Here is a 115343-nt window from a genome sequence, read left to right on the forward strand (position 1 = left end):
CCAACATCTAAATCACAAGTCTTCTCAACTGCAGCAGACAACCAACCAGCCGTTGATATCCACGTTCTTCAAGGTGAACGCCCAATGGCAGCAGATAACAAGACTCTTGGACGCTTCCAATTGACAGATATCCCAGCTGCACCACGTGGAATTCCTCAAATCGAAGTAACATTTGACATCGACAAGAACGGTATCGTGTCTGTTAAGGCCAAAGACCTTGGAACTCAAAAAGAACAAACAATTGTCATCCAATCGAACTCTGGTTTGACTGACGAAGAAATCGATCGCATGATGAAAGATGCAGAAGCTAACGCTGAAGCAGATAAGAAACGTAAAGAAGAAGTTGACCTTCGTAACGAAGTAGACCAAGCGATCTTTGCGACTGAAAAGACAATCAAGGAAACTGAAGGCAAAGGCTTCGATGCAGAACGTGATGCTGCACAAGCTGCCCTTGATGACCTTAAGAAAGCTCAAGAAGACAACAACTTGGACGAAATGAAATCAAAACTTGAAGCATTGAATGAAAAAGCTCAAGGCCTTGCTGTGAAACTCTATGAACAAGCCGCAGCAGCCCAACAAGCTCAAGCAGGAGCAGAAGGCGCACAAGCAACAGGAAACGCAGGCGATGACGTCGTAGACGGAGAGTTTACGGAAAAATAAAATAGTCCAGTGGACTATTTTATCCCGAGCTTGAAAATCAGGAGAGCGAGGTAGGTAAGAATGACTAATCACTAAAGTGATTGTCCTTCTACGGCAATCGCTATGGCGACTTGCCTAAACGTCTTACTAGTTCTAAAACAAAGTATAATCGACTTTGTTTTAGAACGTCGTAATGATAGGAAGAAATCCAGAGGTTGCAACCCAGCCTCTGTTTTTCGGTAAAAAGGAACTAAACCTGATTTATTTGGGTTTTGTCTCATCAATATGAAAGAAAGGAATTGAACCCGACCTAAATTCTCGGAAAAAAGATAAATCTGCCTAGGAGCATCGCTCCAGCGTCAGATTTCCTATTTTTCAGTCGAATTTTACGGTCTTGGTATCTTGTATGAACAATACTGAATTTTATGATCGTCTGGGGGTGTCAAAAAACGCTTCGGCAGACGAAATCAAAAAGGCTTATCGTAAGCTTTCGAAAAAATATCACCCAGATATCAACAAGGAGCCTGGTGCTGAGGAAAAGTACAAGGAAGTTCAGGAAGCCTATGAGACTTTGAGTGACGATCAAAAACGGGCTGCCTATGACCAATATGGTGCGGCTGGAGCCAACGGTGGCTTTGGTGGTGCTGGTGGTTTCGGCGGTTTCAATGGGGCGGGTGGCTTCGGTGGTTTTGAGGACATCTTCTCAAGTTTCTTCGGCGGAGGCGGTGCTTCGCGCAATCCAAACGCTCCTCGTCAGGGGGATGACCTCCAGTATCGTGTGAACTTGACCTTTGAAGAAGCTATTTTTGGAGCTGAAAAAGAAGTTAAGTACAACCGTGAAGCTAGCTGTCGTACATGTAATGGTTCTGGTGCTAAGCCAGGAACAAGTCCAGTTACTTGTGGACGCTGTCATGGTTCAGGTGTGATCAATGTTGATACCCAAACACCTCTCGGTATGATGCGTCGCCAAGTAACCTGTGATGTCTGTCACGGTCGCGGAAAAGAAATCAAAGACCCATGTACAACTTGTCACGGAACAGGGCATGAAAAACAAGCGCATAGCGTACATGTCAAAATTCCTGCTGGTGTGGAAACAGGTCAACAAATTCGCCTAGCTGGTCAAGGTGAAGCTGGCTTTAATGGTGGACCTTATGGTGACTTGTATGTAGTGGTTTCTGTGGAAGCCAGCGATAAGTTTGAACGTGAAGGGACTACTATCTTCTACAATCTCAACCTTAACTTTGTTCAAGCAGCTCTTGGTGATACAGTAGATATTCCAACTGTTCACGGTGATGTTGAATTGGTTATTCCAGAGGGAACTCAGACTGGTAAGAAATTCCGTCTACGTGGCAAGGGAGCTCCGAGTCTTCGTGGTGGTGCAGTGGGTGACCAATACGTTACTGTTAATGTCGTAACACCGACAGGTTTGAACGACCGTCAAAAAGCAGCCTTGAAAGAATTCGCAGCTGCTGGTGATTTAAAAGTCAATCCAAAGAAAAAAGGCTTCTTTGACCATATTAAAGATGCCTTTGAAGGAGAATAAACAAAAAGAGCCGAGTGGCTCTTTTTTGTTTATAGATTTTTTAAAACTTTCCTTAAGTGATGACGGACGGTAGGGACCTTCTTCGAAGTTCCATACCTAAACTTTGAGCCTAGGTATCAAAGTTTCCGAACACCTGAAACCAAGCTGTTTCAGGTGTTTTCATTACGGCGGAAAGCCTAGGAAAGTCTTCGATTTAGTTGTGAAATGGTGAATGAGTTGCCTAAATTATGATGTATAGTTGATGGGATATAACTTGTTTACCTTTTAAAAAAGAGCCGTCGGGCTCTTTTTACTTATCTTCAATTTCCTGTGTTTCTTTGATCACAGCTAGTCTAGTCTGTATATCCTTTTCCAAGACCTTAAACTTATAAGTCAGGTCTTCTTGGTATTCCTTGATGAGTTCTTTTTGCTGGTCGATGATTTGCAGGCTGTTTTGGATAATATCCACGTCGTCCTTGATAGCTTGAACGCGGTCAGTAGTGTTCAAGACTTCATCTGTGATGGCTTGGCGATTTTTTGTGACCAAATAACTTCCAGCTGCAGCTCCTGCAAATAGCAGTAGATTGGATAATTTCATGGCAACTCCTTAGGCGTTTTTGATGGTTTCAGCGACTTGAGCAAGTTTGTCAAAGTCTGGTTCGTGGGCGATAAAATCAATCTTGAGGTCATCATCGGCACTGTAGCGAGGCACGAGGTGAACGTGGGTATGAAAGACTGTTTGTCCTGCGATTTCTTCACAGTTGGCAATGATATTCATGCCAGCAGCTTTGGTAGCTTTCATGACTTTTTGAGCAATTGTTGGCACTTGGGTAAAGAGTTGGCTGGCGCTAGTAGCGTCCATTTCCAAAAGATTGCGATAGTGCTCTTTTGGTACAACCAAGGTGTGTCCTGGTGTCACTTGAGAGATATCAAGAAAGGCAAGAACCTGCTCATCTTCATATACTTTTGAAGCAGGAATTTCCCCTGCGATGATTTTACAAAAAATGCAATCTGACATAAAATCTACCTCTACTGTATTGAATTTTGATATAATATAGCTACATTATACCAGATTTGGAGAAAATATGTTAGAAATAAAAAACCTGACAGGTGGCTATGTTCATGTCCCTGTCTTGAAAGATGTGTCCTTTACAGTTGAAAGTGGGCAGTTAGTCGGTTTGATTGGTCTCAATGGTGCTGGGAAATCAACGACCATCAATGAGATTATTGGTCTATTGACACCTTATAGTGGCTCCATCAATATCAATGGCCTGACCTTGCAAGAAGATGCGACTAACTACCGCAAGCAAATTGGCTACATTCCTGAGACGCCTAGTTTGTATGAGGAATTAACTCTCAGAGAGCATATTGAAACGGTTGCCATGGCTTATGGTATTGAGCAGAAAGTGGCTTTTGAGCGAGTAGAACCCTTGTTAAAAATGTTCCGTCTGGACCAGAAATTAGACTGGTTCCCTGTTCATTTCTCCAAAGGGATGAAGCAAAAGGTCATGATTATCTGTGCTTTTGTGGTGGATCCGAGTCTTTTCATCGTGGATGAGCCTTTCCTTGGTCTCGATCCGCTGGCGATTTCTGACTTGATTCAGCTTTTGGAAGTGGAAAAGCAAAAAGGCAAGTCTATTCTCATGAGTACCCACGTGCTGGATTCGGCGGAGAAGATGTGTGATGCCTTCGTTATTCTCCACAAGGGGGAGGTGCGTGCTAAGGGGAATCTGGCACAACTGCGCGAGGCTTTTGACATGCCTGAGGCTAGTTTGAATGACATTTACTTGGCGCTGACCAAAGAGGAGGACCTATGAAAGACTTGTTTTTAAAGAGAAAGCAGGCTTTTCGTAAGGAGTGTCTTGGTTATCTGCGCTATGTTCTCAATGACCACTTTGTCTTATTCCTGCTTGTTCTGCTGGGCTTTCTAGCCTACCAGTACAGTCAACTCTTGCAACATTTTCCTGAAAATCATTGGCCGATCCTTTTGTTTATAGGAATTACCTCTGTTTTACTTTTGCTTTGGGGTGGAATTGCCACCTATATGGAGGCTCCAGACAAGCTCTTTCTCTTAGTTGGAGAAGAGGAAATCAAGCTCCATCTCAAGCGTCAAACTGGCATTTCCCTATTCTTTTGGCTCTTTGTCCAGACCCTTTTCTTGCTTTTATTTGCGCCTTTATTTTTGGCCATGGGTTATGGCTTGCCAGTTTTTCTGATCTATGTGCTTTTATTTGGGGTAGGGAAATATCTGCTCTTTCGTCAAAAGGCCAGCAAATTTTTCACTGAAACTGGTCTTGATTGGGACTTTGTCATTTCCCAAGAAAGTAAGCGTAAGCAAGTCTTGCTTCGTTTCTTTGCCCTCTTTACGCAGGTAAAGGGAATTTCAAACAGCGTCAAGCGTCGTGCCTATCTGGACTTTATCCTAAAAGCTGTTCAGAAGGTGCCTGGGAAGATTTGGCAAAATCTCTATCTGCGTTCTTATTTGCGAAATGGAGACCTCTTTGCGCTCAGTCTCCGTCTGCTCCTACTTTCCTTGCTGGCGCAGGTCTTTATCGAGCAAGCTTGGATTGCGACAGCAGTGGTAGTTCTCTTTAACTACCTCTTGCTCTTCCAGTTACTGGCCCTCTATCATGCCTTTGACTACCAGTATTTGACCCAACTCTTTCCACTGGACAAGGGGCAAAAGGAAAAAGGCTTACAGGCTGTAGTCCGAGGATTGACCAGTTTTGTTTTACTTGTGGAATTAGTTGTTGGGTTGATTACCTTCCAAGAAAAACTAGCCCTTCTAGCCTTACTGGGAGCTGGTTTGGTTTTACTAGTCTTGTACTTACCTTATCAGGTAAAACGTCAGATGCAGGACTAATATTGCTTATATGATATTAAAAAAGAAGTTGAGTTCAGTTTGTCTCAGCTTCTTTTATTTTCTACAAGATAATGGTTGGTCCGTAGAGACTCAACTTGGTCTTGACTTGGTCAAAGTGGAAGCGGTCATAGGCCCGCCAAGCGGCGCGGGTAGGAGCGTCTGGATTGAGAGCGCTGAGTCCCATGAGAAGACTGGAAGTCTGGTAAAATTTTTCCAGTTCAATCAAGACTCGATTATCCACAGTCTCAGCCTTGGCTAGAAAGCCAAGAATAGAGTTTAATTGCTCCTGAAAGCGGACGTCGTCAGCGGTTGCCTGTTTGCATGCTTGATAGGCTTTGTTTAAGTCAGTAATCAAAGTCTGAGCTCTTTTGATAGGGTCTGTATCTGTCATGAGAATTCCTCCTTTAATCTGGGTGCCAGTCTTGTTTCTAGCAACTGTGTTTTGATACTGTTAGTTTATCACTTTTGTCTCCTTTTTCACCATAAAATCTTTAATTGTACTTGAAATTTCCTGAATGGTACTGTTAAGATTTTATGATAAAATAGTTGTAAGATTATCATGCTTATTTGAGGAACAAGCTACCTTTCAGGAGCTTTGAAGGCCTATTTAAGATTTGGTGGGCTTGTGTCAGAGTATTTTTGCTATTCTCTTTTTAGGAAGAAATTGAAACAAGGAGAGTAAGAAGATGAGAATATTTGTTTTAGAAGATGATTTTTCCCAACAAGCTAGAATTGAAACGACCATTAAGAAACTCTTGAAGGAACATCATATCATTCCTAGCTCTTTTGAGGTCTTTGGCAAGCCAGACCAGCTACTGGCAGAGGTGCATGAGAAGGGCGCCCATCAGCTATTCTTTTTGGATATTGAGATTCGAAATGAGGAGATGAAGGGGCTGGAAGTGGCTAGAAAGATTCGGGATCGGGATCCCTATGCTCTCATCGTCTTTGTGACGACTCACTCGGAGTTTATGCCCCTGTCCTTTCGCTACCAAGTGTCTGCTTTGGACTACATTGATAAGGCACTTTCGGCAGAGGAGTTTGAATCTCGTATCGAGACAGCCCTCCTCTATGGCAATGGTCAAGACAGTAAAAGTCTAGCTGAAGATTGCTTTTACTTTAAATCAAAATTTGCCCAATTCCAGTATCCTTTTAAAGAGGTTTACTATCTAGAAACGTCGCCCAGAGCCCATCGTGTTATTCTTTATACCAAGACAGACAGGCTGGAGTTTACAGCGAGTTTAGAGGATGTTTTCAAGCAGGAGCCTCGTCTTTTGCAGTGCCATCGCTCTTTTCTCATCAATCCTGCCAATGTAGTTCGTTTGGATAAGAAAGAAAAACTCCTTTTCTTTCCAAATGGAGGAAGCTGTATGATCGCGCGTTATAAGGTCAGGGAAGTGTCTGAAGCGATCAATAACTTACACTGAGCTAGGAGAGTTTATGAACATTGTTTGGATATTGTTGTATACACTTGTTACTCATGGGCTAGAAATTGTCATTTTCTTTAAGGTGGATGGAATTGGTCTCACTTTTGAGAGGATTTTTAAGGCCTTTCTTTTTAAGATACTGTTGGCCTTTGTTTTTTTAATGATTGGCTATATGGTAGGAGATAATTACCTATTTTATTTTATGGCACCCTTGTATGGCATAGGCTTGTCTTTCTTACTGTTAAGAGGGCTTCCTAAAAAACTCCTCTTCTTTTATGGTCTCTTTCCAATGATATTGGTGAATCTCTTTTATAGAGGGGTCTACTATTTTGTGCTTCCATTTTGGAGACAAGAAATTGTAGATAAAGATAGCAATCCTATCTTTTTATTGATGACGATATTCGTTTGCTTCATAGTTTTAGTCTTTTTGAAATGGTTGGACTATGATTTCACTAACTTGAGAAAGGAGATTCTAGATAAAGGTTTTCAAAAGTCCCTGACTAAGATTAACTGGATAATGGGGGCTTACTATCTAGTGATGCAAAGTCTGTCTTTCTTTGAATATGAACAAGGTATTCAATCAACGACTGTTCGCCATCTGATCCTAGTGTTTTACTTGCTCTTTTTTATGGGGATAATCAAGAAGCTGGATACCTATTTGAAGGACAAACTCCATGAGAGACTGGACCAAGAACAGGCCTTGCGTTACAGAGATATGGAACGCTATAGTCGGCATATAGAGGAACTTTACAAGGAAGTACGGAGTTTTCGCCATGACTATACCAACCTCTTAACCAGCTTACGTTTGGGCATTGAAGAGGAGGATATGGAGCAGATAAAAGAGGTCTACGACTCCGTCTTAAAGGATTCTAGTGAAAAATTGCAGGACAATAAATATGACCTTGGACGATTGGTGAATATTCGTGATAAAGCCCTCAAAAGTCTCCTCGCGGGAAAATTTCTAAAAGCCAGAGATAAGGACATTGTCTTTAATGTCGAAGTTCCTGAGGAGATTCAGGTAGAGGGGATGAGCCTACTTGATTTTCTAACCATTGTGTCTATCCTTTGTGACAATGCTATTGAAGCCAGTGCAGAGGCTAGTCAACCTCACGTTTCAATCGCCTTTTTCAAAAATGGAGCACAGGAGACCTTTATCATCGAAAATTCTATCAAAGAAGAGGAGATAGATATTTCTGAAATCTTCTCCTTTGGAGCCAGTTCTAAAGGGGAGGAGAGAGGAGTTGGTCTCTATACCGTTATGAAAATTGTGGAAAGTCATCCCAATACCAGTCTCAATACCACCTGTCAAAATCAAGTCTTTCGTCAGGTTTTAACAGTTCACTTGTTGCCGGTTGGTCATTAGAAAATTTGTGAAAAAATTGGCAGAAGTTGACAGATAAGTTTTGTCTTTATCTGGTTTGATTTTTACCAGAGTATGTGAGGTATATTAAATGAATAAGAAATCCTTTTTTATCATCTGCTCTACGTTGATCATAGCATCAAATCTTCTCATGCTTTCCGTGGTGAACAAGGGAGAAGAAACAGGGAGCAACCTGTTTGTGATTGCTATAGCCTGTGTTATGCTACCAGCCTTTTTATATGCAGTTGAAAACAGACTTACTTCAATGGTAAGAGTAGAATCAATACTCCTGATTCAGTTGACAGTTATATCCCTACTCCGTCTTATCAATAGAATAGGGAGTACGCCTGAAATCCTCAACATTATCATTACCCTTATCGCTTTGGCAAGTGGGACAGCTGCTATCCTTGTTGCGATCATGAGAATATATGAGAACATACGGAAGTGAGGGTGAGTAGTTTTCTATTTTGTATTTTCACATTGTCAAGTTTCCCCCAGGGCAAGTATGTTTTTCATGCTTGCTTTTTAAATTTTTTAACAATTCAAGAGGTTTTGATGACCATTTATGATTTGAGTGATCCAAGAATAAAACGAGTGCTATACTAGCAGTGTAAAGATTGAAGCAGGAAGTGTGATAAAACACAAGTTAAGGAAGCGGGGGCTTCGTTCGTGGAAGTAGTAAATTAGAAAAAATATCTTATTAATGAGTTGAAAAAAGGACAAACTATGAAAAAACGATTTCTATCTTTAAAAAAATAATTACTTGTTTTTTACTTACTTTTGCTATTCAAGTTGTACCATTAACTGTTGTGAGACGATTTTATGACGGAGTGATGGGAGATGTGTTCAGTGTTGGTGCCTTCTTTCTATCTTTCTTTATATGCTTAACCATTCTTGTATATCTTATTAAGAGATGGGGTGATGAGACTACTTTAGATTGCTTGCTAATCAAATGGGTAGAATTGAAATGGATTGTTCTTGCTTATCTGGCTAATCTGGTTTTAGTAGTTGGTTTTATATTTTTCATGACCGTTCTTGGAAAAGTCCATGATAATACAAGTTCTTTAAGCTTTTTTCAACATTTGGAAACAAGTGGTTTCTTGTACATAGTTCTATTCTGGTTGTCAACTACTTTCACTCAACCTCTTTTGGAGGAGATACTCTTTAGAGGAATCATTTTAGGAAGTTTAGAAAAATATTCTCCCATAGTTGCTATTATCCTTTCGGCTGTTCTTTTTGGATTTGCTCATGACGGAGAAATGCTCTCTCAGCATCTAGTGTCAGGAATTGTATTAGGAATTCTCTATATAAAGCGGAGAAATCTATAGTCCTGTGTAGTTGTACATGGTTTGATGAATGCTACTGTCACCTGTCTCTTTTTTCTGGCTACTTAGGTTTTGAACCGGTGAGTTTGTGTAGTTCTTTGTCTAATAATATATGAAGGGAGCAAAGAAATGAAAACTTTTCTTGCTAAAAAACGGAACATCTTCCTTGCGAGATTGTTCTTAGGTCAGTTGCCTTTACTTGTCTCTACTTATCTATTTCTATCTCGTCAGTTTTTAAATTTTTCCTTAGTTTTCCAATTTCTCTTAGTGGTTATTAACTTAGCTTCCATTTTGCTCACTGTTTACCTCACTAGGGAAATGAGAATAAGAGAGTTTGAAGATGATGATTTGGTTAGTCCTAGAACCAATCAATTCATGTATATCGGCTTGACAGGTTTTATGTCCATTATCTGTTTGTATAGAGGTATCACAGCAGGAGAATTCTACCAACAACTTATTGCTTATATAGGCGCTATTCTCTGCTTGCTTATTATGCTTCTGCTCATTTGGGGCTTGAAGTATTATAAAAAGTAGAGGCTAATGCAGTTTTTGCAATTTAAGATTAGGATGAAAAAAATTAATAAACAGTAATACTAAACTTGTCAAAGTTGCAACAAAACAAAAACAAAAAAGTAGTATTCGTTATGAATACAAAAACGATGTCACAATTTGAAATTATGGATACTGATATGCTTGCTTGCGTTGAAGGTGGTTTTGGAGGTTGGGGAGATCTGCTTTCTGCTTTATTGGGTGGGCTAGCACCTTCTCCAACTTTGGATCAATTAAATGGTAAGTGGGCTATTATACATTTTTCAAAACCATGTGGTCCATATGGTATAGGGGGAACTCCAAACTCATGTAATGGTATTTAAAAAGGATTGAAGCTATGAAGGCAAAATATGGGAATCAAATTGTTGATGTTTGGGAAAATTGGTCAAGCAACTCCTAAACCAAGTTGGGTAGAGGAAGCTTTTCAAAAAAATTATATGGTTTGGTTGGATAATCATGTGCGCATTCTAATGGCAGGTCTCAACACTTCTCTCGCAACGAATATCAAGTTTGGTCTAGTTGGAACAGTTGGAGGAGGATTCGCTGGTTATGGAATGTATGTTCTTGGTTATCCAGGTGATTATATAGATATCACAAATCATAGAGTTGTTTCTGCTAAAACATTTCACAAAAGTTATCAAATTTTAGAAAATGATTAGATATCATTTAATTGTAATGGAGAAAGCAATGAAAAAAATATTTAAAAAAAAACGGAACATCTTCCTTGCGAGATTGTTCCTAGGTCAGTTGCCCTTACTTGTCTCTACTTATCTATTTCTATCTCGTCAGTTTTTAAATTTTTCCTTGATTTTCCAATTTCTTTTAGTGGTTATTAACTTGGCTTCTATTTTGGTCACTGTTTACCTCACTAGGGAAATGAGGATAAGAGAGTTTGAAGATGATGATTTGGTTAGTCCTAGAACCAATCAACTCATGTATATCGGCTTGACAGGCTTTATGTCTATTATTTGTTTGTATAGAGGTATCACAGCAGGAGAATTCTATCAACAATTAATTGCCTATATTGGTGCGGTTCTCTGCTTGTTTATCATGCTTTTGCTCATTTGGGGTTTGAAGTATTATAAAAAGTAGGGGAGAGTTTTCTTATTAATCTGGAACTAGTCTATAGTCTGACAAGGGGAGGTCATCATGTATAAACACTTATTTTTCCTAGATTCAAAAACCTTAGACTGGTTGACACCCTATATTCTAGTCTTGGCTTCTGACACCATTGCCTTTAATGTTTTTGTGCTCACCTTTGTATCTGTGGTGGTCTTTTATTTCCTAAATTCCATGCTAGCTTTTATGGCTATATTCTTAGGATCTGGCTATGTTGTCGGATTTTGGCTACTAAAATGGTTTGTTTTGGAAAGACTAGAGCTAAAGGATGGCTTGTAGGGAAGTCTGTTTGGTGAGGAGGATAAATTTATGGAGTTCTTTGATAAATTTCATGCCTTTTGTTTTGGATTTTTAGTATTACTAATCGTCATTACAGTTCCTTATACGATTAACCACGGGGATTTTTTTCAAAATGAGCCTGCATTGATTATTGTAAGTTTTCTAGTAACCTCGCTGAGTGTTGTTTATGCTAGAAAGTTTGAAATGATTTCTTTTGGGATGTTAAGAAAGACAGAACTTTTGCTGTTCATTGTAATCTTTATTCTAAGTGTACTTGAGACGCTGGTTTATATTCATTTTTTTGCTATTTCTTCTGGCGCAGGAGTTCAACACTTGGCGGAAGTCAGTAGAGGAATTTCTCTGTCTTTGATTTTGACTTCCTCAGTTTTTGGACCCATCCAGGAGGAACTCATTTTCAGAGGACTTCTTCAAGGTGCCGTTTTTGACAATTCTTGGTTAGGGCTTGTGCTAACTTCCTCTCTCTTTTCTTTCATGCATGGACCTTCTAATGTATCTTCGTTTATTTTTTATCTACTTGGGGGCTTGTTACTGGGCTTTGCTTATAAAAAGAGCCAAAACCTATGGGTTTCTACTCTAGTTCACATGTTTTACAATGCTTGGCCACTCTTATATTATTTATAAAAATCATGAAAGGTAAGCAGAAGACGGTGCTTGCCTTTTTCTTTCTATAATGATACCCAAGCCAATCCAGAGGCTTTTCTTTGAGAATCAGGTGTGGAGCGGTTGACGAATAGGCCAAAAACTAGTAGAATAGTAAGGAAACTTTATACGGAGGAAAGAAATGGATTTGGGTGATAATGAGCTAACACTGACTCCCATACCTGGGAAAAGTGGCAAGGCTTATATGGGTAGCTATCCTGATGGGAAGCGCATCTTTGTAAAAATGAACACCTCTCCAATCCTACCTGGTCTAGCTAGAGAACAAATTGCTCCACAATTATTATGGAGTCGCCGTTTGGCAGATGGGCGTGATATGTGTGCTCAAGAATGGTTGACAGGCAAGATATTGACCCCCTATGATATGAATCGTAAGCAAATCGTCAATATTTTAACCCGCCTACATCGCTCACGTCCTTTGATGACACAGTTGAGTCGTTTGGGCTATGCCATGGAAACACCTGTAGATTTACTACAGTCTTGGCAGGAAACGGCTCCAGATGCTTTGCGTAAAAATCATTTTATCAGTGAAGTGATGGCTGATTTACGTCAGACTATTCCAGGATTTAGAGAGGACTATGCGACCATTGTCCATGGAGATGTACGACATAGTAATTGGATTGAGACAGATAGTGGCTTGATTTATTTGGTAGATTGGGATTCGGTTCGCTTGACCGACCGCATGTTTGATGTGGCCCACATGCTCTGCCATTATATTCCAGAACATCAGTGGAAGGAATGGTTGACCTATTACGGTTACAAGTATAATCAAACGGTATTAAATAAATTGTATTGGTATGGTCAATTGTCTTATTTGAGCCAGATTTCCAAGTATTATATGAACCAAGATTTAGAAAATGTCAATCGGGAGATTCATGGCTTGCGTCACTTCCGAGACAAGTATGGAAAGAGAAGATGAGAGTTAGAAATCGTAAAGGGGCGACAGAATTACTAGAGGCAAATCCCCAGTATGTGGTCCTAAATCCCTTGGAAGCCAAGGGGAAATGGCGGGACTTGTTTGGAAATGATAATCCCATTCATGTGGAAGTAGGAAGTGGAAAGGGTGCCTTTGTTTCAGGTATGGCCAAACAAAACCCTGACATCAACTATATCGGGATTGATATTCAAAAGTCTGTTTTGAGCTACGCTTTGGACAAGGTCCTTGAAGTTGGAGTGCCTAACATCAAGCTCTTGTGGGTGGATGGTTCTGATTTGACAGACTATTTTGAAGACGGTGAGATCGACCGCTTGTATCTGAATTTTTCAGATCCATGGCCTAAAAAACGTCATGAAAAGCGTCGTTTGACCTACAAGAGTTTCCTAAATACCTTCAAACGTATCTTGCCTGAAAATGGAGAAATTCATTTCAAGACGGATAACCGTGGCTTGTTTGAGTACAGCCTAGTGAGCTTTTCTCAGTATGGCATGAAACTCAATGGTGTCTGGCTAGATTTGCATGCCAGTGATTTTGAAGGCAATGTCATGACAGAATACGAGCAAAAATTCTCAAACAAGGGTCAAGTTATCTACCGAGTTGAGGCAGAATTTTAAGAAATAGCCTGAAATCAGGCTGTATAAGTGCTTTTGCTTTACATAAGTTGGCAAACGTGCTATACTAAAGGTAAGAATATGAGAAAGTGAGGCGGGGAAATATCTTCGCCTCTTGCTTATGAGGAGGTGGACGCAATCGCAACAATCGTAGAATTAGTCAGAGAAGTTGTAGAACCTGTCATCCAAGCACCTTTCGAGCTCGTGGATATCGAGTATGGAAAGATTGGCAGTGACATGATTCTCAGTATTTTTGTAGATAAACCTGAAGGAATTACCTTGAACGACACGGCAGACTTGACAGAAATTATCAGTCCTGTCCTAGACACCATCAAGCCAGATCCCTTCCCAGAACAATATTTCCTAGAAATTACCAGTCCAGGCTTGGAACGTCCTTTGAAAACCAAGGATGCCGTCGCTGGAGCGGTTGGGAAATACATCCATGTCGGGCTCTACCAAGCCATCGATAAGCAAAAGGTCTTTGAAGGAACCTTGTTGGCCTTCGAAGAGGACGAGTTGACTATGGAATATATGGACAAGACGCGTAAGAAAACCGTCCAAATTCCATACAGTTTAGTATCAAAAGCACGTTTAGCAGTTAAATTATAGAAAAAGAAAGGATAGCTTTTGAGGATTCAAAAGTGAAGAAAACATGAGTAAAGAAATGCTAGAGGCCTTCCGCATTTTGGAAGAAGACAAGGGAATCAAAAAAGAAGATATCATCGACGCAGTAGTAGAGTCGCTTCGTTCAGCTTATCGCAGACGCTATGGTCAATCAGACAGCGTAGCTATTGACTTCAACGAGAAAACAGGTGACTTTACAGTCTATACTGTCCGTGAAGTTGTTGATGAAGTATTTGATAGCCGTTTGGAAATCAGCTTGAAAGATGCTCTTGCCATTAATTCAGCCTATGAACTTGGAGACAAAATCAAGTTTGAAGAAGCACCTGCTGAGTTTGGTCGTGTAGCAGCCCAATCTGCTAAACAAACCATCATGGAAAAAATGCGCAAGCAAACACGTGCCATCACATACAACACTTACAAAGAACATGAGCAAGAAATCATGTCTGGTACGGTAGAACGCTTTGACAACCGCTTTATCTATGTCAACCTTGGCAGCATCGAAGCCCAATTGTCAAAACAAGACCAAATCCCTGGAGAAGTTTTTGCTTCCCACGACCGTATCGAAGTATATGTCTACAAAGTTGAAGATAACCCTCGTGGTGTGAATGTCTTTGTTAGCCGTAGCCACCCAGAAATGATTAAACGCTTGATGGAGCAAGAGATTCCAGAAGTTTATGACGGAACGGTTGAAATCATGAGCGTGGCTCGTGAAGCTGGTGACCGTACCAAGGTTGCCGTTCGTAGCCACAATCCAAACGTGGATGCTATCGGTACAATCGTTGGACGTGGTGGTGCTAATATCAAGAAGATTACTAGCAAATTCCACCCAGCACGCTACGATGCTAAGAATGACCGCATGGTACCAATCGAAGAAAATATCGATGTTATCGAGTGGGTAGCAGATCCAGCTGAATTTATCTACAATGCCATCGCTCCTGCTGAGGTTGACCAAGTTATCTTTGATGAAAACGACAGCAAACGTGCCTTGGTGGTTGTTCCAGATAACAAGCTTTCTCTTGCCATCGGTCGTCGTGGGCAAAACGTTCGTTTGGCAGCTCACTTGACTGGTTACCGTATCGATATCAAGTCTGCTAGTGAATTTGAAGCCATGGAAGAAGCTGCTTCAGTAGAGTTGGAAGCAGAAAACGATACTGTAGAAGAATAAAAGCTGCTAGAGGAGGGAAAGATGAAAACGAGAAAAATCCCTTTGCGCAAGTCTGTTGTGTCCAATGAAGTGATTGATAAGCGTGATTTGCTCCGCATTGTCAAGAACAAGGAAGGACAAGTCTTTATCGATCCGACAGGCAAGGCCAATGGCCGCGGCGCTTATATCAAGCTAGACAATAAAGAAGCCCTAGAGGCGAAAAAGAAGAAGGTCTTTAACCGTAGCTTTAGCATGGAAGTGGACGAAAGCTTTTATGACGAGTTGATCGCTTATGTGGATCACAAAGTGAAAAGAAGAGAGTTAGGACTTGAATAAGCAAAAGATAAGCAATCTCTTGGGACTCGCTCAGCGAGCAGGGCGGATCATATCGGGTGAAGAATTGGTGGTCAAGGCCATTCAAGACGGCAAGGCCAAGTTGGTCTTTCTAGCCCATGATGCTGGACCCAATCTGACCAAGAAGATTCAAGATAAAAGTCATTATTATCAAGTAGAAATTGTAACCGTGTTTTCAACACTGGAATTAAGCATAGCAGTCGGGAAATCAAGAAAGGTTTTGGCTGTGACAGATGCTGGATTTACAAAGAAAATGAGGTCTCTTATGGAATAGAAGAGGAGGACATGATTTGTCTAAGAAAAGATTGTACGAAATCGCAAAAGAACTTGGAAAAGAAAGTAAAGAAGTTGTAGCGCGTGCAAAAGAGTTGGGCTTGGATGTGAAAAGCCACTCATCAAGTGTGGAAGAAGCTGTCGCTGCAAAAATCGCTGCCAGCTTTAAGCCTGCAGCTGCTCCGAAAGTAGAATCAAAACCGGAAGTACCAAAAGCAGGTGCAGAAAAGAAAGCCGAAAAATCTGAGGCAGCTAAACCAGCTGTAGCCAAGGAAGATGCAAAAGCGGCTGAGCCAGTTACTCCTAAAACAGAAAAAGCAGCAGCGAAACCGCAAAGCCGTAATTTTAAGGCTGAGCGTGAAGCCCGTGCCAAAGAGCAGGCAGAGCGACGCAAGCAAAACAAGGGCAATAACCGTGACCAACAACAAAACGGCAACCGTCAGAAAAATGACGGCCGTAATGGTGGAAAACAAGGTCAAGGCAACCGCGACAATCGTCGCTTTAATGACCAAGCTAAGAAACAGCAAGGTCAGCAAAATCGTGGAAACGAGCGTCGTCAACAAGAGGACAAACGTCCAAATCAAGCGGCTCCACGCATTGACTTTAAAGCCCGTGCAGCAGCCCTAAAAGCAGAGCAAAATGCAGAGTACGCTCGTTCAAGCGAGGAACGTTTCAAGCAGTATCAAGCGGCTAAAGAAGCCTTGGCTCAAGCTAACAAACGCAAGGAACCAGAGGAAATCTTTGAAGAAGCGGCTAAGTTAGCTGAACAAGCGCAACAAGCACAGCAAGTTCAAGCAGTGGTTGAAGTCGTCCCTGAGAAAAAAGAACCTGCAGTGGATACACGTCGTAAAAAACAAGCTCGACCAGACAAAAATCGTGACGATTATGATCACGAAGAAGATGGTCCTAGAAAACAACAAAAGAATCGAAGTAGTCAAAATCAAGTGAGAAATCAAAAGAATAGTAACTGGAATAACAACAAGAAAAACAAAAAAGGCAATAACAAGAACAATCGTAATCAGGCTCCAAAACCTGTTACAGAGCGTAAATTCCATGAATTGCCAACAGAATTTGAATATACAGATGGTATGACTGTTGCGGAAATCGCAAAACGTATCAAACGTGAACCAGCTGAAATCGTTAAGAAACTCTTTATGATGGGTGTTATGGCCACACAAAACCAATCCTTGGATGGGGAAACAATCGAACTCCTCATGGTGGATTACGGTATTGAAGCTAAGCAAAAGGTTGAAGTGGATAATGCCGACATCGAACGTTTCTTTGTCGAAGATGGTTATCTTAATGAAGATGAGTTGGTTGAGCGTCCACCAGTTGTAACCATCATGGGACACGTTGACCACGGTAAAACAACCCTCTTGGATACCCTTCGTAACTCTCGCGTTGCGACAGGTGAAGCAGGTGGTATCACTCAGCATATTGGTGCCTACCAAATCGTTGAAAATGGCAAGAAGATTACCTTCCTTGATACACCAGGACACGCGGCCTTTACATCGATGCGTGCGCGTGGTGCGTCTGTTACCGATATTACCATCTTGGTTGTAGCGGCAGATGACGGGGTTATGCCACAGACTATCGAAGCCATCAACCACTCAAAAGCGGCCAACGTTCCAATTATCGTAGCGATCAACAAGATTGATAAACCAGGTGCTAACCCAGAACGCGTTATCGGTGAATTGGCAGAGCATGGTGTTATGTCAACTGCTTGGGGTGGAGATTCTGAATTTGTTGAAATCTCGGCTAAATTCAACCAAAATATCGAAGAATTGTTGGAAACAGTCCTTCTTGTGGCTGAAATCCAAGAACTCAAGGCAGACCCAACAGTTCGTGCGATCGGTACGGTTATCGAAGCGCGCTTGGATAAAGGAAAAGGTGCGGTCGCAACCCTTCTTGTTCAACAAGGTACCTTGAATGTCCAAGACCCTATCGTTGTCGGAAATACCTTCGGTCGTGTTCGTGCTATGACCAATGACCTTGGTCGTCGTGTTAAAGTTGCTGGACCATCAACACCAGTTTCTATCACAGGTTTGAACGAAGCACCAATGGCGGGTGACCACTTTGCCGTTTATGAAGATGAAAAATCTGCGCGTGCAGCAGGTGAAGAACGTGCTAAACGTGCCCTCATGAAACAACGTCAAGCTACTCAACGTGTCAGCCTTGAAAACCTCTTTGATACACTTAAAGCTGGTGAACTTAAGTCAGTTAACGTTATCATCAAGGCCGACGTACAAGGTTCTGTTGAAGCCCTTTCTGCCTCACTTCAAAAAATCGATGTGGAAGGTGTCAAAGTTACCATCGTCCACTCAGCAGTCGGTGCTATCAACGAATCTGACGTGACCCTCGCCGAAGCTTCAAATGCTTTCATCGTTGGTTTCAACGTACGCCCTACACCACAAGCTCGTCAACAAGCAGAAGCTGACGATGTGGAAATCCGTCTCCACAGCATTATCTACAAGGTTATCGAAGAGATGGAAGAAGCCATGAAAGGGATGCTTGATCCAGAATTTGAAGAAAAAGTTATCGGTGAAGCAGTTATTCGTGAAACCTTCAAGGTATCTAAAGTGGGAACTATCGGTGGATTCATGGTTATCAACGGTAAGGTTACCCGTGACTCTAAAGTCCGTGTTATCCGTGATGGTGTCGTTATCTATGATGGCGAACTCGCAAGCTTGAAACACTACAAAGACGACGTTAAAGAAGTTACAAACGGTCGTGAAGGTGGATTGATGATTGATGGCTACAATGATATTAAGACTGATGATGTGATTGAGGCGTATGTCATGGAAGAAATCAAACGATAATAGAGAAACGATAGCCGATTTGACTCGTCGTCAACAGCGCCTTGATGAACCCTCAGTTCTATCTAAGGCTTGTTTCCTAGATTCAAATGGCTCTAGTTCCTCTATCTAATAAAAATAGCTAGGTCTGCTGGCCTAGCTTTTGGTTCAAAGTAGAGAAAGGAATATCATGGCAAATCATTTCCGTACGGATCGTGTGGGCATGGAAATCAAGCGTGAAGTCAATGAGATTTTGCAAAAGAAAGTCCGTGATCCGCGTGTCCAAGGTGTGACCATCACAGATGTTCAGATGCTAGGTGACTTGTCTGTTGCCAAGGTTTACTACACCATTTTGAGTAACCTTGCTTCGGATAATCAGAAAGCTCAAATTGGGCTTGAAAAAGCAACTGGTACCATCAAACGTGAACTTGGTCGCAATTTGAAATTGTACAAAATCCCAGATTTGACCTTCGTCAAAGACGAGTCCATAGAGTATGGAAACAAGATTGACGAAATGCTACGCAATCTGGATAAAAACTAAAGAAGAGGGGTAACCCTCTTTTTTGGTGGAGGAAAATAGGTGGAATTTGAAATGGGAAAATATTCTGGCTCTTTGTCAACTGTAGTGGGTTGAAGAAAAGCTAAGCTCGAGAAAGGACAAATTTCGTCCTTTCTTTTTTGATATTCAGAGCGATAAAAATCCGTTTTTTGAAGTTTTCAAAGTTCCGAAAACCAAAGGCATTGCGTTTGATAAGTTTGATGAGATTATTGGTTGCTTCTAATTTGGCATTAGAATAGGGTAACTGAAGGGCATTGACGATTTTCTCTTTGTCCTTTAGAAAGGTTTTAAAGACAGTCTTAAAAAGAGGATGAACTTTCTTTAGATTTTCCTCAATGAGTCCGAAAAATTTCTCCGGTTCCTTATTCTGAAAGTGAAAAAGCAAGAGTTGATAGAGATGATAGTGGTGTTTCAAGTCTTCTGAATAGCTCAAAAGCTTGTCAATAATCTCTTTATTGGTTAAGTGCATGCGAAAAGTAGGGCGATAAAATCGCTTATCACTCAGTTTACGGCTATCCTGTTGAATGAGTTTCCAGTAGCGCTTGATAGCCTTATATTCATGAGATTTTCGCTCAAATTGCTTCATGATTTGGACACGAACACGACTCATAGCACGGCTAAGATGTTGTACAATGTGGAAGCGATCTAGAACGATTTTGGCATACGGAAAAAGATGTTTAGCCAAGTCATAGTAAGGACTAAACATATCCATAGTAATGATTTTCACCTGACAACGAACAGAGCGATTGTAGCGCAGAAAATGATTTCTTATGATAGTTTGTGTTCTACCCTCAAGAACAGTGATAATATTGAGCTTATCAAAATCTTGAGCAATGAAACTCATCTTTCCCTTAGTGAAGGCATATTCGTCCCAGGACATAATCTCAGGGAGGTAAGAAAAATCAGACTTAAAACAGAAGTCATTGAGCTTGCGAATAACAGTTGAAGTTGAAATAGACAGCTGACGGGCAATATCGGTCATAGAAGTCTTCTCAATTAGCTTCTGGGCAATCTTTTGGTTGATGATACGAGGGATTTGGTGATTCTTCTTGACGAGAGAAGTCTCAGCTACCATCATTTTCGAGCAATGATAGCACTTGAATCGACGTTTTCTAAGGAGAATTCTAGTAGGCATACCAGTCGTTTCAAGGTAAGGAACCTTAGACGGTTTTTGGAAGTCATATTTCTTCATTTGACTTCCACACTCAGGACAAGATGGAGCGTCGTAGTCCAGTTTAGCGATGATTTCCTTGTGGGTATTCCTATTAATGACATCCATAATTTGGATATTTGGGTCTTTAATGTCTAGTAATTTTGTGATAAAATGTAATTGTTCCATAGGATTCTTTCTAATGATGGTTTGGTTGCTTTTCATTATAGATCTTATGGGACTTTTTTTCTACAACAAAATAGGCTCCATAATATCCATAGGGGATTTACCCACTACAAATATTATAGAGCCAATATTCTTTTAAAAAAGGAATTCTGTATTTTTAAATGTTAGCTAATCAGAAAATGCTTTTTTTTTTAGCAAATATGATATGATGATTTCATAAATAAAAGGAGATTATATCAATGAATAATATAAAAAAAGTTTGTCGTTTAGCTTTGCTATGTCTTTCCGTCTCTACTCTAGTTGCTTGTAGTTCTCTTTCTGAAAAAACAAGTGGCTCTTCTAGTGAGAATCAAACAGAAGCTTCATCTAGTAGTTCTGAAAAGAAAGGATTGTTTGCTAAAGCAAAAGAAAAACTCAGTTCAAGCGATTTTAACCCACAAGATGTTAGCGATACGACAATTGAGTCTATAAAAACCTATGAAGATTACTTGATTATGAATGAGAAAATAATCGATAATTACTATACAGAAGCAGATGAAGCCTTTAAAGGGACTGTTTTAGAAGATAGCGCTGCTATCCAAGAACTAAAAGATAGCACTAAAAAAGAGATGGAAGATCTGAAAAAACAATATGGTCCACTCAAGAAAGCACCGATTCAAGGGAAAGAAGAAGTTATTAAGACTCTAAAAGATTATCGTGATAATCTACATGAACAAGTGGAGCAGTGGAAAGCTAGTCTTTAATAGGAAGAGTGGAGTTCAATATGGATTATCAATTATTGCCACATGAATACATGGTTATGAATAGTGACCATGTGAGTTTTGGGAAAAATGGTTTGGCTACAGATGAATTAATTTTAACGAATCTACACTTAATACATATCAAAAAAGGTTTTTGGGGAGGGAAAAAAGACCAAGTTACCATTCCCATTAACCAGATTAAAATTTTTGAAGGGAAACCTCAAGTTTCAGTAACCAAAACCAATGGTGTGAAACGGTTGGAAATTTATTATAATGGCGGACAAGCTATCTTTGCATTTAATAATACTAAGGATACTGACAAGTGGGCTAGAAACATTATTAAATTGATTTCAGGTGATACAAGTAATTTTGAAACCTTGGGAGATAGTAGCTTGTTTGGAGCAGATGTTTTGGCAGAAACATTTAAGGATACATTTGACACTTTTAAAGCAGGGCTCGGGATTAAGGATGCAGAGCCAGAAAAGATTTCAACCAAGTGTAGCTTTTGTGGAGCACCTTTATCAGGTCAAGTGAAGCAAACAGTGAGATGTGCCTATTGTGATATGGAGCAGAGTTTATAAGGGGGCAATTAAATGGGGTTGATAAAAGCAATCACAGATTCTATTGGTGGGACATTTGCAGATCAGTGGAAAGAAATTATCACAGTTCAAGCTTTTGATGAACATACAGCTGTAAGTCCAGGTATTGTTCAAGAAAGTAATAATGGTAGGGGTGTCAATACGAAGGGAACTGTAGGTGTTATTTCGAACGGATCCAAGATTTTTATTCCAGAAAATACTGCTGCCTTTATCTTTAGTCAGTCTGGTATCGAGGAAATTATTACAGAACCAGGTGGATATGAATACCAAAATGGTGAGAGCAGTGTTTTTAACGGTGATGGATTGAAAAAGTCACTGTTTGATAATGTTGTTAATCGTGTTGGATTCGGTGGTCAAAGTGATCATCAAAAACAGATTTGTTTTGTTAATTTGAGAGAAATTCGTGATATTAAATTTGGGACTCGTGGTCCAGTCATGTATAATGATTTGTTTTATGGTACAGATTTAGAAGTACGTGCTTTTGGAACATTTTCTATCCAAATTACAGATGCTAAGCAATTTATCAGAAATTTTCTTCCTGCCAATGTGACTTATTATACTTTCGACAGTGCTCAAGCTAGATCACAAATAGTGACAGAGTTTCTCCAATCTTTTATTGTTGCACTTAATTCTTTGTCCACAACTTATCGTATTTCACAATTGCCGTCACAAGCTTCAGTTCTTGCAACCCAAGTATCGAATGATGGACAGTATGCAGGGACTTGGAAAGAACGTTTTGGATTTGAGATTGTAAAAGTTGCCATTGCTAATATTGAGTTCTCACCAGAGTCTAAGGAATTGGTTAAACAATTTTCATCAAATAAGATGAATTTAAAAGCTTATGATGATGTATCGCAGAAAGCTTCTAATATTGCAGCACAACAAAAAATTGCATCAGGAGTGGAGCAACATGGTCTAGGTGATGGTGCAGGGATGATTTTTGGTATGAATATGGCACAAGGTTTAGATGAAAAAGCAATGAAACCAAGTTTATCATTAGATGAACAAATCGAAGCTCTTACAAAACTAAAATCTCTTTTAGATGCAGGGATACTATCTCAGGAAGAGTTTGATCGAAAGAAAAAAGAAATTATGGATTTATAAAATGAGACTCGAAAGTTCATAGTTAGTACTCAAGGGACATTCTAGGTAAAACAACAATAGGCCATCGTTCATAGATAGAATATCAAGTTGTAAAGGTAGGAGTTTAATATTCGAGTTGTCTCTATAAAGACTATAAAAGTTCTTTAACAAATAAGTTGCCAAGGACTTTGATTTTGTGTTTTGGACTATTTGTCTAAAAGAATAAGGAGTTTTTGAAAATTTTTGAGGGGAATTTGAAACATACTTTAAAAGAGTATGCTATTATAGAATATAACTTACAGAAGTAAAAGGAGTTTGTATATGGCTGAACAAGAGTTAGCTATGCAAGTATTGCAACAAGTGGTAAAACTACCAGTTGTTAAGGTTGATCGTTCGAAATTTTTAGTGGATAAGTTTTCTAAAGAATTGGATCCACAGGACATTCCTACCTTATTAGAACAAGGCCCAACGTCTCTCTTATCTCAAGAAACCTTAGATCGAGTGGCTAATGCCTGCATTAGGGATAATGTTTTATTGGCGAGTGGAACCTCTGTTTTGGCAGGATTACCTGGAGGGATTGCTATGGCAATTACCATTCCAGCTGATGTGGCTCAATTTTATGGTTTCTCTCTGAAATTGGCTCAAGAATTAGGTTATATTTATGGTTATGAGGATCTTTGGGCTTCGCGCGAGGAGTTGAGTGAAGATGCTCAAAATACCCTCTTGCTTTATCTAGGTGTCATGTTGGGTGTAAATGGAACCGCTGCTTTGCTACGTGCAGGTGGTATAACAATTGCCAAACAGGTAATGAAAACAATACCTAATAAAGCTTTAACAAAGACACTTTGGTACCCTATTTTGAAAAAAGTCTTAAGAATATTTGGTGTGAATCTTACCAAGGGAGGGTTGGCCAAAGGAATGGGGAAATTCATACCTATCTTGGGAGGTATCATTTCAGGTGGTTTAACCTTTGCAACTATGAAACCAATGGGTGAAAGCTTGCAGAAAGAATTGTCCAAACTAGTTAACTATAGTGAAGTTCAATATCAAGAAGATGTTGAAACAATCCGAAAAGAGGCTGAAATAATCGAGGGTGAGTGAGATGAATCCTATCAAAGCTTTTGCTAAAATTTATGGGAATTACTTTTTGACCGTGCAAGGTGTAAAAGTAATGAAAACGATAAAGAAAGATGATAATGTTGTTGTCAGTCTGGGGAAACTCTTTATTGCAGACAAGCTGATGGATACGGCTCGGTGGCTCATCAAGCCAGAGGAGAGAGAATGAAATTTTTTTTGGGTCTTCTTGCCATTATTTTTATCAAACCGATTATTGGAATTGTGAAATTCCTATGGATGATCATCTCTTTTGCAGTCCAATTGCTGTTTTACAAGCTATTATTTAAGCTATTGGATTGGCTCTTTAAACTTATTTAGTCCGTAATTCAAGTCATAGAGAACTAGCAAGTCTTGTACTGCTAGTTTTTTAATCTCTTTCCTTATGGTATAATAAAATAAATAATATCATTTATAAACGATAATGGAGGTCGTCATGGACAATATCATCGATGTGTCAATTCCTGTTGCAGAAGTGGTGGATAAGCATCCAGAAGTCTTGGAAATCCTAGTGGAGCTCGGTTTTAAACCTCTAGCCAATCCCTTGATGCGCAACACAGTCGGTCGCAAAGTATCGCTTAAGCAGGGTTCTAAGCTCGAAGGAACTCCTATGGATAAGATTGTCCGCACACTGGAAGCAAATGGCTACGAAGTGATTGGATTAGACTAATGGCAGATGAACGGATTCATATCCTACGGGATATTTTGTTAGAATTGCACAATGGCGCCTCTCCTGAGTCGGTTCAAGAGCGCTTTGATGCGACCTTTACAGGTGTTTCAGCCATCGAGATTTCCCTTATGGAGCACGAGCTGATGAACTCAGACTCAGGTGTTACCTTTGAAGATGTCATGGAACTCTGTGATGTCCATGCCAATCTTTTTAAAAATGCTGTTAAGGATGTCGAAGTTGCAGATACCGAGCACCCAGGCCACCCAGTTCGGGTCTTCAAGGATGAAAATCTGGCACTCCGCGCTGCCTTGATTCGCATTCGGAGATTGTTAGATACCTATGAGTCTATGGAAGACGAGGAAATGCTTGCGGAGATGCGCAAGGGTTTGGTCCGTCAAATGGGCCTTGTCGGTCAATTTGATATCCATTACCAGCGCAAGGAAGAACTCTTTTTCCCTATAATGGAGCGCTATGGACACGATTCACCTCCTAAGGTCATGTGGGGAGTGGATGACCAGATCAGAGAACTCTTTCAAACAGCTCTAACGACAGCCAAGTCATTACCAGAAGTGCCGATTAGCAGTGTAAAGGAAGCTTTTGAAGCCTTTGCGACAGAGTTTGAAAGTATGATTTTCAAGGAAGAGTCCATCCTCCTCATGATTCTCCTTGAATCCTTTACTCAGGATGACTGGCTTCAGATTGCGGAGGAGAGTGATGCTTATGGCTATGCCATCATCCGTCCGTCAGAGAAATGGGTTCCAGAAAGACAGAGCTTTGTTGAGGAAAAGAGTGTAGAGGAGACAGTACAACTAGACACGGCAGAAGGTCAAGTTCAGCAAGTTATCGATACGCCAGAAGGACAGTTCACCATTACCTTTACCCCTAAGGAAAAGGAAGTGGTGCTGGACCGTCATAGTCCACAGGCTTTTGGCAATGGCTATCTCTCAGTCGAGCAGGCCAATCTCATCCTCAATCACCTCCCTATGGAGATTACCTTTGTCAATAAAGACGACATTTTTCAGTATTACAATGACAATGCGCCAGCTGATGAGATGATTTTCAAACGGACACCTTCCCAAGTCGGACGGAATGTCGAACTCTGCCATCCGCCCAAGTATTTGGACAAGGTCAAGACTATCATGAAGGGGCTTCGTGAGGGAAACAAAGACAAGTATGAAATGTGGTTCAAGTCTGATTCGCGAGGAAAGTTTGTCCACATCACCTATGCCGCAGTCCATGATGAAGATGGAGAATTCCAAGGTGTGCTGGAGTACGTTCAGGATATCCAGCCCTACCGTGAGATTGATACGGACTATTTCCGTGGATTAGAATAAGGAGAAAAAATGAGTTACGAACAAGAATTTATGAAGGAATTTGAAGCCTGGGTCAATACCCAAATCATGATCAACGACATGGCGCACAAGGAAAGTCAGAAAGTCTACGAAGAAGACCAAGATGAGCGTGCCAAAGATGCCATGATTCGCTACGAAAGCCGCTTGGATGCTTATCAGTTCTTGCTTGGTAAGTTTGAAAACTTCAAGGCAGGTAAGGGATTCCATGATTTACCAGAGGGATTGTTTGGTGAGCGGAATTATTAAATGAGATAGATTCTTGATTTTTTACTAAAATCTTGATAGAATATTTATATTAAATCCTTGTCAGAGCAGGGGTTTTTTATTGAAAGGATTTTATCATGTCAAAGAAACTCAATCGTAAAAAACAATTACGAAATAGCCTCCGTCGTGCAGGTGCCTTTTCAAGTACTGTGACTAAGGTTGTAGAAGAGACAAAAAAAGTCGTGAAACGTGCAGAGCAAGCTGGTAAGGCTGTTTCTAAAAAAGTTGAGCAAGCAGTAGAAGCTACCAAAGAGCAAGCTCAAAAAGTAGCCAATTCTGTAGAAGATTTTGCAGCAAACTTGGGTGGACTTCCACTTGACCGTGCCAAAACTTTCTACGATGAAGGAATCAAGTCTGCGTCAGATTTCAAAAACTGGACTGAAAAAGAACTCCTTGCCTTGAAAGGAATCGGCCCAGCTACCATCAAGAAATTGAAAGAAAATGGCATCAAGTTCAAGTAATCTTTCTTGTGCCTTGCATTTCCGAAAAAATCTTGCTACAATAGAGCCATTAGAGGTGTTTTGAATCCCGCATTTTACAGAAAGTGGCGGTGCTGAGAAGTCCACAAATGTGTCAAAACTAGTTGCTAATGGCTGAAAATGAAATAAAAGTGTCTTTTTGTTTTAAAGACGAGAGTTGCGGGCAACTGCCCGAAATTGGGTGGTACCGCGGATAAACACATTCGTCCCTGTCATGTAGATGGCAGGGATTTTCTTTTGCGTCATAGTCAAAGGAGGTTGTTATGAAGCAATCTTTTAAAACAAGTAAACTCTACTATGGCTTCCCTATCTTCATTTTGGGGTATCAGGATCAGAATTTTGGGCACAATATTACGACCTGTAGCTCCTCTTATAGCTTGGGGGACTGGCTAGTCATCGGTGTTGGTGCTGAGGAAAATGCGGCTGAGCAAATCAAGCATTACCAGAAGTTTACTGTGAATATACCTGATGAAAATCTCATGCTCGAGATGGAGCAGGCTGGTTTTATCAGCCATCGAGAGAAATTGAAACATCTGGGGCTAGACTACGAAATTTCTGAACAGACTCAGACACCGATTTTAGAGGCTTGTCCAGTTGTGTTGGACTGTCAGGTAGATCGAATTATCGAGGAAGATGGAATCTGTCATATCTTTGCTAAGATTATCGAACGACTAGCTGATCCAGAACTCTTGGATGACAAGGGGCATTTTAAAAATGACCATTTTGCGCCGATTTACTTTATGGGGGATGGCCACCAGCGCGTTTATCGTTATCTAGATGACCGAGTTGATTCTATGGGGAGCTTCATTAAGAAAGCGAGGAAAAAGGATGGCAAGAACTGAACTGCCAGAACGCTTGGAAGCAGAACGGCTCGTTTTACGAGTCCGTACTGTGGCTGATGCTGAGGATATCCATGCCTACGCTAGTTTGCCAGAGGTTGCCTACCCAGCAAGCTTTCCGCCTGTCAAGACCTTGGAAGATGAGATTTATTATCTAGAGCATATCCTTCCCGAGTGCAATCAAAAGGGCAATCTTCCAGCAGGTTATGGGATTGTCGTCAAAGGAACGGATAAAATCATTGGCTCTGTTGACTTTAACCATCGCCATGAAGATGATGTGCTGGAAATTGGCTATACCTTGCATCCAGACTATTGGGGACGAGGTTATGTGCCAGAAGCGGCGCGTGCCTTGATTGATCTAGCTTTTAAAGAACTTGGTCTTCACAAGATTGAACTAACTTGTTTTGGATACAATGTCCAAAGTCAACGAGTTGCAGAGAAACTTGGATTTACTCTTGAAGCTAGCATCCGAGACCGCAAAGATGCCCAAGGCAACCGCTGTGACAGTCTGATATATGGCTTGTTGAGGAGTGAGTGGGAGGTAATTTGATGCATCTTTTCATCATTGGTGCTCCAGCCTCAGGCAAAATGACGATTGGTCAAGAACTGTCTCGACTGACGGATTCTACCCTCTTTTATAACCATCAAGCCATCGATTTTGCACTAGAAATCTATCAGGATTATACCGAGGAGATGTGGGAATTTGTTCGTGGAATGACCTTTTCTTTCCTTGGAGCTAGCGCTAGAAATCAGCGATATGTGATTTTAACAGACGTGATTGATTTTTCAAATCAGTACCAGCTGATGTATTTGAAGCAAATTCAAGGTTTGTTGAATGACTATCATCAAGAGATTCTTTTTGTTGAATTGGAAACAAGCCTTGAAGAGCGCTTACGTCGAAATCAAACGGAGAATCGATTAAATCACAAACCCTTAAAACGATATATTGAGGTATCTGAAAGAGAAATTTTAGAGACAGCTGAAACACTTCAATTAAATTCCCAACATCAACCCAATGAGTTGCACCACTACTTTAAAATAAATAATACGAATCTGTCGGCAGAAGAGGTTGCTAAGCAGATTCAAGATAAAATGAATACAATAGAGAAAGGACAAACACATGTCTAAAGAACTTTCACCTAAATACAATCCAGCTGAGGTTGAGGCTGGTCGTTACCAAAAATGGCTTGATGCCGATGTTTTCAAGCCTTCAGGAGATCAAAAGGCTAAGCCTTATTCAATCGTCATTCCACCACCAAACGTAACTGGGAAACTGCACCTTGGTCACGCTTGGGATACGACTCTTCAGGATATTATCATCCGTCAAAAACGCATGCAAGGTTTTGACACACTTTGGCTTCCAGGGATGGACCACGCGGGGATTGCTACTCAAGCTAAGGTTGAGGAACGCTTGCGTGGCGAGGGCATTAGTCGTTATGACCTAGGCCGTGAAAAATTCCTAGAGAAAGTCTGGGAATGGAAAGACGAATATGCGACAACCATCAAGGAACAATGGGGCAAGATGGGTCTCTCTGTAGACTACTCTCGTGAGCGTTTCACTCTTGATGAAGGTTTGTCAAAAGCTGTTCGCAAGGTCTTTGTGGACCTTTACAAGAAAGGCTGGATCTACCGTGGTGAGTTTATCATCAACTGGGACCCAGCTGCACGCACAGCCCTTTCTGATATCGAAGTTATCCACAAGGATGTCGAAGGTGCCTTCTACCACATGAACTATATGCTGGAAGACGGCTCACGCGCCCTTGAAGTTGCGACAACTCGTCCAGAGACTATGTTTGGGGACGTTGCCGTTGCGGTCAATCCAGAGGACCCACGCTACAAGGACTTGATTGGAAAAAATGTCGTCCTTCCAATTGCTAATAAATTAATTCCAATCGTTGGAGATGAGCACGCAGACCCTGAGTTTGGTACTGGTGTCGTGAAAATCACACCTGCCCACGATCCAAACGACTTCTTGGTTGGTCAACGACACAACTTGCCACAAGTCAACGTCATGAACGATGACGGAACAATGAATGATTTGGCCTTCGAATTTGCAGGCATGGATCGTTTTGAAGCTCGTAAGGCAGTCGTTGCTAAGTTGGAAGAAATCGGTGCCCTCGTTAAAATCGAAAAACGTGTCCACAGTGTTGGTCACTCAGAGCGTACAGGTGTTGTGGTGGAACCACGCTTGTCTACTCAGTGGTTCGTCAAGATGGATCAATTGGCCAAAAATGCTATTGCTAACCAAGATACAGAGGACAAGGTAGAATTCTACCCACCTCGTTTCAACGATACCTTCCTCCAATGGATGGAAAATGTCCACGACTGGGTAATCTCTCGTCAGCTCTGGTGGGGTCACCAAATCCCTGCTTGGTACAATGCTGAGGGTGAAATGTATGTTGGGGAAGAAGCTCCAGAAGGCGACGGATGGACTCAGGATGAAGACGTCTTGGATACTTGGTTTAGTTCTGCCCTTTGGCCATTCTCAACCATGGGCTGGCCTGATGTGGACTCAGAAGACTTCAAACGCTACTTCCCAACGTCAACATTGGTAACAGGTTACGATATCATCTTCTTCTGGGTGTCTCGTATGATCTTCCAATCTTTGGAATTCACTGGCCGTCAGCCATTCCAAAACGTCCTTATCCACGGTCTTATCCGTGACGAGCAAGGACGCAAGATGTCTAAATCTCTTGGTAACGGGATTGACCCGATGGATGTTATCGAGAAATATGGTGCCGATGCCCTTCGTTGGTTCCTTTCAAATGGTTCTGCACCAGGGCAAGACGTGCGCTTCTCTTACGAGAAAATGGATGCTTCATGGAACTTCATTAACAAGATCTGGAACATCTCTCGCTACATCCTCATGAACAATGAAGGCTTAACTCTTGAGCAAGCAACTGTCAATGTGGAAAAAGTTGTTAACAAGGAAGCTGGAAATGTCACTGACCGCTGGATTCTCCATAACCTCAATGAAACGATCGGCAAAGCAACTGCTAACTTTGACAAGTTTGAGTTTGGTGTAGCTGGACACATCCTCTACAACTTCATCTGGGATGAATTTGCGGACTGGTATGTTGAATTGACTAAGGAAGTCCTTTATAGCGATAATGAAGAAGAGAAAGTCATCACACGTTCTGTTCTCCTTTATACTTTGGACAAGATCCTTCGTCTCCTTCACCCAATCATGCCATTCGTGACAGAGGAAATCTTTGGCCAAATCTCAGAAGGATCTATCGTCACAGCAGAATACCCAACTGTTAACCCAGCCTTTGAAGACCTTGCTGCCCACACTGGTGTAGAAAGCCTCAAAGACTTGATCCGTGCTGTTCGTAATGCGCGTGCGGAAGTAAACGTAGCACCAAGCAAGCCGATTACCATCCTTGTTAAGACAAGCGATAGCGACTTGGAAGTCTTCTTTAACAGCAATGTTAACTACATCAAACGCTTCACAAATCCAGAACACTTGGAAATCGCATCAACTATTCCTGCACCTGAACTCGCTATGTCAAGCGTCATCACAGGAGCAGAAATCTACCTGCCACTGGCAGACCTACTCAATGTCGAAGAAGAACTGGCCCGTCTCGATAAGGAACTGGCTAAATGGCAAAAAGAACTGGACATGGTCGACAAGAAGCTCTCTAACGAACGCTTCGTAGCTAATGCCAAACCAGAAGTCGTCCAAAAAGAACGCGACAAACAAACCGACTACCAAGCTAAATACGACGCGACCGTCGCACGTATTGATGAGATGAAGAAGTTGGTGAAATAAGATCTGAATCATAAACCTAAATTTTAATATTTAGGTTTATTTCTCAATATTTGTTGGTAACGCTTTCTTTATGAAAAGGAGAATTCTTATGAGAATTGATAAAATTACTATTGAGGGATATAGACGCTTTAATAAGAGTACAATAAATTTAAATCATGGAAATTTTGCTATTTTAGCAGGAGCTAACAATAGTGGAAAAACTTCGCTTATTCAGCTGTTAGACATTGTTTTCAATAATAAATCAAGAAAGTCAGTGGGTTTTAATGATTTTTCTATCTCATTAAAGTCTTTGTTGGATAAAAAAGTTAAGGAATTAGATCTTTCCTCAGATTTTAATGATGAGAAGTTCATTGAATTTATAAATTATATTAATGAACATATAAAAATAAAACTTCAAATTGTATTGTCCTATGATGTGGAGGAATCCATAGGTCTATTTGCAAACTACCTAATGGATCTAGAAGATGATATGCGGAACTTTTATTTTGAATACAATTATAAACTCAATACAGAGGTAATAAAAGAAGAATTTATTAAACAAGATATCAAATCAGCTACAATACTTCAAGAAATCATAGAACAAAATACAGAAAGTATTTATTTTTATGCTGATAAAGATTTCAATAATAAGAAAATTATTGAATATAAAGATTTTAAAAAATTATTCCATTTTGAATATATATCTGCTGATAGAGAACTAGATGATGAAAATCTTAAAAATAAAAAGATAACTACATCAATTATTTCATCATCCGATTCCACTAATCGTGATTCTGTATGGGATAGTAAATTTGATGAATTAAAAAATAAAATAGCTAATGATTTGGCTGAATCAGAAATTGATTGTAGTTTTCAAAAAGAAACACAAAAAATTTTATCTGACTTAAAAGGTAGTCTAGATAATGTATCAAAAAATGAAATTGAAGCTTTAGAAGCGAAATTTCATTTTAACGAAAAGAATTTATTGAACTTGATTAAGGATAGTTTATTAATAAATTATTCACATAGTACTGATGAATTTTTGTTTAGTTTAACTGAAGAATCCCAAGGTCTGGGTATTAGTAATTTAATTTATATGAGTCTTCAAATTGATAGATTTAGTAGAACTATTCAACCAACTACTGTTAATTTATTTGTTATAGAAGAACCTGAAGCACATATGCATATACAGATGCAGAAAGTGCTAGTTAGTTATATTGAAACGATTTTTAGTAGCAAAAAAAATCTACAGGGGATTATTACAACTCATTCCACTGAAATTGTGAAAAATGTAGATGTTAATGATATAAAGGTAATTCGTTCAGAAAATAACTTTATGAATCGTATTGTTGATTTACATCAATTTATTAACGATAATGGAGAAAAAGAATTTTATGAAACATTCTTTAAGTTGAATTTCGCAGATTTAATTTTTTCAGATGCTGTTATTTTTTATGAAGGAGATGCAGAGCGAATGTATTTTGAAAGTTTGATTAATAGGAAGGATTCAAAGTACAGTAATTTAGCCCGACAATATTTAAGTTATTGTCAATGTGGTGGTGCTTATGCACATAAATATTTTCCACTATTAAATGAATTGGAAATTATGGCCTGTGTTTTTACTGATATTGATTATGATAAAGAAAGAGAGGAGTTAGATGGAATATGCAGAGATAAATCTTCTAATACGACTTTAAATTCAATATTATCTGCTGACAATAAAGATGTTGCTGATATTTATCAACAGCAGAGTCAAGATAGAGAAAAGAATATAGAAATTTTTACCCAAACATATAGAGATGGATATGCTAGAACATTAGAAGATGCTTTATTATATAAAATTATTTCTCCAACAGGGGAAATGAAAAGTGTGTTTGAAAAATTTAACAAATCGGAGTGGGACAAATTTAATGAATCTTTTGAATTGACACTACCTAATATTACTTCTGGCAAAGAGTGTAGTATGAAAAGAGAGGAAATATATAATAGATTAGATATATCAAAAGAAAATAGGAAAATTGATTATCTGAGAGATAACCATCCTGAAGAGTATGCTGAGTATGAGAAATTCAAAGAAACATGTGAACCAAAACGTTCAATAAGAGATATAGTTTCAATTATTGATAAAACAAATTTTATGTACTCAATTATTTTTAAAGATAAAGTAAATGAAGTGTTACCTAATTATATTGAGGAGGGATTATCGTGGCTCAACAACAAAATAACTTCTACAAAATAAATGCTCCTGCTGGAAGTGGCAAGACTTACTTTATTAGTAAGACTATTAACGATATTCTTAATAATGAACCATTTGTTAAAATTTTGTGTATTACCTATACTAATAGAGCCTCCCAAGTAATGCAGGAAAGAATTGTTTCTCCAAACGTTGAAATATCAACTATTCATAGTTTCTTAAATAAGTTTTTAAAGCCATTCTTTAGAAATGAGAAAGTTATAGACTATTATCTTGAAATTTATAAAGAAGAAATTGAGACTACACTCAAAGAAGAAACAAAATTAAATAGATATAAAGAAAGATTTCAAGTAGAGGGTGAAGTTTCTGAGGAGACAATAAAATCAAATTTATATGAAATTTATTATAATGAACGACAATACTCATCCGTGTTAAATGGTGGTTTATCTCATGATGATTTATTGAACTTTTCATTTAAATTAATAGATAGATTTCCTAAAATTGGGTTTAAGTTACGTGAGATGTATGATTATATTTTCATTGATGAGGTTCAAGATACAAATGCAGATATTTTGAGATTTTTTTATAATTCGGCTAAAGATAGTTCAACAAATGTTTATTTTCTTGGAGACAAGATGCAAGAAATTTATAATAAATATGATGGTTCGTTTGAAACTGAATTTAGAGAATTTGATGGTAATCTCTCAAAAACCTTTACCACCAATTACCGATCCTCTGAAGAAATAGTTGATTTATTAAATAATTTATACCAATCTTCTTCTAGAGTAAAACAAGTCGCTTACAAAGGCAAAAAAGGTCAATTCCCTCAATTAGTCTTCACAGATAACATTGAAAAATATTTATTTGATAATAGAGAGGCTTACGAAGAGTTTTATAAATTAAGAACAATTAATAAAAAAAGGTTTCAAAACATCAATAATAGTGGGAAGTCTGCTGAAGAAATCTATAAAATATATCAGAAAATATACCCTAATAATGGTCGTGTTAGTGTAATGGATGTTCTGGTTAACAGTAACTATGATGAAAATCCTGATGTGCTAATGTCTTTTTTAAGTTTGCTATTTCAGGTATTGAGTGAATATCATAATAAAAATTATGGTGAAATGATACGACTCTTAAAAAATAGCAAAAATAACTTATCTTTTGGTAAATCTGTTCCAGTTTTTGACAGCAACATTTTGAAAATTGAATTTCATCAGGATAAGGTAAAGATGAAAGAAAAAATGGATCTCTTTGTTAAGCTATTGGAATCTAAGGATCTTTTAGGAATTGTAATCCAAGAATTGGTAGCTAATAAAGTTATTAGTGATGACTTTTATAAATTTATATTTTTATATGACAAAAACGGAGATTTTCTTTATACTGATTTATTTTGCTCTTCAATTGAATTATTTAAATTGATAGATGAATATAATAGAACCCCCATGGTGTCAACACAACATGGGGTTAAAGGAGAAGGGCATAAAAAGATACTATTTGTAGCAGAAAATTCAAGTACCCCAGGTATTAAGATATATGAATTTCTAAATCTATTTTCAAGTTTTTATACTCAAAATATTGTATTTAATTTCGATATTTTTCAACAGTTTTATTATGATTTTAATAATGATATTTTATCACTAGAAGAAAAATTAGGAAAAAAAATAAGAAAAATTGATGTAGGTGATAGAGAACGATACTTTAGTGATTTTCAAGAGATTTTTAATAAGTATCTAGATAATGATTATTTTAAATTTATTTGTTTAAAAGAAAATAAACTTAACTTTCAAAAGAAAACAGCAATAAAGAAGATACAAGAAAATATTTTTAATAATAATTTAGTTAGATCAGTCTTAACAGCTTACAAACTTTTTTATGTTGGATGTTCTCGAGCAGAGGAAGAATTAGTTGTATTGATTGATGCAAATCAAATTGACAATATGGAGGAATTTAAAAATTGTTTCAACCAAATTGGTTTTCAGATATAGATATATAAAGTCTGAAGTATCTAATCCGTGCTGTTCGTAATGCGCGTGCGGAAGTAAACGTAGGAGCAAGTATGATACGACCGTAGCACGAATTGATGAGATGAAGAAGTTGGTGAAATAAGCGCAGAAGAGTCTGGGACAAAAGTCTAGCCTTAAATATAAAAAGCGAACAACACGAGTTATCTGACACTCAGAATTCTGTCTTGTTCGCTTTTTTGTCTAATCTATCGATTTTTAAAATTTATAATAAAGAATTCCTAAAATCAAAATCTTTTTGTCCCAGACTCTTTTTGGTATAATGAAAAATGAAAGAATATATAGTGGATTGAATTTGGAGTAGTACATTGAGATTTCTAAAACATTGTTAGAAATTGGTTCGGATTTCCTAATTAATTTGTTCATTTTTTATGTCATTTCACTGTAAATTAACTTTTAACAATGATTTAGAATTCGTGTTGTACTATTCTACCTGCAATTAACTATAATTGGAGAAAAATATTGAAACAAACTTTAAAAGAAATCGTATATTCAATGTATATTGAAAGATGCAAGATGGAGAGACTACGGAATACGAAAGTTTTTAAAAATATAAATATCCCAGGAAAACTTATTGAACATTCACTTGATCTTTATGTTGAATTTACTCAGATGAATAATATAGAAATAATTGTCATTAAGATAATCGAGGGTAGCATAGTAACAGAAAAGGATATTTGGGACTTTACAAATGTTATAAACGATTTAAAGTTTTTTCCAAGGGCAGTTATTTATTTTGATCAAGATATTTCTACAAAAGCTATTGAAATGGCTCAGAAATGCAATATACAGACTAGGAAATTTAATTTTTCAAAAGAAGTGGAAAGGAAAGTATTTTCAACTCTACAAGTATTGCTTCCCAATAACGAAGTTATTGGCGATCCTTTTTGGACTTTGATGGAAATTGATTTAAATGGGAATGTTAATGGGAATTATTTTACATTCGAAAACACCATTCTTTTATTTTTATCTAAAAAGCAGGCAAAGATATGGGCAGAAAAACAAAATTCTGTAAATAGTAGCAATTACTCAGTTTTTGGTTTATCTCAAGAACATCTCAGAATTTTAATGGATCTAGTAGAAAAAACTAATTCAGATAACAAATTTGGAATAGTTTTAAGTCAATACGAACAGTGCAGTTTAAATGAGTTTAAAGTTTATAGTATTGATTCTAAATATTTACGAGAATATTATTTGAGGAAATAATCTGTGGCAAATTCAAAAAGCAAAATAAAGAGCACTACTAAGGGAACGGAATTCGAAAAAGTCATACAAAAAATCTATCTACTAATAGGAATGAAAGATAGAATAAGTGCAAAGGTTGACAGAGATGTTACGTTGATAGGTAGTGATGGTAGTACAAACCAATTTGATGTTATATATGAATACGAACATTTAGGTTCAATTTTTAGAGTTGCTATCGAGTGTAAGGACTGGAATAAGCCTGTCAATGTTGCAAGTTTAAGAGATTTTTATTATAAACTGCGCAATGTTGGTGGTCTAAACGGTATATTTATTTCCAAAGATAGTTATTTTCAGGACGGAGCTAAAAAAGTCGCTATTTTTAACGGAATTAAGATTATGCAGTTTAAAGAATTCAATAAATTCATTTCTTTTGATAATGAGTATTGTTTAACACCATCACAAGATACTGTAGGAGATCCTTTTTGGACATTAATGATGATAAATGGTAAGAATCTGTTTGAACAATTACAAGTTAATGGTACTATATTACTGTTTGATAGTAAATTTTTTGCTGATTATTTCTTTAAAAAACAACTATTAAGTAGTTCGGAATACAAAGTAGTTGGTTTAAGCCAAAGTCATTTAAAGTCAATAAAAAAAATATATAATAACCACAAAGGAATTAATATCAAAATATTTAATCCCGTAAAAAGTAGCTTAAGTATCCTTGATTTTCACTTTAACGAAAATATTAACAGCAATGATTTGGATTGGTTTATAAGAGAATAGATTATTTATTATTCGTAACAATTTATTTATGTTATACTAGAAAAGCCAATATTTTAGAAAGCAGGTAAGACATGACAAATTCTGTAAGTTCGAACCGACCTGAGAAGTACAACATTGCAGCTTTCTTCTCAGGTGTTGGGGGAATTGAGTTGGGATTTGAACAGACCAACGAGTTCAGAGTGGTGTATGCCAATGAATTTGATAAGTATGCGCGTCAGACTTATCAGTTAAACCATCCAGATACCTATTTGGATGGTCGTGATATTCACGATGTTCAGCCAGAGGATATCCCAGCTGAGCGTGTGGATGTGATTATGGGAGGTTTCCCTTGTCAGGCCTTTAGTATTGCGGGTTATCGCAAGGGCTTTGATGATGATCGTGGTGATCTTTTCTTCGAATTGCTTCGCATGATTGAAGGATGCAAACCTCGTGCCATTTTCATCGAAAATGTCAAGAACATGGTAGGTCATGACCACGGCAATACCTTCAAGGTTATTCGTGAAGCCTTGACCGAGAACAACTACTTTATCAAGTGGAAGGTTCTCAACGGGAAAGACTATGGAAATATCCCTCAAAACCGTGAACGTATCTACATTGTTGGTTTTGATATCAAGGAAGCTTATGACTTGTTTGAGTTTCCAGAGGAAATTAAGCTGACTACGAGTCTTCAGGATGTGATTAACTTTGGTGATAAGCTAGACGAGGTCTACTACTACCGTGAAGGCAAGCAAAACTTCTATGACCAGTTGAAGTTTGAAGTGACCAGTCAAGACACGGTATACCAGTGGCGCCGCCAATATGTCCGTGAAAATAAAAATGGTGTTGTTCCTACCCTAACAGCAAATATGGGAACAGGTGGACATAACGTTCCATTGATTTTGACAGACAGTGGTGAGATTCGTAAGTTGACACCGAAAGAAACCTTTAACGTTCAAGGATACCCTAAATCCTTTAAAATCCCAGAAGGAGTTTCTAACGGTCAGCTCTACAAACAAGCCGGAAACAGTGTGGTTGTGCCCGTGATTAAACGCATCGCAGAGAATGTTGCTAAGGCTTTAAATGAAAGTCAGGGGCAATCTCAACTTGAACGCTCAGGAAAAATTGCAATTATCTACACCAAGATGAATGGACAATTTGAAGGACAATCCTATGTTAAGGACTTTGTAGATAGCTATGACCAGGCTCTTGAAAAAATCAAGTCTTATGATGATGGTCTAGCCCTTCTATCAGATGAAGATTATTTAAAATTGGTTAAAAAACGAGGAAATCTCGAATTTTACAGTATTAATTAACGAATATATAAGAGGGTTAGTGAAAAACTAATCTTCTTTTGATATACTGAAGATAGAAAAGAGGGCGCTTATGTGGGAACATCTAAAGTCTGAACAAAAAGACAAATACAAAACCTTAATTATCAACTTCGCTAGCTTGAGCCAAGCTTTCTCTCAAAAGGCAGAATCTGAAGATGAGGGACAAACAGAGAATTATGTTGCTCCGATTGTTAACTCCAAATTTCAGGAGACTGTTTTCCAGAAGGCTTTTAATGCTGTTGGAGAAGATATTGCCAATACTTCTTATGATGCTTCTGTCGTTGTGGATGAAAATCATAAATACCTAGTGGGTATCAAATCTTTTGGGATTAATTCGGGAGATCAAAAAATCGCTCAGTTTAAAAAAGATTCTCAATCTTGGACTGAATTGTTGGGTGATATCAAGTTTCATGCAGATATTTCAGCAGATAAAGAAACAGCAGACAAGAAAAACTATCAACGCTATGAAGAGTTGGCCCGAAAGATTGCGACTTTGAGAAATCAGAGAATCGAATCTTCTAAGGCACAAATAAAGGGTTTTAACTCAGATTCGGTCAATGTTGAAGCTGTTTATCATGTTTTGATGCCGACACCAAAGGGAGAAAATCCTAAGATTTTTGTCGGGGAGACGACTTATTTACCAGTCGATATTGACAACCTGGTCATTGAAGGTTCTACCACCAAAAACAATCCAACTAATTTTCGATTTACGGATGGACAACATCATTACAAGTATACAGCAGCTGACAGCCAGCTCCACATGACTTTTAATAATAAAGACATTGTAGTAGATACTTGGGACGTTCACTACATCGAAGATCCTTTTTCTCTCTTTGAAAACCTTCATTTACTGACAGCTGAAAAGGAACAATCCGATGTCCTAGAAACGGTATCTTGGGTTATCACAGACAAACATGGAAATGTAGAAGAAAACTCTGGTTTTAATGCCTTTAACGGTGGTTCTAAATTAGCCAAAAAAGATCGCTTGCCACGGATTTTAAAGATTCAGGATAAATTTAAGGACTGTCTGGCTCCAGAAGGACTAGCTTTTGTGACTTTATCCTTAGAAGAAATTCTATTGAAAAAATGGACCAGTAAGGAAGAAAAAGCTCAGATGAAAGCTATTCGTGAGGATTTGATTCACTTTGTTCACGATACTGGCAATAAAAAACTCATTAAAGAAATTGAACAACTCGTATATCGGCCAGTTAGTGAAGTTTACATTCCTCTGCCTGACTCGAAAAACTTTCACGATGAAAGACCTGATTTCTTTGGTCCTGGGTTTGGGACCTTTGAACCTGGTACTAAAAAACTAGCTCTATCCAAAGAAGAAAGAACCTTTAAGCTATGCTTCTTATCTTCTGGAGATGTCATCAATGCCTATATCAACCAAGAAGCTGGTAAGGCGGTTCAATCGACTGATAAGCAAGAAATTCTTGGAAATTGGATTTTACGTGGTGTTTTCCAGTTGAAGGAACGAGAAGTCTTGACAGGCCAACGACTCAATGAACTGGAAATCAACAGTATTCGTTTAACCAAGTTTAAAAATGGGGAAATCGGGATTGAATTCATCTGGATTGATACCGAAAATCCACCTAGCGATGCCATTGGTTGGGTAGCAAAGAAATAAAAAGTCTTGTCACTTTCTCCCCCTTAACCTTTGACTATTCTGCAAAATTATCGTAAAATAAAGAGTAAATGATAAAATGAGGTCAGAGTCTGTTTGCTCTGGCGATAGTAGTATAAATGAGGAGAAACGCTTTGGAATTAGAAGTATTTGCTGGGCAAGAAAAAAGTGAACTATCTATGATTGAGGTGGCGCGTGCTATCTTGGAACTTCGTGGTCGCGACCATGAGATGCATTTTAGCGATCTTGTAAACGAAATTCAAAACTACCTTGGAACATCAAACAGCGATATCCGCGAAGCATTGCCTTTGTTCTACACAGAGTTGAACTTTGACGGTAGCTTCATCTCACTTGGAGACAACAAATGGGGTCTTCGTTCATGGTATGGTGTGGACGAAATCGATGAAGAAATCATCGCTCTTGAAGAAAATGACGACGATGAAGTAGCACCAAAAGCTAAGAAAAAACGTGTCAATGCCTTCATGGATGGTGATTCAGATGCCATTGACTACAATGCAGATGATCCAGAAGACGAAGATGCATACGAAGCCGATCCAGCTCTTTCATATGATGATGAAAATCCAGATGATGAGAAAAACGAAGTGGAAGCTTACGATGCAGAAATCAACGAAATCGCTCCTGATGACTTGGGTGAAGACGTGGATCTCAACGAAGAAGACGACGAGTTTTCAGATGATGATACTGAAAACATCGAGGAATAAAAGTTAGCTATTGACAATTATCCTATTTTTAGGTATCATATTGTTCGGGCACCTCTTTTAGAGGTCGGGGCTCCCTAGTTCTTAGGGAGCTATTTTTGTTTTTTCAAGAAGTTATCTTCTTGTGTTTTATACTCAATGAAAATCAAAGAGCAAACTAGGAAACTAGCCGCAGGTTGCTCAAAACACTGTTTTGAGGTTGTAGATAAGACTGACAAAGTCAGGAACACATATCTACGGCAAGGCGACGTTGACGCGGTTTGAAGAGATTTTCGAAGAGTATTGGTTGTGAATCTGGTGCAGTCGTTCCAGATTATTCTTATTAGTAGGGTCTTGTTTTCTATGTCCCCTCGTAGTTAACAAGGCCTGGAGCATTTTAGAAAGAGGAATCTATGTCTACGAAATATATTTTTGTAACTGGTGGTGTGGTATCGTCTATTGGGAAAGGGATTGTGGCAGCAAGTCTAGGCCGTCTCTTGAAAAATCGTGGTCTCAAAGTAACCATTCAAAAATTTGACCCTTATATCAATATCGATCCGGGAACTATGAGTCCTTACCAGCACGGGGAAGTTTTTGTGACAGATGACGGAGCTGAGACAGATTTGGACTTGGGTCACTATGAACGTTTCATCGATATCAATCTCAACAAATATTCCAACGTGACAACTGGTAAAATTTACAGTGAAGTGCTTCGTAAGGAACGCCGTGGAGAATATCTTGGGGCAACTGTTCAGGTTATTCCTCATATCACAGATGCTTTAAAAGAAAAAATCAAGCGTGCCGCTCTAACGACCGACTCTGATGTCATTATCACAGAGGTTGGTGGAACAGTAGGAGATATCGAGTCCTTGCCATTCCTAGAGGCCCTTCGTCAGATGAAGGCAGATGTGGGTGCAGATAACGTTATGTACATCCACACAACCTTGCTTCCTTACCTCAAGGCTGCTGGTGAAATGAAGACTAAACCAACTCAACACTCTGTAAAAGAATTACGTGGATTGGGAATCCAGCCAAATATGTTGGTTATTCGTACAGAAGAGCCAGCTGGTCAAGTAATTAAAAACAAACTGGCCCAGTTCTGTGATGTGGCACCAGAAGCCGTTATCGAATCGTTGGATGTTGAACACCTTTACCAAATTCCATTGAACTTGCAGGCTCAAGGTATGGACCAAATTGTCTGTGACCATTTGAAATTAGACGCACCAGTAGCGGATATGACAGAATGGTCAGCCATGGTGGACAAGGTCATGAACCTCAAGAAACAAGTTAAAATTTCCCTTGTCGGTAAGTATGTGGAGTTGCAAGATGCCTACATTTCTGTGGTTGAAGCCTTGAAACACTCTGGTTATGCCAACGACGCAGAAGTTAAAATCAATTGGATCAATGCCAATGATGTGACAGCAGAGAATGTGGCAGAGCTCTTGTCTGATGCGGACGGAATCATCGTACCAGGTGGTTTTGGTCAACGTGGTACGGAAGGGAAAATTCAAGCCATTCGCTATGCGCGTGAGAATGATGTTCCAATGTTGGGTGTCTGCTTGGGTATGCAGTTGACTTGTATCGAGTTTGCTCGTCACGTTTTAGGTCTTGAAGGTGCCAATTCTGCAGAGCTTGCACCAGAAACAAAATACCCTATCATTGATATCATGCGTGATCAGATTGACGTTGAGGATATGGGTGGAACCCTTCGTTTGGGACTTTATCCATCTAAGTTGAAACGTGGCTCTAAGGCTGCGGCTGCTTATCACAATCAAGAAGTGGTGCAACGCCGTCACCGTCACCGCTATGAGTTTAACAACGCCTTCCGTGAGCAGTTTGAGGCAGCAGGCTTTGTCTTCTCAGGAGTTTCTCCAGACAATCGTTTGGTCGAAATTGTGGAAATTCCTGAAAATAAATTCTTTGTAGCGTGTCAGTATCACCCTGAACTTTCAAGTCGTCCAAACCGCCCAGAAGAACTCTACACTGCCTTTGTTACTGCAGCAGTTGAGAACAGTAATTAGCAAAATCAGAACCTTTGAGAAGAATCTCAGAGGTTTTTTGCTTGCATATTTAGGATATGAGTTGCAAAATAAAAACATAGTGATATAATTAACATAAAAAATCCTAAGGAGGATCTACGATGAAAAAAATCACATTATTTGGTTTGTCTCTAGCAGGTTTAGCTTTGCTAGTTTCACCTCATTCAGGGCAGGCATTTGAGCTTAAAGAAGAATGGGTTGTTAAGTGTGGAGTGCAGTATCAAGATGGCAAGATTCTTCGGTTTAACAATGGTCATGAAGTGGATATCAAAGTCTTGGATTTACCAAAAACCGAGAAAATCGAGTGGACGGTTAGTCTCAATGGTCAAGATCAGACTGTCAATTTCCTAGGTCAAGAAAAGGATAAGTCTATGATTGGTATAGAAGGGCGTTACCTGAATTTCTATGTTCCATATGGCTATAGAGGAGATATCAAGGTCGAAGCTAAGAGCGGAAACGAAGTGAAGACCTGGTCAACGAAAGTTGTGGATGATATTCATAATGATAGTGGAAAGAGTAGCTACTACCGTATTGACGAATCAAATGATCAATACACCTACCTTGATACAAAATGGGACTATCAAACCAAGACTTACACTGCTACCTTACCAGAGACTGTCAATGGTCAAAAAGTATTTGCTTGGGCAGACGACTATGTAGAATTGAAACTTGAAAAACCAGGAGTTATCAGTCATTCCTACAGGGGAGGAGGACACTTCAAAACACTTTATCCGATTGTAAAAGCAGAAAGCTGGCTAAAATCAAACCAAAACTGGTACTATCAAAAACAAGGTCAATTAGTCCAAAATGCTTGGGTTAAAGACAAGGAAACTTGGTACTTTATGAATGATAAAGGAGTCATGTTCAATCAAACTTGGCTCTATCAAGGTGGCAACTGGTATGCCTTTAAATCATCAGGAGCTATGATTGCTAGTGATTGGCTTTATGATCAAGGCAAGTGGTATTATTTATCAACTTCAGGAGCCATGAAAGCAAGCACTTGGGTTTATGACAAGGGAGAATGGTATTATGTAAGTTCTTCTGGTGCCATGATTGCGAATGATTGGGTCAAAGACAATGGCAAGTGGTATTATCTAGCTTCGTCAGGTAAGATGCTTCGCAATACCTACACACCTGATGGTTACTATGTAGATGCCAGTGGTGCCTGGCAATAAGAATAAGAAGTCCTTTTCCTTAAAGGAAAAGGCTTTTTACTTGCTTTTCTGCTGCTTCCTCATTTGTCCTAAAGCCTTTTTTGTGTTAAAATGAATGGTATGAAAGCTAAAAAAATGTGGATGGCAGGTCTGGCTCTGCTTGGTATTGGGAGCCTTGCCCTTGCTACGAAAAAAGTTGCAGATGACCGTAAACTCATGAAGACTCAAGAAGAGTTGACAGCGCTTGTGCGAGATCATTTTTCAGATATGGGGGAAATTGCGACCCTCTATGTTCAAGTTTATGAAAGTAGTCTAGAACGACTGGTTGGTGGCGTCATTTTTGAGGATGGTCGTCATTATACCTTTGTCTATGAAAATGAAGATCTAGTCTATGAGGAGGAAGTCTTATGATACAACCAGCAAGTTTAGAAGAATTAGCATCTTTAGTAGAAAAAGATGGCAAGAAGGTCTTTCTTTTTGTGGCGGACTGGTGTGGCGATTGTCGTTATATCTATCCTGCCTTGCCAGAAATTGAGGAGACCAATCCAGAGTTCACCTTTATTCGAGTGGATCGAGACCAGTACATGGATCTAGCAAAACTCTGGGATGTTTACGGGATTCCTAGTCTTGTTGTTCTGGAAAAAGACAAGGAAATCGGTCGTTTCGTCAATCGAGACCGTAAAAGCAAGCAACAAATTAACGATTTTTTAGCAGGACTGAAATAGGAGAAAAGAGAAACAATGATTTTTACATATAATAAAGAACATGTCGGCGATGTCCTTATGATCATCGTGAAAAACAGCGGAGATGCCAAACTGGACGTGGAGCGCAAAGGCAAGGTAGCCCGTGTTTTCCTCAAAGAAAATGGGGAAACAGTGGCTTGGAATATTTTTGAAGTTTCAAGTTTATTTGAAATTGCAGAGCGCGGTCAAGTCTTTTTATCAGATGAGCAAGCCGCTCGTTTGAACCAAGAATTACAGGCGGAAGGTTTTACAGAAGAAATTGTTAATGACAAGGAACCTAAGTTTGTTGTTGGTGAGATTGTCGAGATGGTAGCTCATCCAGATAGTGACCACCTCAACATCTGCCAAGTTGCAGTCGCAAGTGACAAGACAGTGCAAATCGTTGCAGGGGCTCCTAATGCGCGTGTTGGGTTGAAAACCATTGTAGCTCTTCCAGGAGCAATGATGCCAAAAGGCAATCTCATTTTTCCAGGCGAGCTTCGTGGCGAAAAGAGTTTTGGCATGATGTGTAGTCCTCGTGAATTGCATCTGTCAAATGCTCCGCAAAAACGTGGTGTTATTGAATTATCAGAAGATCAAGTTGTCGGAACACCATTTGATCCAGCTAAACACTGGACTGCCTAAGAAGTTGTTAGTATCTGACAGACCAGCTAGAAGGAAATAAGATGGCAAAAAATGTTGTGATTACAGGAGCGACATCAGGAATTGGTGAAGCGATTGCGCGTGCTTATCTGGAGCAGGGGGAGAATGTTGTTTTAACAGGACGACGGATAGACAGACTTGAAGCCTTAAAAATTGAGTTTGCAGCAACCTATACAAATCAAACAGTTTGGACCTTTCCATTGGATGTGACGGATATGACTATGGTGAAGGCTGTCTGCTCTGATATTCTAGAAACGATAGGGAAGATTGACATCTTGGTTAATAACGCTGGACTGGCTCTAGGTTTAGCACCTTATCAGGACTATGAAGAACTGGATATGCTGATCATGCTGGATACCAATGTCAAGGGTTTGATGGCAGTCACTCGCTGTTTCTTGCCAGCAATGGTAAAAGCTAATCAGGGGCATATTATCAATATGGGGTCGACCGCAGGAATTTATGCCTATGCAGGTGCAGCAGTTTATTCAGCTACCAAGGCAGCGGTTAAGACCTTTTCAGATGGACTGCGAATTGATACCATTGCAACAGACATCAAGGTGACCACCATTCAGCCTGGAATTGTCGAAACAGATTTTTCTACAGTGCGTTTTCATGGTGACAAAGAGCGGGCTGCGACGGTCTATCAGGGAATTGAGGCCTTGCAAGCTCAGGATGTTGCAGACACAGTAGTCTATGTGACCAGTCAACCTCGTCGTGTGCAGATTACAGATATGACCATTATGGCCAATCAACAGGCAACAGGTTTCATGGTTCATAAAAACTAAAAAATTTCTTCGAAAAGTTACAAATTTCTGTAACTTTTTTGATTTCCTACGAATAGATAAGTAGGAGGAAGAAAATATGTATAATAAAGTTATTATGATTGGACGTTTAACGTCTACACCAGAATTGCACAAAACCAACAATGACAAGTCAGTTGCGCGAGCAACCATTGCTGTGAATCGTCGTTACAAAGACCAAAATGGTGAACGCGAAGCGGATTTTGTTAATATGGTTTTATGGGGAAGACTAGCAGAAACATTGGCAAGCTACGCAACCAAAGGCAGTCTTATTTCCGTGGATGGAGAATTGCGTACCCGTCGCTTCGAAAAAAATGGCCAGATGAACTATGTGACCGAGGTACTTGTGACAGGATTCCAACTCTTGGAAAGCCGAGCCCAACGTGCCATGCGAGAAAATAACGCAGGACAGGATTTGGCAGATCTAGTCTTGCAAGAGGAAGAATTGCCATTTTAAGCATTGAAAAGTCGGCTCTTTGTCAACTGTAGTGGGTTGAAGAAAAGCTAAGCTCGAGAAAGGACAAATTTCGTCCTTTCTTTTTTGATATTCAGAGCGATAAAAATCCGTTTTTTGAAGTTTTCAAAGTTCCGAAAACCAAAGGCATTGCGTTTGATAAGTTTGATGAGATTATTGGTTGCTTCTAATTTGGCATTAGAATAGGGTAACTGAAGGGCATTGACGATTTTCTCTTTGTCCTTTAGAAAGGTTTTAAAGACAGTCTTAAAAAGAGGATGAACTTTCTTTAGATTTTCCTCAATGAGTCCGAAAAATTTCTCCGGTTCCTTATTCTGAAAGTGAAAAAGCAAGAGTTGATAGAGATGATAGTGGTGTTTCAAGTCTTCTGAATAGCTCAAAAGCTTGTCAATAATCTCTTTATTGGTTAAGTGCATGCGAAAAGTAGGGCGATAAAATCGCTTATCACTCAGTTTACGGCTATCCTGTTGAATGAGTTTCCAGTAGCGCTTGATAGCCTTATATTCATGAGATTTTCGCTCAAATTGCTTCATGATTTGGACACGAACACGACTCATAGCACGGCTAAGATGTTGTACAATGTGGAAGCGATCTAGAACGATTTTGGCATACGGAAAAAGATGTTTAGCCAAGTCATAGTAAGGACTAAACATATCCATAGTAATGATTTTCACCTGACAACGAACAGAGCGATTGTAGCGCAGAAAATGATTTCTTATGATAGTTTGTGTTCTACCCTCAAGAACAGTGATAATATTGAGCTTATCAAAATCTTGAGCAATGAAACTCATCTTTCCCTTAGTGAAGGCATATTCGTCCCAGGACATAATCTCAGGGAGGTAAGAAAAATCAGACTTAAAACAGAAGTCATTGAGCTTGCGAATAACAGTTGAAGTTGAAATAGACAGCTGACGGGCAATATCGGTCATAGAAGTCTTCTCAATTAGCTTCTGGGCAATCTTTTGGTTGATGATACGAGGGATTTGGTGATTCTTCTTGACGAGAGAAGTCTCAGCTACCATCATTTTCGAGCAATGATAGCACTTGAATCGACGTTTTCTAAGGAGAATTCTAGTAGGCATACCAGTCGTTTCAAGGTAAGGAACCTTAGACGGTTTTTGGAAGTCATATTTCTTCATTTGACTTCCACACTCAGGACAAGATGGAGCGTCGTAGTCCAGTTTAGCGATGATTTCCTTGTGGGTATTCCTATTAATGACATCCATAATTTGGATATTTGGGTCTTTAATGTCTAGTAATTTTGTGATAAAATGTAATTGTTCCATAGGATTCTTTCTAATGATGGTTTGGTTGCTTTTCATTATAGATCTTATGGGACTTTTTTTCTACAACAAAATAGGCTCCATAATATCCATAGGGGATTTACCCACTACAAATATTATAGAGCCGAAAAGTCTGAGTTGGTCTCAGGCTTTTTATCTTGAGAAAGTCAGACTTTTTTCTTGACTATTTCTGACCAAGTGATACAATAGAATTATGAATTAGCACTCAGGTATAAAGAGTGCTAATGATATCTATCTCATTATGGAGGAAATCAGATGTTGAAACCATTAGGAGACCGTGTGGTCTTGAAAATCGAAGAAAAAGAACAAACTGTTGGAGGATTTGTCCTTGCAGGCTCAGCCCAAGAAAAAACAAAAACAGCCCAAGTTGTAGCTACTGGACAAGGTGTTCGTACCTTGAATGGTGACTTGGTTGCCCCAAGTGTTAAGACTGGCGACCGTGTCTTGGTTGAAGCCCATGCAGGTATTGATGTCAAAGATGGCGATGAAAAGTACATCATCGTAGGCGAAGCGAACATTTTGGCTATCATTGAAGAATAGAAGGAGAAAGTAAGTATGTCAAAAGAAATTAAATTTTCATCTGATGCTCGTTCAGCTATGGTCCGTGGTGTCGATATCCTTGCAGACACTGTTAAAGTAACATTAGGACCAAAAGGTCGTAATGTCGTTCTTGAAAAATCATTCGGTTCACCCCTCATCACCAATGACGGTGTGACCATTGCCAAAGAAATCGAGTTGGAAGATCATTTTGAAAATATGGGTGCCAAATTGGTATCAGAAGTGGCTTCAAAAACCAATGATATCGCAGGTGACGGGACTACAACTGCAACTGTTTTGACTCAAGCTATCGTCCGTGAAGGAATCAAAAACGTCACAGCAGGTGCAAATCCAATCGGCATTCGTCGTGGGATTGAAGCAGCAGTTGCCGCAGCAGTAGAAACCTTGAAAAATAATGCTATCCCAGTTGCTAATAAAGAAGCCATCGCTCAAGTTGCAGCCGTATCTTCTCGTTCTGAAAAAGTTGGTGAGTACATCTCTGAAGCCATGGAAAAAGTTGGCAAAGATGGAGTCATCACTATCGAAGAGTCACGTGGTATGGAAACAGAACTTGAAGTTGTGGAAGGAATGCAGTTTGACCGTGGTTACCTTTCACAGTACATGGTGACAGATAGCGAGAAAATGGTGGCTGACCTTGAAAATCCGTACATTTTGATTACAGACAAGAAAATTTCCAATATCCAAGAAGTTTTGCCACTATTGGAAAGCATTCTCCAAAGCAACCGTCCACTCTTGATTATTGCGGATGATGTAGATGGTGAAGCTCTTCCAACCCTTGTATTGAACAAGATTCGTGGAACCTTCAATGTGGTAGCAGTTAAGGCGCCCGGATTTGGTGACCGTCGCAAAGCGATGCTTGAAGATATCGCCATCTTGACAGGCGGAACAGTTATCACAGAAGATCTTGGTCTTGAGTTGAAAGATGCGACAATTGAAGCACTTGGTCAAGCAGCGAGAGTAACTGTGGACAAAGACAGCACTGTTATCGTAGAAGGTGCTGGAAATCCTGAAGCGATTTCTCACCGTGTTGCGGTTATCAAGTCTCAAATCGAAACTACAACATCTGAATTTGACCGCGAAAAATTGCAAGAACGCTTGGCAAAATTGTCAGGTGGTGTTGCAGTCATCAAGGTCGGAGCTGCAACTGAAACTGAGTTGAAAGAACTGAAACTCCGCATTGAAGATGCCCTCAACGCTACTCGTGCAGCCGTGGAAGAAGGAATCGTTGCTGGTGGTGGAACAGCTCTTGTAAATGTTATTCCAGCCGTGGCTAATTTGGAATTGACAGGAGATGAAGCGACAGGACGCAATATTGTTCTCCGTGCTTTGGAAGAACCTGTTCGTCAAATTGCCCACAATGCGGGATTCGAAGGCTCTATCGTTATCGATCGTTTGAAAAATGCTGAGCTTGGTACAGGCTTCAACGCAGCAACTGGTGAGTGGGTTAACATGATTGATCAAGGGATTATCGACCCAGTTAAAGTTAGCCGTTCAGCCCTACAAAACGCAGCATCTGTAGCCAGCTTGATTTTGACAACAGAAGCAGTCGTAGCCAATAAGCCAGAACCAGCAGCCCCAGCTCCAGCAATGGATCCAAGCATGATGGGCGGCATGATGTAAAAGCAACTTATAAAAAATACAAAAGGAGGGATGCGTATTTCCTCCTTTTATGGTTTTCTATTTTAAATAGATTTGAGCTCTCCTCACTTATATGATAAAATAAGACTAGAAAAAGGAGAAGAACATGATCGATGTAGAAGAAATTCTGAGCAAGATGAACCCCAATCAGAAGATTAATTATGACCGTGTCATGCAGAAAATGGTACAAGTATGGGAGAAAAATGAGCAGCGGCCAACCATTCTCATGCATGTTTGCTGTGCCCCTTGCAGTACCTATACCCTCGAATATTTGACCAAGTATGCAGATGTGACCATCTATTTTGCCAATTCTAATATCCATCCCAAGGCAGAATACCATAAGCGTGCCTATGTGACTAAAAAGTTTGTCAGTGATTTCAATGAGCGAACTGGCAATAACGTTCAATACCTAGAAGCTCCTTATGAACCTAACGAATATCGTAAACTGGTTCGAGGTTTGGAAGAAGAGCCTGAAGGTGGCGACCGTTGTAAGGTTTGCTTTGACTACCGTCTGGATAAAACAGCACAAGTGGCTATGGACTTGGGATTTGACTACTTTGGCTCAGCCTTGACCATCAGTCCTCATAAGAATTCTCAGACCATCAACAGCATCGGAATCGATGTGCAAAAGATTTATACCACCCACTATCTTCCCAGTGATTTCAAGAAAAATCAGGGTTACAAACGTTCAGTAGAGATGTGTGAAGAGTATGATATCTACCGTCAATGTTATTGTGGATGTGTCTATGCAGCCCAAGCTCAGAATATTGACCTGGTTCAGGTCAAGAAGGACGCCACAGCTTTCTTGCTGGATAAGGATGTTGAAAAAGACTATTCCCATATCAAATTTACAGTTACTAAATTAGATATATAAGGATAAGCCCAGCTGCAAAGCTGGGTTTTTATACTCTTCGAAAATCTCTTCAAACCGCGTCAACGTTGCCTTGCCGTATATATATGTGACTGACTTCGTCAGTCTTATCTATAACCTCAAAACAGTGTCTTGAGCAACCTGCGGCTAGTTTCCTAGTTTGCTCTTTGATTTTCATTGAGTATTAAAATAAAAAACCAGGGCTTTCACCCTAGTTTGACAACTTTACCGATTCTTTAGTTCTACATAGCGCTTGTACCAAATGTTTACATAGGCTTCTGAGAAAGGACCGCGTCCATTGTTAATCCAATCAACAAGAATTTTGACATGTTCTTTTAAAATATAGTCCAAGTCATCAGAATAATTCATTTTGCGTTTGTGACGCTCATACTCCTCAACGTCCAAGAGACGTTTTTCCCCATCTGTAAAAATTTTAACATCCAAATCGTAATCAATATACTTCAGTGCTTCTTCATCCAGATAGTAGGGGCTAGCCATATTGCAATAGTAGGAAATTCCATTATCGCGAATCATGGCAATGATATTAAACCAATATTTCTTGTGAAAGTAAACAATAGCCGGTTCTCGAGTGACCCAACGACGACCATCACTTTCGGTAACCAGTGTATGATCGTTGACACCAATAATGGCGTTTTCTGTTGTTTTTAGTACCATGGTGTCCCGCCAAGTTCGGTGGAGACTCCCATCATGCTTATAACTTTGAATTGTAATAAAGTCGCCTTCTTTTGGAAGCTTCATAACTAACCAACTTTCTACAATTTATAAGTTTATCGTTTACTATTGTACCATAAAATTACCTAAAATCTGTGAATTTTACATGAAAATATTACAGATATTCTCTGAGAGCGCTTGCTATATCCGAAAAATCGTAGCCCTTTCGTGCTAAAACTTGAGTTAAACGTTGTTTAAGTTCGTATCCTTCATATTTTCGGGTATACTTAGCATATTGCTTATCAAGTTCCTTGAAGATGAGTTCCTGAGTCGTTTCTTGGTCGACTTGACTATTCAACTGCTCAAAGGCGCTTTTAGCATCAGAATAAGAGAAGCCCTTGTTGGTCAAGTTTTGGATAATCTTATCTTGCAAGGCACGAGCTGGAAGTTTTCCCTCATATTTTTTCAATAGTTTATTAGCTACACGTTGAGCAACTTCCGAAAAATCAAATTCTTTCAAGTTCTCTTCTATAGTAGATTTTGAAATCTCCTTTTGTACTAATTTCTGAGTCAGTACATAAGGACCCTTGTCTCCTGAAAGTTGATTGGCATTGATGAAAGCGTAAGCGTACTGGCCATCATTAATCCACTTATCTTCTTTAAGATTAGCAATGACTTGAGAAACTATTTTTTCATTAATATCATATTTCTTCAGATATTCTCTGACCTCTTTTTCAGTACGTGCTTTAATGGATAGCTGGTAGAGGGCTAGATTCTTACCATAAGAAAATTGGGTAAAGTCCTGAATCTCCTTCAATTCCTCTTCGCTTATCACCTTATCTCTCGATAACATAAAACGAACAATTGTATCTTCAGTAATGTAGCATTTCTCGCCATTATCAAGCTCCATCAGATAGAGTCTTTTTTTCTTTTCAAGTTTTGTGATTTTCATAGTTCTATTATAACTCAAAATGTGATAAGATAGGGGTATGAATCTGAAAGTGAAACAAAAAATACCATTAAAAATCAAGCGCATGGGAATTAATGGTGAGGGAATTGGCTTTTATCAAAAAACATTAGTCTTTGTGCCTGGTGCTCTCAAAGGAGAAGATATCTATTGTCAGATTACTTCTATTAAACGTAACTTTGTTGAGGCAAAATTACTGAAGGTCAACAAGAAGTCTAAATTTCGAGTTGTACCAGCTTGTACTATTTACAATGAATGCGGAGGCTGTCAAATCATGCACCTGCATTATGATAAGCAGCTGGAGTTCAAGACAGACCTACTTCACCAAGCACTGAAAAAATTCGCCCCTGCAGGATATGAAAACTATGAAATACGTCCAACTATTGGAATGCAGGAACCCAAGTACTACCGTGCTAAGTTACAATTTCAGACTCGAAAATTTAAAAATCAGGTCAAAGCGGGCTTATATGCACAAAACTCTCATTATTTGGTAGAGTTGAAAGACTGTTTGGTACAAGATAAGGAAACCCAAGTGATTGCTAATCGTCTAGCAGAATTACTTACTTATCACCAGATTCCAATCACGGATGAGAGAAAAGTTCTAGGTGTTAGAACTATAATGGTCCGACGAGCAAGGAAGACCGGACAGGTTCAGATTATTATTGTTACAAACCGTCAGCTTAACTTAACCCAACTTGTAAAAGAATTAGTTAAAGATTTTCCAGAAATTGTGACAGTCGCTGTGAATACAAATACAGCTAAAACCAGTGAGATTTATGGTGAAAAGACAGAGATTATTTGGGGAGAAGAGAGTATTCAAGAAGGTGTACTCGATTATGAATTTTCACTATCTCCTCGCGCTTTCTATCAATTAAATCCAGAGCAGACAGAAGTTCTCTATAGCGAAGCGGTAAAAGCCCTGGATGTTACTAAAGAAGATCATTTAATTGATGCTTATTGTGGAGTTGGTACGATTGGATTTGCCTTTGCAAAGAAAGTAAATACACTTAGAGGTATGGATATTATTCCAGAAGCTATTGAAGATGCTAAGCGAAATGCTAAAAGAATGGGATTTGATAATACACATTACGAAGCAGGGACAGCAGAAGAGATTATTCCTCGATGGTATAAGGAAGGCTACAGAGCAGATGCACTGATTGTGGACCCACCACGTACAGGTCTGGATGATAAGTTGTTAGACACTATTCTTACCTATGTGCCAGAAAAAATGGTTTATATCTCTTGTAACGTTTCGACTTTGGCTCGTGATTTAGTACGCTTAGTAGAAGTTTATGATCTACATTATATCCAGTCGGTCGATATGTTCCCACATACCGCACGAACTGAGGCTGTTGTAAAGCTGATAAAAAAGAGAAAAGCAAAGTGTTTAAAGAGTTTGATATCCGAACCCGGTAGGAAGCTATGAAAAAAATTAAAAAAGTTTAAAAAAGTAGTTGACAAAAAATAAAAAGGCTGTATAATAGTAAGAGTTGAAAATAACAACTCAGGTCCGTTGGTCAAGGGGTTAAGACACCGCCTTTTCACGGCGGTAACACGGGTTCGAATCCCGTACGGACTATGGTATGTTGCAGATGGAACACTTGATGAAAAAAGTTTTAAAAAAACTTAAAAAAGTTTCAAAAAAGTGTTGACAAGCGAAAGCGACTGTGATATACTAATATAGTTGTCACTTGAGAGAAGTGAGTGACAAAGACCTTTGAAAACTGAACAAGACGAACCAATGTGCAGGGCACTACAACTAAGGTTGTAGTACTGAACAATGAAAAACAATAAATCTGTCAGTGACAGAAATGAGTGAGAGCTCAAACTTTTAATGAGAGTTTGATCCTGGCTCAGGACGAACGCTGGCGGCGTGCCTAATACATGCAAGTAGAACGCTGAAGGGAGAGCTTGCTCTTCTGGATGAGTTGCGAACGGGTGAGTAACGCGTAGGTAACCTGCCTGGTAGCGGGGGATAACTATTGGAAACGATAGCTAATACCGCATAATAGTAGATGTTGCATGACATTTGCTTGAAAGGTGCAATTGCATCACTACCAGATGGACCTGCGTTGTATTAGCTAGTTGGTGGGGTAACGGCTCACCAAGGCGACGATACATAGCCGACCTGAGAGGGTGATCGGCCACACTGGGACTGAGACACGGCCCAGACTCCTACGGGAGGCAGCAGTAGGGAATCTTCGGCAATGGACGGAAGTCTGACCGAGCAACGCCGCGTGAGTGAAGAAGGTTTTCGGATCGTAAAGCTCTGTTGTAAGAGAAGAACGAGTGTGAGAGTGGAAAGTTCACACTGTGACGGTATCTTACCAGAAAGGGACGGCTAACTACGTGCCAGCAGCCGCGGTAATACGTAGGTCCCGAGCGTTGTCCGGATTTATTGGGCGTAAAGCGAGCGCAGGCGGTTAGATAAGTCTGAAGTTAAAGGCTGTGGCTTAACCATAGTACGCTTTGGAAACTGTTTAACTTGAGTGCAAGAGGGGAGAGTGGAATTCCATGTGTAGCGGTGAAATGCGTAGATATATGGAGGAACACCGGTGGCGAAAGCGGCTCTCTGGCTTGTAACTGACGCTGAGGCTCGAAAGCGTGGGGAGCAAACAGGATTAGATACCCTGGTAGTCCACGCCGTAAACGATGAGTGCTAGGTGTTAGACCCTTTCCGGGGTTTAGTGCCGCAGCTAACGCATTAAGCACTCCGCCTGGGGAGTACGACCGCAAGGTTGAAACTCAAAGGAATTGACGGGGGCCCGCACAAGCGGTGGAGCATGTGGTTTAATTCGAAGCAACGCGAAGAACCTTACCAGGTCTTGACATCCCTCTGACCGCTCTAGAGATAGAGTTTTCCTTCGGGACAGAGGTGACAGGTGGTGCATGGTTGTCGTCAGCTCGTGTCGTGAGATGTTGGGTTAAGTCCCGCAACGAGCGCAACCCCTATTGTTAGTTGCCATCATTTAGTTGGGCACTCTAGCGAGACTGCCGGTAATAAACCGGAGGAAGGTGGGGATGACGTCAAATCATCATGCCCCTTATGACCTGGGCTACACACGTGCTACAATGGCTGGTACAACGAGTCGCAAGCCGGTGACGGCAAGCTAATCTCTTAAAGCCAGTCTCAGTTCGGATTGTAGGCTGCAACTCGCCTACATGAAGTCGGAATCGCTAGTAATCGCGGATCAGCACGCCGCGGTGAATACGTTCCCGGGCCTTGTACACACCGCCCGTCACACCACGAGAGTTTGTAACACCCGAAGTCGGTGAGGTAACCGTAAGGAGCCAGCCGCCTAAGGTGGGATAGATGATTGGGGTGAAGTCGTAACAAGGTAGCCGTATCGGAAGGTGCGGCTGGATCACCTCCTTTCTAAGGATAAGGAACTGCGCATTGGTCTTGTTTAGTCTTGAGAGGTCTTGTGGGGCCTTAGCTCAGCTGGGAGAGCGCCTGCTTTGCACGCAGGAGGTCAGCGGTTCGATCCCGCTAGGCTCCATTGGTGAGAGATCACCAAGTAATGCACATTGAAAATTGAATATCTATATCAAATAGTAACAAGAAAATAAACCGAAAACGCTGTAGTATTAATAAGAGTTTATGACTGAAAGGTCAGAAAATAAGGTTAAGTTAATAAGGGCGCACGGTGGATGCCTTGGCACTAGGAGCCGAAGAAGGACGTGACAAACGACGATATGCCTTGGGTAGCTGTAAGTAAGCGATGATCCAGGGATTTCCGAATGGGGGAACCCAACAGGTACTACCTGTTACCCATATCTGTTAAGGATATGAGGAGGAAGACGCAGTGAACTGAAACATCTAAGTAGCTGCAGGAAGAGAAAGCAAAAGCGATTGCCTTAGTAGCGGCGAGCGAAACGGCAGAAGGGCAAACCGAAGAGTTTACTCTTCGGGGTTGTAGGACTGCAATGTGGACTCAAAGATTATAGAAGAATGATTTGGGAAGATCAGCCAAAGAGAGTAATAGCCTCGTATTTAAAATAGTCTTTGTACCTAGCAGTATCCTGAGTACGGCGGGACACGTGAAATCCCGTCGGAATCTGGGAGGACCATCTCCCAACCCTAAATACTCCCTAGTGACCGATAGTGAACCAGTACCGTGAGGGAAAGGTGAAAAGCACCCCGGGAGGGGAGTGAAATAGAACCTGAAACCGTGTGCCTACAACAAGTTCGAGCCCGTTAATGGGTGAGAGCGTGCCTTTTGTAGAATGAACCGGCGAGTTACGTTATGATGCGAGGTTAAGTTGAAGAGACGGAGCCGTAGGGAAACCGAGTCTGAATAGGGCGAATTAGTATCATGACGTAGACCCGAAACCATGTGACCTACCCATGAGCAGGTTGAAGGTGCGGTAAGACGCACTGGAGGACCGAACCAGGGCACGTTGAAAAGTGCTTGGATGACTTGTGGGTAGCGGAGAAATTCCAAACGAACTTGGAGATAGCTGGTTCTCTCCGAAATAGCTTTAGGGCTAGCGTCGACATTAAGATTCTTGGAGGTAGAGCACTGTTTGGGTGAGGGGTCCATCCCGGATTACCAATCTCAGATAAACTCCGAATGCCAATGAATTATGGTCGGCAGTCAGACTGCGAGTGCTAAGATCCGTAGTCGAAAGGGAAACAGCCCAGACCACCAGCTAAGGTCCCAAAATAATTGTTAAGTGGAAAAGGATGTGGGGTTGCACAGACAACTAGGATGTTAGCTTAGAAGCAGCTATTCATTCAAAGAGTGCGTAATAGCTCACTAGTCGAGTGACCCTGCGCCGAAAATGTACCGGGGCTAAAACAATTTACCGAAGCTGTGGATACCTTTATAGGTATGGTAGGAGAGCGTTCTATGTGTGAAGAAGGTGTACCGTGAGGAGTGCTGGAACGCATAGAAGTGAGAATGCCGGTATGAGTAGCGAAAGACAGGTGAGAATCCTGTCCACCGTAAGACTAAGGTTTCCAGGGGAAGGCTCGTCCGCCCTGGGTTAGTCGGGACCTAAGGAGAGACCGAAAGGTGTATCCGATGGACAACAGGTTGATATTCCTGTACTAGAGTATGTAGTGATGGAGGGACGCAGTAGGCTAACTAAAGCAGACGATTGGAAGTGTCTGTCTAAGCAGTGAGGTGTGATATGAGTCAAATGCTTATATCTGTAACATTGAGCTGTGATGGGGAGCGAAGTTTAGTAGCGAAGTTAGTGACGTCACACTGCCAAGAAAAGCTTCTAGCGTTTAAACATACTCTACCCGTACCGCAAACCGACACAGGTAGTCGAGGCGAGTAGCCTCAGGTGAGCGAGAGAACTCTCGTTAAGGAACTCGGCAAAATGACCCCGTAACTTCGGGAGAAGGGGTGCTGACTTTACGTCAGCCGCAGTGAATAGGCCCAAGCAACTGTTTATCAAAAACACAGCTCTCTGCTAAATCGTAAGATGATGTATAGGGGGTGACGCCTGCCCGGTGCTGGAAGGTTAAGAGGAGTGCTTAGCGTAAGCGAAGGTATGAATTGAAGCCCCAGTAAACGGCGGCCGTAACTATAACGGTCCTAAGGTAGCGAAATTCCTTGTCGGGTAAGTTCCGACCCGCACGAAAGGCGTAATGATTTGGGCACTGTCTCAACGAGAGACTCGGTGAAATTTTAGTACCTGTGAAGATGCAGGTTACCCGCGACAGGACGGAAAGACCCCATGGAGCTTTACTGCAGTTTGATATTGAGTGTCTGTACCACATGTACAGGATAGGTAGGAGTCTATGAGATCGGGACGCCAGTTTCGAAGGAGACGTTGTTGGGATACTACCCTTGTGTTATGGCCACTCTAACCCGGATAGGTGATCCCTATCGGAGACAGTGTCTGACGGGCAGTTTGACTGGGGCGGTCGCCTCCTAAAAGGTAACGGAGGCGCCCAAAGGTTCCCTCAGAATGGTTGGAAATCATTCGCAGAGTGTAAAGGTATAAGGGAGCTTGACTGCGAGAGCTACAACTCGAGCAGGGACGAAAGTCGGGCTTAGTGATCCGGTGGTTCCGTATGGAAGGGCCATCGCTCAACGGATAAAAGCTACCCTGGGGATAACAGGCTTATCTCCCCCAAGAGTTCACATCGACGGGGAGGTTTGGCACCTCGATGTCGGCTCGTCGCATCCTGGGGCTGTAGTCGGTCCCAAGGGTTGGGCTGTTCGCCCATTAAAGCGGCACGCGAGCTGGGTTCAGAACGTCGTGAGACAGTTCGGTCCCTATCCGTCGCGGGCGTAGGAAATTTGAGAGGATCTGCTCCTAGTACGAGAGGACCAGAGTGGACTTACCGCTGGTGTACCAGTTGTCTTGCCAAAGGCATCGCTGGGTAGCTATGTAGGGAAGGGATAAACGCTGAAAGCATCTAAGTGTGAAACCCACCTCAAGATGAGATTTCCCATGATTTTATATCAGTAAGAGCCCTGAGAGATGATCAGGTAGATAGGTTAGAAGTGGAAGTGTGGCGACACATGTAGCGGACTAATACTAATAGCTCGAGGACTTATCCAAAGTAACTGAGAATATGAAAGCGCAAGGTTTTCTTGATTTGAATAGATATTCAATTTTGAGTAGGTATTACTCAGAGTTAAGTGACGATAGCCTAGGAGATACACCTGTACCCATGCCGAACACAGAAGTTAAGCCCTAGAACGCCGGAAGTAGTTGGGGGTTGCCCCCTGTGAGATATGGAAGTCGCTTAGCTCTAGGGAGTTTAGCTCAGCTGGGAGAGCATCTGCCTTACAAGCAGAGGGTCAGCGGTTCGATCCCGTTAACTCCCATAGGTCCCGTAGTGTAGCGGTTATCACGTCGCCCTGTCACGGCGAAGATCGCGGGTTCGATTCCCGTCGGGACCGTTTAAGATAACGAAAGTTATTTTAGACTCGTTAGCTCAGTTGGTAGAGCAATTGACTTTTAATCAATGGGTCACTGGTTCGAGCCCAGTACGGGTCATATATGCGGGTTTGGCGGAATTGGCAGACGCACCAGATTTAGGATCTGGCGCTTAACGGCGTGGGGGTTCAAGTCCCTTAACCCGCATTAAGATATAATAAATGAGCCGGCTTAGCTCAGTTGGTAGAGCATCTGATTTGTAATCAGAGGGTCGCGTGTTCAAGTCATGTAGCCGGCATTTTTAGATAGAAGAAAATAGTGCGAACGTAGTTCAGTGGTAGAACACCACCTTGCCAAGGTGGGGGTCGCGGGTTCGAATCCCGTCGTTCGCTTAGAGAGGCCGGGGTGGCGGAACTGGCAGACGCACAGGACTTAAAATCCTGCGATTGGTAACGATCGTACCGGTTCGATTCCGGTCCTCGGCATAACATAATGAGCACCCTTAGCTCAACTGGATAGAGTACCTGACTACGAATCAGGCGGTTAGAGGTTCGACTCCTCTAGGGTGCATTTTCTATTTAACTCGGGAAGTAGCTCAGCTTGGTAGAGTACTTGGTTTGGGACCAAGGTGTCGCAGGTTCGAATCCTGTCTTCCCGATATATGGCGGTGTAGCTCAGCTGGCTAGAGCGTCCGGTTCATACCCGGGAGGTCGGGGGTTCGATCCCCTTCGCCGCTATAAAGATCTTGTTGGACCTTTAGCTCAGCTGGTTAGAGCTCTCGGCTCATAACCGAGTGGTCGTAGGTTCAAGTCCTACAAGGTCCATTTGAATAGTATGGAGGATTACCCAAGTCCGGCTGAAGGGAACGGTCTTGAAAACCGTCAGGCGTGTAAAAGCGTGCGTGGGTTCGAATCCCACATCCTCCTTTTTTATTAACGCGGGATGGAGCAGCTCGGTAGCTCGTCGGGCTCATAACCCGAAGGTCGTAGGTTCAAATCCTGCTCCCGCAATAAGGCTCGGTAGCTCAGTTGGTAGAGCAATGGATTGAAGCTCCATGTGTCGGCGGTTCGATTCCGTCTCGCGCCATTTTTATTAATAGTATGTATGCGGGTGTAGTTTAGTGGTAAAACTACAGCCTTCCAAGCTGTTGTCGCGAGTTCGATTCTCGTCACCCGCTTTGAACTTTGTTCAAATTACCAAGTTTTTAACTTGGGCGCGTAGCTCAGGTGGTTAGAGCGCACGCCTGATAAGCGTGAGGTCGGTGGTTCGAGTCCACTCGTGCCCATTAATTGGAGAATTACTCAAGAGGCTGAAGAGGACGGTTTGCTAAATCGTTAGGTCGGGTAACTGGCGCAAGGGTTCGAATCCCTTATTCTCCGTTTGAATGAGAGTTTATAACTCTTTTTTATTCCGGCTCATTATCAACTGTAGTGGGTTGAAGAAAAGCTAAGCTCGAGAAAGGACAAATTTCGTTCTTTCTTTTTTGATATTCAGAGCGATAAAAATCCGTTTTTTGAAGTTTTCAAAGTTCCGAAAACCAAAGGCATTGCGTTTGATAAGTTTGATGAGATTATTGGTTGCTTCTAATTTGGCATTAGAATAGGGTAACTGAAGGGCATTGACGATTTTCTCTTTGTCCTTTAGAAAGGTTTTAAAGACAGTCTTAAAAAGAGGATGAACTTTCTTTAGATTTTCCTCAATGAGTCCGAAAAATTTCTCCGGTTCCTTATTCTGAAAGTGAAAAAGCAAGAGTTGATAGAGATGATAGTGGTGTTTCAAGTCTTCTGAATAGCTCAAAAGCTTGTCAATAATCTCTTTATTGGTTAAGTGCATGCGAAAAGTAGGGCGATAAAATCGCTTATCACTCAGTTTACGGCTATCCTGTTGAATGAGTTTCCAGTAGCGCTTGATAGCCTTATATTCATGAGATTTTCGCTCAAATTGCTTCATGATTTGGACACGAACACGACTCATAGCACGGCTAAGATGTTGTACAATGTGGAAGCGATCTAGAACGATTTTGGCATACGGAAAAAGATGTTTAGCCAAGTCATAGTAAGGACTAAACATATCCATAGTAATGATTTTCACCTGACAACGAACAGAGCGATTGTAGCGCAGAAAATGATTTCTTATGATAGTTTGTGTTCTACCCTCAAGAACAGTGATAATATTGAGCTTATCAAAATCTTGAGCAATGAAACTCATCTTTCCCTTAGTGAAGGCATATTCGTCCCAGGACATAATCTCAGGGAGGTAAGAAAAATCAGACTTAAAACAGAAGTCATTGAGCTTGCGAATAACAGTTGAAGTTGAAATAGACAGCTGACGGGCAATATCGGTCATAGAAGTCTTCTCAATTAGCTTCTGGGCAATCTTTTGGTTGATGATACGAGGGATTTGGTGATTCTTCTTGACGAGAGAAGTCTCAGCTACCATCATTTTCGAGCAATGATAGCACTTGAATCGACGTTTTCTAAGGAGAATTCTAGTAGGCATACCAGTCGTTTCAAGGTAAGGAACCTTAGACGGTTTTTGGAAGTCATATTTCTTCATTTGACTTCCACACTCAGGACAAGATGGAGCGTCGTAGTCCAGTTTAGCGATGATTTCCTTGTGGGTATTCCTATTAATGACATCCATAATTTGGATATTTGGGTCTTTAATGTCTAGTAATTTTGTGATAAAATGTAATTGTTCCATAGGATTCTTTCTAATGATGGTTTGGTTGCTTTTCATTATAGATCTTATGGGACTTTTTTTCTACAACAAAATAGGCTCCATAATATCCATAGGGGATTTACCCACTACAAATATTATAGAGCCATTATTGGTTGCTTCCAATTTGCGTTGGAGTAGAGTAGTTGAAGGGCGTGGACGATTTTCTTCTTGTCCTTGAGGAAGGTTTGAAAGACAGTCTGAAAAAAGGATTAACCTGCTTAATATTGTCCTCAATAAGTCCGAAAAATGTCCCTGGTTCCTTATTCTGGAAGTGAAAAAGCAAGAGCTGATAGAGATTATAGTGGAGTTTCAAGTCTTCTGAATAGCTCAAAAGCTTATCTAGAATCTCTTTATTAGTTAAGTGCATATGAAAAGTAGGGCGATAAAATCGCTTAGCACTGAGTTTACGACTATCCTGTTGAATGAGTTTCCAGTAACGCTTGATAGCCTTGTATTCATGAGATTTTCGCTCAAATTGATTCATGATTTGGACACGCAAATGATTCATAGCACGGTTAAGATGTTGTACAATATGAAAACGATTAAGTACAATTTTTGCATTAGGGAGTGAAACAGTCTGGGAGACTGTTTCAGGCTGATCCTAGAAATTCGAAAGCGAAGCTGTTTAGCCAAGTCGTAGTAAGGGCTAAACATATCCATAGTAATGATTTTCACCTGACAGCGAATGACTCTATCGTAGAGCAGAAAGTGATTTCGATGATAGTCTGGGTTCTACCTTCAAGCACGGTGATAATGTTGAGATTGTCAAAATCTTGCGCAATAAAGCTCATCTTTCCCTTGGTGAAGGCGTACTCATCCCAGGACATAATCTTAGGAAGGCTAGAAAAATCATGCTTAAAACGGAAGTCATTGAGCTTACGGATGACAGTTGAAGTTGAAATGGCCAGCTGATGGGCAATGTCGGTCATAGAAGTCTTTTCAATCAACTTTTGCGCAATTTTTTGGTTGATGATACGAGAAATTTGATGATTATTCTTGACGAGATAGGTTTCGGCAACAATCATTTTAAAGCAATGATAGAACTTGAATCGACGTTTTTTAAGGAGAATTTTAGTAGGCATACCAGTTGTTTCAAGGTAAGGAATCTTGGACGGTTTTTGAAAGTCATATTTCTTCATTTGGTTTCTGCAATCAGGACAAGGTGGAGCCTCATAATCCAGTTTAGCGATGATTTTTTTGTGAGTATCCCTATTAATAACATTCACAAATTGGATATTATGGCCTTTAATGTCTAATAATTTTGTAATTGTTCCATATGATTCTTTCTAATGATGGTTTGGCCGCTTTTCATTATAGATCTTATGGGACTTTTTTCTACAATAAAATAGGCTCCATAATATTCATAGGAAATTTACCCATTACAAATGTTATAGAGACTTTTTATATAGTTTATTTTTTGTTGTATAACTTTGCTATTACTTCCAACTCTTGAGTGAAATTTCTCCGCTATTTAGCCAGATTTCTTTTCCGTTATCACATTGTACTAAAAGTTTTCCACTTTCAGAGATGTCTTTAGCAAGTCCTTTGTAGTCTTTTTGATCTAGTGTAAAAGTAACTTCTTTTCCTAGGACGAATGACTGTTTTTTATATAGGTATAATAGCTCTTCTGCTGGTGTTTCGAAGAAAGCACGCCAGATTTCTATGATTAATTCATTCCTTGTTATAGGAGATGGTGCTTTAAATAAGCTAGCAGCTTTTTCTTTTAATTCTTGTGGGAAATCATTAATAGTGAAGTTGATTCCTACTCCAATAATGATATCTGTGACTAAGCCTGTTTCTACAGAGGTCATTGCCTCAGTGAGGATTCCTCCAATTTTATGATTTTTGAGGTAGATATCGTTGACCCATTTTATGTCGACATCTATTAAAGTTAGGTTCTTAATGGCTTTGTAGATAGCTCCAGCTACAAGTAGTGTGTAGGATGGTAATTTGTCGTAAGGAAGATTTGGTTTAAGATGGAGTGTCATATAAATGCCACCTTGTGGGGAGTAGAAAGAACGTTGAAAACGGCCTCGGCCAGCTGTTTGATAGGCAGCTAGATAGAGGGTATTTGCTTCATTCCCTAAATCAATTGCTTCTTTTGCATCTAGTTGTGTTGATTTAGTCTCAGTTTTAAAGCTAACTTTAATTGGAAGATTTTCTTCTAGAATCTCTGGAAGAATAAGGTCTCCATTCATCAATTTATAGCCTTTGTTTTTGATGCTATCAATTTCAATGCCTTCTTGTTCTAATCGCTTGATGGCTTTCCAAATCGATGTTCGACTGAGGGATAGTTCTTCTGCAATCTTTTCTCCGCTGATATAATCGGTTTCTTTTGCTATAATTTGGTAGACGGCTTGGTAGGATTTCATAGTGTTTCCTTTCTTTAGGAATTGTAAATGATTTAAATATAGTTTGTATAGTTGCTTCTAATCTTTATTTTATTACTACTATTTTAACATATGCCTAGTATTTTCGGCACGATTTTTTAGAGTGAATCTAGTCATTAAGATTGAGTTATGAAATCTCAGTATTTTTGCTCGCTTTTTTACCCAGGGAAGCGTTTCCTTTGTTTTCAAATTGCTAAAAAAGTGGTACAATATAGGATAGCTTACTATTATCTGAATCAATTGATTTGGAGAGAAAGGATTCATTTTGAAATCAATAGGCTTTATTGAAAAGCTGAAAGGGTTGTCTAGTAAAGAGCTGATTTTATTGGGAATTATCCTGAGTATCTTTTTACCCTTTTATCTTTTTGTAGTTGTATTCTGTTTATATATTATCAGTTTGATTTTTACAGGAGACATGAAAAGTATTCTTCAGAAAATGGGGGAGCATCCGATGCTGCTTCTTTTTCTTGGCTATAGTACTGTTATATCCGTTTTTGCACAAAATTGGATGGGAGTTGTAGCTTCAGTAGGAATGTTTCTATTTACTGTTTTCTTTTTGCACTATCAGTCGATTTTATCACATAAATTCTTTCGCTTGATTTTGCAGCTCGTCTTGTTTGGTAGCGTATTGTCAGCTGCTTTTGCGAGTTTAGAACATTTCCAAATTGTGAAGAAATTTAACTATGCTTTTCTTTCACCCAATATGCAGGTGTGGCATCAGAATCGTGCAGAAGTGACCTTCTTTAATCCTAATTATTATGGAATTATTTGTTGTTTCTGTATCATGATTGCTTTCTATCTGTTTACAACGACCAAGTTGAATTGGTTGAAAGTATTCTGTGTGTTTGCAGGCTTTGTTAATCTCTTTGGATTGAACTTTACTCAAAATCGAACTGCCTTTCCTGCTATTATCGCTGGAGCAATCATCTATCTCTTTACGACCATTAAAAACTGGAAGGCCTTTTGGCTTAGTATTGGGGTCTTCGCGATCGGCTTGAGTTTCCTCTTTTCTAGTGATTTGGGAGTTCGGATGGGGACTTTAGATTCTTCTATGGAAGAACGTATTTCTATCTGGGATGCAGGGATGGCCTTGTTTAAGCAAAATCCTTTTTGGGGTGAGGGGCCATTAACCTATATGCACTCTTATCCTCGGATAAATGCTCCTTATCATGAACATGCTCACAGTCTGTATATTGACACGATTCTGAGTTACGGAATTGTGGGGACTATTTTATTAGTTTTGTCTTCTGTTGCTCCTGTTCGATTGATGATGGATATGAGTCAGGAGTCGGGAAAACGTCCGATTATCGGTCTTTATCTATCTTTCCTTACAGTGGTTGCTGTACACGGAATCTTTGACCTGGCCCTCTTCTGGATTCAGTCAGGCTTTATTTTCTTGCTAGTTATGTGCAGTATTCTGTTGGAACATCGAACTTTGGTATCGGACATGACGGATTAAGTATATAAGATTACAATCTTCTACCTTGGGTGGGAGATTTTTTTACTGGGAAAAATTATTTCCAAATCGAAATAGTTGACAGATGGAATGGCGAGTGTTACAATTGCTTTATTCGTTTCGATATGGAAATAAATTGGAGGTGTCATGAAAGATAGTCATTTGCTAGCTCATCATATTCGTTTGTTGAATGGGCGGATTTTTCAAAAGTTACTAAGTCGGGATTCTGAAGCTCTTTATCGTAGTGAGCAGGGAAAGATTTTAGCGGTTTTATGGAATAGTGAAACTGGCTGCGCAACTGCGACAGATATTGCTCTGGCGACTGGGCTTGCTAACAATACACTGACGACGATGATTAAAAAGCTAGAGGAACAAAATCTTGTAACTATTAGTCCATGTGGAGAAGATAAGCGTAAGAAGTATCTGGTTTTAACAGAGTTGGGGCAGTCTCAGAAAGAAGTGGGGCATCGTGTCAGTCAGAAATTGGATACGATCTTTTACAAAGGATTTTCAGAGGAAGAAATTCGTAAGTTTGAAGCCTTTCAAGAAAGAATTTTGGCGAATCTGAAAGAGGAGGAAAATGAGGATTAAAATAGTGCAAATTAGCTGTTTATAAGTAAAGGCCACTTTTGACTTTGTTTTCCAACTCTTAGGACAAGGAAACTATGTGGTTAGCTATGGTCAGAATCGGATTGGTTGAGTTGCCTATGCCCAGTACGATATCTTCCGTCTAGAAAACGGGAAAATTGTGGAGCATTGGGACAATAAGGAAGTCATGCCTAAGGTAGAAGACTTGACCAATCGAGGGAAGTTTTAAATTGAGGATACAGAATGATTGAATACAAAAATGTGGCGCTACGCTACACAGAAAAAGATGTCTTGAGAGATGTTAATTTACGGATTGAGAATGGAGAGTTTATGGTTTTAGTTGGTCCATCTGGCTCAGGTAAGACGACCATGATCAAGATGATTAATCGTCTTTTGGAACCAACTGATGGAAATATTTATATGGATGGCAAGCGCATTAAAGATTATGATGAGCGTGAACTTCGTCTTTCTACTGGTTATGTTTTACAGGCCATTGCTCTCTTTCCAAATCTAACGGTCGCGGAAAATATTGCACTGATTCCTGAGATGAAAGGATGGACTAAGGAAGAAATTGCTCAGAAAACAGAAGAGCTTTTGGCTAAGGTTGGCTTGCCAGTAGCTGAGTATGGGCATCGTTTGCCTAGTGAATTATCTGGTGGAGAACAGCAACGGATCGGTATTGTTCGTGCTATGATTGGTCAGCCTAAGATTCTCCTCATGGATGAACCTTTTTCAGCCTTGGATGCTATTTCGAGAAAACAGTTGCAGGTTCTGACTAAAGAATTGCATAAAGAGTTTGGGATGACAACTATTTTTGTAACCCATGATACGGATGAAGCCTTGAAGTTGGCGGACCGTATTGCAGTTTTGCAGGATGGAGAAATTCGCCAGGTGGCGAATCCCGAGACTATTTTAAAAGCTCCTGCCACAGAATTTGTAGCAGACTTGTTTGGAGGTAGTGTTCATGACTAATTTAATTGCAACTTTTCAGGATCGTTTTAGTGATTGGTTGACAGCTCTATCTCAACATTTGCAGTTGTCACTTTTGACCTTGTTACTAGCTATTTTTATCGCGATTCCCTTGGCTGTTTATCTTCGCTATCATGAGAAATTGGCTGACTGGGTCTTGCAGATTGCAGGGATTTTCCAGACCATCCCGTCTCTGGCCTTGTTGGGACTCTTTATCCCCTTGATGGGAATTGGAACCTTACCAGCTTTGACAGCTCTAGTGATTTATGCGATTTTTCCGATTTTGCAAAATACCATCACTGGGCTAAAGGGAATTGATCCGAGTCTGCAAGAGGCTGGGATTGCCTTTGGGATGACTAGGTGGGAGCGTCTCAAGAAGTTTGAAATTCCACTTGCTATGCCTGTTATGATGTCTGGGATTCGGACGGCAGCGGTCTTAATTATCGGTACGGCAACCTTGGCTGCCTTGATTGGGGCAGGGGGACTGGGTTCCTTTATCCTTTTGGGAATTGACCGTAATAATGCCAGTCTGATTTTGATTGGGGCCCTTTCTTCTGCAGTGCTTGCTATTGCCTTTAACTTCCTACTAAAAGTGATGGAAAAAGCAAAATTGCGGACGATTTTTTCTGGTTTTGCCTTGGTTACCATATTACTTGGTCTATCTTATAGTCCAGCTCTTTTGGCTCAAAAAGAGAAAGAGAACTTGATCATTGCTGGTAAATTGGGACCGGAACCAGAAATTTTGGCCAATATGTATAAGTTGCTGATTGAAGAAAACACCAGTATGACTGCGACTGTTAAACCGAATTTTGGGAAAACAAGCTTTCTTTATGAAGCTTTGAAAAAAGGCGATATTGACATCTATCCTGAATTTACTGGTACGGTGACTGAAAGTTTGCTTCAGCCATCACCTAAAGTGAGTCATGAGCCAGAGCAGGTTTATCAGGTGGCGCGTGATGGTATTGCCAAACAGGATCATCTAGCCTATCTCAAACCTATGTCTTATCAAAATACCTACGCTGTAGCTGTTCCGAAAAAGATTGCTCAAGAATATGGCTTGAAGACCATTTCGGACTTGAAAAAAGTGGAAGGGCAGCTGAAGGCAGGTTTTACACTCGAATTTAATGACCGTGAAGATGGCAATAAGGGCTTGCAATCAATGTACGGTCTCAAGCTTAATGTGGCGACCATGGAGCCAGCCCTTCGCTATCAGGCTATTCAGTCAGGCGATATTCAAATCACGGACGCCTATTCAACCGATGCAGAGTTGGCGCGTTATGATTTGCAGGTCTTGGAAGATGACAAGCAACTCTTCCCACCTTATCAAGGGGCTCCACTGATGAAAGAAGCTCTTCTCAAAAAACATCCAGAGTTGGAAACTGTTCTTAATAAATTAGCTGGTAAGATTACAGAAAGCCAGATGAGCCAGCTCAACTACCAAGTCGGTGTTGAAGGCAAGTCAGCAGAACAAGTAGCCAAGGAGTTTCTACAAGAACAAGGTTTGTTGAAGAAATAGTTTGAAAATGTCAAACTCAACTTTGTTAAACGACCATATAGAAGAATGCTCAGACAATGTTGTCTGGGCTTTTTTGATATTAGAGTTTCAAAATGTCTTTCAAAATGGAAAATAAGAGAAAATTTTCAGGAATTTGCAAATTTTACTGTAAAGACACTTGACTATTCACAAAATAGGTGTATAATGTGTTGTGAACTACTTAACAAATAAGGATTTTCAGCTCATGTCGACTAAGGTTGGGAATCTTGTGTATAGACAGTTCATTATCTAATAGAGCGTTGCGTCCGAAAGTCTATCCAGACACGGCTCTTTAAAAACAAAAGGAGAAATGATGCATACTTATTTGCAAAAGAAAATTGAGAATATCAAAACAACCCTAGGTGAAATGTCAGGTGGTTACCGTCGTATGGTTACGGCGATGGCTGATTTAGGATTTTCAGGAACTATGAAGGCTATCTGGGATGACCTTTTTGCCCATCGCAGTTTTGCCCAGTGGTTGTATTTGCTGGTTTTAGGAAGTTTTCCTCTCTGGCTGGAATTGATTTATGAACACCGTATTGTTGACTGGATTGGGATGATTTGTAGTCTGACAGGGATTATCTGTGTTATCTTTGTGTCGGAAGGTCGAGCAAGCAATTATCTTTTTGGCTTGATTAACTCTGTTATCTACCTTATTTTGGCTCTGCAGAAAGGCTTTTATGGTGAGGTGTTGACGACCCTTTACTTCACGGTCATGCAGCCGATTGGACTTCTAGTTTGGATTTATCAAGCTCAGTTCAAGAAAGAAAAGCAGGAGTTTGTCGCGCGTAAGCTGGATGGCAAGGGTTGGACCAAGTATCTTTCCATTAGTGTTCTTTGGTGGTTGGTCTTTGGATTCATTTATCAGTCTATTGGTGCCAATCGCCCCTATCGTGATTCAATCACAGATGCGACCAATGGGGTAGGACAAATTCTCATGACAGCTGTTTACCGTGAACAATGGATATTTTGGGCAGCTACTAATGTCTTTTCAATCTATCTCTGGTGGGGAGAAAGCCTGCAAATTCAAGGAAAATATCTGATTTACCTGATTAATAGTTTAGTTGGTTGGTACCAGTGGAGCAAGGCAGCTAAGCAGAATACTGACTTACCTAACTAGGAAAAGATGTTTGAAAGTGCTGTTTTGAGTTTTCGGTTAAAACAGATAGAGTTGATAATCAAGGATTTTATACTCAATGAAAATCAATGAGCAAACTAGGAAACTAGCCGCAGGTTGATCAAAGCACTGCTTTGAGGTTGTAGATAAGACTGACGAAGTCAGTTACATATATCTACGGCAAGGCGACGTTGACGTGGTTTGAAGAGATTTTCGAAGAGTATTATATTATGAAAAAGAGGATCAGTTGGTCCTCTTTTATTGTTAAAAAAATGAAAAACTCAGTAGCCTAGGTATAAGGCAACTGAGCTCTACTCTGTATTCAATTTTTAGTAATGAGAAGGTCTAGATAAAACCGGACAACTTCTTGTTCTGTGAAGTTTTGCCCTTTTTTGAGCCACCAGGTCAATGTCTCGATAAAGTTGGTTACAACTAAGTGTTGGAGATAAGAAGTAGGCAGATCTGGGTGAGCTTTTTTCAAATCATCAGCCAGCATGGGATAGACGTGGTGCTCCAGCTCTCTCTGGAGTTGACGGAGGAAGTAGTCATTTTTGGAGAATAGAAGACTGGTGATATGGTCTTGATTTTTCTGAAAATGCAGAAAGAGGTGGGCGAGGTAATCTTCGGTTGAAATAGATTGCTCTCTTTCAAAGAGGTGATGGAAGAGGTAGCGACAGAGCTGGTCTAGAAGCAGCTCCTTGCTCTCATAGTGGCAGTAAAATGTGGAGCGGCCCACATCTGCGAGATCAATGATAGCCTGAACAGTAGTAGCCTCGTAACCTTTAGCATTCAAAAGTTGTAGAAAAGCTTGATAGATGGCTTTTTTTGTTTTACTGATACGGCGGTCAATCTTAGTCATATGGACACTTGAGGCAAATTGTTCAGAACTGAATAAAGCTGACGCTTTGCTTCTATCCTTTCTTTAAGTTTTAGTGGATAATGATAATGAACAAGGTGTTCATGAATCTATTATAACAAAGGAATGAGAAATATGAAGGCAAAATATGCTGTTTGGCTAGCTTTTTTCTTAAATGTGACTTATGCCATTGTCGAGTTTATCGCTGGTGGATTATTTGGGTCTAGTGCAGTTCTTGCTGACTCTGTGCATGACTTGGGAGATGCGATTGCAATTGGAATATCAGCTTTTCTAGAAACCATCTCTAATCGTGAAGAAGACAATCAGTACACCTTGGGCTATAAGCGGTTTAGTCTGCTAGGAGCCTTGGTGACAGCGATAATACTCATGACAGGATCTGTTCTAGTCATTTTGGAAAATGTCACGAAGATTTTAAATCCTCAACCAGTCAATGATGAGGGGATTCTCTGGTTAGGAATTATTGCGATTACTATCAATGTGTTAGCGAGTCTAGTGGTTAGTAAGGGAAAGACAAAGAATGAGTCTATTCTGAGTCTGCATTTTCTGGAAGATACCCTAGGGTGGCTGGCTGTCATCCTAATGGCCATTGTTCTTCGATTTACGGACTGGTATATCCTAGATCCACTTTTGTCCCTTGTCATTTCTTTCTTTATTCTTTCAAAAGCTCTTCCACGTTTTTGGTCTACGCTCAAGATTTTCTTGGATGCTGTGCCAGAAGGTATTGATATCAAGCAAGTAAAGAGTGGCTTAGAGCAATTGGACAATGTGACCAGCCTTAACCAGCTTAATCTCTGGACTATGGATGGTTTGGAAAAAAATGCCATTGTCCATCTTTGTATGAAAAAAATGGAATATATGGAAACTTGTAAAGAATCTATTCGAATTTTCCTCAAAGATTGTGGTTTCCAAAATATTACCATTGAGATGGATGCAGACCTAGAAACTCATCAAGAACATAAGCGAAAGGTGTGTGACTTGGAGCGGAATCATGAGCATCATCATTAGAAAAAAATGAAAAATACTTGGGTACTATCTTATTTGGAATAGAGTAATTTCTTTATTATTTAGATATTTTAAAAGATTGGTAAGTTAAGAGTATTGTATAAACTCCATTACATGATTGATAATTATAAAAAATTTTTCGATTAGATACAAAATGCTTGACTTGGAGTCAACTCAAAGTTATATAATAAGATAAGTGAGTTAGAATAGCTTAAACTCAGTGAATAAAATGATAGGAGGTAAGCGTATGAATATTAAATCTGCCAGCGACTTATTGGGAATTTCAGCGGATACGATTCGGTATTATGAACGGGTTGGTCTTGTGCCACCGATTACTAGAACCGCAACTGGAATTCGTGATTTTCAAGATCAGGATATTGAGGCACTGGAATTTATTAAGTGTTTTCGTTCGGCGGGTGTCTCTGTGGACAGTTTAGTTGACTATATGTCGCTCTACCAAAAGGGGGATGAAACGAGAGAGGAAAGGCTTGGTATTTTAGAAGACGAAAAGAAAAAATTAGAGGAGCGCTTGTCTCAGTTACAGACGGCTTTAAATCGCTTAAATCTCAAAATTAAACTTTACAAGGAAGGAAAATTTTAAATGAAATCAGCAGTATATACAAAGGCGGGTCAGGTTGGACTTGCTACAATTGAACGTCCGCAAATTATAGAAGCAGATGATGCTATTATCCGCATTGTCCGTACTTGTGTTTGTGGTTCAGACCTCTGGAGTTACCGTAATCCCGAAATCGAAGAAGGACATAGAAATAGCGGTCATGAGGCAATCGGGATTGTCGAAGAAGTTGGTGAGAACGTTACTACAGTAAAAGCAGGTGACTTTGTCATTGCACCTTTCACACATGGTTGTGGTCAGTGTGATGCCTGCCGTGCTGGTTTTGATGGCTCGTGTGATAATCATCCAGGAAATAACTGGTCGGGTGGTGTTCAGGCTGAGTATATCCGTTTCCACTATGCAAACTGGGCGCTGGTTAAAATCCCTGGTCAACCTTCAGATTATAGCGAAGGCATGCTCAAGTCACTTTTGACACTTGCTGATGTCATGCCGACAGGCTATCATGCAGCGCGTGTTGCTAATGTGCAAAAAGGGGACAAGGTCGTCGTTATCGGGGATGGGGCTGTTGGTCAATGTGCTGTTATCGCGGCTAAGATGCGTGGTGCTTCACAAATTATTCTTATGAGCCGTCATGAAGATCGTCAAAAGATGGCTCTGGAGTCAGGTGCGACAGCTGTTGTAGCTGAACGTGGTCAAGAAGGAATTGCCAAGGTGCGTGAGATTCTAGGTGGTGGTGCAGATGCAGCTCTGGAATGTGTTGGAACAGGAGCAGCGGTTGATCAAGCTCTCGGTGTTCTCCATAATGGAGGCCGTTTGGGCTTTGTTGGTGTGCCGCACTATGAAAATCGTGCCATTGGCTCAACATTTGGACAAAATACAATAATCGGTGGTGGACCAGCTTCAGTCACAACTTACGACAAACAAGTATTACTAAAAGCCGTTCTTGATGGAGACATCAATCCAGGTCGTGTCTTTACTTCAAGTTATAAACTGGAAGATATTAATCAAGCCTATAAAGATATGGATGAACGCAAGACCATTAAGTCTATGATTGTGATGGATTAAAAAAGAAAATCCTAATGGAGATGTGAGATTCTCTATTAGGATTTTTTGTCATGTTTAATTTGTGGAGTTATGGCAGAGTGCTTTCTCTCAAAGTCAGTCTGGTTCCTAGCATGGTCAGGCTAGGAATTTTGCGACCGTGGAGAACTTCCTTGTTAAGAATATCCATCCCTGCTCGGCCCATTTCCTCAGTATAGACCGTGATGCTGGAGAGGGGAGGATAGACCTGCTTGGTCAGGCTGGTGTCGTTAAAGGAAATAAGGCTGACGCGGTCTGGCAGGCTAATTCCAGCTTCTTGGAGTGCTCGGAGAGCACCGATAGCTAAACTATCGCTGGCAGCGAAAAAGGCTGGTGGGAGCTGATCTCCCAAGTTCTGAATGGCCTCTTTCATTAAGTCATAGCCAGACTGGGCAGTAAAGCTTCCTTGAAAGACCAGTTCTTCATGGTAGATTCCTTTTGATTGGGTAATGTCTTTGAAATTTTCCAGCCGTTTATCTTCAATGATTTCTTCTTGATCCGTTGTTTCCTCAAGGCCTGTTAGAATCCCGATACGATTCATCCCTTGGCTGAGGAAATAATCGACAACCTGTTTCATGGCAGTGTAAAAATCCGTGATAATGCAGGTGTGTCCAAGAGAAAGGGTATCGCTGTCTAGAAATACAAGAGGTTTTTGGTATTCTTCAAAGGCAGAGATTTGTGATCGGCTGAACTTTCCGATGCAGAGAATCCCAATCACTTCCTCACTCAGTGTAAAAGGATGGTCATTAAAATAGCGCAAGATATCATAGTCCAGTTCTTGGGCTCTTTTTTCGATGCCTAGGCGAATCTGGTAGTAGTAGAGGTCGTCCAGCTCCCCTTGTTCGCTGACCCATTGGATAATGGCAATCTTTTGCTTGGGCTTGTGGGATTCCCCTGTCTTGAGGTGCTTGGTATAGCCTAGCTCTTCAGCAACAGTTAAAATACGGTGTCTGGTTTCTTCTGTGACAGATAGGCTCTGGTCGCGGTTGAGGACACGGGATACGGTCGCGATAGAGACAGAGGCTAGCTGTGCAATGTCTTTTAAGGTAGCCATAAATCCTCCTTCTTTTAGGTTAGTATATCATATTTTTCTGCTTTTTACTGATAGTTTAGTAAAAGTTTAGTAAAAAGGATTGACCTTGGGAAATCCCTTGGATACAATAGAAGAAAACGATTACACGTTAAGATAACTTAACGGACAGTCAAAGGAGAATTCATATGACACAACATCTTACTGCTGAAGCTCTTCGTAAAGACTTTCTTGCTGTTTTTGGTCAAGAAGCAGACCAAATTTTCTTTTCACCAGGACGTATCAACTTGATTGGTGAGCACACAGACTACAACGGTGGGCACGTTTTTCCAGCTGCTATTTCCTTGGGAACTTACGGTGCAGCTCGCAAGCGTGACGACCAAGTCTTGCGTTTCTACTCAGCTAACTTTGAGGACAAGGGTATCATCGAAGTGCCTCTTGCTGACCTCAAGTTTGAAAAGGAGCATAGCTGGACCAACTATCCAAAAGGAGTTCTTCATTTCTTGCAAGAAGCTGGACATGTGATTGACAAAGGGTTTGATTTTTATGTTTATGGAAATATCCCAAATGGTGCTGGCTTGTCTTCATCAGCATCCTTGGAACTCTTGACAGGGGTCGTGGCAGAGCATCTCTTTGATTTAAAACTAGACCGTTTGGATTTGGTTAAAATAGGAAAACAAACGGAAAACAACTTTATCGGAGTCAACTCTGGTATCATGGACCAATTTGCTATCGGTATGGGTGCTGACCAACGTGCCATTTATCTAGATACCAATACCTTAGAATACGACTTGGTGCCGCTTGACTTGAAGGACAATGTTGTTGTTATCATGAACACCAACAAACGCCGTGAACTGGCGGACTCTAAATACAATGAACGCCGTGCTGAATGTGAAAAGGCAGTGGAAGAACTTCAAGTGGCCTTGGATATCCAGACTTTAGGCGAATTGGATGAGTGGGCCTTTGACCAATACAGCTACCTGATCAAAGACGCAAATCGTTTGAAACGTGCTCGCCACGCAGTTCTTGAAAACCAACGTACTCTTAAAGCGCAAGCAGCACTTCAAGCGGGAGATTTGGAAAAATTTGGTCGTTTGATGAATGCGTCTCACGTTTCTTTGGAACATGACTACGAAGTGACTGGTTTGGAATTGGATACCCTTGTTCATACAGCTTGGGCTCAAGAAGGTGTTCTTGGTGCTCGTATGACAGGAGCAGGTTTTGGTGGTTGTGCTATTGCCTTGGTTCAAAAAGATGCGGTTGAAAACTTTAAAGAAGCTGTTGGCAAACACTATGAAGAAATCGTTGGCTATGCTCCAAGCTTCTATATCGCTGAAGTTGCAGGTGGTACTCGCGTTTTAGACTAGGAAAGAAGTAAATGGAAGCTGTAATATTTGATTTAGACGGCTTATTAGCTGATACTGAGATCATTTCTCTAAAAGTTTATCAAGAATTGCTTGAAGATTTTGGAATTCCTTTCACAGAAGAAACATATTCTAGAGAATACAGTGGACATAGGGAAGAGGAGAATGTTCAACGATTTTTGGATACCTATGATTTACCTTGGAACTTTTACCAAACCTTGGAAAAAGTTTATGAACTGGAAGCTCAAATTTTAGCCAAAGGTGTAAATTTAAAAAAAGGTGCTAAAAATTTGCTTGTTTTTTTGCAAAGAGAAGGTATTCCAATCGCTTTAGCAACTTCAAGTGTTGAATCTAGAGCTAGAATGATTTTGGATAGTAATGGTATACTGTCCCTATTTGACCATCTAGTTTTTGCAAAAGATGTAAAGCGAAGCAAACCTTACCCTGATATATTTTTAAAGGCCTGTAGTGATTTGAATGTTTTACCAGAGAATTGCTTAGTGCTGGAGGATAGTGAAGCAGGGATTGAAGCAGCCTATAGAGCTGGAATACCAGTTATTTGTATTCCAGACTTAAAAATGCCAGCACAGTCTTTCTTAAATAAAACAGAACAAGTTTTTCAGGATTTAGATGCTGTCAGAGACTATTTAGAAAGTAAGAAGGAGAATCAATGAGTCAGGGAGTTCTAGATGCATTTATCACGGAAGTCATTGCAGGAAGTTTATTTGAGGAAATGGATCGAATCTACCTGACCAATCGTGTTTTGGCACGAGTGGGAGAAGGTGTTTTGGAGGTTGAGACTGATCTGGATAAATTGATTGACCTCAAGGACCAGCTGATTGAGGAGGCCGTTCGATTAGAGACGATTGAGGATAGTCAGACTGCGCGTGAAATCCTTGGTGCAGAATTGATGGACTTGGTGACCCCTTGTCCGAGTCAGGTTAATCGTGATTTCTGGGAGACCTATGCCCAATCTCCTGAGCAGGCGATAGCGGATTTTTACCAACTCAGCCAGAAAAATGACTACATTAAACTCAAGGCCATTGCTAAGAATATTGCTTACCGTGTTCCATCTGATTACGGAGAACTTGAGATTACCATCAATCTCTCTAAGCCTGAAAAGGATCCAAAGGAGATTGCGGCAGCCAAGTTGGTGCAAGCTAGCCATTATCCCCAGTGTCAGCTTTGTATAGAGAACGAGGGCTACCACGGTCGGGTCAACCATCCAGCTCGCAGCAATCACCGCATTATCCGTTTTGAAATGGCTGGTCAGGAGTGGGGCTTCCAGTATTCGCCCTATGCTTATTTTAATGAGCACTGTATTTTCTTAGACGGTCAGCATCGTCCCATGGCCATTAGTCGTCAGAGTTTTGAGCGTCTGCTGGCTATCGTAGAGCAGTTTCCAGGATATTTTGCTGGATCTAATGCTGACCTGCCAATCGTGGGGGGGTCTATTCTCACCCATGACCACTATCAGGGAGGTCGTCACGTATTCCCTATGGAATTGGCTCCTCTGCAAAAGACTTTCTGTTTTGCTGGATTTGAGCAGGTCAAGGCTGGAATTGTCAAGTGGCCCATGTCAGTGTTGCGTTTGACTTCGGATTCCAAAGAGGATTTGATTAACTTGGCTGATAAGATTTTGCAGGAATGGCGTCAGTATTCAGATCCAAGTGTGCAAGTCTTGGCAGAAAGTAACAGAACACCACACCATACCATTACACCGATTGCCCGTAAACGCGATGGACTGTTTGAGTTGGACTTGGTCTTGCGAGACAATCAGACATCGCTAGAGCATCCTGACGGCATCTATCATCCCCACAAGGATGTCCAACATATCAAGAAGGAAAATATCGGCTTGATTGAGGTCATGGGCTTGGCTATTTTGCCACCTCGCTTGAAAGAAGAAGTGGAGCAAGTCGCCAGCTATCTTGTTGGAGAAGGGGATACAGTTGCGACTTATCATCAGGAATGGGCAGACCAGCTCAAAGTAAAATATCCAGACCTAGCGGATAAAGAAAAAGCCCTTGAAATCGTCAAAGACTCTGTAGGCGCTATCTTTGCGCGTGTTCTGGAGGACGCAGGAGTTTACAAGCAAACGGAACAAGGGCAGACAGCCTTTATGCGCTTTGTGGGACAGGTCGGAATTTTGTCAGACTAGGAGCTTTCTCCTTGCACAGTCCTATAAAAAGTAGTATCATAGTGTCGTTTGAAATATCAGGAGGAAACGATGAAAGATTTTCATTTTGACGCTATATCTGCCTTTGAAAATTACGAAATTGAACAAATGAGAGATGGTCACGTTGTGGTGACGACCAAAGTAGTGGACTCGTCGCTCAACTACTATGGCAATGCCCATGGAGGCTATCTCTTTACCCTTTGTGACCAAATCAGTGGTTTAGTGGTTATCTCGCTGGGGCTTGATGGGGTGACACTCCAATCCTCTATCAACTACCTCAAGGCAGGAAAACTTGACGATGTGCTGACTATTAAAGGAGAATGTGTCCATCAAGGTCGCACAACCTGTGTGGTGGATGTGGATATCACCAATCAAGAAGGCAGAAATGTCTGCAAGGCAACCTTCACCATGTTTGTCACAGGTCAGCGGTCAGAAGACAGACAGGTGAGGATATAGATAAACAAAAAAGAGGTTCACACCTCTTTTTCTTATTTCTTTTTATGATTTAATACGGCATTGAGGACAATGGCGAGTAGGCTGGCTACGACGATTCCGTTTGAGAAGAACATTTGGAAGGCTGTCGGCATGCTGACAAAGAGATTACTGTTGTTGAGTCCGACACCTGCAGCGATGGATACAGCTGCGATAAGGAAGTTGTGTTCATTGTTAGCAAAGTCAACGCGGGCGAGGATTTGCATCCCTTGAATAGATACAAAACCAAACATCACCAGCATAGCACCACCAAGGACAGGGCTCGGAATGATTTGGGCAAGGGCGCCAAACTTAGGAAGGAGTCCAAGGAGAACCAGGAAACCAGCTGCATAGTAGATTGGCAGGCGTTTCTTGATACCTGATAATTTAACCAGACCAACGTTTTGTGAAAATCCTGTGTAAGGGAAGGTGTTAAAGATTCCTCCGAGAAGTACAGCTAAACCTTCTGCACGGTAACCGTTACGCAGGCGCGTGCTATCGATTGGATCTTTCGTGATATCAGACAAGGCCAGATAAACACCAGTCGACTCAACCATAGAAACCGTTGCGATGATACACATCATGACAATAGATGAGATTTCAAAAGTTGGCATCCCAAAGTAGAGTGGGGTTGGGACATGGACAAGAGGTGCTGCCGCAACAGGAGAGAAGTCTACCAAGCCCATAGTAGCAGCGATGGCAGTTCCAACAACCAGTCCAATCAAAATGGAGATAGACTTGATAAATCCTTTGGTAAAGATGTTAATCAAGAGGATAATCAGAACAGTGATTGCTGCAAGTAAGAGACTTTGACCAGTTGGCTCTGGAACGTTATTTCCCATATTTCCAATAGCGACAGGAATCAAGGTTAAACCAATCGTGGTAATAACAGATCCAGTTACGATAGATGGGAAGAGATTGGCTACTTTTGAGAAGATGCCTGAAACAAGAACTACGTAAATCCCTGATGCGATAAGGGCACCAAACATAGCACCACTACCATGGCTTTGACCAATCATAATCAAGGGAGCTACCGACTGGAAGGCAACTCCAAGAACGACTGGGAGTCCAATCCCAAAGTATTTGTTGAGTTGGAGTTGGAGGAAGGTTGCCACCCCACACATGAAGATATCTGTGGAAATCAGATAGGTCAACTGCTCAGCTGAATAGCCAAGGGCTGTTGCAATCATGATGGGAACCAGGATAGATCCTGAGTACATGGCTAGTAAGTGCTGCAAGCCAAGAATGGCTGCTTGCGAGTGTTTTTCTTGAGTTTGCATTAGAGATCTGCCTCCTTAAATACGACCTGACCATTTTCAAAACGATCCAAGCGAGCGAGTGATAGGACAGGGTAGCCTGCTTTTTCAAGCAAATCCCGACCATCTTGGAAGGATTTTTCAATCACAATACCGATAGCTTCGACTGTGGCACCGGCTTGTTCGATGATTTGAATCAAGCCTTTAGCCGCTTGGCCATTAGCAAGGAAATCGTCGATAATCAAAACCTTGTCCTCTGGTGAGAGGAATTTTCCAGCGATAGAAACGGTGCTGGTCACTTGCTTGGTAAAGGAGTAAACTTCGGCAGTTAAGATGCCTTCATTCATGGTGATGTTTTTAGCTTTCTTTGCGAAAATCATGGGAACGTTTAAGGCTTCGGCAGTAAAAACGGCTGGGGCAATGCCTGACGCTTCAATGGTTACGACCTTGGTAATGCCAGCAGTAGCGAATTTTTCCGCAAAAACCTTACCAATCTCTCGCATCAAGCTAAAGTCAACTTGGTGAGTTAAAAAGGAATCCACCTTGAGAATGTTATCACCCAAGATACGCCCATCCTTGAGAATGCGCTCTTCTAATAATTTCATAAGACCTCCTAAAGTCTAAAAGCCAATCCATTTGCTTGTTTAGAGTTTCTAGCAAGAAATAGAAAAAGGACCTACTTAATCTCTAAGCAAGTCCCAAAATAGGCATGGCCCAAAGACCATCCCCTCAAGCCGACTTACTTATTGTTAGGTGTTCCGGCACCTTGTAGAAACGTCGTGCCAATTCACGACATAAACAAGTAAAACGATATTCAATTTTAAATAGGCTTGTGTCAATGTTTTTATTTTACACTAAATAACTTTAGAAATCAAATATTTTGTTAGTATTTGGATATAAAAAACGAATAAATTGAAGAAAAATGGACAAATTATCAATTATAGGCTAACCTTTAGAAGGTTTTTTCATCATAAAAGACATATTATCAAGATTCTTCAAAATCTGACAATATGCCTTTTTCTGATTTGAAAGATTTTTTCTATTCGCTAAATCTTAAAAAATAGCCATCTGGATCCAAAACTGCAAATTCGTGAGGGTAAATAAAGTTATCTCCCACTCGAAATTCTCTTTTGGTCAGCGGACGATGGATAGGATAGTTAGCTTCCAGCAGTTTTTGGTGGAGCTGAGGGACATCTTCAATGCCAAAGGAAATATTGACACCGCGCCCGAAAGGATAGGTTAGTTGGGCTAATTCTTCTGTACTGCCTTCTTCTAGCATAAGTTGGCAGTCTTCAAGCGAGAGGAAGAGAAATTTCTCCTCTGGACGCTCGTATTCGACAGAAAATCCCAGCAAGTAGCAGTAGAAGTGGCGTGACTGTTCGAGGTCAGATACTACAAATTCAGGAATGGCAGCTTGATAGTCCATTAGCTTTCTCCTTAGAGCTCAATTTCCAAGACAATGGGTGTGTGGTCTTGGCGAGCACCTGAGTCAATCATATCAGACTTAGTTACTTTGTCAGCGATGCGGTTACTTGTGAGCCAGTAGTCGATTCTCCAGCCTGTATTGTTGATTTTAGAAGTCTTGCTACGTTGTGCCCACCAAGTGTAGCGTTCTGGAACATCGCCATGAACATGACGGAAGGTGTCGGTAAATCCAGTTGCCAAAAGGTTGGTAAATCCAGCACGTTCCTCGTCGGTAAATCCAGGTGAACGGCGGTTGCTGGCAGGATTTGCAAGGTCGATTTCATTGTGGGCTACGTTGTAGTCGCCAGTCGCAAGAACTGGTTTTTCTTTGTCTAGTTTAGCTAAATACTCAGCATATTTGACATCCCAGACTTGGCGTTCTTCCAAACGTTTAAGGCTATCACCAGCGTTTGGCGTGTATACTTGGGTTACGAAAAATTCATCAAATTCCAAGGTGATGATGCGGCCTTCCAAGTCCATGGTAGAAGGAGCACCGATTTCTGGAAAAGTGACAGTTGGTGTGAGTTCTTTCTTATAGAGGAACATAGTACCAGCATAGCCTTTACGGGCAGGCTCTTGGGAAGAGCGCCACGTGTTTTCGTAGCCTGGGAAGAGCTCTTCTAAAATTTCCAAGTGTTTCTTTGTAGGCCCTTTGGCAGAAAGCTTGGTTTCTTGGATAGCAATAATATCAGCATTTTCAGCGACCAAGGTTTGTAGGACTTCTTGGGACAATTTGGCACGAGCTGAGTCACTAGTTAGGGCTGCATTGAGGGAATCAATATTCCATGAGATAAGTTTCATAAAGTTACCTTTTTCATTCAGATTATAGACTTTATTATACCAAAAAAAGGTCTATTTCCCCAACGTATGGCTTGAAAAATCACTCTCTTTCGTTTATAATTAAGAATGATTTTATGAAAGGGAGTGAAAATAAATGAAATTTTACTCATATGACTATGTGCTTAGCCAAATCAGTCAACAAAATGGAATCATGATTGGCTTTGGAATTGTTCTCCTAGCTATCACAGGATTTTTTGCCTTTAAGGCCTATCGAGATAAAAAGGGGACTAAGTTTCGGGAATTGGTCATGATTTTGGCCTTGACCTTAGTGGCCATGCTTTTAGTGACAATTTCAAAATACCAGACCAATCAAGCCTCTAACAATCAATTTCAAACCTCCCTTCATTTCATAGAGGTTGTTTCCAAAGACTTGGGAGTGGATAAATCAGAAGTCTATGTCAATACTTCTGCAGCCACTGATGGAGCGCTTGTCAAGGTAGGTTCAAATGTCTATCGTGCCATGAACGGGAGCCAACCAGACAAGTATCTTTTAGAGAAATTAGAATTGCATCAAACAGATGCTATTGAATTGGTGGAGGTAAACAAATGACACTCAATTATATGGAAATTTTAATCAAACTGGCCTTGGGGCTCTTCTCGCTTGTTTTTGTTATCAATGTGACAGGAAAGGGGAACCTAGCACCTAACTCTGCGACAGACCAAATTCAGAACTATGTTCTCGGTGGTATCATCGGTGGGGTGATTTACAATAGTTCTATCAGTATTCTCCAGTATGCAGTGATTTTGATGATGTGGACGATTTTGGTCTTGACCCTCAAGTGGCTCAATAACAATGTTCGTTTTGTGAAACGCTTGATTGATGGTAAACCGACTCTGCTCATCAAAAATGGGCAGATTGACCCAGAAGCCTGTCGTTCAGTTGGTTTGTCTGCGGCAGATGTTGCTCTCAAACTTCGTAGCCAAGGAATTTTCCAGATGAAGCAAGTTAAACGAGCTGTGCAGGAGCAAAATGGCCAACTCATCGTGGTCCAAATGGGAGATGAAAATCCTAAGTATCCAGTTGTGACTGACGGTGTGATCCAAGTAGATGTTTTGGAATCGATTGGTCGTAGCGAAGAGTGGCTGCTTGATAACCTCAACAAGCAAGGACATGACAATGTAGCTAATATCTTTATCGCTGAGTATGACAAGGGTGCCGTTACAGTCGTAACCTATGAATAAGAAAAACCTGGGGTCTTGGCCTCAGGTTTCTATTTGCAATCAGAAAGGGATTTTATGTCCATTATTCAAAAACTTTGGTGGTTTTTCAAGTTAGAAAAACGCCGTTATCTAGTCGGGATTGTGGCCTTGGTCTTGGTTTCCGTCCTCAATCTCATTCCCCCTATGGTTATGGGGCGGGTCATTGATGCCATCACATCGGAGCAATTAACCCAGCAGGACCTTCTTCTTGACCTATTTTACTTGCTACTTGCGGCCTTTGGGATGTACTATCTGCGCTATGTTTGGCGTATGTATATTCTTGGGACCTCTTATCGCTTGGGACAGATTATGCGTTCTCGCTTGTTTGAGCATTTCACAAAAATGTCTCCAGCCTTTTATCAGACCTATCGGACGGGGGACCTGATGGCGCATGCCACCAACGATATCAATGCCTTGACCCGTCTAGCAGGCGGCGGTGTTATGTCTGCAGTGGATGCCTCTATCACGGCTTTAGTGACCTTGCTGACCATGCTCTTTAGCATCTCATGGCAAATGACCTTGATTTCCATTCTGCCCCTGCCTTTCATGGCTTATGCGACCAGTCGTTTGGGAAGAAAGACCCACAAGGCTTTTGGTGAATCCCAAGCTGCTTTTTCTGAACTCAATAACAAGGTACAGGAGTCTGTATCAGGTATTAAAGTGACCAAGTCTTTCGGTTATCAGGCGGAAGAATTGAAGTCTTTTCAGACAGTCAATGAATTGACCTTCCAAAAGAACCTGCAAACCATGAAATACGATAGTCTCTTTGACCCTATGGTTCTCTTATTTGTTGGTTCCTCCTATGTTTTAACGCTTTTGGTAGGCTCCTTGATGGTTCAGAAAGGGCAGATTACGGTTGGTAATCTAGTTACCTTTATCAGCTACTTGGATATGCTGGTTTGGCCTCTTATGGCTATTGGTTTCCTCTTTAATATTACTCAGCGAGGGAAGGTTTCTTACCAGCGAATTGAGGATCTTTTGTCTCAGCAATCACCTGTACAAGACCCTGAGTTTCCTTTAGATGGCGTTGAAAATGGGCGCTTGGAGTACAATATTGATAGTTTTGCCTTTGAAGATGAGGAAACATTGACGGATATCCACTTTAGTTTGGAAAAAGGGCAAACATTGGGCTTGGTCGGGCAGACAGGCTCTGGGAAAACATCCTTGATCAAACTTCTATTACGTGAATACGATGTGGACAAGGGAGCCATTTATCTAAATGATCACGATATTCGTGACTATCGTTTGACAGACCTTCGTAGCCTTATGGGCTATGTCCCTCAGGACCAGTTTCTCTTTGCGACCTCGATTTTAGACAATATCCGATTTGGCAATCCTAATTTGTCGCTCTCAGCAGTCGAGGAAGCGACTAAGCTAGCCCAAGTTTACCAAGATATTGTAGCCATGCCACAGGGATTTGATACGTTGATTGGTGAAAAAGGAGTCAGTCTTTCTGGTGGTCAAAAGCAGCGTCTAGCCATGAGTCGGGCGATGATTTTAGACCCTGATATCTTGATTTTGGATGATTCCTTATCCGCTGTGGATGCTAAGACAGAGTATGCGATTATCGACAACCTCAAGGAGACGCGGAAGGACAAGACAACCATTATTACAGCTCATCGCCTCAGTGCGGTAGTCCATGCAGATTTGATTTTGGTTCTGCAAAATGGCCAAATCATCGAACGGGGCAGGCATGAAGAACTGCTAGCCCTGGATGGCTGGTATGCCCAAACCTACCAGTCTCAGCAGCTGGAAATGAAAGGAGAAGAAGATGCGGAATAAGAAAGAACAATGGGTTGTATTGAAGCGCTTGATGTCCTATCTCAAGCCTTACGGCCTCCTGACCTTTTTGGCACTCAGTTTTCTCCTAGCGACGACGGTCATTAAAAGTGTCATTCCCCTTGTCGCTTCCCACTTTATTGACCAGTATCTCAGCAATCTCAACCAACTCGCTGTGACCGTTTTATTGGTCTACTATGGCCTTTATATCCTTCAAACTCTAGTTCAGTATGTCGGCAATCTTCTCTTTGCGCGGGTGTCTTACAGTATTGTTAGGGATATTCGTCGAGATGCCTTTGCCAATATGGAGAAGCTGGGCATGTCTTATTTTGACAAGACGCCAGCAGGCTCCATCGTCTCTCGTTTGACCAATGATACTGAGACTATCAGTGATATGTTTTCGGGGATTTTATCTAGCTTTATCTCAGCAGTTTTTATCTTTCTAACAACCCTTTATACTATGTTGGTGTTGGATTTTCGTTTGACAGCTTTAGTCCTGCTCTTTCTTCCCTTGATTTTCCTTCTGGTCAATCTCTATCGGAAAAAGTCAGTGAAAATCATCGAAAAAACCAGAAGTCTCTTATCAGATATCAATAGTAAGCTGGCAGAGAATATCGAAGGAATCAGAATTATCCAGGCATTTAATCAAGAGAAGCGCCTGCAGGCAGAATTTGATGAGATCAACCAAGAACACTTGGTCTACGCCAACCGATCTGTAGCCTTGGATGCCCTCTTTTTGCGTCCTGCCATGAGTTTGCTGAAACTTTTAGGTTATGCCGTTTTGATGGCCTACTTTGGTTACCGTGGCCTTTCTATCGGGATAACGGCAGGAACCATGTATGCCTTTATCCAGTACATCAATCGTCTCTTTGATCCTCTGATTGAGGTGACTCAAAATTTTTCAACCCTTCAAACATCTATGGTGTCTGCGGGCCGTGTCTTTGCCTTGATCGACGAGAGGACTTATGAGCCTCTTCAAGAAAATGGACAGACCGAGATCAAAGAAGGCAATATCCGTTTTGAACATGTATGTTTCTCTTATGATGGCAAACATCCGATTTTGGATGATATTTCTTTCTCTGTTAACAAGGGTGAAACCATTGCTTTTGTGGGTCATACAGGTTCAGGGAAATCATCTATTATCAATGTCCTCATGCGTTTTTATGAATTCCAGTCAGGGCGAGTTCTCTTGGATGATGTGGATATTAGGGACTACAGTCAGGAAGAACTGAGAAAAAACATTGGTCTGGTCTTGCAGGAGCCCTTCCTCTATCATGGAACCGTCAAGTCCAATATCGCCATGTACCAAGAAATCAGTGATGAGGAGGTTCAGGCTGTAGCTGCTTTTGTCGATGCAGATTCCTTTATTCAAGACCTTCCGCAGGGGTATGACTCCCCTGTTTCCGAACGTGGTTCGAGCTTCTCTACTGGTCAGCGTCAGCTTCTAGCCTTTGCTAGAACAGTTGCTAGTCAGCCTAAAATCTTGATTTTGGATGAAGCGACAGCCAATATTGACTCTGAAACAGAAAGTCTGGTTCAAGCTTCTCTGGCTAAGATGAGACAGGGGCGGACAACCATTGCCATCGCCCACCGCCTTTCTACTATCCAAGACGCCAACTGTATCTACGTTTTGGATAAGGGGCGCATTATTGAGAGTGGAACCCATGAGGAACTCTTGGATCTTGGAGGAACCTATCACAAGATGTATAGTTTGCAGGCGGGTGCCATGTCTTAATATTCTTTGATTCTCCTTGATCATAAGAAGGAAATCCTTCAAATTACAGATTTCTTTCACCGCCTTTTCCATTTTGTGGTATAATGAAAAATGTTGACAAATAGTATAATAAAAACAAAGGAGAAACAGCATGCTGAAATGGGAAGACTTGCCCGTGGAAATGAAATCAAGCGAGGTTGAGTCTTACTACCAGCTTGTCTCTAAAAGGAAGGGTTCGCTGATTTTCAAGCGTTGCTTGGACTGGGTTCTAGCCTTGGTCTTACTAGTTCTGACCTCTCCCATCTTTCTCATTTTGAGCATTTGGATTAAGTTGGATAGCAAGGGGCCAGTGATTTACAAGCAAGAGCGCGTGACCCAGTATAACCGTCGGTTCAAGATTTGGAAGTTCCGTACCATGGTAACGGATGCGGATAAAAAAGGAAGTCTGGTGACTTCAGCTAATGATAGTCGCATTACCAAAGTGGGGAATTTCATCCGCCGTGTCCGTTTGGATGAACTGCCTCAGCTGGTCAATGTCCTTAAAGGTGAGATGTCCTTTGTCGGTACACGACCTGAAGTTCCGCGCTATACAGAGCAGTATAGTCCTGAAATGATGGCGACCTTGCTCTTGCCAGCAGGAATTACCTCTCCAGCCAGCATCAACTATAAGGATGAGGATACTATCATCAGTCAAATGACCGAAAAAGGACTGTCAGTTGACCAAGCCTATGTTGAACATGTCCTCCCTGAAAAGATGCGCTATAACCTTGCCTATCTCCGAGAGTTTAGTTTCCTTGGAGACATCAAAATCATGTTTCAAACCGTGTTTGAAGTGCTAAAATAAAGTAGTCATGAGAAAATGAGTACAGATAAAAGGAGCAAATCAATGCCAAATTACAATATTCCATTTTCACCACCCGATATTACGGAAGCAGAAATTGCTGAAGTAGCTGATACCCTGCGTTCTGGTTGGATCACAACAGGTCCTAAGACAAAAGAACTAGAGCGTCGCTTGTCGCAATACACACAGACACCTAAGACTGTCTGTCTCAACTCTGCGACTGCCGCGCTTGAGTTGATTTTGCGTGTGCTTGAAGTGGGACCTGGTGATGAAGTCATCGTTCCAGCTATGACCTATACAGCTTCATGTAGTGTCATCACTCACGTAGGAGCAACCCCTGTCATGGTGGATATCCAAGCAGATACGTTTGAGATGGATTATGATCTGCTGGAGCAAGCAATCACTGAAAAGACAAAGGTGATCATCCCAGTAGAGCTTGCAGGGATTGTTTGTGACTATGACCGTTTGTTCCAAGTTGTGGAAAACAAACGTGACTTGTTTGTTGCTTCAAGCAAGTGGCAAAAAGCCTTTAACCGTATTGTGATTGTTTCTGATAGTGCCCACGCTTTGGGATCAACTTATAAGGGACAACCTGCTGGTTCTATCGCTGACTTCACTTCTTTCTCATTCCATGCTGTTAAGAACTTTACAACGGCAGAAGGTGGAAGTGCGACTTGGAAAGCCAATCCAGCGATTGATGACGAAGAGATGTACAAAGAATTCCAAATTCTTTCCCTTCACGGACAAACTAAGGATGCTCTTGCCAAGATGCAACTGGGTTCTTGGGAATACGATATCGTCACACCAGCCTACAAGTGCAATATGACCGATATCATGGCTTCCCTTGGTTTGGTACAATTGGACCGCTATCCAAGTTTGTTGCAACGTCGTAAGGACATCGTGGACCGCTATGATCGTGGTTTTGCAGGTTCTCGTATCCATCCATTGGCACATGAGACTGAAACTGTCGAATCTTCACGCCACCTCTACATCACCCATGTAGAAGGAGCAAGTTTAGAAGAGCGCAACCTCATCATCCAAGAATTGGCCAAAGCAGGAATTGCAAGTAATGTCCACTACAAACCACTTCCGCTCTTGACAGCTTATAAGAATCTTGGCTTTGATATGGCGAATTATCCTAAGGCCTATGCCTTCTTTGAAAATGAAATTACCCTCCCTCTTCACACTAAATTAAGCGATGAAGAAGTGGACTATATCATTGAGACTTTCAAAACAGTTTCTGAAAAAGTGCTAACTTTATCAAAAAAATCTTAAAAAAGTCTTGACAAAGAAAAAACAAAGTATTAAAATAAGTTCAACAAATCAGAAAAGTAACTATTTTTGATCTTCAGGGAGCCTGTGGTGATTGTGAACAGGTGGTTGGAAGTAGTGAAAGTGGGCTGATTTTAAAAATGAATTTGAAACAATGAAAATTCGGTGCGCACACCTTATAGTGCAACTTGTTGTTAGACAAGGCAGAGATGTAAAGGAGATAGTTCCTTTATAATTGAGGTGGCACCGCGTTACTAACGCCCTCACATGGAAGTATATTCTGTGTGTGGGCTTTTTTCATATCTTGAAATCAATACTGAAAGAGGAAAATTTTATGACAACTAAAGGTTATTTTGGACAATTTGGTGGTAGTTTCGTACCGGAGCCGATTCAGGCTTTGTTGGATGAGTTGGAAGTGACATTTGAAAAGTACAAAGATGATCCAGGGTTTTTGGCAGAATTTCGTCATTACTTAAAGGACTATTCAGGTCGCGAAACACCGCTCTATTTTGCAGAAAGTTTGACAGAGCACCTAGGTGGAGCTAAGATTTATCTCAAACGTGAAGACCTTAACCACCTTGGTTCTCACAAACTCAACAACGTTTTAGGACAAATTCTTTTGGCCAAACGTATGGGCAAAAAACGAGTAATCGCAGAAACAGGAGCTGGTCAGCACGGTGTTGCGACAGCAGCGGCTGCAGCCAAGTTTGGTATGGCCTGTGATGTCTACATGGGAGCAGAGGATGTGGAACGTCAACGTCTCAATGTTTTCCGTATGGAGATGATGGGAGCAACTGTTCACGCAGTTGAAACAGGGACTCGTACCCTCAAAGATGCTGTTGATGCAGCCTTTGGAGCATGGATGAATGACCTTGAAGCCTTCTATGTTCTGGGATCTGCTGTGGGTCCTCACCCATATCCAACCATTGTCCACGAGTTCCAAAAGGTCATCAGTGAAGAATCACGCCGTCAAATCTTAGAAAAAGAAGGACGCTTACCAGACTACGTTATTGCCTGTGTAGGTGGTGGCTCTAATGCCATCGGTGCTTTTTCACAGTATGTTGCTGATGAAGAAGTTAAATTGGTTGGGGTCGAAGCTGCTGGTCATGGACTTGACACAGACAAGCACGCAGCTACTATGACAAAAGGTAGTATCGGAATTGTTGATGGTATGAAGACCTATGCAGTCTTTAAGGAAGATGGAGAACTAGCTCCAGTTTACTCTATCTCAGCTGGATTGGACTATCCAGGGGTTGGCCCAGAACACGCCTACTTCAAAGATTCAGGTCGCGTAGAATATGTTGCAGCGACGGATGAAGAAGCTGTTCAGGCTCTCCTCCTTCTCAGCAAGACTGAAGGAATTATCCCGGCGATTGAAAGTTCGCACGCTATCGCAGAAGCAGTTAAACGTGCACCGAAACTAAGTAAAGACGACATTATCATCATCAATGTCTCTGGTCGTGGAGACAAGGATGTAGCTGCAATTGCGGACTACCTAGAAGCTAAAAAATAATAGATGGAAAAATTACAGTCTTTTCTCTCACAGAGAGCTTGTGGTTGCTGGAAACAAGCAGAGAAAGCTGTAAGGTTGGGGCCATCTGAAACGAGAGAAGAAAACATAATTCTCAAGGGAGTGCCCTTTATCGCACAACCTGTTACAGAATCTTTCTAAGACAGGAATGAGAGATAGGAGAAATCCTATAATTGAGGTGGCACCGCGAATTTCGTCCTCACGCAAGTTATTTTGCGTGGGGATTTTTCATACAGTCGCCGCGGACTAGAAGTAGAACTGAAAGGGAAATTACAATGGAACGAATCATTCATGGAGATGTCTTATCACCAATCTTGGCTTATATGCGCCTACAGGGGCAACACAAGGTTATCTTAGAGAGTATTCCGAGAGACAAGGAAACAGCTCGTTTTTCTATCTTAGCCTATAATCCAGTTTTTGAGATTAAGTTTGAAAATGGAGTTCTTTATCAAAATGGTCAAGTGATTGATCAGGATCCCTTAGATTTCCTTTATGAAGTGACTCATAAGAGCCAGCACCATTTAGATCTACCTTTTGGTGGTGGGGCTATTGGCTTTGTCGGTTACGATATGATTTCGCTCTATGAAGAAATTGGTCAAATCCCTGAGGATACAATTGGGACGCCGGACATGCATTTCTTTGTTTATGAGAGCTACATGGTCTTTGACCACAAGAAGGAAAAAATCCATGTCATCGAGGATGCCCTTTACAGTGAGCGTAGTCAAGAAGACTTGGAAAAAGCCTTGAACCAAGTGCTTGAGGAATTACGCATCCCTGCTCCAAATGAATTTGAAGACTTGGATTTATCTCCGCTGGACTTCAAACCCCATATTGCTCCTCAGAAGTTTGAGGAAATGGTGGAAACCGCTCGTGATTTGATTCGTAATGGAGATATGTTCCAATGCGTGCTCAGTCAGCGCTTCTCAGCAGAAGTTACTGGAAATCCATTTGACTTCTACAGAAATCTCCGCGTGACTAATCCTTCTAATTACCTTTATTTCTATGATTTTGGTGATTATCAAATCATCGGTGCCAGTCCAGAAAGTTTGGTTTCTGTCAAAAATGGCATCGTAACAACCAATCCGATTGCAGGTACGCGACCAAGAGGAGCTACGGATGAAGAAGACAAGGATTTGGCGACAGACCTGCTTTCTGATGAGAAGGAAACAGCAGAGCATCGAATGTTAGTAGACTTGGGTCGTAATGATATTGGTCGCATCTCTGAAACGGCCAGTGTCCAAGTCACCAAGTATATGGAAGTGGAGCTCTTCCGCTATGTTATGCATTTGACCAGTGTGGTCAAGGGACGTTTGCTTCCAGAACTCACTGCCATGGATGCCTTGAAAGCAACACTTCCTGCTGGAACAGTTTCAGGAGCACCAAAGATTCGAGCGATGAGACGCATCTATGAACTGGAAACAGAAAAACGGGGCGTATACGCAGGAGCAATTGGCTACTTGTCTGCGACGGGCGATATGGATTTTGCCATTGCCATCCGAACTATGATTCTCAAAAATCAAACAGCCTATGTTCAGGCTGGGGCAGGGATTGTCTACGACTCTATCGCCCAAAACGAATACCAAGAAACCATTAACAAAGCAAAATCTATGACTAGAATTGGAGAACTAAGACCATGATTTTATTGATTGACAACTATGATTCTTTTACCTATAACTTGGCCCAATACATTGGGAACTTTGCAGAAGTACAGGTCTTGAGAAATGATGATCCCAAGCTGTATGAAGAAGCTGAAAAAGCAGATGGTCTGGTCTTTTCTCCTGGTCCTGGTTGGCCAGTTGATGCTGGAAAGATGGAAGACATGATTCGTGACTTTGCTGGCAAGAAACCGATTTTAGGGATTTGTTTGGGCCACCAAGCCATCGCAGAAGTCTTTGGTGGCAAGTTAGGTTTGGCACCAAAAGTCATGCATGGGAAACAGAGCAATATCAGCTTTGAAGCCCCATCTGTTTTGTATCAAGGCATTGAGGATGGCCGTGCAGTCATGCGTTACCACAGTATTTTGATTGAAGAAATGCCAGAAGACTTTGAAGTGACAGCTCGTTCGACTGATGACCAAGCCATCATGGGGATTCAACATAAAAACCTACCGATTTATGGTTTCCAGTACCATCCAGAGAGTATCGGAACGCCAGATGGCTTGTCTTCTATTCGAAATTTTATCGAGAAGGTTGTAAAGTGAGGAAACTAGGATGAAAGAGATTATTGAAAAACTAGCAAAATTTGAAAATTTATCAGGTGTGGAAATGACGGATGTCATCGAGCGTATCGTAACTGGGCGTGTAACGGAGGCGCAGATTGCTTCTCTCCTCTTAGCTCTTAAGATGAAGGGGGAAACACCTGAAGAACGCACAGCCATTGCCCAAGTCATGAGAGGACATGCCCAACACATTCCAACTGAGATTCATGATGCCATGGACAACTGTGGTACAGGTGGGGACAAGTCTTTCAGCTTTAACATTTCGACGACTGCAGCCTTTGTCTTGGCTGGTGGTGGTGTTCACATGGCAAAACACGGTAACCGCTCGATTTCTTCTAAATCTGGTTCTGCAGATGTCCTCGAAGCCTTGGGCATCAATCTTGACCTCAAACCAGCTGAACTAGGTAAGGTCTTTGATAAAACTGGAATCGTCTTTCTCTTCGCTAAAAATATGCACCCAGCCATGAAATACATCATGCCAGCTCGTTTGGAACTAGGAATTCCAACGATCATGAACTTGACTGGTCCCCTGATTCACCCAATGGCTTTGGAAACACAGCTTCTTGGAATTAGTCGTCCAGAACTTCTAGAAAGTACAGCTCAGGTTTTGAAAAATATGGGTCGCAAACGTGCCATCGTTGTTGCTGGACCAGAAGGATTGGACGAAGCTGGTTTGAATGGAACAACCAAAATTGCACTTCTTGAAAATGGCGAAATCACCTTATTAAGCTTTACTCCGGAGGATTTAGGGATGGAGCGCTACGCTATCGAAGATATTCGTGGAGGCAATGCTCAGGAAAATGCAGAAATTTTGCTCAGCGTTCTTAAAAATGAACCAAGTCCATTCTTGGAAACTACAGTTTTAAATGCTGGTCTTGGTTTCTATGCTAATGGTAAGGTAGATAATATCAAGGATGGAGTTGCCTTAGCTCGTAAAGTCATTGCTAGTGGCAAGGCCCTTGAAAAACTCAGACTGTTACAGGAGTACCAAAAATGAGTCAGGAATTTTTAGCACGAATTTTGGAGCAAAAGGCGCGTGAGGTTGAGCAGATGGAGCTGGAGGAAATCCAGCCCCTGCGCCAGACCTATCGCTTGGCTGACTATCTAAAACAACATCAAGACCGCTTGCAGGTAATCGCTGAGGTCAAGAAAGCTAGCCCTAGTTTGGGAGATATCAATCTCGATGTGGATATTGTGCAACAGGCCCAGACTTATGAAGCGAACGGAGCAGTGATGATTTCAGTTCTGACAGATGAAGTTTTCTTTAAAGGACATTTGGATTATCTACGGGAGATTTCCAGTCAGGTACAGATTCCGACGCTTAACAAGGACTTTATTATCGATGAAAAGCAAATTATCCGCGCTCGCAATGCAGGTGCAACAGTTATCTTGCTCATCGTGGCAGCCTTGTCCGAAGAACGCCTCAAGGAACTTTATGACTATGCGACAGAGCTTGGTCTGGAAGTCTTGGTGGAAACTCATAATCTAGCTGAACTAGAAGTGGCTCACAGACTTGGTGCCCAGATTATCGGGGTCAATAACCGCAACTTGACCACCTTTGAAGTTGACTTGCAGACCAGTGTAGACTTGGCCCAGCACTTTGAGGAAGGTCGCTATTACATTTCTGAATCTGCCATTTTCACAGGGCAGGATGCGGAACGAGTAGCACCATACTTTAACGGAATTTTAGTTGGGACAGCTCTCATGCAGGCAGAAGATGTAGCCCAGAGAATAAAGGAGTTGCAGATTGACAAAGGTTAAGATTTGTGGACTATCGACCACAGAAGTGGTAGAGACAGCCGTATCAGTAGGGGCAGACTACATCGGTTTTGTCTTTGCACCTAGTAAAAGACAGGTGACCTTGGATCAGGCTGCTGAGCTGGCAAAGCATATTCATGCAGGTGTCAAAAAGGTTGGTGTATTTGTTTCACCAAGTCGGGAAGAACTGCTAGAAGCGATTGACAAAGTTGGCTTGGACTTGGTTCAAGTTCACGGTCAGGTGGCAGATGATTTGTTTGAGAATTTGCCTTGTGCCAGTATTCAGGCTGTGCAGGTGGATGGAGAGGGTCATGTGCCCAATTCTCAGGCAGACTATCTACTCTTTGATGCCCCTGTGGCAGGGAGTGGCCAGACCTTTGACTGGGGACAACTGGATACGACAGAATTAACTCAGCCCTTCTTTATCGCAGGTGGGCTTAATGAAGACAATGTAGTAAAAGCAATTCAACACTTTACTCCCTATGCAGTCGATGTATCAAGCGGAGTGGAGACAGACGGACAAAAAGATCATGAAAAGATTAGAAGATTTATAGAGAGGGTAAAGCATGGCATATCAGGAACCAAATAAAGATGGATTTTACGGAAAATTCGGCGGACGTTTTGTCCCAGAAACATTGATGACAGCAGTTTTGGAGTTGGAGAAGGCCTACCGTGAAAGTCAGGCTGACCCAAGTTTCCAAGAGGAATTAAACCAACTTTTGCGCCAGTATGTGGGACGTGAAACTCCTCTTTACTACGCAAAAAACTTGACCCAGCATATCGGCGGAGCCAAGATTTATCTCAAACGTGAAGACCTTAACCATACAGGGGCCCACAAGATTAACAATGCCTTGGGACAAGTTCTTCTGGCTAAACGTATGGGTAAAAAGAAAATTATCGCAGAAACAGGTGCTGGTCAGCACGGTGTGGCAACTGCAACTGCTGCGGCCCTCTTTAACATGGAATGTACTATCTACATGGGTGAGGAAGATGTCAAACGCCAAGCCCTCAATGTCTTCCGTATGGAGCTTTTGGGAGCCAAGGTTGAGGCAGTGACAGACGGTTCGCGCGTGCTCAAGGACGCTGTTAATGCAGCCCTTCGTTCATGGGTAGCTAACATCGATGATACTCACTATATCCTTGGTTCTGCCTTGGGGCCTCATCCTTTCCCAGAAATTGTTCGTGATTTCCAAAGTGTCATCGGTAGAGAAGCTAAACAACAGTACCGTGACTTGACAGGTCAAGATTTGCCAGATGCCCTAGTAGCCTGTGTTGGTGGTGGTTCTAATGCTATCGGCCTCTTCCATCCCTTTGTAGAAGATGAGTCTGTAGCCATGTATGGGGCTGAAGCGGCTGGACTTGGTGTGGATACAGAGCACCATGCAGCTACCTTGACCAAGGGTCGTCCTGGTGTCCTTCACGGTTCCCTCATGGATGTGCTCCAAGATGCCCATGGGCAAATTCTTGAAGCCTTCTCTATTTCAGCAGGCTTGGACTATCCTGGTATCGGTCCAGAACATTCTCACTACTACGATATTAAACGTGCCAGCTATGTCCCTGTGACAGACGAAGAAGCCTTGGAGGGATTCCAACTCTTGTCTCGCGTGGAAGGGATTATCCCAGCCTTGGAATCTAGCCATGCTATCGCCTTTGCGGTGAAATTGGCCAAAGAACTCGGTCCAAACAAGTCCATGATTGTCTGCCTATCAGGTCGTGGGGACAAGGATGTGGTTCAAGTCAAGGACCGCTTGGAAGCAGATGCAGCAAAGAAGGGAGAAGCTCATGCCTAAGACACTAACAGAAAAATTGAACGCTATTAAAGCAGCTGGAAAAGGAATTTTCGTTCCCTATATCATGGCTGGAGACCATGAGAAAGGTTTGGATGGACTCGGAGAAACAATTCACTTTTTAGAAGATTTGGGTGTTTCGGCTATTGAAGTTGGTATTCCCTTTTCAGACCCTGTTGCAGATGGACCTGTTATCGAAGAAGCTGGCTTGCGCAGTTTAGCCCACGGGACCTCTACCCAGGCTTTGGTTGAAACATTGAAAACCATTGAAACAGAGGTTCCACTTGTCATCATGACCTACTTCAACCCCCTCTTTCAGTACGGTGTGGAGAACTTTGTCAAAGATTTGGCAGATACAGCGGTTAAGGGCTTGATCATTCCAGACCTTCCTCATGAGCATGCCAATTTTGTGGAGCCTTATTTGGCAGATACAGACATCGCTTTGATTCCTCTAGTTAGTTTGACGACAGGAATTGAACGCCAGAAAGAATTAATTAAAGGGGCAGAAGGATTTGTCTATGCCGTTGCTATTAATGGAGTGACAGGGAAATCAGGTAATTACCGTGCAGACTTGGACAAGCACTTGGCACAATTGCATCAAGTGGCCGATATCCCAGTCTTGACAGGTTTTGGTGTATCTAGTCAAGCCGATGTTGAACGCTTCAATGCGGTATCAGATGGTGTTATCGTTGGTTCGAAAATTGTAAAAGCTCTCCATCAAGGAGAGCCAATTCAGGACTTTATCAAACAAGCAGTAGCTTACCAAAAATAATCACACAAGCAGCAAGTAAGAGGAAAGGCACAAAAGGAAGTCTTTCCTTTTTCTTTTGCAGGAGAAAGGCTAGAATCCCCGTCGCAGAAGCAAACTGAATCAAGATGAGTAATTCGGTTACGCTAAAGATAAGAGAACAAGAAGCTAAAAAGAGAAAATCCCCTGCTCCCAAGCGGATATCGATAAAATGAGCCACAATTCCAAGGACAAGGAAGAAGACCATGACTAGATTCCAGCCAGAGGAAGCCATGAGGATTAGGTGGAAAGTCATCCAGACCAGTAAGGGATATTCCTGATGGCGAAAGTCGTAGATGCCCAAGGTCAAGCCAGCAGTTATGAGGATGACTTGTCCCAAGGAAAGGAAGCCCCAAGAGTAAGATAGAAAGAGGAGACCTAAGCCTAGTTCCAAAAGGGCATACCAGACAGGATAAGGAGCCTTGCAGTAACGACAGCGAAAGCGATTAAAAACCTGCGAGAGAATAGGAATCAAATCTAAGGGACGCAAGCGATTCTGACAGGAATCGCAGTGACTAGCAGGTTGGATAATGGATTGTTCTGGAAAACGGTCAATGACCAAACCAAGAAAGGAAGCGAGAATGCTCCCGACAAGAAAAAAATAAAAATCAATCATACTTATCTATTCGTAAAAAATGGAAGAAGTAGTATAATGGAGAAACATAGATAAGATGGGGAGGAAAAGATGACAATTCGTTTTGAAGAAAAGGTGAGTATAGAAAACGCTCAATTTGTATGCCAATGGTCCAACTCCCTTGGCAAAGTCTTTCAAGAACAATGGATGGGACCAAAGATTCCTTTTCCCTTGACAATTCAAGTCTTGCAAGATTTGGAAGGAATCTTTTCTATCTTTGATGGACCAGAGTTTGTGGGTCTTATCCAGAAAATCAGGCTAGAAGACAAGAATCTTCATATCGGGAGATTTTTTATCAATCCCCAGAAACAAGGGCAAGGATTAGGTAGCCAGGCTTTAAGGAAATTTGTTAGTTTGGCCTTTGAAAATGCAGATATAGATAGTATTTCTCTAAATGTCTTCGAGGCAAATCAAGCAGCCCAGCACCTTTATCAAAAAGAAGGATTTGAAATCGTTCAAATGGTTGAAGAACCTGAAAGGAAATACGTTATGAGAAAGGGTAGATAGAAAGTAAAAAAGCCTTGGTTCCCAAAGCTTTTTAATGTTATAAACTCATTAAAATAACTCCCAGTTAGATTTGGAATATTTTTTATTCTGTGTCATATAAAAATAAATAAAATGAATGGCTATAGCTAGAGCTAAAATGGTTGTTATACTCACTACTATTATAGGATTAGAAGCAAAGATTAAAGAGAGAATAAAGGCAGCCAGATAGAGTGTCGCTTGGACACAGTAGTAACTTTTCGAATAGCGAAGATAGTGTTTGTTATAGGGCCCATTTACTAGGACAGCAGCTTGAAAGAGGCCAAATCCGATATAAGAGAAGCTGGTTGCAAAGAGACGATTAGCTTCAGGATTCTGAAGAAAACTCATCGATACAGTCATCATCATAAGTCCAATGAAAATAGGATAGTGACTGTAAATTAGAAATAGTCCCTTTTGATTAGATTTTTCATCAATAGCATGGTCGAATTGACCAAAATAAAACAAGAACAGAGAAATCATAATAATGAGATAAAGAACCGAATAAATCGAGAAATTCTCGATTGTAAAGAAGTTAGCTAGATTCGTAATCATCTCTCCAAACGTAATAATGACAAGAAGGGAGATGCGCTCGATTAAATGGGGGAGATTTACCTGGTAATGCTTATCTTTATTAAGCAAGATACTTGGCATAATAAAGACAAACAGAATACTAGCAAAGAAGATATAGACTCTAACGTAAATAGGAAGAAGAGCTGCTAGATAGACTCCTAAACTTCCTAGACCTGTTATCCATAGAAAATCTTTGATACTTTCCCGTTCAACATCATCGGTTGATTTTCTAAAAAATTCAACCAAATATTGAAAAAATAAGGTAAGGGTTAATGTACCAATAGCCCAACAGAGATAATGAAAATATTGTTGCCAATCAGGTCCAATCATATTGGCTATAAAGAGTAAAAGTCCCATTTTGATAAACATGATTACCATGTTAAATAAAGAGTTCTTTCCATAGCGATTGGTATAATCGGTTTGAATCATCCAGGAATCGATGAGAACCAAAATAGCAATGAAAAAATCAAGGAAAGAATTCCAAGTCAAAATACCGTTATGAAGATGGTCGATTAAAGTAGTTACTTTTGAAATTGCAAAAACAAAAACTAAGTCATAAAAAAGTTCTGAAAATTCTACACGTTTATGTTTAATAAGAGTTGTCATCTTAAGACCTTTCTATTTTAGAAGTACAATTTATTATAACAGAAAATGGTAATGAGAGAAAAGGAGATGCTTAAATAACTTTATGTGGCGCTAATGAACTGCGCCACAAAAGTTAGGTTTTTTCTGTCCAACTTTTGGGGTCAGTACAGAAGGGGTGTTTTTTCTATCGTTTTTAGTGCTAAGACTACACAAAAAAGCCTTGATTCCAAGGCTTTTTCCTGTTGATTTAGATGCCCCCTACAGGGATTTGGAAAGGACTTTCATATTGAGAGCAATTAAAAATATTGAAATATAAGTGATTTTAGGTATTTTCAATGTCATGATTTAAAAATGGGACAAAAGTGGGGCAAAAACCATACAGATTCTAAACTGTATGGTTCTTTTTTTATCTAACCAAGAAAGGTTAAAACTTATTAAAACACATGCAATCAACTGTTGAAAACTTTTTAGTCCGTGTAATATAAAAACAAGTAAAAAGTTGAACTATAGGGAATATTGTGTCATAATAGGTAATAGATGAATAATTAATAGATTGGAAATAATGCTTTCTTACCTTAACAAGTTGAATTGGTTATACATTTTTTCGTCGCAATTGTGTCTATCTCTCGAGTTTAGCTAGTTTTTATAAGCTCTGGTTTCTAATCAATATAACAAATTTTAGAAGTGCATAAGACAAGATGGTGACATTACTACAGTCATTTCTAGTCACCATATGTTGCTGGCACAGGCTGTTTGTAGTGTTGGCTATTTACTAGTCAGTTTAATCGGAGTGTTTAATTTTTATTGTTGAAAGGTTTTTATATGGCGAAAATTCTATCTTTAGGTCTGACAGGTAAGAAATTACTTGCTCAGGGGTTCTTGTTTGTTCTGCTAGGTCTTATCTTGATGGTCACGGGGACTTGGTTGCCAGTAAAGGTTATTCGACTGGTTCTGTTTTTAGCTTGGATAGCAACGGTCGTAGATTTGCTATTAAGAGTTTTCAAAAAAAGCCAGTCAACGGATACCTTGGGAGTTGCACTGGTTAAATTGTTAGTGCTGGGATATTTGCTAGGTTCTAATCTTGCGACTGATGTGCCGATTTATATTTTGGCTCTTGTGATTGGAGTTTATCAGATTTTTCATGCTAGTATTAACCTTGTCACCTATGTTCTCTACCGCAAAAACAAAATTCGACCTCGTTTTCGTCTCTTACTAGATGGACTCGTACTAGTTTTTCTTGGTGGGACTAGTCTTTTGTCCTCTACAGGAAATTCTGTCTTTCAACTCTTTGTATTAGGGGCTTATTTTTTCCTTTATGGTGTGTCCAATATCCGTGATGGTTTCTTGTTTGAGGAGGAAATTGGGAAAAACCATCTCAAACGTCGTGTAAGAATGAGCTTACCTATTGTCCTAGCCGCTCTCATCCCTGCAAGAACTTTAGCAAAAATTAACAAATTTATGCTGGAAAATGCTGATGAGGAAGAAGATATCCATCTTGGAATAGTGAAGTCTGGTAAGACAGCAGAGCTAGAAATTTTTGTTCATACAGCTGAGACCTCTCTGTTTTCGGCAATTGGTCATGTGGATATCTGCTATCAAGGCCGTGTTATTTCTTATGGCAACTATGATCCGTCTTCTGAGACCTTATTTGGCATGGTAGGAGATGGTGTCTTATATTTCTGTGATCGTGACAAGTACATTGACCTATGTAAACGTGAGAGTCAAAAAACGCTTTTTGGTTATGGGATAGATTTGACGCCTGAAATGGAAAAAGCAGTTCAGAAAAAGTTGGCTGAATTGAAACAACTGACGATTCCATGGGAGCCAAGTGCAGATAAAATCATGACAGGTGATGGTAAGGAAGACTACACCTACGCTTATAAAATCAGACATGAGACAGATGGGGAACTTTATAAATTTATCAAATCTAAGTTTAAATCCTACTTTGTCTTATCTACAAACTGTGTGCTCTTGGCTGATACCATAGTCGGTCAGGCTGGCACCGATATCCTCTCACCCAAAGGATTTATCGCTCCAGGAACTTACCAAGCCTACCTTAATCGAGAGTTTGAAAAACCAAATAGTATAGTCGTATCTAAACATGTTTATTAAGGAGAATTTATGAACTTAGTAAAAAAATACACCCCGTTAATACTTTTTATAGGGCTGGTTGCTCTTGTAATTCTGAATGCATCGAGCTTTATATCAGGAGCAATCTCTCTCTTTGATGTAATATCAACCTTGATTTATGGTGCTGTTATTGCTTTTGTGCTTAATGTTCCTATGAAAAAAATTGAACAGTACTTAGTTAAATTGAAGGTAAAGGCAGAGTTGCGTCGTCCGATTGCCATGGTACTTGTTTTCCTAGCTCTTATCTTAATCGTGATTGCTCTTTTGGTTTTGGTGCTGCCAACCCTAGCCCAGACTATTAGTCAGCTGGGAACAGTCCTTTCAACAGTCCTTACTCAACTTGGGAAATTGCTAGGCAGCTCGGAATTTGTAACCAAAGACATGTTGTCAACTATCGTATCAGGCATACAGGGACAATCTAGTTCTATTAGCCAAGCTTTGATAGGTTTTTTATCAGGTCTGACTAGTAATATCGGCAATATTTTTTCAAGTTTGATGAATGCCTTTTTGATTATAGTCTTCACCTTTTCATTTTTATCCAGTAAGGAACATTTGGCAGCGATGACGAGTCGACTTCTAAAAGTTTTTCTTCCAGAGAAGGTGGTGATAAAGTTGACTTACATTGGACAAGTAGCACTAGAGACTTATGACCAATTTTTGATGAGTCAGCTGATTGAAGCAGTTATCATAGGAGTTATGATAGCGGTTGGTTACAGCGTGTTTGGACTACCCTATGGAGTAATGACAGGTATCTTTGCAGGAGTGCTATCGTTCATTCCTTATGTAGGGCCTATGATTGCTTGTGTTGTGGGAGCGATTTTTATCTTCACAGTGAGTCCTACTCAAGCCTTACTTTCTCTTCTTCTATATCAAGTTATACAGCTGATTGAAGGAAACCTTATTTATCCTAGAGTTGTAGGTCAGTCTATTGGTTTGCCAGCTATTTTCACGCTTGCGGCTGCTAGTATTGGAGGCAATCTCTTTGGCTTACTTGGGATGATATTCTTTACCCCCGTATTTGCTGTTATCTATCGACTGGTTAAAGAATTTGTCGTTGCAAAGGAAAATCAGGTAGATTAAGAAAAACTAAATTTAATAAGATATACTGAGAAGAGAGTGAGAGATTCTCTTCTCTTTTATTTTTAAATACTTTTCTACAAAAAGCTATTGGACGTCAAAAAAGTCTTGGTTTCAAGGCTTATTCCTGTTGATTTAGATGCCCCCTGCAGGGCTCGAACCTGCGCCCCATAGATTAAGAGTCTACTGCTCTACCAACTGAGCTAAGGAGGCAACAGAAAAAGCTGAGAATGTAACTTCCCAGCTATTTTAATATGCCCAAAATGGCAACTAGATTATTTACGAAAGGCCTCAATAATGTAGGTGAAGCCAGTAACTAAAAATGAAAAGGCAATGACATAAACGACAAAGACACCTGTAGCCACTGGATTGAACAGAATCACTAGACCTAGTAAAAATACAAGCAAGGCTACCCACATGATATGGTTGCCAATAATAGGGAAAATCAATCCCAGACGATTGCCTTTAAAGAAAACTATAATGGCTTCTACAATTAACCAAATTCCTAAAATAGTTGGAATGACAACTGGCAGCGTCACAAAGCCATAAGCAACGAGGTAAAGAGCTAAGAGAAGACTAACAAACCCTTGGAAAAGATAAACAGGTGAGCGAAGCTCTTTTGGTGCAGAGAAATAGCCTAAAAGAGCTGCTATAGAAGAAACCAGTAAATCAAATGCAATCCACCAGCTGTAAGCAACAAGATTAGCTACTGGGTGTGTAAATAGGAAAAGTCCTAAAAGGACAAAAACAACTCCTGCAAGGAATAGCAGTAAACGATTAGAAAATTTCATTTCAATACCCCCTATATAGTATAGTATAGTATAGTTTGATAATAAAAATATTATACACCTTTTTAGAGGAAATATCAATAAACAAAATGGAAAATTTGGAAGTTTCAGTCTGATTTATGAAAAGAAAATCAGTTTTTATTATTTTGAAAATAAAAAGAGAAGATAAAATTTGTCTTCTCTACATGAAAATATTGTATGGAATCAAAGCAAAAGTAACTGGCTTTACACTATTTGTAAAGATGTAATTTGATTCAAAAAGAAAAGATAGATTTAAAATGTGGGACAAATGATGGGGTAAATCAGTTATAGACAAGCAAAAAAAGCCTTGATTTACAAGGCTTTTTCCTGTTGTATTTAGATGCCCCCTACAGGGATCGAACCTGTGACCCACGGATTAAGAGTCCGCTGCTCTGCCAGCTGAGCTAAGGAGGCAAAGAAAAAAGCTGTATTGGTGCCGAAACTTCACGGTTTGTATTGAACCCGCGCAATTAAGCAGGTGGGCAACTCGCTCTAACTGAAGCTGTTTCCGTGTGAGACGGCCTACATGCTGTTAGAAGACTTTTGTTTCCCTAATAATACAAAAAATAGTCGGTCAACACTTAAGTGTGAAGTCGTACACCACAGCGTTTCTATGTTTATATGATACCACTTTTTCAAAAAAAATCAAGAGGAAAGTGCAATTTTTTGAAAAGGATTTCAGATTTTTCGCAAACGGTCGATAGCTTCCTTTCTTTGAGCCAAAGCCCGTTCATATTTACCAGTATCTTCTGCTTGGAAATAGTGATGATTACGAATTTTTTCTGGCAGATAGTCTTGTTTAATCCAATTTCCAGGATAGTTGTGAGGATAGAGATAGTCTTGGGCATTCCCCAGTTCCTTGCTTCCGCTGTAGTGCCCATCACGCAGGTGTCGCGGAATAGGCAAGTGCCCTGATGTTTTGAGGTCGGCAAGTGCCTTGTCTATAGCTACATAGGCTGAGTTGGATTTTGGAGAAAGGGCTAAATCAATCACGATATTGGCAATGAGAATGCGGGCTTCTGGGAACCCAATCTTCTGGGCAGCATCCAGAGCAGTCACGGTGTGAATCTGGGCTTCAGGATTGGCCAAACCGATATCTTCATAAGCGATAACGGTCAAGCGACGAGCGAGACTAGGCAAATCTCCAGCCTCAATCAAGCGGGCAGCATAGTGAAGACTAGCATCCACATCTGAGCCACGGATGGACTTTTGCAGGGCTGAAAGCACATCGTAGTGTCCATCTCCATCCTTATCCATGGTAATGTAGCTCCGCTGCAGGCTATTTTCCATAATGTCGAGAGTGATATGGCGGATGCCCTCGTCATTCTCAGGGGTAGAGAGAACAGCCAAATCCAGTGAGTTGAAGGCAGAGCGAAGGTCTCCGTTTGTAGAGGTTGCGATGAAATCCAGCGCATCCTCATCTAGTTCTACTGGAAAATCAAAACCACGTTCAGGGTTACTTAGAGCTATCTGAAGAGCCTCTTTGACGTCTTGGTTAGACAGAGGTTCCAACTCAAAAATTTGAACACGGCTACGAATGGCAGGAGTGACAGAAAAGAAAGGATTTTCAGTCGTAGCCCCAATCATGATGACCAGACCACTTTCCAAGAGAGGCAAGAGGAAGTCTTGCTTGGTTTTATCTAGTCTATGAATCTCGTCTAGTAATAGGACGAGACCACCAGAGAATTTCGCCTCTTCAGCTATTTCTTGGAGTCTTTTTTTACTATCAACTGTCGCATTGAAAGTTCGAAAGGCATACTTGGTCGTCCCAGCGATGGCAGAGGCAATACTGGTTTTGCCGATTCCAGGAGGTCCATAAAGAATCATGGAGGACAGGCGGTTGGCTTCCACCATGCGACGAATGATTTTTCCAGTCCCGACCAGATGTTCCTGACCAATGACCTGGTCGATGGTTTTAGGGCGCATGCGAAGCGCGAGATTGTCTGGCATAGCAGTCCTTTCTAACGTGGATTTTCTGATGTATATGTGGTAAGATGGTAGTATCTATTTTAGCATATTTCCGAGCAATCGGGGCGATTTAAGAGTCGCATAGGAAAGAGGACAAAATGGCAACTTACGGATTTTTAGATGTTTTAGAGGAAGAGTTGGAGAAGAACTTTCCCTTTGACTTTGAGATTAGTTGGGACAAACGCAACCACGCAGTTGAAGTGAGTTTTCTATTGGAAGCACAAAACGCTGCAGGTGTGGAGATGGTGGGTGAAGATGGAGAGGTTTCATCAGATGACATTCTCTTTGAAGAAGCAGTGCTTTTTTACAATCCAGCCAAATCAACAGTCAATGAGGAAGACTATTTGACTGTCATCCCTTACTTGCCTAAAAAAGGATTTTCTCGCGAATTTTTAGCTTATTTTGCGCTATTCCTTAAAGATACTGCCGAGGTTGGACTAGATGCCCTCATGGACTTTTTGGAAGACCCAGAAGCAGAAGAATTTGTCATGGAATGGAACCAAGAAGTCTTTGAAGAAGGAAAAGTCGGCTTGGAAGAGGGAGAGTTTTATCCTTATCCGAGATACTAGGAGTTTGACATGGAAATAGAGATTTCTGATTTCACAGGCTGTAAGATTGCTTTGTTTTGTGGGGATAAGCTCTTGACTATCTTACGCGATGATAAGGCAAGCATTCCCTGGCCCAATATGTGGGAACTTCCAGGCGGTGGACGTGAAGGTGATGAAAGTCCTTTTGAGTGCGTGGCGCGTGAGGTTTATGAAGAACTGGAAATTCATTTGACTGAGGATTGTCTGCTTTGGAGTAAGGTTTATCCAAGTATGCTTTTTGCGGATAAACAATCTGTATTTCTAGTCGGTCAGTTAACACAGAACCAGTTTGACAGCATCGTATTTGGAGATGAGGGACAGGGTTATCAGTTAATGAATGTTGAGGAGTTTCTTAGTTCCAGTCAAGTTGTACCTCAGTTGCAAGAGAGATTAAAAGATTATTTAAAAGTAAGTGATTAGAAAGGATGGTTCAGTTACATTTCTAAACTGAACCCGCCCTAAACACGGTGCCAAAAAGATAAACTTCTCTTAGACACAAGCGTCTTCAGAGAAGTTTCTATTTTGGCTTTGTGTTTTACGGGCTTGGTATCTTAAATATGGAAACATGGCAAGAGTTAAAAGTTACAGTCAAGCGTGAGGGAGAGGAGTTGGTTTCCAATCTCTTGATTGAGTTGGGAGCGCAAGGTGTTGCAATCGAAGACAGCATGGACTATGTGGGAAATGTTGACCGCTTTGGCGAGATATTCCCAGAGGTTGAGCAGCAAGAAGAGATCGTAGTGACTGCCTACTATCCTGATACGGTGGATGTAGCAGTGGTTGAGGCAGATTTACAGGCTCGCTTAGCAGAGTTGACAGATTTTATGGATTTGGGAGAGGTCAAGATGGGGACAACTGCCTTGGCTGAGGAAGATTGGGCTGACAACTGGAAGAAATACTATGAGCCAGCTCGTATTACTCATGATTTGACCATCGTGCCGTCTTGGACAGACTATGAGGCGACTGCGGGAGAAAAGATTATCAAGCTAGATCCAGGCATGGCCTTTGGGACTGGGACGCATCCAACCACTAAGATGAGCCTTTTTGCCTTGGAGCAGGTCCTTCGTGGTGGGGAAACGGTGCTAGATGTGGGGACTGGTTCAGGGGTTCTCTCTATTGCCAGCTCGCTGCTTGGTGCCAAAGAAATTTTTGCCTATGACTTGGATGATGTGGCGGTTCGAGTCGCTCAGGAAAATATTGAACTCAACCCTGGTATGGAAAACATCCATGTAGCAGCAGGAGACTTGCTTAAGGGTATTGAGATTGAGGCAGATGTCATCGTGGCTAATATCTTGGCGGATATTCTTATTCATCTGACAGACGATGCTTATCGTTTGGTTAAGGACGAAGGCTACCTGATTATGAGTGGGATTATCAAGGACAAGTGGGACATGGTGCGCGAATCGGCTGAGTCAGCTGGATTTTTCCTTGAAACCCACATGATTCAAGGGGAATGGAATGCCTGTGTTTTCAAGAAGACCAAGGATATTTCTGGTGTGATTGGAGGCTAGCATGCAGCAGTATTTTGTCAAAGGCAGTACAGTCTCTCCTGTCACCATCGAGGATAAGGAAACCAGCAAGCATATGTTTCAGGTCATGCGCTTGAAAGAAGATGATGAAGTGACCTTGGTCTTTGATGATGGCATCAAGCGCTTGGCGCGTGTGCTGGATGTGGAAAGTCGTCAGTTTGAGTTGGTTCAAGAATTAGCCGACAATGTGGAACTGCCCGTCCAAGTTACCATCGCATCAGGATTTCCCAAGGGAGACAAGCTGGAGTTTATTACTCAAAAAGTAACCGAACTGGGTGCTAGCCAAATCTGGGCCTTTCCTGCCGATTGGTCGGTGGCCAAATGGGATGGCAAGAAATTGGGTAAAAAGGTTGAAAGACTCGAAAAAATTGCCCTTGGAGCAGCAGAGCAAAGCAAGCGTAATATCGTTCCAAGTATTCAGCTTTTTGAAAGGAAAGCAGACTTTCTAGCCCAATTTGACCAGTTTGACCGCATCGTAGTGGCTTATGAAGAGTCGGCTAAAGAAGGAGAAGCCGCTGCACTTTTACAAGCAGTTAGTGGCCTTGAAAAAGGAGCTAAATTGCTCTTTATCTTTGGCCCAGAAGGTGGCCTGTCACCTGCGGAAGTCGAAAGTTTTGAAGCTAAGGGAGCAGTCTTAGCAGGACTTGGACCTCGAATCTTACGAGCAGAAACAGCGCCACTTTACGCCTTATCAGCCCTTAGTGTTTTATTAGAATTAGAGAAATAAGAGGAAGAAAATGGAACAAAAACATCGTTCAGAATTTCCAGAGAAGGAACTTTGGGATTTAACAGCCCTATATCAAGACCGAGAGGATTTCTTGCGTGCAATCGAGAAGGCTCGCGAAGACATCAATCAATTTAGCCGTGACTACAAGGGCAATCTGCATACTTTTGAAGATTTCGAGAAGGCCTTTGCGGAATTGGAACAAATCTACATTCAGATGAGCCATATTGGAAACTATGGTTTTATGCCTCAGACGACAGACTACAGCAATGAAGAATTTGCCAATATTGCCCAAGCTGGGATGGAATTTGAAACAGATGCTAGCGTAGCTCTTACCTTCTTTGACGATGCCTTGGTAGCAGCAGAAGAGGATGTTTTGGACCGTTTGGGTGAATTGCCACATTTGACTGCAGCCATTCGTCAGGCAAAAATCAAAAAAGCCCACTATCTCGGAGCTGATGTGGAGAAGGCCTTGACCAATCTCGGTGAAGTTTTTTACAGTCCGCAGGATATTTATACTAAGATGCGAGCTGGGGACTTTGAAATGGCTGACTTTGAAGCTCATGGCAAGACCTACAAGAACAGCTTTGTGACCTATGAGAACTTCTACCAGAACCATGAAGATGCTGAAATTCGTGAGAAATCCTTCCGTTCCTTCTCAGAGGGGCTTCGTAAGCACCAAAATACGGCTGCGGCAGCCTATTTAGCCCAAGTCAAGTCGGAAAAACTCTTGGCAGATATGAAGGGTTATGATTCAGTGTTCGACTATCTTTTAGCTGAGCAAGAAGTAGATCGTGCCATGTTTGATCGCCAAATTGACCTTATCATGAAGGATTTTGCGCCAGTTGCTCAGAGATATCTTAAGCATGTTGCCAAGGTGAATGGTCTTGAAAAGATGACCTTTGCTGACTGGAAATTGGATTTGGATAGCGCCCTGAATCCTGAAGTGACTATTGACGATGCCTATGACTTGGTCTTGAAGTCGGTAGAACCTTTGGGGCAAGAATATTGTCAGGAAGTGGCTCGCTATCAAGAAGAGCGCTGGGTGGATTTTGCTGCTAATAGTGGCAAGGATTCTGGCGGTTATGCGGCGGATCCATATCGCGTACACCCATATGTCCTTATGAGCTGGACAGGTCGTTTGAGCGATGTCTATACCTTGATTCATGAGATTGGGCATTCTGGTCAATTCATCTTTTCAGATAATCATCAAAGCTACTTTAATGCCCACATGTCGACCTACTATGTTGAAGCGCCGTCAACTTTCAATGAATTGCTTCTCAGTGATTACTTGGAGCACCAATCTGACGACCCTCGTCAAAAACGCTTTGCTCTGGCTCACCGCTTGACAGACACCTACTTCCATAACTTTATTACCCACCTCTTGGAAGCAGCCTTCCAGCGTAAGGTTTATACACTGATTGAAGAAGGAGAAACCTTTGGGGCAAGCAAGCTCAACAGCATTATGAAGGAAGTATTGACAGATTTTTGGGGAGATGCCATTGAAATTGACGACGATGCGGCCTTGACTTGGATGCGCCAAGCTCACTATTACATGGGCTTGTATAGTTACACTTACTCAGCAGGACTTGTGATCTCGACTGCAGGTTACCTCCATCTTAAAAACTCAGAAACTGGAGCTGAAGACTGGCTCAATCTCCTTAAATCAGGTGGTAGCAAGACACCACTTGAGTCAGCTATGATTATCGGAGCAGATATCTCTACAGATAAACCACTCCGTGATACCATCCAATTCTTGTCTGACACAGTTGACCAGATTATCGCCTACAGTGCCCAGTTGGGAGAGTAAAGATTGGACAGAGTTTTAGGAGAATAATATGAATAGAATCAAAGAATGGCTAGAGCAAGATCCCAAAAGAATGCTTTTTATCAAAATTGGTCTAGTTTTGTTGGGAATCATTTTATTGATTGCTCTACCTACTCTCTATCTTGTTTTGAGTGGAGTCGGTATTTGGTATTTTGTAAAGAAAGCACCAGATATTCGAAAAAGAAATTTAATGATAGGGCTTTTCATTGTTAGTTTTGTTGCAGTTGCTCTTCAAACCCCAACAGTCACAAAGAAAACTTCATCTTCTCAGTCAGAAACTAAGCAGACTGTGACATCTACTGCTTCGACATCTTTAACGACGGATACTTCATCTAGCATAGAGGAGGCGAAACGAATCGAAGACGAGAAAAAAGCTAAAGAAAAAGCAGAAGAAGAGAGAATTGCCAAAGAAAAAGCTGCAAATGAGTTGCAAGAAAAAGGTGAAGACTTAGTCAAACAATTGGAAGAAAGTCAAGATGCGAGTCAAGTGAAGTCTGCCAAAGAAACAGTTAATCAGATTGAAAATAACGATAAAAAGGCAGAATTGCTCGATAGGATAGGTGCGGTTGAATCATTAATTTCTCAAAAAGAAGAAGAGAAAAGAATTGCTCATGAAGCTGAGACTAAAGCCCAACAGCAAGATAGAATAGTCTATGTTGCAGACCATGGGAATGCGAAAGTTTATTGGTATAGTAAGGATAGAATGCCTTCAAAAACTAATAAAGCCAACGTTGTCGAGATGACAGAGGCAGATGCAATTGCTGCAGGAAAACGCCCATCTAAAAAAGAATAAGATAGTCATTTGCGGATGGCTTTTATATAATCATACTGAAATTACGTAAAAAATAGTTGTTTTATCCCTTTCCTTATATTTTCCAAACAATTTTCTTGAAACCCTTTCTTACTTTTGATAGACTAGTATCTAGTTTTTGAAAAAAGGAGAAAGAAAATGAAAAAATTTGTCGCTGAGTTAATCGGTACGTTCATGCTTGTGTTCATCGGAACAGGAGCTGTTGTTTTTGGAAATGGTCTTGGACATCTTGGAATTGCTTTTGCCTTTGGTTTGGCAATCGTAGTTGCAGCTTTCTCAATCGGAACTGTTTCAGGTGCTCACTTGAACCCAGCTGTTTCGATCGCTATGTTTGTAAACAAACGTTTGTCATCTTCTGAGCTTGTAAACTACATCCTTGGACAAGTTGTTGGAGCTTTCATCGCTTCTGGCGCTGTCTTCTTCCTCTTGGCAAATTCAGGGATGTCAACTGCAAGTCTTGGTGAAAATGCCTTGGCAAACGGAGTCACTGTCTTTGGTGGTTTCTTGTTTGAAGTCATCGCAACTTTCTTGTTTGTCTTGGTTATCATGACTGTGACATCAGCAAGCAAGGGCAATGGCGCGATTGCTGGTTTGGTAATCGGTTTGTCATTGATGGCTATGATCCTTGTTGGATTGAACATCACTGGACTTTCAGTTAACCCAGCACGTAGCTTGGCACCAGCTGTCTTGGTAGGTGGCGCAGCTCTTCAACAAGTATGGATTTTCATCCTTGCCCCAATCGTTGGTGGTGTTCTTGCAGCACTTGTTGCTAAAAACTGTCTTGGAACAGAAGAATAATTGAAACTCAAAAAGCCTTGCTCCTCATCTTGAGGAACAGGGCTTTTTCGTATGATACTCTTCGAAAATTTCTTCAAACCACGTCAGCTTCCATCTGCAACCTCAAAACAGTGTTTTGAGCTGATTTCGTTAGTTCTATCTACAACCTCAAAGCAGTGCTTTGGGCAACCTGCGGCTAGCTTCCTAGTTTGCTTTTTGATTTTCATTGAGTATGAGTTTAGCGGTTGTCAATTTTCTCTGGATAAAGGTCGTGTTGGAAGAGGCGTTGTTCTGCCAGGCCTTCATACTTGGTTCCAGGCTTACCGTAGTTGTAGTAAGGGTCGATTGAAATACCACCGCGAGGTGTAAATTTTCCCCAGACTTCTAAATAGCGAGGGTCTAGCAAGTTGACCAAGTCTTTCCCGATGGTATTGATACAGTTTTCGTGAAAATCCCCATGATTTCGGTAACTAAAGAGGTAGAGTTTGAGGGATTTTGACTCGACACAGAGCTTGTCAGGAATGTAGGAAATGTAAATGGTCGCAAAGTCTGGCTGAGCGGTAATAGGGCATAGTGAGGTAAATTCAGGACAGTTGAATTTGATGAAATAGTCATTTTCCACATGACGATTGTCAAAGGATTCGAGGACTTCTGGTTGATATTCGAAAATGTAGTTGGTTTCTTTGTTGCCTAGTAGGCTTAGGTTTTTCATTTCTTCTTGTTGTGACATGATTTTTTCTTTCTAATCTTAAACACCACGTTGGTTATCGTATAGGAGGGTATGCAGTTGAGGAAGGACGCGGACATTGCCCCAGCTATCGTCAGCAGCGACGCGTTCCCAGAGTTCTTTGAGGCGGTCCAGTTGATCTTGGACAATATTGCCTGTAGCCTTGGGCTCAGGATTTCCTGCTGATAAGAAGAGAACATCTGGTTGGTAGCGTTCTTGAATCCCTTTAGCAAAGGCTAGATCAACATCATCAAAGACAGGGATTTTAAAGGTGACCTTATCTGGATCTAATTGGGAAACGATAAAGTCCAAGGTCTCGAAGTTGACTTCCATCTTGGATGAGGGAGGTTTGGGGCTCAGAGTGACCTGGTCGATGTCTTTTAACCAATTTTGCCAGCGGGATCCTTGGGTCTCAACAGCAAGGGTGACACCACGTTCCTTGAGCTTGGTGACCAGTTCAGCCATGTTGGCTGCTAGGATAGCAGGATTTCCCCCAGATAGGGTGACGTAGTCGTAGCTCCCCAATTTATCCAAGGCAGCAATGACTTCATCAGCTGTCATACGAGTCGGTTTTTCAGAACCATCCCAAGTAAAGGCAGAGTCGCACCAGTCGCAGTGGTAGTCGCAACCAGCAGTGCGGACAAACATGGTTTTCTGCCCGATAGCACGACCTTCACCTTGAAAGGTTGGTCCAAAAATTTCCAGAATTGGTAGTTTGAGGACACGTTCCCTAGTCATCTAACCACTCCCGTCTAAACTCTGCAAAGGCAGTCGGAGTTTCATAAAGGCGAACGTATTCCAAACGGAGACCGCGTTCGTCGGGCAACTCTTGATTCATGGTTTGGAAAATCCAGTAAACCATATTTTCAGCAGTCGTGTTCATATAGGGCAGGGTTTCATTGAGATAGCGATGATCCAAATGGGGCTCTAAGTAGTTCTTGTAGATCGCTTTGATGTCTCCAAAATCGTAGGCCATGCCTCGTTCATCTAAAAATCCACTGACAGCGATTTGCAAATGGTAGGTGTGGCCGTGCAGGGACTTGCATTTTCCCTCGTAGTGAAAGAGGTGGTGGGCAGCATCAAAGGTAAATTCTTTTGATACCAAGGTTCTGTGAGGATTGTAGACAAGAGACTCCCCAGTTTCCTGTTTGATTTCTTTGGGTGCAAAAAACATTAGTCCTCTCCTTTCTGTGAGAGATAGACATCTAAACCATGCTGACGTAGGTGGCAGGCTGGGCAATCTCCACAGCCGCTTCCGATAATTCCGTTGTAGCAGGTTAAGGTCTTTTCACGAACATAGTCAAAGGCACCGAGTTGGTCAGCCAATTTCCAAGTTTCAGCCTTGTCTAGCCACATGAGAGGTGTTTGGATAACAAAGTCGTAATCCATGGCCAGGTTGAGAGTAACATTGAGAGATTTGACAAAGACATCTCGACAATCGGGGTAGCCTGAGAAGTCTGTCTCGCAGACACCTGTCACGATGTCTTTAATGCCCCGTTGCTTAGCAAGAACTGCTGCAAAGGATAGAAAGAGGTGGTTGCGACCATCAACGAAGGTATTGGGAACCTCCCCCTCTTTTTGCTCGATTTCCAAATCAGAGGTCAAGGCATTTTCAGTGATTTGCCCCAGAAGAGACATATCGAGGATATGATGGCGAATACCTTGTTCCTTAGCGATTTCTCTAGCAACTTGAATTTCGAGATGATGGCGTTGGCCATAGGCAAAGGTGACAGCTTCGACTGTTTCATAGTGTTTTTTGGCCCAAAAGAGGCAGGTTGTGGAATCTTGACCGCCACTAAAGACGACCAAGGCTGATTGACGTTTCATAGTACTCCTTCCAAAATGGGAAATGTTCAGAGCACGCAAAAAGCTCCCATGAGGGAGCTAAAAAATACCAAGTAGAGGTTTTTTTTAGCGATGGCATGTCCCAAACATCGTAATATTCTACCTACAGTCTAGCATATTTTTCGAAAAATGGCAAAGGGTAAGAAAAAAGAGACCAAAGCAAGTACTTGGTCTCTCGTTTGATTAGCTCAATTCAGCAACGATGGCCTTGATTTGTTCTGCTGTGTGAACACCAGCAACTTGTTTCACCACTTGGCCGTCTTTTTTGAAGAGAAGAGTTGGGATAGACATGATTCCAAAGGCACGAGCTGTGTTTGGATTTTCATCAACGTCCATTTTAACGATTTTCAAGACATCTTCTGAAAGTTCTTCAGACAATTTATCCAAGATTGGACCTTGCATACGACATGGACCACACCAAGTTGCCCAGAAGTCTACCAAGACCAAACCGTCTTTTGTTTCTTGTTCGAATGTTGCATCTGTAATTGCTTTTGCCATTGTATTTCTCCTTTTTTAGTTATATTGGCTTAAATCTTGTTTCATGAGATAGAAGAAGACATCTCCATAAGTCCCATGGTAGTCCAAATCATGACCCTTGTAAGTCAAT

The 115343-nt window shown here is 41.0% G+C and carries 114 protein-coding genes, 21 tRNA genes, 3 rRNA genes, 4 pseudogenes and 1 other annotated feature (2 of these 143 running past the window's edge); of the genes and pseudogenes, 113 read left to right on the forward strand and 29 right to left on the reverse strand.

The window, feature by feature from the left end:
• On the forward strand, positions 1–660 hold the end of the coding sequence (gene dnaK, locus AXK38_01970; protein AMH88113.1) for a molecular chaperone DnaK. Its footprint begins 1164 nt before the window's first position; the window shows 660 of its 1824 coding nt (coding positions 1165–1824); the start codon falls outside the window, past its left edge; the stop codon is at positions 658–660.
• 385 nt (positions 661–1045) lie between these two features.
• Positions 1046–2182 (forward strand): molecular chaperone DnaJ, encoded by a 1137-nt coding sequence (locus tag AXK38_01975; GenBank protein ID AMH88114.1) that lies wholly within the window; start codon positions 1046–1048, stop codon positions 2180–2182.
• A 289-nt stretch (positions 2183–2471) separates the two neighbouring features.
• Here AXK38_01975 and AXK38_01980 read toward each other — a convergent pair whose 3' ends face one another.
• The gene (locus AXK38_01980) at positions 2472–2759 is read right to left on the reverse strand and encodes a hypothetical protein (protein ID AMH88115.1); all 288 of its coding nucleotides are present in this window, start codon (positions 2757–2759) and stop codon (positions 2472–2474) included.
• A gap of 9 nt (positions 2760–2768) precedes the next feature.
• Entirely contained in the window at positions 2769–3179 is a 411-nt protein-coding gene (locus AXK38_01985; GenBank protein ID AMH88116.1) for a histidine triad protein, read from the reverse strand.
• A 67-nt stretch (positions 3180–3246) separates the two neighbouring features.
• On the opposite strand from AXK38_01985, the gene AXK38_01990 reads away from it, so the two are divergent.
• Both AXK38_01990 and AXK38_01995 read left to right on the forward strand, forming a co-directional pair.
• On the forward strand, positions 3247–3978 hold the full coding sequence (locus AXK38_01990; GenBank protein AMH88117.1) for a multidrug ABC transporter ATP-binding protein: 732 nt from the start codon (positions 3247–3249) through the stop codon (positions 3976–3978).
• Positions 3975–5024, forward strand: a complete 1050-nt coding sequence (locus AXK38_01995) for a multidrug ABC transporter permease (GenBank protein ID AMH88118.1) — start codon at positions 3975–3977, stop codon at positions 5022–5024. Before AXK38_01990 ends, AXK38_01995 begins: the two co-directional genes overlap by 4 nt.
• Positions 5025–5085: 61 nt before the next feature.
• Here the strand turns inward: AXK38_01995 and AXK38_02000 are convergent, their stop codons facing one another.
• Positions 5086–5415, reverse strand: a complete 330-nt coding sequence (locus tag AXK38_02000) for a helicase BlpT (GenBank protein AMH88119.1) — start codon at positions 5413–5415, stop codon at positions 5086–5088.
• A 295-nt stretch (positions 5416–5710) separates the two neighbouring features.
• Between AXK38_02000 and AXK38_02005 the strand changes: the two genes are divergently transcribed.
• The 18 genes and pseudogenes from AXK38_02005 to AXK38_02090 all read left to right on the forward strand — a co-directional run bounded on the left by AXK38_02005 (position 5711) and on the right by AXK38_02090 (position 19037).
• A complete protein-coding gene (locus AXK38_02005; GenBank protein ID AMH88120.1) occupies positions 5711–6448 on the forward strand; it encodes a two-component system response regulator in 738 nt (245 codons plus the stop codon).
• A gap of 13 nt (positions 6449–6461) precedes the next feature.
• Positions 6462–7811 carry a histidine kinase gene (locus AXK38_02010; GenBank protein AMH88121.1) on the forward strand — a complete coding sequence of 450 codons (1350 nt, stop codon included), beginning with the start codon at positions 6462–6464 and terminating at the stop codon, positions 7809–7811.
• An 88-nt stretch (positions 7812–7899) separates the two neighbouring features.
• Entirely contained in the window at positions 7900–8256 is a 357-nt protein-coding gene (locus tag AXK38_02015) for a hypothetical protein (protein ID AMH88122.1), read from the forward strand.
• A 385-nt stretch (positions 8257–8641) separates the two neighbouring features.
• Positions 8642–9136, forward strand: a complete 495-nt coding sequence (locus tag AXK38_02020; protein AMH88123.1) for a hypothetical protein — start codon at positions 8642–8644, stop codon at positions 9134–9136.
• Positions 9137–9262: 126 nt separating this feature from the next.
• Complete coding sequence (locus AXK38_02025; protein ID AMH88124.1) at positions 9263–9667, forward strand: immunity protein; 405 nt, start codon at positions 9263–9265, stop codon at positions 9665–9667.
• 110 nt (positions 9668–9777) lie between these two features.
• A complete protein-coding gene (locus AXK38_02030) occupies positions 9778–10005 on the forward strand; it encodes a bacteriocin (GenBank protein AMH88125.1) in 228 nt (75 codons plus the stop codon).
• A 14-nt stretch (positions 10006–10019) separates the two neighbouring features.
• Positions 10020–10341 (forward strand): annotated as a pseudogene (locus AXK38_02035) (role in replication).
• Between the two features lie 28 nt (positions 10342–10369).
• A complete protein-coding gene (locus AXK38_02040; protein ID AMH88126.1) occupies positions 10370–10774 on the forward strand; it encodes an immunity protein in 405 nt (134 codons plus the stop codon).
• Between the two features lie 57 nt (positions 10775–10831).
• Positions 10832–11080 (forward strand): hypothetical protein, encoded by a 249-nt coding sequence (locus AXK38_02045; protein ID AMH88127.1) that lies wholly within the window; start codon positions 10832–10834, stop codon positions 11078–11080.
• A gap of 30 nt (positions 11081–11110) precedes the next feature.
• Entirely contained in the window at positions 11111–11722 is a 612-nt protein-coding gene (locus tag AXK38_02050) for a CAAX protease (GenBank protein AMH88128.1), read from the forward strand.
• 160 nt (positions 11723–11882) lie between these two features.
• Positions 11883–12677: an aminoglycoside phosphotransferase gene (locus AXK38_02055; protein AMH88129.1), complete on the forward strand. Its 795-nt coding sequence runs from the start codon at positions 11883–11885 to the stop codon at positions 12675–12677.
• Positions 12674–13309, forward strand: coding sequence for a tRNA (guanine-N7)-methyltransferase (locus AXK38_02060; protein ID AMH88130.1), 636 nt, complete (start codon positions 12674–12676; stop codon positions 13307–13309). The genes AXK38_02055 and AXK38_02060 overlap by 4 nt, the downstream gene beginning before the upstream one ends.
• 126 nt (positions 13310–13435) lie before the next feature.
• Positions 13436–13915 carry a ribosome maturation factor RimP gene (locus AXK38_02065; protein AMH88131.1) on the forward strand — a complete coding sequence of 160 codons (480 nt, stop codon included), beginning with the start codon at positions 13436–13438 and terminating at the stop codon, positions 13913–13915.
• 43 nt (positions 13916–13958) lie between these two features.
• Positions 13959–15095 (forward strand): transcription termination/antitermination protein NusA, encoded by a 1137-nt coding sequence (locus tag AXK38_02070; GenBank protein ID AMH88132.1) that lies wholly within the window; start codon positions 13959–13961, stop codon positions 15093–15095.
• Between the two features lie 21 nt (positions 15096–15116).
• Positions 15117–15410 carry a DNA-binding protein gene (locus tag AXK38_02075; protein ID AMH88133.1) on the forward strand — a complete coding sequence of 98 codons (294 nt, stop codon included), beginning with the start codon at positions 15117–15119 and terminating at the stop codon, positions 15408–15410.
• Positions 15403–15702, forward strand: a complete 300-nt coding sequence (locus AXK38_02080) for a hypothetical protein (protein ID AMH88134.1) — start codon at positions 15403–15405, stop codon at positions 15700–15702. The genes AXK38_02075 and AXK38_02080 overlap by 8 nt, the downstream gene beginning before the upstream one ends.
• Before the next feature lie 16 nt (positions 15703–15718).
• The gene (locus tag AXK38_02085) at positions 15719–18520 is read left to right on the forward strand and encodes a translation initiation factor IF-2 (GenBank protein AMH88135.1); all 2802 of its coding nucleotides are present in this window, start codon (positions 15719–15721) and stop codon (positions 18518–18520) included.
• A 166-nt stretch (positions 18521–18686) separates the two neighbouring features.
• Positions 18687–19037 (forward strand): ribosome-binding factor A, encoded by a 351-nt coding sequence (locus AXK38_02090; protein AMH88136.1) that lies wholly within the window; start codon positions 18687–18689, stop codon positions 19035–19037.
• 100 nt (positions 19038–19137) lie between these two features.
• On the opposite strand, the gene AXK38_02095 is transcribed toward AXK38_02090, so the two are convergent.
• A complete protein-coding gene (locus tag AXK38_02095; GenBank protein ID AMH89604.1) occupies positions 19138–20394 on the reverse strand; it encodes a transposase in 1257 nt (418 codons plus the stop codon).
• 236 nt (positions 20395–20630) lie between these two features.
• On the opposite strand from AXK38_02095, the gene AXK38_02100 reads away from it, so the two are divergent.
• From AXK38_02100 to AXK38_02230, 27 genes are all read left to right on the forward strand, one after another.
• The gene (locus tag AXK38_02100) at positions 20631–21134 is read left to right on the forward strand and encodes a hypothetical protein (GenBank protein ID AMH88137.1); all 504 of its coding nucleotides are present in this window, start codon (positions 20631–20633) and stop codon (positions 21132–21134) included.
• A gap of 20 nt (positions 21135–21154) precedes the next feature.
• Positions 21155–21712, forward strand: a complete 558-nt coding sequence (locus tag AXK38_02105; protein AMH88138.1) for a hypothetical protein — start codon at positions 21155–21157, stop codon at positions 21710–21712.
• Positions 21713–21724: 12 nt separating this feature from the next.
• The gene (locus AXK38_02110) at positions 21725–22834 is read left to right on the forward strand and encodes a virion core protein (protein AMH88139.1); all 1110 of its coding nucleotides are present in this window, start codon (positions 21725–21727) and stop codon (positions 22832–22834) included.
• A 300-nt stretch (positions 22835–23134) separates the two neighbouring features.
• Positions 23135–23914: a hypothetical protein gene (locus AXK38_02115; protein ID AMH88140.1), complete on the forward strand. Its 780-nt coding sequence runs from the start codon at positions 23135–23137 to the stop codon at positions 23912–23914.
• 1 nt (position 23915) lies between these two features.
• Positions 23916–24098, forward strand: coding sequence for a hypothetical protein (locus AXK38_02120; protein ID AMH88141.1), 183 nt, complete (start codon positions 23916–23918; stop codon positions 24096–24098).
• Positions 24099–24362: 264 nt separating this feature from the next.
• Positions 24363–24596, forward strand: a complete 234-nt coding sequence (locus AXK38_02125) for a hypothetical protein (GenBank protein ID AMH88142.1) — start codon at positions 24363–24365, stop codon at positions 24594–24596.
• Positions 24596–25930, forward strand: a complete 1335-nt coding sequence (locus tag AXK38_02130) for a hemerythrin HHE cation-binding protein (protein AMH88143.1) — start codon at positions 24596–24598, stop codon at positions 25928–25930. The genes AXK38_02125 and AXK38_02130 overlap by 1 nt, the downstream gene beginning before the upstream one ends.
• Positions 25931–25939: 9 nt before the next feature.
• Complete coding sequence (locus AXK38_02135) at positions 25940–26194, forward strand: aldose epimerase (GenBank protein ID AMH88144.1); 255 nt, start codon at positions 25940–25942, stop codon at positions 26192–26194.
• A gap of 95 nt (positions 26195–26289) precedes the next feature.
• Entirely contained in the window at positions 26290–26673 is a 384-nt protein-coding gene (locus tag AXK38_02140; GenBank protein AMH88145.1) for a helicase, read from the forward strand.
• A 281-nt stretch (positions 26674–26954) separates the two neighbouring features.
• Positions 26955–27533 (forward strand): flavin reductase, encoded by a 579-nt coding sequence (locus AXK38_02145; GenBank protein AMH88146.1) that lies wholly within the window; start codon positions 26955–26957, stop codon positions 27531–27533.
• Positions 27520–28080 (forward strand): GNAT family acetyltransferase, encoded by a 561-nt coding sequence (locus AXK38_02150; GenBank protein ID AMH88147.1) that lies wholly within the window; start codon positions 27520–27522, stop codon positions 28078–28080. The genes AXK38_02145 and AXK38_02150 overlap by 14 nt, the downstream gene beginning before the upstream one ends.
• Positions 28080–28658: a shikimate kinase gene (locus AXK38_02155; GenBank protein AMH88148.1), complete on the forward strand. Its 579-nt coding sequence runs from the start codon at positions 28080–28082 to the stop codon at positions 28656–28658. Before AXK38_02150 ends, AXK38_02155 begins: the two co-directional genes overlap by 1 nt.
• A complete protein-coding gene (valS, locus tag AXK38_02160; GenBank protein AMH88149.1) occupies positions 28651–31302 on the forward strand; it encodes a valine--tRNA ligase in 2652 nt (883 codons plus the stop codon). The genes AXK38_02155 and valS overlap by 8 nt, the downstream gene beginning before the upstream one ends.
• 88 nt (positions 31303–31390) lie before the next feature.
• Positions 31391–33520: an ATP-dependent endonuclease gene (locus AXK38_02165; GenBank protein AMH88150.1), complete on the forward strand. Its 2130-nt coding sequence runs from the start codon at positions 31391–31393 to the stop codon at positions 33518–33520.
• Entirely contained in the window at positions 33487–35463 is a 1977-nt protein-coding gene (locus tag AXK38_02170; GenBank protein AMH88151.1) for a hypothetical protein, read from the forward strand. Before AXK38_02165 ends, AXK38_02170 begins: the two co-directional genes overlap by 34 nt.
• Positions 35464–35961: 498 nt before the next feature.
• A complete protein-coding gene (locus AXK38_02175; GenBank protein AMH88152.1) occupies positions 35962–36705 on the forward strand; it encodes a hypothetical protein in 744 nt (247 codons plus the stop codon).
• 3 nt (positions 36706–36708) lie between these two features.
• On the forward strand, positions 36709–37473 hold the full coding sequence (locus tag AXK38_02180; GenBank protein AMH88153.1) for a hypothetical protein: 765 nt from the start codon (positions 36709–36711) through the stop codon (positions 37471–37473).
• Between the two features lie 71 nt (positions 37474–37544).
• The gene (locus AXK38_02185) at positions 37545–38765 is read left to right on the forward strand and encodes a DNA cytosine methyltransferase (GenBank protein ID AMH88154.1); all 1221 of its coding nucleotides are present in this window, start codon (positions 37545–37547) and stop codon (positions 38763–38765) included.
• A 70-nt stretch (positions 38766–38835) separates the two neighbouring features.
• Positions 38836–40413: a hypothetical protein gene (locus AXK38_02190; GenBank protein AMH88155.1), complete on the forward strand. Its 1578-nt coding sequence runs from the start codon at positions 38836–38838 to the stop codon at positions 40411–40413.
• A 131-nt stretch (positions 40414–40544) separates the two neighbouring features.
• Positions 40545–41132, forward strand: a complete 588-nt coding sequence (locus AXK38_02195; protein ID AMH88156.1) for a DNA-directed RNA polymerase subunit delta — start codon at positions 40545–40547, stop codon at positions 41130–41132.
• A 389-nt stretch (positions 41133–41521) separates the two neighbouring features.
• Positions 41522–43129: a CTP synthetase gene (locus AXK38_02200; GenBank protein ID AMH88157.1), complete on the forward strand. Its 1608-nt coding sequence runs from the start codon at positions 41522–41524 to the stop codon at positions 43127–43129.
• A 119-nt stretch (positions 43130–43248) separates the two neighbouring features.
• Positions 43249–44322, forward strand: coding sequence for a choline-binding protein A (locus AXK38_02205; protein AMH88158.1), 1074 nt, complete (start codon positions 43249–43251; stop codon positions 44320–44322).
• A 90-nt stretch (positions 44323–44412) separates the two neighbouring features.
• Positions 44413–44712 carry a hypothetical protein gene (locus AXK38_02210; protein AMH88159.1) on the forward strand — a complete coding sequence of 100 codons (300 nt, stop codon included), beginning with the start codon at positions 44413–44415 and terminating at the stop codon, positions 44710–44712.
• Complete coding sequence (locus AXK38_02215) at positions 44709–45026, forward strand: thioredoxin (protein AMH88160.1); 318 nt, start codon at positions 44709–44711, stop codon at positions 45024–45026. The genes AXK38_02210 and AXK38_02215 overlap by 4 nt, the downstream gene beginning before the upstream one ends.
• Before the next feature lie 15 nt (positions 45027–45041).
• The gene (locus AXK38_02220) at positions 45042–45668 is read left to right on the forward strand and encodes a tRNA-binding protein (protein AMH88161.1); all 627 of its coding nucleotides are present in this window, start codon (positions 45042–45044) and stop codon (positions 45666–45668) included.
• A 41-nt stretch (positions 45669–45709) separates the two neighbouring features.
• Positions 45710–46471 (forward strand): NAD(P)-dependent oxidoreductase, encoded by a 762-nt coding sequence (locus AXK38_02225; protein AMH88162.1) that lies wholly within the window; start codon positions 45710–45712, stop codon positions 46469–46471.
• Positions 46472–46547: 76 nt separating this feature from the next.
• A complete protein-coding gene (locus tag AXK38_02230; protein AMH88163.1) occupies positions 46548–46943 on the forward strand; it encodes a single-stranded DNA-binding protein in 396 nt (131 codons plus the stop codon).
• A 47-nt stretch (positions 46944–46990) separates the two neighbouring features.
• Here the strand turns inward: AXK38_02230 and AXK38_02235 are convergent, their stop codons facing one another.
• Positions 46991–48247, reverse strand: coding sequence for a transposase (locus tag AXK38_02235; protein ID AMH89605.1), 1257 nt, complete (start codon positions 48245–48247; stop codon positions 46991–46993).
• A 273-nt stretch (positions 48248–48520) separates the two neighbouring features.
• On the opposite strand from AXK38_02235, the gene AXK38_02240 reads away from it, so the two are divergent.
• From AXK38_02240 to AXK38_02250, 3 genes are all read left to right on the forward strand, one after another.
• Entirely contained in the window at positions 48521–48805 is a 285-nt protein-coding gene (locus AXK38_02240) for a co-chaperone GroES (GenBank protein ID AMH88164.1), read from the forward strand.
• Between the two features lie 15 nt (positions 48806–48820).
• Positions 48821–50443 carry a molecular chaperone GroEL gene (groEL, locus tag AXK38_02245; protein AMH88165.1) on the forward strand — a complete coding sequence of 541 codons (1623 nt, stop codon included), beginning with the start codon at positions 48821–48823 and terminating at the stop codon, positions 50441–50443.
• 124 nt (positions 50444–50567) lie between these two features.
• Complete coding sequence (locus AXK38_02250) at positions 50568–51335, forward strand: DNA integration/recombination/inversion protein (GenBank protein ID AMH88166.1); 768 nt, start codon at positions 50568–50570, stop codon at positions 51333–51335.
• A 222-nt stretch (positions 51336–51557) separates the two neighbouring features.
• On the opposite strand, the gene AXK38_02255 is transcribed toward AXK38_02250, so the two are convergent.
• Both AXK38_02255 and recX read right to left on the reverse strand, forming a co-directional pair.
• On the reverse strand, positions 51558–52091 hold the full coding sequence (locus AXK38_02255; protein AMH88167.1) for a hypothetical protein: 534 nt from the start codon (positions 52089–52091) through the stop codon (positions 51558–51560).
• An 88-nt stretch (positions 52092–52179) separates the two neighbouring features.
• On the reverse strand, positions 52180–52956 hold the full coding sequence (gene recX, locus AXK38_02260; GenBank protein AMH88168.1) for a recombination regulator RecX: 777 nt from the start codon (positions 52954–52956) through the stop codon (positions 52180–52182).
• A gap of 37 nt (positions 52957–52993) precedes the next feature.
• Between recX and AXK38_02265 the strand changes: the two genes are divergently transcribed.
• From AXK38_02265 to AXK38_02375, 23 genes are all read left to right on the forward strand, one after another.
• The gene (locus AXK38_02265) at positions 52994–54397 is read left to right on the forward strand and encodes an RNA methyltransferase (protein AMH88169.1); all 1404 of its coding nucleotides are present in this window, start codon (positions 52994–52996) and stop codon (positions 54395–54397) included.
• Between the two features lie 81 nt (positions 54398–54478).
• Positions 54479–54550, forward strand: a tRNA-Glu gene (locus AXK38_02270).
• 250 nt (positions 54551–54800) lie between these two features.
• Positions 54801–56354, forward strand: a 16S ribosomal RNA gene (locus AXK38_02275).
• Between the two features lie 44 nt (positions 56355–56398).
• A tRNA-Ala gene (locus AXK38_02280) sits at positions 56399–56471 on the forward strand.
• A 123-nt stretch (positions 56472–56594) separates the two neighbouring features.
• A 23S ribosomal RNA gene (locus AXK38_02285) occupies positions 56595–59497 on the forward strand.
• Between the two features lie 75 nt (positions 59498–59572).
• Positions 59573–59688 (forward strand): 5S ribosomal RNA (rrf, locus tag AXK38_02290).
• The 16S, 23S and 5S rRNA genes sit together here with 19 tRNA genes alongside, the layout of an rRNA operon.
• Positions 59689–59692: 4 nt before the next feature.
• Positions 59693–59765 (forward strand) — tRNA-Val (locus tag AXK38_02295).
• Between the two features lie 2 nt (positions 59766–59767).
• Positions 59768–59840: transfer RNA gene (locus AXK38_02300), tRNA-Asp, on the forward strand.
• Positions 59841–59864: 24 nt separating this feature from the next.
• A tRNA-Lys gene (locus tag AXK38_02305) sits at positions 59865–59937 on the forward strand.
• Between the two features lie 5 nt (positions 59938–59942).
• A tRNA-Leu gene (locus tag AXK38_02310) sits at positions 59943–60024 on the forward strand.
• Positions 60025–60042: 18 nt separating this feature from the next.
• Positions 60043–60115: transfer RNA gene (locus AXK38_02315), tRNA-Thr, on the forward strand.
• Positions 60116–60137: 22 nt separating this feature from the next.
• Positions 60138–60209: transfer RNA gene (locus AXK38_02320), tRNA-Gly, on the forward strand.
• Positions 60210–60216: 7 nt separating this feature from the next.
• Positions 60217–60302 (forward strand) — tRNA-Leu (locus AXK38_02325).
• Positions 60303–60313: 11 nt separating this feature from the next.
• Positions 60314–60387 (forward strand) — tRNA-Arg (locus AXK38_02330).
• Positions 60388–60401: 14 nt separating this feature from the next.
• Positions 60402–60475, forward strand: a tRNA-Pro gene (locus tag AXK38_02335).
• A 5-nt stretch (positions 60476–60480) separates the two neighbouring features.
• Positions 60481–60554: transfer RNA gene (locus tag AXK38_02340), tRNA-Met, on the forward strand.
• 13 nt (positions 60555–60567) lie between these two features.
• Positions 60568–60641, forward strand: a tRNA-Met gene (locus AXK38_02345).
• 12 nt (positions 60642–60653) lie between these two features.
• Positions 60654–60743 (forward strand) — tRNA-Ser (locus tag AXK38_02350).
• A 10-nt stretch (positions 60744–60753) separates the two neighbouring features.
• Positions 60754–60827 (forward strand) — tRNA-Met (locus AXK38_02355).
• Positions 60828–60830: 3 nt separating this feature from the next.
• Positions 60831–60903 (forward strand) — tRNA-Phe (locus AXK38_02360).
• A 20-nt stretch (positions 60904–60923) separates the two neighbouring features.
• Positions 60924–60994: transfer RNA gene (locus tag AXK38_02365), tRNA-Gly, on the forward strand.
• A gap of 34 nt (positions 60995–61028) precedes the next feature.
• Positions 61029–61102 (forward strand) — tRNA-Ile (locus tag AXK38_02370).
• A gap of 6 nt (positions 61103–61108) precedes the next feature.
• A tRNA-Ser gene (locus AXK38_02375) sits at positions 61109–61196 on the forward strand.
• Between the two features lie 67 nt (positions 61197–61263).
• Here the strand turns inward: AXK38_02375 and AXK38_02380 are convergent.
• The 4 genes and pseudogenes from AXK38_02380 to AXK38_02395 all read right to left on the reverse strand — a co-directional run bounded on the left by AXK38_02380 (position 61264) and on the right by AXK38_02395 (position 64910).
• Complete coding sequence (locus AXK38_02380) at positions 61264–62520, reverse strand: transposase (protein ID AMH89606.1); 1257 nt, start codon at positions 62518–62520, stop codon at positions 61264–61266.
• A gap of 119 nt (positions 62521–62639) precedes the next feature.
• Positions 62640–63046: pseudogene (locus tag AXK38_02385) on the reverse strand (transposase).
• Positions 63043–63806 (reverse strand): annotated as a pseudogene (locus AXK38_02390) (transposase). Before AXK38_02390 ends, AXK38_02385 begins: the two co-directional pseudogenes overlap by 4 nt.
• Positions 63807–63974: 168 nt before the next feature.
• Positions 63975–64910, reverse strand: coding sequence for a biotin--acetyl-CoA-carboxylase ligase (locus AXK38_02395; protein ID AMH88170.1), 936 nt, complete (start codon positions 64908–64910; stop codon positions 63975–63977).
• 283 nt (positions 64911–65193) lie between these two features.
• On the opposite strand from AXK38_02395, the gene AXK38_02400 reads away from it, so the two are divergent.
• From AXK38_02400 to AXK38_02425, 6 genes and pseudogenes are all read left to right on the forward strand, one after another.
• A complete protein-coding gene (locus AXK38_02400) occupies positions 65194–66387 on the forward strand; it encodes a polymerase (GenBank protein AMH88171.1) in 1194 nt (397 codons plus the stop codon).
• 144 nt (positions 66388–66531) lie between these two features.
• A complete protein-coding gene (locus tag AXK38_02405) occupies positions 66532–66975 on the forward strand; it encodes a MarR family transcriptional regulator (GenBank protein ID AMH88172.1) in 444 nt (147 codons plus the stop codon).
• A 240-nt stretch (positions 66976–67215) separates the two neighbouring features.
• On the forward strand, positions 67216–67944 hold the full coding sequence (locus AXK38_02410) for a glycine/betaine ABC transporter ATP-binding protein (GenBank protein ID AMH88173.1): 729 nt from the start codon (positions 67216–67218) through the stop codon (positions 67942–67944).
• The gene (locus AXK38_02415) at positions 67937–69457 is read left to right on the forward strand and encodes a glycine/betaine ABC transporter permease (GenBank protein ID AMH88174.1); all 1521 of its coding nucleotides are present in this window, start codon (positions 67937–67939) and stop codon (positions 69455–69457) included. Before AXK38_02410 ends, AXK38_02415 begins: the two co-directional genes overlap by 8 nt.
• Before the next feature lie 331 nt (positions 69458–69788).
• Positions 69789–70595 carry a nicotinamide mononucleotide transporter PnuC gene (locus tag AXK38_02420; GenBank protein AMH88175.1) on the forward strand — a complete coding sequence of 269 codons (807 nt, stop codon included), beginning with the start codon at positions 69789–69791 and terminating at the stop codon, positions 70593–70595.
• Positions 70596–70671: 76 nt separating this feature from the next.
• A pseudogene (locus tag AXK38_02425) lies at positions 70672–70885 on the forward strand (hypothetical protein).
• A gap of 29 nt (positions 70886–70914) precedes the next feature.
• On the opposite strand, the gene AXK38_02430 reads toward AXK38_02425, so the two are convergent.
• On the reverse strand, positions 70915–71451 hold the full coding sequence (locus AXK38_02430; protein AMH88176.1) for a TetR family transcriptional regulator: 537 nt from the start codon (positions 71449–71451) through the stop codon (positions 70915–70917).
• 132 nt (positions 71452–71583) lie between these two features.
• On the opposite strand from AXK38_02430, the gene AXK38_02435 reads away from it, so the two are divergent.
• The 3 genes from AXK38_02435 to AXK38_02445 all read left to right on the forward strand — a co-directional run bounded on the left by AXK38_02435 (position 71584) and on the right by AXK38_02445 (position 74110).
• The gene (locus AXK38_02435) at positions 71584–72474 is read left to right on the forward strand and encodes a cation transporter (GenBank protein ID AMH88177.1); all 891 of its coding nucleotides are present in this window, start codon (positions 71584–71586) and stop codon (positions 72472–72474) included.
• A 244-nt stretch (positions 72475–72718) separates the two neighbouring features.
• Entirely contained in the window at positions 72719–73072 is a 354-nt protein-coding gene (locus AXK38_02440) for a MerR family transcriptional regulator (GenBank protein ID AMH88178.1), read from the forward strand.
• Positions 73073–74110, forward strand: coding sequence for a Zn-dependent alcohol dehydrogenase (locus AXK38_02445; GenBank protein AMH88179.1), 1038 nt, complete (start codon positions 73073–73075; stop codon positions 74108–74110).
• 67 nt (positions 74111–74177) lie between these two features.
• Here the strand turns inward: AXK38_02445 and AXK38_02450 are convergent, their stop codons facing one another.
• Positions 74178–75179: a LacI family transcriptional regulator gene (locus AXK38_02450; GenBank protein ID AMH88180.1), complete on the reverse strand. Its 1002-nt coding sequence runs from the start codon at positions 75177–75179 to the stop codon at positions 74178–74180.
• Between the two features lie 164 nt (positions 75180–75343).
• On the opposite strand from AXK38_02450, the gene AXK38_02455 reads away from it, so the two are divergent.
• The 4 genes from AXK38_02455 (at position 75344) to AXK38_02470 (ending at position 79151) form a co-directional block, all read left to right on the forward strand.
• Positions 75344–76522, forward strand: a complete 1179-nt coding sequence (locus tag AXK38_02455) for a galactokinase (protein ID AMH88181.1) — start codon at positions 75344–75346, stop codon at positions 76520–76522.
• Between the two features lie 11 nt (positions 76523–76533).
• Entirely contained in the window at positions 76534–77193 is a 660-nt protein-coding gene (locus AXK38_02460) for a carbohydrate phosphatase (GenBank protein ID AMH88182.1), read from the forward strand.
• On the forward strand, positions 77190–78677 hold the full coding sequence (locus AXK38_02465) for a galactose-1-phosphate uridylyltransferase (protein AMH88183.1): 1488 nt from the start codon (positions 77190–77192) through the stop codon (positions 78675–78677). Before AXK38_02460 ends, AXK38_02465 begins: the two co-directional genes overlap by 4 nt.
• A 69-nt stretch (positions 78678–78746) precedes the next feature.
• Positions 78747–79151: a thioesterase gene (locus tag AXK38_02470; GenBank protein ID AMH88184.1), complete on the forward strand. Its 405-nt coding sequence runs from the start codon at positions 78747–78749 to the stop codon at positions 79149–79151.
• A 32-nt stretch (positions 79152–79183) separates the two neighbouring features.
• Here the strand turns inward: AXK38_02470 and AXK38_02475 are convergent, their stop codons facing one another.
• The 4 genes from AXK38_02475 to AXK38_02490 form a co-directional block, all read right to left on the reverse strand.
• A complete protein-coding gene (locus AXK38_02475) occupies positions 79184–80446 on the reverse strand; it encodes a xanthine permease (protein ID AMH88185.1) in 1263 nt (420 codons plus the stop codon).
• Positions 80446–81027 carry a xanthine phosphoribosyltransferase gene (locus AXK38_02480; protein AMH88186.1) on the reverse strand — a complete coding sequence of 194 codons (582 nt, stop codon included), beginning with the start codon at positions 81025–81027 and terminating at the stop codon, positions 80446–80448. The genes AXK38_02475 and AXK38_02480 overlap by 1 nt, the downstream gene beginning before the upstream one ends.
• A gap of 121 nt (positions 81028–81148) precedes the next feature.
• Positions 81149–81244 (reverse strand) — a binding site (purine riboswitch).
• A gap of 217 nt (positions 81245–81461) precedes the next feature.
• Positions 81462–81848 (reverse strand): glyoxalase, encoded by a 387-nt coding sequence (locus AXK38_02485; GenBank protein ID AMH88187.1) that lies wholly within the window; start codon positions 81846–81848, stop codon positions 81462–81464.
• Positions 81849–81859: 11 nt separating this feature from the next.
• Positions 81860–82687, reverse strand: a complete 828-nt coding sequence (locus AXK38_02490) for an exodeoxyribonuclease (GenBank protein AMH88188.1) — start codon at positions 82685–82687, stop codon at positions 81860–81862.
• 133 nt (positions 82688–82820) lie between these two features.
• Between AXK38_02490 and AXK38_02495 the strand changes: the two genes are divergently transcribed.
• The 15 genes from AXK38_02495 (at position 82821) to AXK38_02565 (ending at position 97598) form a co-directional block, all read left to right on the forward strand.
• On the forward strand, positions 82821–83276 hold the full coding sequence (locus tag AXK38_02495; GenBank protein ID AMH88189.1) for a hypothetical protein: 456 nt from the start codon (positions 82821–82823) through the stop codon (positions 83274–83276).
• A complete protein-coding gene (locus AXK38_02500; protein AMH88190.1) occupies positions 83273–83908 on the forward strand; it encodes a hypothetical protein in 636 nt (211 codons plus the stop codon). The genes AXK38_02495 and AXK38_02500 overlap by 4 nt, the downstream gene beginning before the upstream one ends.
• 54 nt (positions 83909–83962) lie before the next feature.
• Positions 83963–85708 carry a multidrug ABC transporter ATP-binding protein gene (locus AXK38_02505; protein ID AMH88191.1) on the forward strand — a complete coding sequence of 582 codons (1746 nt, stop codon included), beginning with the start codon at positions 83963–83965 and terminating at the stop codon, positions 85706–85708.
• The gene (locus AXK38_02510; protein ID AMH88192.1) at positions 85698–87440 is read left to right on the forward strand and encodes a multidrug ABC transporter ATP-binding protein; all 1743 of its coding nucleotides are present in this window, start codon (positions 85698–85700) and stop codon (positions 87438–87440) included. The genes AXK38_02505 and AXK38_02510 overlap by 11 nt, the downstream gene beginning before the upstream one ends.
• 130 nt (positions 87441–87570) lie before the next feature.
• Positions 87571–88263, forward strand: a complete 693-nt coding sequence (locus tag AXK38_02515; GenBank protein ID AMH88193.1) for a glycosyl transferase — start codon at positions 87571–87573, stop codon at positions 88261–88263.
• A 42-nt stretch (positions 88264–88305) separates the two neighbouring features.
• Complete coding sequence (locus AXK38_02520; GenBank protein ID AMH88194.1) at positions 88306–89535, forward strand: capsular biosynthesis protein; 1230 nt, start codon at positions 88306–88308, stop codon at positions 89533–89535.
• A 331-nt stretch (positions 89536–89866) separates the two neighbouring features.
• A complete protein-coding gene (locus AXK38_02525) occupies positions 89867–91045 on the forward strand; it encodes a tryptophan synthase subunit beta (GenBank protein ID AMH88195.1) in 1179 nt (392 codons plus the stop codon).
• Positions 91046–91048: 3 nt separating this feature from the next.
• Positions 91049–91204, forward strand: coding sequence for a hypothetical protein (locus AXK38_02530; GenBank protein AMH88196.1), 156 nt, complete (start codon positions 91049–91051; stop codon positions 91202–91204).
• 134 nt (positions 91205–91338) lie between these two features.
• Entirely contained in the window at positions 91339–92700 is a 1362-nt protein-coding gene (locus AXK38_02535; protein AMH88197.1) for an anthranilate synthase, read from the forward strand.
• Entirely contained in the window at positions 92697–93263 is a 567-nt protein-coding gene (locus tag AXK38_02540) for an anthranilate synthase subunit II (GenBank protein ID AMH88198.1), read from the forward strand. The genes AXK38_02535 and AXK38_02540 overlap by 4 nt, the downstream gene beginning before the upstream one ends.
• A 10-nt stretch (positions 93264–93273) precedes the next feature.
• The gene (locus AXK38_02545; protein AMH88199.1) at positions 93274–94278 is read left to right on the forward strand and encodes an anthranilate phosphoribosyltransferase; all 1005 of its coding nucleotides are present in this window, start codon (positions 93274–93276) and stop codon (positions 94276–94278) included.
• On the forward strand, positions 94275–95042 hold the full coding sequence (locus tag AXK38_02550; GenBank protein AMH88200.1) for an indole-3-glycerol phosphate synthase: 768 nt from the start codon (positions 94275–94277) through the stop codon (positions 95040–95042). The genes AXK38_02545 and AXK38_02550 overlap by 4 nt, the downstream gene beginning before the upstream one ends.
• Positions 95029–95628, forward strand: coding sequence for an N-(5'-phosphoribosyl)anthranilate isomerase (locus AXK38_02555; protein AMH88201.1), 600 nt, complete (start codon positions 95029–95031; stop codon positions 95626–95628). Before AXK38_02550 ends, AXK38_02555 begins: the two co-directional genes overlap by 14 nt.
• Positions 95606–96829, forward strand: a complete 1224-nt coding sequence (locus AXK38_02560) for a tryptophan synthase subunit beta (GenBank protein ID AMH88202.1) — start codon at positions 95606–95608, stop codon at positions 96827–96829. Before AXK38_02555 ends, AXK38_02560 begins: the two co-directional genes overlap by 23 nt.
• The gene (locus AXK38_02565) at positions 96822–97598 is read left to right on the forward strand and encodes a tryptophan synthase subunit alpha (GenBank protein ID AMH88203.1); all 777 of its coding nucleotides are present in this window, start codon (positions 96822–96824) and stop codon (positions 97596–97598) included. Before AXK38_02560 ends, AXK38_02565 begins: the two co-directional genes overlap by 8 nt.
• Here AXK38_02565 and AXK38_02570 read toward each other — a convergent pair.
• Positions 97570–98229, reverse strand: a complete 660-nt coding sequence (locus tag AXK38_02570) for a peptidase (GenBank protein ID AMH88204.1) — start codon at positions 98227–98229, stop codon at positions 97570–97572. The genes AXK38_02565 and AXK38_02570 overlap by 29 nt on opposite strands.
• Before the next feature lie 69 nt (positions 98230–98298).
• On the opposite strand from AXK38_02570, the gene AXK38_02575 reads away from it, so the two are divergent.
• The gene (locus AXK38_02575; protein ID AMH88205.1) at positions 98299–98754 is read left to right on the forward strand and encodes a GNAT family acetyltransferase; all 456 of its coding nucleotides are present in this window, start codon (positions 98299–98301) and stop codon (positions 98752–98754) included.
• 48 nt (positions 98755–98802) lie between these two features.
• Here AXK38_02575 and AXK38_02580 read toward each other — a convergent pair whose 3' ends face one another.
• The gene (locus AXK38_02580; protein AMH88206.1) at positions 98803–99948 is read right to left on the reverse strand and encodes a low temperature requirement protein; all 1146 of its coding nucleotides are present in this window, start codon (positions 99946–99948) and stop codon (positions 98803–98805) included.
• Positions 99949–100749: 801 nt separating this feature from the next.
• Between AXK38_02580 and AXK38_02585 the strand changes: the two genes are divergently transcribed.
• Positions 100750–102039 carry a hypothetical protein gene (locus tag AXK38_02585; protein ID AMH88207.1) on the forward strand — a complete coding sequence of 430 codons (1290 nt, stop codon included), beginning with the start codon at positions 100750–100752 and terminating at the stop codon, positions 102037–102039.
• Positions 102040–102048: 9 nt separating this feature from the next.
• A complete protein-coding gene (locus AXK38_02590; protein AMH88208.1) occupies positions 102049–103137 on the forward strand; it encodes a hypothetical protein in 1089 nt (362 codons plus the stop codon).
• Positions 103138–103274: 137 nt separating this feature from the next.
• Here AXK38_02590 and AXK38_02595 read toward each other — a convergent pair.
• The 4 genes from AXK38_02595 to AXK38_02610 all read right to left on the reverse strand — a co-directional run bounded on the left by AXK38_02595 (position 103275) and on the right by AXK38_02610 (position 105893).
• Positions 103275–103347 (reverse strand) — tRNA-Lys (locus tag AXK38_02595).
• Between the two features lie 62 nt (positions 103348–103409).
• The gene (locus tag AXK38_02600; GenBank protein ID AMH88209.1) at positions 103410–103925 is read right to left on the reverse strand and encodes a hypothetical protein; all 516 of its coding nucleotides are present in this window, start codon (positions 103923–103925) and stop codon (positions 103410–103412) included.
• A gap of 359 nt (positions 103926–104284) precedes the next feature.
• Positions 104285–104357: transfer RNA gene (locus tag AXK38_02605), tRNA-Lys, on the reverse strand.
• A gap of 264 nt (positions 104358–104621) precedes the next feature.
• On the reverse strand, positions 104622–105893 hold the full coding sequence (locus tag AXK38_02610; GenBank protein AMH88210.1) for a recombinase RarA: 1272 nt from the start codon (positions 105891–105893) through the stop codon (positions 104622–104624).
• A gap of 116 nt (positions 105894–106009) precedes the next feature.
• On the opposite strand from AXK38_02610, the gene AXK38_02615 reads away from it, so the two are divergent.
• The 7 genes from AXK38_02615 to AXK38_02645 all read left to right on the forward strand — a co-directional run bounded on the left by AXK38_02615 (position 106010) and on the right by AXK38_02645 (position 112185).
• On the forward strand, positions 106010–106480 hold the full coding sequence (locus AXK38_02615) for a hypothetical protein (GenBank protein ID AMH88211.1): 471 nt from the start codon (positions 106010–106012) through the stop codon (positions 106478–106480).
• Between the two features lie 9 nt (positions 106481–106489).
• A complete protein-coding gene (locus tag AXK38_02620) occupies positions 106490–106918 on the forward strand; it encodes a DNA mismatch repair protein MutT (GenBank protein AMH88212.1) in 429 nt (142 codons plus the stop codon).
• Positions 106919–107055: 137 nt separating this feature from the next.
• Positions 107056–108006 (forward strand): ribosomal protein L11 methyltransferase, encoded by a 951-nt coding sequence (locus AXK38_02625; protein AMH89607.1) that lies wholly within the window; start codon positions 107056–107058, stop codon positions 108004–108006.
• A 1-nt stretch (position 108007) separates the two neighbouring features.
• Positions 108008–108751: a 16S rRNA methyltransferase gene (locus tag AXK38_02630; GenBank protein ID AMH88213.1), complete on the forward strand. Its 744-nt coding sequence runs from the start codon at positions 108008–108010 to the stop codon at positions 108749–108751.
• A 10-nt stretch (positions 108752–108761) separates the two neighbouring features.
• Positions 108762–110558: an oligoendopeptidase F gene (locus AXK38_02635; protein AMH88214.1), complete on the forward strand. Its 1797-nt coding sequence runs from the start codon at positions 108762–108764 to the stop codon at positions 110556–110558.
• 28 nt (positions 110559–110586) lie between these two features.
• Positions 110587–111369, forward strand: coding sequence for a deoxyribonuclease (locus AXK38_02640; protein AMH88215.1), 783 nt, complete (start codon positions 110587–110589; stop codon positions 111367–111369).
• A 156-nt stretch (positions 111370–111525) separates the two neighbouring features.
• A complete protein-coding gene (locus AXK38_02645) occupies positions 111526–112185 on the forward strand; it encodes an aquaporin (protein ID AMH88216.1) in 660 nt (219 codons plus the stop codon).
• Between the two features lie 217 nt (positions 112186–112402).
• On the opposite strand, the gene AXK38_02650 is transcribed toward AXK38_02645, so the two are convergent.
• From AXK38_02650 to AXK38_02675, 6 genes are all read right to left on the reverse strand, one after another.
• Entirely contained in the window at positions 112403–112894 is a 492-nt protein-coding gene (locus AXK38_02650) for a 7-cyano-7-deazaguanine reductase (protein AMH88217.1), read from the reverse strand.
• Between the two features lie 18 nt (positions 112895–112912).
• The gene (locus AXK38_02655; GenBank protein ID AMH88218.1) at positions 112913–113629 is read right to left on the reverse strand and encodes a 7-carboxy-7-deazaguanine synthase; all 717 of its coding nucleotides are present in this window, start codon (positions 113627–113629) and stop codon (positions 112913–112915) included.
• A complete protein-coding gene (locus tag AXK38_02660; protein ID AMH88219.1) occupies positions 113622–114065 on the reverse strand; it encodes a 6-pyruvoyl tetrahydrobiopterin synthase in 444 nt (147 codons plus the stop codon). The genes AXK38_02655 and AXK38_02660 overlap by 8 nt, the downstream gene beginning before the upstream one ends.
• Positions 114065–114718 (reverse strand): 7-cyano-7-deazaguanine synthase, encoded by a 654-nt coding sequence (locus tag AXK38_02665; protein AMH88220.1) that lies wholly within the window; start codon positions 114716–114718, stop codon positions 114065–114067. Before AXK38_02665 ends, AXK38_02660 begins: the two co-directional genes overlap by 1 nt.
• A gap of 201 nt (positions 114719–114919) precedes the next feature.
• Positions 114920–115234, reverse strand: a complete 315-nt coding sequence (locus AXK38_02670) for a thioredoxin (protein ID AMH88221.1) — start codon at positions 115232–115234, stop codon at positions 114920–114922.
• 15 nt (positions 115235–115249) lie between these two features.
• Positions 115250–115343: the final stretch of a DUF4649 domain-containing protein gene (locus AXK38_02675; GenBank protein ID AMH88222.1), read on the reverse strand. It continues 128 nt past the right edge of the window; the window shows 94 of its 222 coding nt (coding positions 129–222); its start codon lies off the right edge, out of view; the stop codon is at positions 115250–115252.

The organism is Streptococcus mitis (assembly GCA_001560895.1).
Lineage (GTDB): Bacteria > Bacillota > Bacilli > Lactobacillales > Streptococcaceae > Streptococcus > Streptococcus mitis_Q.

What these genes read in the sequence shown, in the direction of transcription:
- AXK38_01975 (AMH88114.1), top strand. Translation starts at nt 1,046, where the DNA reads ATGAACAATACTGAATTTTATGATCGTCTGGGGGTGTCAAAAAACGCT.
- AXK38_01980 (AMH88115.1), bottom strand. Translation starts at nt 2,759, where the DNA reads ATGAAATTATCCAATCTACTGCTATTTGCAGGAGCTGCAGCTGGAAGT.
- AXK38_01985 (AMH88116.1), bottom strand. Translation starts at nt 3,179, where the DNA reads ATGTCAGATTGCATTTTTTGTAAAATCATCGCAGGGGAAATTCCTGCT.
- AXK38_01990 (AMH88117.1), top strand. Translation starts at nt 3,247, where the DNA reads ATGTTAGAAATAAAAAACCTGACAGGTGGCTATGTTCATGTCCCTGTC.
- AXK38_01995 (AMH88118.1), top strand. Translation starts at nt 3,975, where the DNA reads ATGAAAGACTTGTTTTTAAAGAGAAAGCAGGCTTTTCGTAAGGAGTGT.
- AXK38_02000 (AMH88119.1), bottom strand. Translation starts at nt 5,415, where the DNA reads ATGACAGATACAGACCCTATCAAAAGAGCTCAGACTTTGATTACTGAC.
- AXK38_02005 (AMH88120.1), top strand. Translation starts at nt 5,711, where the DNA reads ATGAGAATATTTGTTTTAGAAGATGATTTTTCCCAACAAGCTAGAATT.
- AXK38_02010 (AMH88121.1), top strand. Translation starts at nt 6,462, where the DNA reads ATGAACATTGTTTGGATATTGTTGTATACACTTGTTACTCATGGGCTA.
- AXK38_02015 (AMH88122.1), top strand. Translation starts at nt 7,900, where the DNA reads ATGAATAAGAAATCCTTTTTTATCATCTGCTCTACGTTGATCATAGCA.
- AXK38_02020 (AMH88123.1), top strand. Translation starts at nt 8,642, where the DNA reads ATGGGAGATGTGTTCAGTGTTGGTGCCTTCTTTCTATCTTTCTTTATA.
- AXK38_02025 (AMH88124.1), top strand. Translation starts at nt 9,263, where the DNA reads ATGAAAACTTTTCTTGCTAAAAAACGGAACATCTTCCTTGCGAGATTG.
- AXK38_02030 (AMH88125.1), top strand. Translation starts at nt 9,778, where the DNA reads ATGAATACAAAAACGATGTCACAATTTGAAATTATGGATACTGATATG.
- AXK38_02040 (AMH88126.1), top strand. Translation starts at nt 10,370, where the DNA reads ATGAAAAAAATATTTAAAAAAAAACGGAACATCTTCCTTGCGAGATTG.
- AXK38_02045 (AMH88127.1), top strand. Translation starts at nt 10,832, where the DNA reads ATGTATAAACACTTATTTTTCCTAGATTCAAAAACCTTAGACTGGTTG.
- AXK38_02050 (AMH88128.1), top strand. Translation starts at nt 11,111, where the DNA reads ATGGAGTTCTTTGATAAATTTCATGCCTTTTGTTTTGGATTTTTAGTA.
- AXK38_02055 (AMH88129.1), top strand. Translation starts at nt 11,883, where the DNA reads ATGGATTTGGGTGATAATGAGCTAACACTGACTCCCATACCTGGGAAA.
- AXK38_02060 (AMH88130.1), top strand. Translation starts at nt 12,674, where the DNA reads ATGAGAGTTAGAAATCGTAAAGGGGCGACAGAATTACTAGAGGCAAAT.
- AXK38_02070 (AMH88132.1), top strand. Translation starts at nt 13,959, where the DNA reads ATGAGTAAAGAAATGCTAGAGGCCTTCCGCATTTTGGAAGAAGACAAG.
- AXK38_02075 (AMH88133.1), top strand. Translation starts at nt 15,117, where the DNA reads ATGAAAACGAGAAAAATCCCTTTGCGCAAGTCTGTTGTGTCCAATGAA.
- AXK38_02090 (AMH88136.1), top strand. Translation starts at nt 18,687, where the DNA reads ATGGCAAATCATTTCCGTACGGATCGTGTGGGCATGGAAATCAAGCGT.
- AXK38_02095 (AMH89604.1), bottom strand. Translation starts at nt 20,394, where the DNA reads ATGGAACAATTACATTTTATCACAAAATTACTAGACATTAAAGACCCA.
- AXK38_02100 (AMH88137.1), top strand. Translation starts at nt 20,631, where the DNA reads ATGAATAATATAAAAAAAGTTTGTCGTTTAGCTTTGCTATGTCTTTCC.
- AXK38_02105 (AMH88138.1), top strand. Translation starts at nt 21,155, where the DNA reads ATGGATTATCAATTATTGCCACATGAATACATGGTTATGAATAGTGAC.
- AXK38_02110 (AMH88139.1), top strand. Translation starts at nt 21,725, where the DNA reads ATGGGGTTGATAAAAGCAATCACAGATTCTATTGGTGGGACATTTGCA.
- AXK38_02115 (AMH88140.1), top strand. Translation starts at nt 23,135, where the DNA reads ATGGCTGAACAAGAGTTAGCTATGCAAGTATTGCAACAAGTGGTAAAA.
- AXK38_02120 (AMH88141.1), top strand. Translation starts at nt 23,916, where the DNA reads ATGAATCCTATCAAAGCTTTTGCTAAAATTTATGGGAATTACTTTTTG.
- AXK38_02125 (AMH88142.1), top strand. Translation starts at nt 24,363, where the DNA reads ATGGACAATATCATCGATGTGTCAATTCCTGTTGCAGAAGTGGTGGAT.
- AXK38_02130 (AMH88143.1), top strand. Translation starts at nt 24,596, where the DNA reads ATGGCAGATGAACGGATTCATATCCTACGGGATATTTTGTTAGAATTG.
- AXK38_02135 (AMH88144.1), top strand. Translation starts at nt 25,940, where the DNA reads ATGAGTTACGAACAAGAATTTATGAAGGAATTTGAAGCCTGGGTCAAT.
- AXK38_02140 (AMH88145.1), top strand. Translation starts at nt 26,290, where the DNA reads ATGTCAAAGAAACTCAATCGTAAAAAACAATTACGAAATAGCCTCCGT.
- AXK38_02145 (AMH88146.1), top strand. Translation starts at nt 26,955, where the DNA reads ATGAAGCAATCTTTTAAAACAAGTAAACTCTACTATGGCTTCCCTATC.
- AXK38_02150 (AMH88147.1), top strand. Translation starts at nt 27,520, where the DNA reads ATGGCAAGAACTGAACTGCCAGAACGCTTGGAAGCAGAACGGCTCGTT.
- AXK38_02155 (AMH88148.1), top strand. Translation starts at nt 28,080, where the DNA reads ATGCATCTTTTCATCATTGGTGCTCCAGCCTCAGGCAAAATGACGATT.
- valS (AMH88149.1), top strand. Translation starts at nt 28,651, where the DNA reads ATGTCTAAAGAACTTTCACCTAAATACAATCCAGCTGAGGTTGAGGCT.
- AXK38_02165 (AMH88150.1), top strand. Translation starts at nt 31,391, where the DNA reads ATGAGAATTGATAAAATTACTATTGAGGGATATAGACGCTTTAATAAG.
- AXK38_02185 (AMH88154.1), top strand. Translation starts at nt 37,545, where the DNA reads ATGACAAATTCTGTAAGTTCGAACCGACCTGAGAAGTACAACATTGCA.
- AXK38_02190 (AMH88155.1), top strand. Translation starts at nt 38,836, where the DNA reads ATGTGGGAACATCTAAAGTCTGAACAAAAAGACAAATACAAAACCTTA.
- AXK38_02200 (AMH88157.1), top strand. Translation starts at nt 41,522, where the DNA reads ATGTCTACGAAATATATTTTTGTAACTGGTGGTGTGGTATCGTCTATT.
- AXK38_02205 (AMH88158.1), top strand. Translation starts at nt 43,249, where the DNA reads ATGAAAAAAATCACATTATTTGGTTTGTCTCTAGCAGGTTTAGCTTTG.
- AXK38_02210 (AMH88159.1), top strand. Translation starts at nt 44,413, where the DNA reads ATGAATGGTATGAAAGCTAAAAAAATGTGGATGGCAGGTCTGGCTCTG.
- AXK38_02215 (AMH88160.1), top strand. Translation starts at nt 44,709, where the DNA reads ATGATACAACCAGCAAGTTTAGAAGAATTAGCATCTTTAGTAGAAAAA.
- AXK38_02220 (AMH88161.1), top strand. Translation starts at nt 45,042, where the DNA reads ATGATTTTTACATATAATAAAGAACATGTCGGCGATGTCCTTATGATC.
- AXK38_02225 (AMH88162.1), top strand. Translation starts at nt 45,710, where the DNA reads ATGGCAAAAAATGTTGTGATTACAGGAGCGACATCAGGAATTGGTGAA.
- AXK38_02230 (AMH88163.1), top strand. Translation starts at nt 46,548, where the DNA reads ATGTATAATAAAGTTATTATGATTGGACGTTTAACGTCTACACCAGAA.
- AXK38_02235 (AMH89605.1), bottom strand. Translation starts at nt 48,247, where the DNA reads ATGGAACAATTACATTTTATCACAAAATTACTAGACATTAAAGACCCA.
- AXK38_02240 (AMH88164.1), top strand. Translation starts at nt 48,521, where the DNA reads ATGTTGAAACCATTAGGAGACCGTGTGGTCTTGAAAATCGAAGAAAAA.
- groEL (AMH88165.1), top strand. Translation starts at nt 48,821, where the DNA reads ATGTCAAAAGAAATTAAATTTTCATCTGATGCTCGTTCAGCTATGGTC.
- AXK38_02250 (AMH88166.1), top strand. Translation starts at nt 50,568, where the DNA reads ATGATCGATGTAGAAGAAATTCTGAGCAAGATGAACCCCAATCAGAAG.
- AXK38_02255 (AMH88167.1), bottom strand. Translation starts at nt 52,091, where the DNA reads ATGAAGCTTCCAAAAGAAGGCGACTTTATTACAATTCAAAGTTATAAG.
- recX (AMH88168.1), bottom strand. Translation starts at nt 52,956, where the DNA reads ATGAAAATCACAAAACTTGAAAAGAAAAAAAGACTCTATCTGATGGAG.
- AXK38_02265 (AMH88169.1), top strand. Translation starts at nt 52,994, where the DNA reads ATGAATCTGAAAGTGAAACAAAAAATACCATTAAAAATCAAGCGCATG.
- AXK38_02380 (AMH89606.1), bottom strand. Translation starts at nt 62,520, where the DNA reads ATGGAACAATTACATTTTATCACAAAATTACTAGACATTAAAGACCCA.
- AXK38_02395 (AMH88170.1), bottom strand. Translation starts at nt 64,910, where the DNA reads ATGAAATCCTACCAAGCCGTCTACCAAATTATAGCAAAAGAAACCGAT.
- AXK38_02405 (AMH88172.1), top strand. Translation starts at nt 66,532, where the DNA reads ATGAAAGATAGTCATTTGCTAGCTCATCATATTCGTTTGTTGAATGGG.
- AXK38_02410 (AMH88173.1), top strand. Translation starts at nt 67,216, where the DNA reads ATGATTGAATACAAAAATGTGGCGCTACGCTACACAGAAAAAGATGTC.
- AXK38_02415 (AMH88174.1), top strand. Translation starts at nt 67,937, where the DNA reads ATGACTAATTTAATTGCAACTTTTCAGGATCGTTTTAGTGATTGGTTG.
- AXK38_02420 (AMH88175.1), top strand. Translation starts at nt 69,789, where the DNA reads ATGCATACTTATTTGCAAAAGAAAATTGAGAATATCAAAACAACCCTA.
- AXK38_02430 (AMH88176.1), bottom strand. Translation starts at nt 71,451, where the DNA reads ATGACTAAGATTGACCGCCGTATCAGTAAAACAAAAAAAGCCATCTAT.
- AXK38_02435 (AMH88177.1), top strand. Translation starts at nt 71,584, where the DNA reads ATGAAGGCAAAATATGCTGTTTGGCTAGCTTTTTTCTTAAATGTGACT.
- AXK38_02440 (AMH88178.1), top strand. Translation starts at nt 72,719, where the DNA reads ATGAATATTAAATCTGCCAGCGACTTATTGGGAATTTCAGCGGATACG.
- AXK38_02445 (AMH88179.1), top strand. Translation starts at nt 73,073, where the DNA reads ATGAAATCAGCAGTATATACAAAGGCGGGTCAGGTTGGACTTGCTACA.
- AXK38_02450 (AMH88180.1), bottom strand. Translation starts at nt 75,179, where the DNA reads ATGGCTACCTTAAAAGACATTGCACAGCTAGCCTCTGTCTCTATCGCG.
- AXK38_02455 (AMH88181.1), top strand. Translation starts at nt 75,344, where the DNA reads ATGACACAACATCTTACTGCTGAAGCTCTTCGTAAAGACTTTCTTGCT.
- AXK38_02460 (AMH88182.1), top strand. Translation starts at nt 76,534, where the DNA reads ATGGAAGCTGTAATATTTGATTTAGACGGCTTATTAGCTGATACTGAG.
- AXK38_02465 (AMH88183.1), top strand. Translation starts at nt 77,190, where the DNA reads ATGAGTCAGGGAGTTCTAGATGCATTTATCACGGAAGTCATTGCAGGA.
- AXK38_02470 (AMH88184.1), top strand. Translation starts at nt 78,747, where the DNA reads ATGAAAGATTTTCATTTTGACGCTATATCTGCCTTTGAAAATTACGAA.
- AXK38_02475 (AMH88185.1), bottom strand. Translation starts at nt 80,446, where the DNA reads ATGCAAACTCAAGAAAAACACTCGCAAGCAGCCATTCTTGGCTTGCAG.
- AXK38_02480 (AMH88186.1), bottom strand. Translation starts at nt 81,027, where the DNA reads ATGAAATTATTAGAAGAGCGCATTCTCAAGGATGGGCGTATCTTGGGT.
- AXK38_02485 (AMH88187.1), bottom strand. Translation starts at nt 81,848, where the DNA reads ATGGACTATCAAGCTGCCATTCCTGAATTTGTAGTATCTGACCTCGAA.
- AXK38_02490 (AMH88188.1), bottom strand. Translation starts at nt 82,687, where the DNA reads ATGAAACTTATCTCATGGAATATTGATTCCCTCAATGCAGCCCTAACT.
- AXK38_02495 (AMH88189.1), top strand. Translation starts at nt 82,821, where the DNA reads ATGAAATTTTACTCATATGACTATGTGCTTAGCCAAATCAGTCAACAA.
- AXK38_02500 (AMH88190.1), top strand. Translation starts at nt 83,273, where the DNA reads ATGACACTCAATTATATGGAAATTTTAATCAAACTGGCCTTGGGGCTC.
- AXK38_02505 (AMH88191.1), top strand. Translation starts at nt 83,963, where the DNA reads ATGTCCATTATTCAAAAACTTTGGTGGTTTTTCAAGTTAGAAAAACGC.
- AXK38_02510 (AMH88192.1), top strand. Translation starts at nt 85,698, where the DNA reads ATGCGGAATAAGAAAGAACAATGGGTTGTATTGAAGCGCTTGATGTCC.
- AXK38_02515 (AMH88193.1), top strand. Translation starts at nt 87,571, where the DNA reads ATGCTGAAATGGGAAGACTTGCCCGTGGAAATGAAATCAAGCGAGGTT.
- AXK38_02520 (AMH88194.1), top strand. Translation starts at nt 88,306, where the DNA reads ATGCCAAATTACAATATTCCATTTTCACCACCCGATATTACGGAAGCA.
- AXK38_02525 (AMH88195.1), top strand. Translation starts at nt 89,867, where the DNA reads ATGACAACTAAAGGTTATTTTGGACAATTTGGTGGTAGTTTCGTACCG.
- AXK38_02530 (AMH88196.1), top strand. Translation starts at nt 91,049, where the DNA reads ATGGAAAAATTACAGTCTTTTCTCTCACAGAGAGCTTGTGGTTGCTGG.
- AXK38_02535 (AMH88197.1), top strand. Translation starts at nt 91,339, where the DNA reads ATGGAACGAATCATTCATGGAGATGTCTTATCACCAATCTTGGCTTAT.
- AXK38_02540 (AMH88198.1), top strand. Translation starts at nt 92,697, where the DNA reads ATGATTTTATTGATTGACAACTATGATTCTTTTACCTATAACTTGGCC.
- AXK38_02545 (AMH88199.1), top strand. Translation starts at nt 93,274, where the DNA reads ATGAAAGAGATTATTGAAAAACTAGCAAAATTTGAAAATTTATCAGGT.
- AXK38_02550 (AMH88200.1), top strand. Translation starts at nt 94,275, where the DNA reads ATGAGTCAGGAATTTTTAGCACGAATTTTGGAGCAAAAGGCGCGTGAG.
- AXK38_02560 (AMH88202.1), top strand. Translation starts at nt 95,606, where the DNA reads ATGGCATATCAGGAACCAAATAAAGATGGATTTTACGGAAAATTCGGC.
- AXK38_02565 (AMH88203.1), top strand. Translation starts at nt 96,822, where the DNA reads ATGCCTAAGACACTAACAGAAAAATTGAACGCTATTAAAGCAGCTGGA.
- AXK38_02570 (AMH88204.1), bottom strand. Translation starts at nt 98,229, where the DNA reads ATGATTGATTTTTATTTTTTTCTTGTCGGGAGCATTCTCGCTTCCTTT.
- AXK38_02575 (AMH88205.1), top strand. Translation starts at nt 98,299, where the DNA reads ATGACAATTCGTTTTGAAGAAAAGGTGAGTATAGAAAACGCTCAATTT.
- AXK38_02580 (AMH88206.1), bottom strand. Translation starts at nt 99,948, where the DNA reads ATGACAACTCTTATTAAACATAAACGTGTAGAATTTTCAGAACTTTTT.
- AXK38_02585 (AMH88207.1), top strand. Translation starts at nt 100,750, where the DNA reads ATGGCGAAAATTCTATCTTTAGGTCTGACAGGTAAGAAATTACTTGCT.
- AXK38_02590 (AMH88208.1), top strand. Translation starts at nt 102,049, where the DNA reads ATGAACTTAGTAAAAAAATACACCCCGTTAATACTTTTTATAGGGCTG.
- AXK38_02600 (AMH88209.1), bottom strand. Translation starts at nt 103,925, where the DNA reads ATGAAATTTTCTAATCGTTTACTGCTATTCCTTGCAGGAGTTGTTTTT.
- AXK38_02610 (AMH88210.1), bottom strand. Translation starts at nt 105,893, where the DNA reads ATGCCAGACAATCTCGCGCTTCGCATGCGCCCTAAAACCATCGACCAG.
- AXK38_02615 (AMH88211.1), top strand. Translation starts at nt 106,010, where the DNA reads ATGGCAACTTACGGATTTTTAGATGTTTTAGAGGAAGAGTTGGAGAAG.
- AXK38_02620 (AMH88212.1), top strand. Translation starts at nt 106,490, where the DNA reads ATGGAAATAGAGATTTCTGATTTCACAGGCTGTAAGATTGCTTTGTTT.
- AXK38_02625 (AMH89607.1), top strand. Translation starts at nt 107,056, where the DNA reads ATGGAAACATGGCAAGAGTTAAAAGTTACAGTCAAGCGTGAGGGAGAG.
- AXK38_02630 (AMH88213.1), top strand. Translation starts at nt 108,008, where the DNA reads ATGCAGCAGTATTTTGTCAAAGGCAGTACAGTCTCTCCTGTCACCATC.
- AXK38_02635 (AMH88214.1), top strand. Translation starts at nt 108,762, where the DNA reads ATGGAACAAAAACATCGTTCAGAATTTCCAGAGAAGGAACTTTGGGAT.
- AXK38_02640 (AMH88215.1), top strand. Translation starts at nt 110,587, where the DNA reads ATGAATAGAATCAAAGAATGGCTAGAGCAAGATCCCAAAAGAATGCTT.
- AXK38_02645 (AMH88216.1), top strand. Translation starts at nt 111,526, where the DNA reads ATGAAAAAATTTGTCGCTGAGTTAATCGGTACGTTCATGCTTGTGTTC.
- AXK38_02650 (AMH88217.1), bottom strand. Translation starts at nt 112,894, where the DNA reads ATGTCACAACAAGAAGAAATGAAAAACCTAAGCCTACTAGGCAACAAA.
- AXK38_02655 (AMH88218.1), bottom strand. Translation starts at nt 113,629, where the DNA reads ATGACTAGGGAACGTGTCCTCAAACTACCAATTCTGGAAATTTTTGGA.
- AXK38_02660 (AMH88219.1), bottom strand. Translation starts at nt 114,065, where the DNA reads ATGTTTTTTGCACCCAAAGAAATCAAACAGGAAACTGGGGAGTCTCTT.
- AXK38_02665 (AMH88220.1), bottom strand. Translation starts at nt 114,718, where the DNA reads ATGAAACGTCAATCAGCCTTGGTCGTCTTTAGTGGCGGTCAAGATTCC.
- AXK38_02670 (AMH88221.1), bottom strand. Translation starts at nt 115,234, where the DNA reads ATGGCAAAAGCAATTACAGATGCAACATTCGAACAAGAAACAAAAGAC.